Origin of the sequence: Nostoc sp. GT001 (assembly GCF_030382115.1) — a bacterium.
Taxonomy (GTDB): domain Bacteria; phylum Cyanobacteriota; class Cyanobacteriia; order Cyanobacteriales; family Nostocaceae; genus Nostoc.
Genome location: NZ_JAUDRJ010000003.1, coordinates 1415586 through 1530928, shown reverse-complemented (window position 1 = coordinate 1530928; position 115343 = coordinate 1415586). Strand labels below are relative to the sequence as shown.

At 42.0% G+C, this 115343-nt stretch carries 85 protein-coding genes, 2 tRNA genes, 3 rRNA genes and 7 pseudogenes (2 of these 97 cut by a window edge); 47 read left to right on the top strand and 50 right to left on the bottom strand.

Annotated features, from left to right (window positions below; translation table 11 throughout):
- Nucleotides 1-2347, top strand: partial view of a non-ribosomal peptide synthetase gene (locus QUD05_RS09195; RefSeq protein WP_289795788.1) — the end only. It extends 3608 nt beyond the left edge of the window; the window shows 2347 of its 5955 coding nt (coding positions 3609-5955); its start codon lies off the left edge, out of view; its stop codon occupies nt 2345-2347.
- A 281-nt stretch (nt 2348-2628) separates the two neighbouring features.
- A complete protein-coding gene (locus QUD05_RS09190) occupies nt 2629-3810 on the top strand; it encodes an aldo/keto reductase (protein ID WP_289795787.1) in 1182 nt (393 codons plus the stop codon).
- Nucleotides 3811-3870: 60 nt separating this feature from the next.
- Here QUD05_RS09190 and QUD05_RS09185 read toward each other — a convergent pair whose 3' ends face one another.
- Nucleotides 3871-5199 carry a hemolysin family protein gene (locus QUD05_RS09185; RefSeq protein ID WP_289795786.1) on the bottom strand — a complete coding sequence of 443 codons (1329 nt, stop codon included), beginning with the start codon at nt 5197-5199 and terminating at the stop codon, nt 3871-3873.
- A 240-nt stretch (nt 5200-5439) separates the two neighbouring features.
- On the opposite strand from QUD05_RS09185, the gene mfd reads away from it, so the two are divergent.
- Nucleotides 5440-9093, top strand: a complete 3654-nt coding sequence (mfd, locus tag QUD05_RS09180; protein WP_289795785.1) for a transcription-repair coupling factor — start codon at nt 5440-5442, stop codon at nt 9091-9093.
- A gap of 77 nt (nt 9094-9170) precedes the next feature.
- Here the strand turns inward: mfd and QUD05_RS09175 are convergent, their stop codons facing one another.
- Nucleotides 9171-9695, bottom strand: a complete 525-nt coding sequence (locus QUD05_RS09175; protein ID WP_289795784.1) for a hypothetical protein — start codon at nt 9693-9695, stop codon at nt 9171-9173.
- Between the two features lie 275 nt (nt 9696-9970).
- The gene (gene ggt, locus QUD05_RS09170) at nt 9971-11734 is read right to left on the bottom strand and encodes a gamma-glutamyltransferase (protein ID WP_289795783.1); all 1764 of its coding nucleotides are present in this window, start codon (nt 11732-11734) and stop codon (nt 9971-9973) included.
- A 791-nt stretch (nt 11735-12525) separates the two neighbouring features.
- On the opposite strand from ggt, the gene QUD05_RS09165 reads away from it, so the two are divergent.
- The gene (locus QUD05_RS09165) at nt 12526-12726 is read left to right on the top strand and encodes a hypothetical protein (RefSeq protein WP_289795782.1); all 201 of its coding nucleotides are present in this window, start codon (nt 12526-12528) and stop codon (nt 12724-12726) included.
- Between the two features lie 187 nt (nt 12727-12913).
- Here the strand turns inward: QUD05_RS09165 and QUD05_RS09160 are convergent, their stop codons facing one another.
- The 3 genes from QUD05_RS09160 to QUD05_RS09150 form a co-directional block, all read right to left on the bottom strand.
- Nucleotides 12914-13345, bottom strand: coding sequence for an NUDIX hydrolase (locus QUD05_RS09160; protein WP_289795781.1), 432 nt, complete (start codon nt 13343-13345; stop codon nt 12914-12916).
- A gap of 8 nt (nt 13346-13353) precedes the next feature.
- Nucleotides 13354-13806, bottom strand: a complete 453-nt coding sequence (locus QUD05_RS09155; protein ID WP_289795780.1) for a DUF3531 family protein — start codon at nt 13804-13806, stop codon at nt 13354-13356.
- A gap of 98 nt (nt 13807-13904) precedes the next feature.
- Nucleotides 13905-14861: a Sll0314/Alr1548 family TPR repeat-containing protein gene (locus QUD05_RS09150; protein WP_289795779.1), complete on the bottom strand. Its 957-nt coding sequence runs from the start codon at nt 14859-14861 to the stop codon at nt 13905-13907.
- Nucleotides 14862-15193: 332 nt separating this feature from the next.
- On the opposite strand from QUD05_RS09150, the gene QUD05_RS09145 reads away from it, so the two are divergent.
- Nucleotides 15194-15868, top strand: a complete 675-nt coding sequence (locus QUD05_RS09145) for an ABC transporter ATP-binding protein (protein ID WP_094353410.1) — start codon at nt 15194-15196, stop codon at nt 15866-15868.
- A gap of 72 nt (nt 15869-15940) precedes the next feature.
- Nucleotides 15941-16678 (top strand): 16S rRNA (guanine(527)-N(7))-methyltransferase RsmG, encoded by a 738-nt coding sequence (gene rsmG / locus QUD05_RS09140; RefSeq protein WP_289795778.1) that lies wholly within the window; start codon nt 15941-15943, stop codon nt 16676-16678.
- 35 nt (nt 16679-16713) lie between these two features.
- On the opposite strand, the gene QUD05_RS09135 is transcribed toward rsmG, so the two are convergent.
- The 5 genes and pseudogenes from QUD05_RS09135 to QUD05_RS09115 form a co-directional block, all read right to left on the bottom strand.
- The gene (locus QUD05_RS09135) at nt 16714-17595 is read right to left on the bottom strand and encodes an FG-GAP-like repeat-containing protein (protein ID WP_289795777.1); all 882 of its coding nucleotides are present in this window, start codon (nt 17593-17595) and stop codon (nt 16714-16716) included.
- A gap of 812 nt (nt 17596-18407) precedes the next feature.
- Nucleotides 18408-19175 (bottom strand): superoxide dismutase, encoded by a 768-nt coding sequence (locus QUD05_RS09130; RefSeq protein WP_289795776.1) that lies wholly within the window; start codon nt 19173-19175, stop codon nt 18408-18410.
- A gap of 242 nt (nt 19176-19417) precedes the next feature.
- On the bottom strand, nt 19418-20041 hold the full coding sequence (locus QUD05_RS09125) for a Uma2 family endonuclease (RefSeq protein WP_289795775.1): 624 nt from the start codon (nt 20039-20041) through the stop codon (nt 19418-19420).
- Nucleotides 20042-20559: 518 nt separating this feature from the next.
- Nucleotides 20560-21682, bottom strand: a pseudogene (locus QUD05_RS09120) (ABC transporter ATP-binding protein).
- Nucleotides 21683-21789: 107 nt separating this feature from the next.
- On the bottom strand, nt 21790-22509 hold the full coding sequence (locus QUD05_RS09115) for a GUN4 domain-containing protein (protein ID WP_289795774.1): 720 nt from the start codon (nt 22507-22509) through the stop codon (nt 21790-21792).
- Nucleotides 22510-22784: 275 nt separating this feature from the next.
- On the opposite strand from QUD05_RS09115, the pseudogene QUD05_RS09110 reads away from it, so the two are divergent.
- Nucleotides 22785-24206: pseudogene (locus QUD05_RS09110) on the top strand (NADP-dependent isocitrate dehydrogenase).
- Between the two features lie 688 nt (nt 24207-24894).
- Here QUD05_RS09110 and mtnA read toward each other — a convergent pair.
- A complete protein-coding gene (gene mtnA, locus QUD05_RS09105) occupies nt 24895-25962 on the bottom strand; it encodes an S-methyl-5-thioribose-1-phosphate isomerase (protein ID WP_289795773.1) in 1068 nt (355 codons plus the stop codon).
- A gap of 364 nt (nt 25963-26326) precedes the next feature.
- Between mtnA and QUD05_RS09100 the strand changes: the two genes are divergently transcribed.
- The 3 genes from QUD05_RS09100 to QUD05_RS09090 all read left to right on the top strand — a co-directional run bounded on the left by QUD05_RS09100 (nt 26327) and on the right by QUD05_RS09090 (nt 30353).
- Nucleotides 26327-27334 carry a T6SS phospholipase effector Tle1-like catalytic domain-containing protein gene (locus QUD05_RS09100; RefSeq protein ID WP_289795772.1) on the top strand — a complete coding sequence of 336 codons (1008 nt, stop codon included), beginning with the start codon at nt 26327-26329 and terminating at the stop codon, nt 27332-27334.
- An 80-nt stretch (nt 27335-27414) separates the two neighbouring features.
- Nucleotides 27415-29046 carry a peroxidase family protein gene (locus QUD05_RS09095; RefSeq protein WP_289795771.1) on the top strand — a complete coding sequence of 544 codons (1632 nt, stop codon included), beginning with the start codon at nt 27415-27417 and terminating at the stop codon, nt 29044-29046.
- Nucleotides 29047-29171: 125 nt separating this feature from the next.
- Nucleotides 29172-30353 carry a catalase family protein gene (locus tag QUD05_RS09090; protein WP_289795770.1) on the top strand — a complete coding sequence of 394 codons (1182 nt, stop codon included), beginning with the start codon at nt 29172-29174 and terminating at the stop codon, nt 30351-30353.
- A 374-nt stretch (nt 30354-30727) separates the two neighbouring features.
- Here the strand turns inward: QUD05_RS09090 and QUD05_RS09085 are convergent, their stop codons facing one another.
- A complete protein-coding gene (locus QUD05_RS09085) occupies nt 30728-31912 on the bottom strand; it encodes an NAD(P)H-quinone oxidoreductase subunit H (protein WP_179072694.1) in 1185 nt (394 codons plus the stop codon).
- A 330-nt stretch (nt 31913-32242) separates the two neighbouring features.
- Between QUD05_RS09085 and QUD05_RS09080 the strand changes: the two genes are divergently transcribed.
- The 5 genes from QUD05_RS09080 (at nt 32243) to QUD05_RS09060 (ending at nt 37232) form a co-directional block, all read left to right on the top strand.
- A complete protein-coding gene (locus tag QUD05_RS09080; protein WP_289795769.1) occupies nt 32243-34153 on the top strand; it encodes a M48 family metalloprotease in 1911 nt (636 codons plus the stop codon).
- Between the two features lie 170 nt (nt 34154-34323).
- Nucleotides 34324-35208 (top strand): 16S rRNA (cytosine(1402)-N(4))-methyltransferase RsmH, encoded by an 885-nt coding sequence (gene rsmH / locus QUD05_RS09075; RefSeq protein ID WP_289795768.1) that lies wholly within the window; start codon nt 34324-34326, stop codon nt 35206-35208.
- 75 nt (nt 35209-35283) lie between these two features.
- Nucleotides 35284-35937, top strand: a complete 654-nt coding sequence (locus QUD05_RS09070; protein ID WP_289795767.1) for a MotA/TolQ/ExbB proton channel family protein — start codon at nt 35284-35286, stop codon at nt 35935-35937.
- 145 nt (nt 35938-36082) lie between these two features.
- Nucleotides 36083-36292 (top strand): glycogen debranching protein, encoded by a 210-nt coding sequence (locus tag QUD05_RS09065; protein ID WP_289795766.1) that lies wholly within the window; start codon nt 36083-36085, stop codon nt 36290-36292.
- 382 nt (nt 36293-36674) lie between these two features.
- Nucleotides 36675-37232 (top strand): methylmalonic aciduria and homocystinuria type D protein, encoded by a 558-nt coding sequence (locus QUD05_RS09060; RefSeq protein WP_289795765.1) that lies wholly within the window; start codon nt 36675-36677, stop codon nt 37230-37232.
- 238 nt (nt 37233-37470) lie between these two features.
- Here the strand turns inward: QUD05_RS09060 and QUD05_RS09055 are convergent, their stop codons facing one another.
- Nucleotides 37471-37677 carry a hypothetical protein gene (locus QUD05_RS09055; protein WP_289795764.1) on the bottom strand — a complete coding sequence of 69 codons (207 nt, stop codon included), beginning with the start codon at nt 37675-37677 and terminating at the stop codon, nt 37471-37473.
- Between the two features lie 145 nt (nt 37678-37822).
- Between QUD05_RS09055 and QUD05_RS09050 the strand changes: the two genes are divergently transcribed.
- Nucleotides 37823-38941: a glycosyltransferase family 4 protein gene (locus QUD05_RS09050; RefSeq protein ID WP_289795763.1), complete on the top strand. Its 1119-nt coding sequence runs from the start codon at nt 37823-37825 to the stop codon at nt 38939-38941.
- Between the two features lie 70 nt (nt 38942-39011).
- Here QUD05_RS09050 and QUD05_RS09045 read toward each other — a convergent pair whose 3' ends face one another.
- The 3 genes from QUD05_RS09045 to QUD05_RS09035 all read right to left on the bottom strand — a co-directional run bounded on the left by QUD05_RS09045 (nt 39012) and on the right by QUD05_RS09035 (nt 42393).
- Nucleotides 39012-39284 (bottom strand): DUF3143 domain-containing protein, encoded by a 273-nt coding sequence (locus QUD05_RS09045; protein ID WP_094351119.1) that lies wholly within the window; start codon nt 39282-39284, stop codon nt 39012-39014.
- Between the two features lie 31 nt (nt 39285-39315).
- The gene (locus QUD05_RS09040) at nt 39316-39840 is read right to left on the bottom strand and encodes a J domain-containing protein (RefSeq protein WP_289799929.1); all 525 of its coding nucleotides are present in this window, start codon (nt 39838-39840) and stop codon (nt 39316-39318) included.
- 282 nt (nt 39841-40122) lie between these two features.
- A complete protein-coding gene (locus QUD05_RS09035; RefSeq protein WP_289795762.1) occupies nt 40123-42393 on the bottom strand; it encodes a transglycosylase domain-containing protein in 2271 nt (756 codons plus the stop codon).
- A gap of 601 nt (nt 42394-42994) precedes the next feature.
- Between QUD05_RS09035 and QUD05_RS09030 the strand changes: the two genes are divergently transcribed.
- The gene (locus tag QUD05_RS09030; RefSeq protein WP_289795761.1) at nt 42995-43459 is read left to right on the top strand and encodes a hypothetical protein; all 465 of its coding nucleotides are present in this window, start codon (nt 42995-42997) and stop codon (nt 43457-43459) included.
- A gap of 223 nt (nt 43460-43682) precedes the next feature.
- Here QUD05_RS09030 and lspA read toward each other — a convergent pair whose 3' ends face one another.
- On the bottom strand, nt 43683-44159 hold the full coding sequence (gene lspA / locus QUD05_RS09025; protein WP_289795760.1) for a signal peptidase II: 477 nt from the start codon (nt 44157-44159) through the stop codon (nt 43683-43685).
- A 125-nt stretch (nt 44160-44284) separates the two neighbouring features.
- The gene (locus tag QUD05_RS09020) at nt 44285-44872 is read right to left on the bottom strand and encodes a biotin transporter BioY (RefSeq protein WP_289795759.1); all 588 of its coding nucleotides are present in this window, start codon (nt 44870-44872) and stop codon (nt 44285-44287) included.
- Between the two features lie 594 nt (nt 44873-45466).
- On the opposite strand from QUD05_RS09020, the gene pstS reads away from it, so the two are divergent.
- From pstS to QUD05_RS08995, 5 genes are all read left to right on the top strand, one after another.
- A complete protein-coding gene (pstS, locus tag QUD05_RS09015) occupies nt 45467-46648 on the top strand; it encodes a phosphate ABC transporter substrate-binding protein PstS (RefSeq protein WP_289795758.1) in 1182 nt (393 codons plus the stop codon).
- Between the two features lie 145 nt (nt 46649-46793).
- On the top strand, nt 46794-47744 hold the full coding sequence (gene pstC / locus QUD05_RS09010; RefSeq protein WP_289795757.1) for a phosphate ABC transporter permease subunit PstC: 951 nt from the start codon (nt 46794-46796) through the stop codon (nt 47742-47744).
- A 19-nt stretch (nt 47745-47763) separates the two neighbouring features.
- The gene (gene pstA, locus QUD05_RS09005) at nt 47764-48645 is read left to right on the top strand and encodes a phosphate ABC transporter permease PstA (protein ID WP_289795756.1); all 882 of its coding nucleotides are present in this window, start codon (nt 47764-47766) and stop codon (nt 48643-48645) included.
- A 57-nt stretch (nt 48646-48702) separates the two neighbouring features.
- Nucleotides 48703-49509, top strand: a complete 807-nt coding sequence (pstB, locus tag QUD05_RS09000; protein ID WP_289795755.1) for a phosphate ABC transporter ATP-binding protein PstB — start codon at nt 48703-48705, stop codon at nt 49507-49509.
- 119 nt (nt 49510-49628) lie between these two features.
- On the top strand, nt 49629-49910 hold the full coding sequence (locus QUD05_RS08995; protein WP_289795754.1) for a hypothetical protein: 282 nt from the start codon (nt 49629-49631) through the stop codon (nt 49908-49910).
- 25 nt (nt 49911-49935) lie between these two features.
- Here QUD05_RS08995 and QUD05_RS08990 read toward each other — a convergent pair.
- A pseudogene (locus tag QUD05_RS08990) lies at nt 49936-50220 on the bottom strand (Uma2 family endonuclease); the annotation flags it as partial.
- 155 nt (nt 50221-50375) lie between these two features.
- The gene (locus tag QUD05_RS08985) at nt 50376-50972 is read right to left on the bottom strand and encodes a glyoxalase-like domain protein (RefSeq protein WP_289795753.1); all 597 of its coding nucleotides are present in this window, start codon (nt 50970-50972) and stop codon (nt 50376-50378) included.
- Nucleotides 50973-51168: 196 nt separating this feature from the next.
- Between QUD05_RS08985 and QUD05_RS08980 the strand changes: the two genes are divergently transcribed.
- Together QUD05_RS08980 and QUD05_RS08975 are read left to right on the top strand one after the other, a co-directional pair.
- Complete coding sequence (locus QUD05_RS08980; RefSeq protein WP_289795752.1) at nt 51169-51807, top strand: RNA polymerase sigma factor sigma-70 region 4 domain-containing protein; 639 nt, start codon at nt 51169-51171, stop codon at nt 51805-51807.
- Between the two features lie 89 nt (nt 51808-51896).
- Complete coding sequence (locus QUD05_RS08975; RefSeq protein WP_289795751.1) at nt 51897-52976, top strand: tetratricopeptide repeat protein; 1080 nt, start codon at nt 51897-51899, stop codon at nt 52974-52976.
- A gap of 97 nt (nt 52977-53073) precedes the next feature.
- Here QUD05_RS08975 and QUD05_RS33960 read toward each other — a convergent pair whose 3' ends face one another.
- From QUD05_RS33960 to hisG, 4 genes and pseudogenes are all read right to left on the bottom strand, one after another.
- The gene (locus tag QUD05_RS33960; RefSeq protein ID WP_354666118.1) at nt 53074-53514 is read right to left on the bottom strand and encodes a hypothetical protein; all 441 of its coding nucleotides are present in this window, start codon (nt 53512-53514) and stop codon (nt 53074-53076) included.
- A 73-nt stretch (nt 53515-53587) separates the two neighbouring features.
- Nucleotides 53588-53788, bottom strand: coding sequence for a hypothetical protein (locus QUD05_RS33955; protein WP_354666117.1), 201 nt, complete (start codon nt 53786-53788; stop codon nt 53588-53590).
- A gap of 336 nt (nt 53789-54124) precedes the next feature.
- A pseudogene (locus QUD05_RS08965) lies at nt 54125-55580 on the bottom strand (sensor histidine kinase).
- A 482-nt stretch (nt 55581-56062) separates the two neighbouring features.
- The gene (gene hisG, locus QUD05_RS08960; RefSeq protein ID WP_289795750.1) at nt 56063-56707 is read right to left on the bottom strand and encodes an ATP phosphoribosyltransferase; all 645 of its coding nucleotides are present in this window, start codon (nt 56705-56707) and stop codon (nt 56063-56065) included.
- A gap of 76 nt (nt 56708-56783) precedes the next feature.
- On the opposite strand from hisG, the gene rppA reads away from it, so the two are divergent.
- Complete coding sequence (gene rppA / locus QUD05_RS08955; protein WP_289799928.1) at nt 56784-57482, top strand: two-component system response regulator RppA; 699 nt, start codon at nt 56784-56786, stop codon at nt 57480-57482.
- Between the two features lie 740 nt (nt 57483-58222).
- On the opposite strand, the gene QUD05_RS08950 is transcribed toward rppA, so the two are convergent.
- On the bottom strand, nt 58223-59254 hold the full coding sequence (locus tag QUD05_RS08950; RefSeq protein WP_289795749.1) for a 1-acyl-sn-glycerol-3-phosphate acyltransferase: 1032 nt from the start codon (nt 59252-59254) through the stop codon (nt 58223-58225).
- Nucleotides 59255-59726: 472 nt separating this feature from the next.
- Between QUD05_RS08950 and QUD05_RS08945 the strand changes: the two genes are divergently transcribed.
- Complete coding sequence (locus QUD05_RS08945; RefSeq protein WP_289795748.1) at nt 59727-60047, top strand: helix-turn-helix domain-containing protein; 321 nt, start codon at nt 59727-59729, stop codon at nt 60045-60047.
- 1 nt (nt 60048) lies between these two features.
- Nucleotides 60049-64188, top strand: a complete 4140-nt coding sequence (locus QUD05_RS08940) for a PAS domain S-box protein (RefSeq protein WP_289795747.1) — start codon at nt 60049-60051, stop codon at nt 64186-64188.
- A gap of 414 nt (nt 64189-64602) precedes the next feature.
- On the opposite strand, the gene rrf is transcribed toward QUD05_RS08940, so the two are convergent.
- The 5 genes from rrf to QUD05_RS08915 all read right to left on the bottom strand — a co-directional run bounded on the left by rrf (nt 64603) and on the right by QUD05_RS08915 (nt 69910).
- Nucleotides 64603-64720 (bottom strand): 5S ribosomal RNA (gene rrf, locus QUD05_RS08935).
- Between the two features lie 147 nt (nt 64721-64867).
- Nucleotides 64868-67796: ribosomal RNA gene (locus QUD05_RS08930) — 23S ribosomal RNA — on the bottom strand.
- Between the two features lie 264 nt (nt 67797-68060).
- Nucleotides 68061-68133 (bottom strand) — tRNA-Ala (locus QUD05_RS08925).
- A gap of 80 nt (nt 68134-68213) precedes the next feature.
- Nucleotides 68214-68287, bottom strand: a tRNA-Ile gene (locus tag QUD05_RS08920).
- Nucleotides 68288-68417: 130 nt separating this feature from the next.
- Nucleotides 68418-69910, bottom strand: a 16S ribosomal RNA gene (locus tag QUD05_RS08915).
- The 16S, 23S and 5S rRNA genes sit together here with 2 tRNA genes alongside, the layout of an rRNA operon.
- Nucleotides 69911-70225: 315 nt before the next feature.
- On the opposite strand from QUD05_RS08915, the gene nadC reads away from it, so the two are divergent.
- Nucleotides 70226-71092, top strand: a complete 867-nt coding sequence (nadC, locus tag QUD05_RS08910) for a carboxylating nicotinate-nucleotide diphosphorylase (RefSeq protein ID WP_289795746.1) — start codon at nt 70226-70228, stop codon at nt 71090-71092.
- A 15-nt stretch (nt 71093-71107) separates the two neighbouring features.
- On the opposite strand, the pseudogene QUD05_RS08905 reads toward nadC, so the two are convergent.
- Nucleotides 71108-71284: pseudogene (locus tag QUD05_RS08905) on the bottom strand (element excision factor XisI family protein); the annotation flags it as partial.
- 23 nt (nt 71285-71307) lie between these two features.
- Nucleotides 71308-71673: pseudogene (locus QUD05_RS34340) on the bottom strand (IS4 family transposase); the annotation flags it as partial.
- Nucleotides 71674-72050: 377 nt separating this feature from the next.
- On the opposite strand from QUD05_RS34340, the gene QUD05_RS08895 reads away from it, so the two are divergent.
- The 3 genes from QUD05_RS08895 to QUD05_RS08885 all read left to right on the top strand — a co-directional run bounded on the left by QUD05_RS08895 (nt 72051) and on the right by QUD05_RS08885 (nt 74789).
- On the top strand, nt 72051-72935 hold the full coding sequence (locus tag QUD05_RS08895) for an SMP-30/gluconolactonase/LRE family protein (RefSeq protein ID WP_289795745.1): 885 nt from the start codon (nt 72051-72053) through the stop codon (nt 72933-72935).
- Between the two features lie 103 nt (nt 72936-73038).
- A complete protein-coding gene (locus tag QUD05_RS08890; RefSeq protein ID WP_289799927.1) occupies nt 73039-73875 on the top strand; it encodes an IS5 family transposase in 837 nt (278 codons plus the stop codon).
- 222 nt (nt 73876-74097) lie between these two features.
- A protein-coding gene (locus QUD05_RS08885; protein ID WP_289794349.1) for an IS1 family transposase occupies nt 74098-74789 on the top strand; the annotation gives its coding sequence in 2 pieces (ribosomal slippage) (nt 74098-74422 and nt 74422-74789; 693 coding nt in all).
- Between the two features lie 96 nt (nt 74790-74885).
- Here the strand turns inward: QUD05_RS08885 and pgsA are convergent.
- Entirely contained in the window at nt 74886-75413 is a 528-nt protein-coding gene (gene pgsA / locus QUD05_RS08880; protein WP_289795744.1) for a CDP-diacylglycerol--glycerol-3-phosphate 3-phosphatidyltransferase, read from the bottom strand.
- Nucleotides 75414-75544: 131 nt separating this feature from the next.
- Here pgsA and QUD05_RS08875 point away from each other — a divergent pair, with 131 nt between their 5' ends.
- From QUD05_RS08875 to QUD05_RS08835, 9 genes and pseudogenes are all read left to right on the top strand, one after another.
- On the top strand, nt 75545-76966 hold the full coding sequence (locus tag QUD05_RS08875) for an aspartate ammonia-lyase (protein ID WP_289795743.1): 1422 nt from the start codon (nt 75545-75547) through the stop codon (nt 76964-76966).
- A gap of 86 nt (nt 76967-77052) precedes the next feature.
- Nucleotides 77053-77595, top strand: a pseudogene (locus QUD05_RS08870) (DUF362 domain-containing protein); the annotation flags it as partial.
- 248 nt (nt 77596-77843) lie between these two features.
- Complete coding sequence (locus QUD05_RS08865; protein ID WP_289795742.1) at nt 77844-77993, top strand: hypothetical protein; 150 nt, start codon at nt 77844-77846, stop codon at nt 77991-77993.
- A 164-nt stretch (nt 77994-78157) separates the two neighbouring features.
- Nucleotides 78158-79738, top strand: coding sequence for a group II intron reverse transcriptase/maturase (locus tag QUD05_RS08860; protein ID WP_289795741.1), 1581 nt, complete (start codon nt 78158-78160; stop codon nt 79736-79738).
- Between the two features lie 46 nt (nt 79739-79784).
- On the top strand, nt 79785-80252 hold the full coding sequence (locus tag QUD05_RS08855; RefSeq protein WP_289799926.1) for a DUF362 domain-containing protein: 468 nt from the start codon (nt 79785-79787) through the stop codon (nt 80250-80252).
- A gap of 1024 nt (nt 80253-81276) precedes the next feature.
- Nucleotides 81277-81462, top strand: a complete 186-nt coding sequence (locus tag QUD05_RS08850; RefSeq protein WP_289795740.1) for a TLTLP motif-containing protein — start codon at nt 81277-81279, stop codon at nt 81460-81462.
- A gap of 415 nt (nt 81463-81877) precedes the next feature.
- On the top strand, nt 81878-82390 hold the full coding sequence (locus tag QUD05_RS08845) for an inorganic diphosphatase (RefSeq protein ID WP_094349222.1): 513 nt from the start codon (nt 81878-81880) through the stop codon (nt 82388-82390).
- Nucleotides 82391-82529: 139 nt separating this feature from the next.
- The gene (gene panD / locus QUD05_RS08840) at nt 82530-82913 is read left to right on the top strand and encodes an aspartate 1-decarboxylase (RefSeq protein ID WP_289795739.1); all 384 of its coding nucleotides are present in this window, start codon (nt 82530-82532) and stop codon (nt 82911-82913) included.
- An 11-nt stretch (nt 82914-82924) separates the two neighbouring features.
- A complete protein-coding gene (locus QUD05_RS08835) occupies nt 82925-83827 on the top strand; it encodes an MBL fold metallo-hydrolase (protein ID WP_289795738.1) in 903 nt (300 codons plus the stop codon).
- A 4-nt stretch (nt 83828-83831) separates the two neighbouring features.
- Here the strand turns inward: QUD05_RS08835 and QUD05_RS08830 are convergent, their stop codons facing one another.
- The 4 genes from QUD05_RS08830 to QUD05_RS08815 form a co-directional block, all read right to left on the bottom strand.
- Nucleotides 83832-87269, bottom strand: coding sequence for a two-partner secretion domain-containing protein (locus QUD05_RS08830; RefSeq protein ID WP_289795737.1), 3438 nt, complete (start codon nt 87267-87269; stop codon nt 83832-83834).
- 373 nt (nt 87270-87642) lie between these two features.
- A complete protein-coding gene (locus QUD05_RS08825) occupies nt 87643-88857 on the bottom strand; it encodes an HhoA/HhoB/HtrA family serine endopeptidase (protein WP_289795736.1) in 1215 nt (404 codons plus the stop codon).
- Nucleotides 88858-89124: 267 nt separating this feature from the next.
- Nucleotides 89125-90447: a D-alanyl-D-alanine carboxypeptidase gene (locus QUD05_RS08820; protein ID WP_289795735.1), complete on the bottom strand. Its 1323-nt coding sequence runs from the start codon at nt 90445-90447 to the stop codon at nt 89125-89127.
- 560 nt (nt 90448-91007) lie between these two features.
- Nucleotides 91008-92078, bottom strand: a complete 1071-nt coding sequence (locus QUD05_RS08815) for an LOG family protein (RefSeq protein WP_289795734.1) — start codon at nt 92076-92078, stop codon at nt 91008-91010.
- 746 nt (nt 92079-92824) lie between these two features.
- Between QUD05_RS08815 and QUD05_RS08810 the strand changes: the two genes are divergently transcribed.
- A complete protein-coding gene (locus tag QUD05_RS08810; RefSeq protein ID WP_289795733.1) occupies nt 92825-93652 on the top strand; it encodes a GNAT family N-acetyltransferase in 828 nt (275 codons plus the stop codon).
- Here QUD05_RS08810 and QUD05_RS08805 read toward each other — a convergent pair.
- Nucleotides 93626-96292, bottom strand: coding sequence for a bifunctional diguanylate cyclase/phosphodiesterase (locus QUD05_RS08805; RefSeq protein ID WP_289795732.1), 2667 nt, complete (start codon nt 96290-96292; stop codon nt 93626-93628). The genes QUD05_RS08810 and QUD05_RS08805 overlap by 27 nt on opposite strands.
- A 270-nt stretch (nt 96293-96562) precedes the next feature.
- On the opposite strand from QUD05_RS08805, the gene QUD05_RS08800 reads away from it, so the two are divergent.
- The 4 genes from QUD05_RS08800 to QUD05_RS08785 all read left to right on the top strand — a co-directional run bounded on the left by QUD05_RS08800 (nt 96563) and on the right by QUD05_RS08785 (nt 101551).
- Nucleotides 96563-96805 (top strand): hypothetical protein, encoded by a 243-nt coding sequence (locus QUD05_RS08800; RefSeq protein WP_289795731.1) that lies wholly within the window; start codon nt 96563-96565, stop codon nt 96803-96805.
- 99 nt (nt 96806-96904) lie between these two features.
- Complete coding sequence (locus tag QUD05_RS08795; protein ID WP_289795730.1) at nt 96905-98605, top strand: glycosyltransferase family 39 protein; 1701 nt, start codon at nt 96905-96907, stop codon at nt 98603-98605.
- 288 nt (nt 98606-98893) lie between these two features.
- On the top strand, nt 98894-100513 hold the full coding sequence (locus QUD05_RS08790; RefSeq protein ID WP_289795729.1) for a glycosyltransferase family 39 protein: 1620 nt from the start codon (nt 98894-98896) through the stop codon (nt 100511-100513).
- Between the two features lie 318 nt (nt 100514-100831).
- Nucleotides 100832-101551 carry a DUF4079 domain-containing protein gene (locus tag QUD05_RS08785; RefSeq protein WP_289795728.1) on the top strand — a complete coding sequence of 240 codons (720 nt, stop codon included), beginning with the start codon at nt 100832-100834 and terminating at the stop codon, nt 101549-101551.
- Between the two features lie 207 nt (nt 101552-101758).
- On the opposite strand, the gene QUD05_RS08780 is transcribed toward QUD05_RS08785, so the two are convergent.
- Nucleotides 101759-102937 carry a hybrid sensor histidine kinase/response regulator gene (locus QUD05_RS08780; protein ID WP_289795727.1) on the bottom strand — a complete coding sequence of 393 codons (1179 nt, stop codon included), beginning with the start codon at nt 102935-102937 and terminating at the stop codon, nt 101759-101761.
- A gap of 500 nt (nt 102938-103437) precedes the next feature.
- Nucleotides 103438-103638 carry a hypothetical protein gene (locus QUD05_RS08775; protein WP_289795726.1) on the bottom strand — a complete coding sequence of 67 codons (201 nt, stop codon included), beginning with the start codon at nt 103636-103638 and terminating at the stop codon, nt 103438-103440.
- A gap of 332 nt (nt 103639-103970) precedes the next feature.
- On the opposite strand from QUD05_RS08775, the gene QUD05_RS08770 reads away from it, so the two are divergent.
- A complete protein-coding gene (locus QUD05_RS08770; RefSeq protein ID WP_289795725.1) occupies nt 103971-104462 on the top strand; it encodes a GNAT family N-acetyltransferase in 492 nt (163 codons plus the stop codon).
- A 305-nt stretch (nt 104463-104767) separates the two neighbouring features.
- Here the strand turns inward: QUD05_RS08770 and QUD05_RS08765 are convergent, their stop codons facing one another.
- The 9 genes from QUD05_RS08765 to QUD05_RS08725 form a co-directional block, all read right to left on the bottom strand.
- Entirely contained in the window at nt 104768-105385 is a 618-nt protein-coding gene (locus tag QUD05_RS08765; RefSeq protein ID WP_289795724.1) for a class I SAM-dependent methyltransferase, read from the bottom strand.
- Between the two features lie 145 nt (nt 105386-105530).
- Nucleotides 105531-107297 (bottom strand): putative bifunctional diguanylate cyclase/phosphodiesterase, encoded by a 1767-nt coding sequence (locus tag QUD05_RS08760; RefSeq protein WP_289795723.1) that lies wholly within the window; start codon nt 107295-107297, stop codon nt 105531-105533.
- Nucleotides 107185-108000, bottom strand: a complete 816-nt coding sequence (locus QUD05_RS08755) for a response regulator (RefSeq protein ID WP_289795722.1) — start codon at nt 107998-108000, stop codon at nt 107185-107187. The genes QUD05_RS08760 and QUD05_RS08755 overlap by 113 nt, the downstream gene beginning before the upstream one ends.
- A 21-nt stretch (nt 108001-108021) precedes the next feature.
- Nucleotides 108022-109059 carry a sensor histidine kinase gene (locus QUD05_RS08750; RefSeq protein ID WP_289795721.1) on the bottom strand — a complete coding sequence of 346 codons (1038 nt, stop codon included), beginning with the start codon at nt 109057-109059 and terminating at the stop codon, nt 108022-108024.
- 57 nt (nt 109060-109116) lie between these two features.
- Nucleotides 109117-110457, bottom strand: coding sequence for a transposase (locus QUD05_RS08745; protein WP_289794346.1), 1341 nt, complete (start codon nt 110455-110457; stop codon nt 109117-109119).
- A 130-nt stretch (nt 110458-110587) separates the two neighbouring features.
- Nucleotides 110588-111016 (bottom strand): response regulator, encoded by a 429-nt coding sequence (locus QUD05_RS08740; RefSeq protein WP_289795720.1) that lies wholly within the window; start codon nt 111014-111016, stop codon nt 110588-110590.
- 15 nt (nt 111017-111031) lie between these two features.
- Nucleotides 111032-112468, bottom strand: coding sequence for a sensor histidine kinase (locus QUD05_RS08735; protein ID WP_289799925.1), 1437 nt, complete (start codon nt 112466-112468; stop codon nt 111032-111034).
- Between the two features lie 60 nt (nt 112469-112528).
- Nucleotides 112529-112657: a hypothetical protein gene (locus QUD05_RS08730; RefSeq protein ID WP_289795719.1), complete on the bottom strand. Its 129-nt coding sequence runs from the start codon at nt 112655-112657 to the stop codon at nt 112529-112531.
- Nucleotides 112658-113637: 980 nt separating this feature from the next.
- Nucleotides 113638-114576 carry an NAD-dependent epimerase/dehydratase family protein gene (locus QUD05_RS08725; RefSeq protein WP_289795718.1) on the bottom strand — a complete coding sequence of 313 codons (939 nt, stop codon included), beginning with the start codon at nt 114574-114576 and terminating at the stop codon, nt 113638-113640.
- A 289-nt stretch (nt 114577-114865) separates the two neighbouring features.
- Here QUD05_RS08725 and QUD05_RS08720 point away from each other — a divergent pair, with 289 nt between their 5' ends.
- Nucleotides 114866-115343: the beginning of a glycosyltransferase gene (locus tag QUD05_RS08720; RefSeq protein WP_289795717.1), read on the top strand. Its footprint extends 677 nt past the window's final position; the window shows 478 of its 1155 coding nt (coding positions 1-478); the start codon lies at nt 114866-114868; its stop codon lies off the right edge, out of view.

The following is a 115343-nucleotide window of genomic DNA, read 5'->3' as shown; positions in this document are numbered from 1 at the left end:
TATTGATAGTCAACATCCAAAAGACGGAAAAATATGGGATTCTTTAACTAGCATCTGTGTCAACCCAGACACAGGAGAAGCTATAAATTCTCAAAAGAGCGTTGAAACAGTAAATCTACCTGAAATCGCTGCTGATGATGCAGCTTATATTTTCTTTACTTCCGGCACTACTGGTGTACCGAAAGGGGTGCTGGGGTGTCATAAAGGGTTGGCGCATTTTCTGAACTGGCAGCGACAGACTTTTGAAATTAATCAGCAAGACCGCGTTGCCCAATTAACTGGTCTTTCTTTTGATGTCGTTCTTAGAGATATCTTTTTACCTTTAACTAGTGGTGCAACCCTATGCTTGCCAGAAGAAGAGGATAACTTAGAACCGACTAGAATTCTGCGTTATTTGGAAAATGAGCAAATTTCTGTACTGCATACAGTTCCTTCGCTGGCGCAATTATGGTTAGCGAATGTGCCGTCAGGAGTATCTTTACGTAACTTACGCTGGTTATTCTTGGCTGGAGAACCTTTGAAAGAAACCCTTGTAGTTCGCTGGCGGGATGCTTTTCCAGAATCAGGGGAAATTATTAATCTCTACGGCCCGACAGAGACAACTTTGGCGAAATGTTATTACCGAGTACCTCTTGAGTGTAGCCCTGGTGTACAGCCAGTAGGATTGCCGCTGCCGCAAACTCAAGCACTGGTTTTCACATCAAGTCAACAACCATGCGGTATCGGTGAACCAGGCGAGATTGTAATCCGAACTCCATTCCGCAGTTTGGGCTATATCAATACCCAGCAAGAAAACCATTCTCGGTTTGTTAAGAACCCTTTTGGGAACGATCGCCACGATTGGCTTTATTATACAGGCGATCGCGGATGCTATCGTCCAGATGGCTCTCTAGAAATTCTCGGTCGCCGAGATCATCAAGTCAAGATCCGGGGGATACGCATTGAACCAGGGGAAATTGAAACGGTGTTAGCCCAACATCCAGATGTACTCCAAACTGTAGTCATTGCCCGTGAAGACGTTCCTGGCGATCAACGTTTGGTGGCTTACATTATACCAAATCAAGACTCAGTAATTACAATTGCTGGTATCCGAAGCTTCCTGTCGACAAAATTGCCACAGTACATGCTACCTTCGACTTTTGTCTTGCTGGACACCATGCCCTTAACCCCCAACGGCAAGGTAGACCGTCGCGCTCTACCAATACCAGACTTATCGAGGCAAGAGCCAGAAGCCAGCTTTGTTGCTCCCCGCAATGAAGTGGAACGCCAGTTGACACAGATTTGGGAACAAATTTTGGGTGTGCAGCCCATTGGTGTTAGGGATAACTTCTTCGAGCTAGGAGGACATTCTATCCTAGCAGTAAAACTGTTTTGGCAAATTGAAAAGACATTTAGTAAAAACCTTCCGCTTGCCATTCTTTTCCAGTCAGGTAACGTAGAGGCTCTAGCCAAAATAATCTGCCAAGAAGAAGATTTAACAACAAACTCGGCTTTAGTAAATACCTTAGACCAGTCAAAATCTAGCTGGTCATCCTTGGTAGAAATTCAACCCAACGGTTCCAAGCCACCTTTTTTCTGTATTCACGGGCTGGGTGGAGAAGTCTTATGTTTTCGTGAATTGGCATTGCATCTGGGGACAGAACAACCATTTTACGGATTACAACCACGAGGGCTAGATGAAAAATACCCTCTCCATACCCGTATTGAAGATATGGCAGCGTACTACATTCAAGAAATTCAGGCCATTCAACCTCATGGCCCTTATTTTCTCGGAGGTTATTCTTTTGGGGGTACAGTTGCCTTCGAGATGGCTAAACAACTCCATGAGCAAGGCGAACAAGTCGGCATTTTAATTATGCTTGATAGTTGTCGTATAGGTTATAGCTGGCAGGCGCCATTTCTAAAACGAGTTTTTTTGCATTTAAATAATATTGTTCAACAAGGGCCTAACTACGTTTGGCAAAAGATTGTGAGATGGAGTTATTGGCGTAAGCAACAACTGCAAAATACATATAACCGTTACTTGGAAGACGTACTTCATGTACCTGAAACTGATAAGCATTTAAAGGTTATAGATACTAACACTCAAGCCCTCAGTGACTATATTTTTTCACCTTACCTTGGTCGAGCTATTCTTTTACGAACAGAGGATAAAAATCGGGACGAAGCTATAGGCACAGAATACGATCCTCAATTTGGCTGGGGCGACCTAGTAGTTGGAGGATTAGATATTCATTACCTTCCCGGATCTCACCTTGACATACTTAAAGAACCCCATGTACAAGTGTTAGCTGAAAAATTGAGAAATTGCTTAACTCACGCGCAGTCTCAGATTGCAAAAAATTAATTTGAACTTTTTTGTTAGTTCACCTTCGCACAACTCAGCACTGCTGGGTTGTTTTGCCATTTCTTGGTCTAAACTTGAGAAAGTGGTAACTACGATGAGATAATTAGTCTGTGGAACTGGAATATTGGTAAAAATCCAATAACCAAAAGACCTGACCGATTTAAGAATGCGATGAATATTGCTAGTGTCACAGATTGAACAGAGGGAATTATTGTGGCACTACAAGCTGGAATGACTATCGTTGTTAGATTTTAAGTTGGTAAGCAATCCACAATCCACTGATGCTATATAGAAGATTTGGACGCACAGAATTACAGATGCCAGTGTTTTCCTGCGGTGGCATGAGATATCAGTTCAAATGGGAAGATGTTCCCAATCATGAAATTCCTGCTGATAACCAGGCAAATCTGGAAGCGACTATTAGAAGGGCAGTCGAGGTTGGGATTAATCATATTGAAACTGCCCGTGGTTATGGCACTTCTGAAATGCAATTGGGGAGAATATTGCCCAAGTTTCCCCGCGAAAAGTTGATTGTTCAGACCAAAATCAGCCCAAAGGCAGATGCGAAAGAATTCCGAGAGACATTTGAAAAATCCTTGAAAAATCTTCAGCTAGATTATGTTGACCTTTTAGGGTTGCATGGCATTAATCATCCTGAGTCGTTAGATGAAAGCATCCGTGCTGGCGGCTGTTTGGAAGTAGCGCAGCAGTTGCGGGCAGAGGGAAAAGTTAGATTTATTGGCTTTTCCACACACGGCTCGACAGATATAATTGTGCAGACAATTAATACCAATCAATTTGATTACGTGAACCTGCACTGGTACTACATTAATCAATGGAATTGGGCGGCAATCGAAGCAGCTAAACACCACGATATGGGGGTGTTTATTATTAGCCCATCTAATAAAGGAGGTTTGTTGTATGAGCCTCCCCAAAAATTAGTAAATCTTTGCGCCCCGTTGAGTCCAATGGTGTTTAATGATTTGTTTTGTTTGAGTCATCAGGAGGTACATACCCTGAGTTTGGGAGCAGCAAAACCACAAGATTTTGATGAACACTTGAAGACTTTAGAATTAATAGACCGGGCATCAGAAATTTTGCCGCCAATTTTAGCAAGATTGGAAGAAGAAGCGATCGCTACTTTGGGAGAAGATTGGGTAAAATCCTGGGAAACAAATCTACCAACCTTTGACGAAACTCCTGGTGAGGTAAATATTCGGGTGATTTTGTGGCTACGGAATCTAGCGATCGCCTACGATTTAGTAGACTACGCTAAGATGCGCTACAACCTGCTTGGCAATGGCGGCCACTGGTTCCCCGGCAACAAAGCCGACCAGCTAGATGAATTAGACTTAGGAAAATCTCTTACCCGTAATCCTCACGCCGATAAAATCCCCCAACTCCTGAAACAAGCTCATCAGATGTTGGCGGGTGAAGAGGTCAAACGTCTATCTCGCACTTAAAGGGATTGGGAAGAGACAAGGGAGTGACTTTTTGAATAATTCCTCCTTTGCCTCCTTTTGCTACTCAGATTTTTTCGTATCTGCTGATTTAACTGCCTTTGGTACGACTAGCACCTTATCAACGCGATTACCATCCATATCCATCACTTCAATTCGCATACTTTGCCATTCAAAATGATCTGCTGCGGCAGGAATACGACCTAGATGGGTAATCACAAAACCGCCTAATGTTTGATAACTACCGCGTTCCTCAGATTCCCACTCTTCCATCCCAAAAAGTTCCAAAAACTCCTCTACAGGCAACATCCCATCCAAAAGCCAGGAACCATCTTCGCGTTGTACAGCTTGTGGTTGATCCTGTCCATCTGTTGAAGGAACATCACCCACGATTTCACTCATGATGTCGTTGAGAGTAACTAATCCTTGAATTACGCCGTATTCATCAACTACCAGCGCCATGTGAGTGATAGTTTGCTTGAACAATTCCAAAACTTTCAAGCCACGGGTGCTTTCTGGCACAAATACGGGCTGTCGCAATCCGATAGTCAAGTCTAGTGGTTCCCCTCGGAAACTCCTGGCTAATAAGTCCGTGACAGGGATAACACCCAACACATTGTCAAGTCCCCCCTGACAAACTGGATACCGAGAATAAGCACTATCAACCATTTTTTGGCGATTTTCTTCGGCAGAGTCGTCTAAGTCTAGCCAAACAATATCAGGACGGGGTGTCATTAAGTAGCTTACAGGGCGATCGCCTAAACGAAAGACTCGCTCCACCATATCCTGTTCAGCTTCCTCAAAGGTTCCCGCCTCAGTGCCTTGCTCAATTAAGATTTTAATTTCTTCTTCGGTGACTTGCGGCTCGGTAGAAGCTGTAATTCCCAACACTCGCAGGATCAAATCTGTAGAAGCACTTAAAAGATATACCATTGGCGAAGCGATCGCCGATAAGGCACGCATTGGAATAGCTACATTCGATGCAATTCTTTCTGGGTTGTTTAATGCCAGACGCTTTGGTACTAATTCGCCAACAATGAGTGACAAATAGGTAATGATCAAAACCACTACTCCAAAAGATATCGGTTCACTATAAGGTGCTAAAAAGGGTACAAGTCGCACATAGACTGCCAGTCGGTTGGCAATGGTTGCTCCTCCAAAAGCACCAGTTAGGATACCGATTAGGGAAATACCCACTTGAACGGTTGACAGGAAATGATTTGGAGACTCCGCTAATTTCAATGCTGCCATTGCCTTGGCATCTCCTTGATTGGCAAGCTGTTGTAACCTTACTTTCCGTGCCGAGACAATCGCCATCTCAGACATAGAAAACACGCCATTGGCAATAATTAGCACCAAAATGATTAAAATTTCAAAAGTGATGGAGGACATGTTTAAAATTGCCGCTTATCAGAGCAAACGTAGCTCAATCCCTAGTATCTAGTATTAAAGGTGCTTCGATAAATACTTTGACTATATACAAAGTAGTAGTTATAGTTCTTAAGTTTATTAGNTCCTGTGCATTATTCTTCCACCGAAAGAATAAGAAAGCTGTTAACACTTTTAAAATAGTTGACATAAACTGCCTCAAGATTTGCTGACCCACAAAGACTCCCATCGCTAGTAGTACTTATGTCATTTTCTTCTATTGTGCGTGCCTTAGGCCGATCGCCGCTCACCACTGAATTTATTTCTAAGCTGAATCGACAACAAGAATTGCGGTTAAATGGCATTCCCAGGCTGCCCAAGACTCTAGTGGCTTCGGCATTAGCGCAGTCTCAGGGCAAGGATTTGTTCGTGGTTTGCGCCACTCTGGAAGAAGCTGGACGCGTTTACGCACAACTGGAGGCAATGGGATGGCAAACAGTACATTTTTACCCTACCTCCGAGGCTTCTCCCTACGAACCTTTTGACCCGGAAACTGAAATGAGTTGGGGGCAAATGCAGGTATTGGCAGATTTACTCAAAAATCAAGAGTCATTAGTCACTTATACTGAGCGACTTGTGCCGAGCGAAGCCGAGGTAAGCCGAAGTATTAGTCAGTTGTCATTAGAAACAAACCAAGAACAAAGGACAAGTGACATAAACGCTTCTGCGGCTTCCCGCAGGGTAGGACAAAGAACAAATTTAGCAATTGTGGCTACTCAAGGGGCGTTGCAACCTCATTTACCACCACCAGAAGCTTTTGGGCAATTCTGTCTTACCCTGAAAAAAGGGATGGAATTAGACCTGAATAGCTTCAGTGAGAAAATAACTATTTTGGGGTACGAAAGAGTTCCTTTGGTGGAAATGGAAGGGCAATGGAGTCGGCGGGGCGATATTGTTGATGTGTTCCCGGTTTCCTCGGAATTTCCAGTCAGGTTGGAATGGTTTGGTGATGAAATTGAGCAAATGCGAGAATTTGACCCAGCAACCCAACGTTCCGCCCTCGACAAAGTTGATCAGTTAATTCTTACCCCCACTAGTTTCACTCCTGTGGTGATGGCTGCACTGAAAAAGAGTTCTGAGTTAGGAGTTATGAGCGATGCCCTGAGCCTGTCGAAGGGTTATGAGTTAAATTCTGACTCAGAACTTAGCACTGCGAACTCATCAATGTTGGAGGGTAGCCGTCGCTTTTTGGGGTTAGCATTCGAGCAACCAGCATCTCTGCTAAACTACTTAGCAGAAAATACCTTGATTGCCATTGATGAGCCAGAACAGTGTCATGCTCATAGCGATCGCTGGGTAGAAAATGCCCAAGAACAATGGGTAATGGCGCATGAAGAAGGATCAACTCCCCTAACATTGCCAAAAATTCACCGTTCGTTTGATGAGTGTTTGGCTGATGTTGCCAGATTTAAAACATTATATTTATCGGAACTCTCAGAGGAAAATGATGGGATCAATCTTGCCAGCCGTCCGGTTCCAGTCACGCCACACCAGTTTGCTAAACTAGCTGAAACCATCCGCCAAGAACGCGATCGCAATTTCTCGATCTGGCTGCTTTCTGCTCAACCTTCACGTTCTGTCTCACTGTTGCAAGAACATGATTGTCCAGCTCAGTTTATCCCCAATCCCCGCGACTACCAAGCAATAGATAAGCTGCAAATCAACCATATTCCTATAGCTCTAAAATATTCTGGGCTTGCGGAACTAGAAGGTTTTATCCTGCCTACGTACCGAATAGTAATCGTTACAGATCGGGAATTTTTTGGGCAGCATTCCTTGGCGACTCCCGGCTATATCCGCAAGCGCCACAAAGCTACTTCTAAACAAGTCGATCCCAATAAGCTGCGTCCAGGCGATTATGTGGTTCACAGAAATCATGGTGTTGGTAAATTTGTCAAGCTGGAAAGTTTGACAATTAATAACGAAACCCGTGACTATTTGGTGGTGCAGTATGCTGATGGGTTACTCAGAGTCGCAGCCGATCAAGTAGGTGCTTTATCCCGGTTCCGCGCCGGAGGTGATAAAGCACCAGAACTCAACAGGATGACCGGTAAAGCTTGGGAAAATACCAAGAATAAAGTCCGCAAAGCGATTAAAAAATTGGCGGTGGACTTGTTGAAACTGTATGCAGCGCGATCAAAACAACAAGGTTTTAGTTTTCCAAGCGATATGCCTTGGCAAGAGGAATTAGAAGATTCTTTCCCCTACCAACCCACAACGGATCAACTCAAAGCTGTTCAAGATGTAAAACGCGACATGGAAAGCGATCGCCCAATGGATCGCTTAGTTTGTGGCGATGTCGGTTTCGGGAAGACGGAAGTGGCGATTCGTGCTGTTTTTAAAGCAGTCACCGCCGGTAAACAAGTGGCACTCCTTGCGCCAACGACTATTTTAACACAGCAGCATTACCATACACTCAAAGAACGTTTTGCACCTTATCCCGTAAATGTTGGTTTGCTCAACCGTTTTCGTTCCGCTGAAGAACGCCGCGATATTCAAAAGCGATTGGCAACGGGTGAATTAGATGTAGTAGTTGGTACACATCAAATTTTAGGTAAAGGTGTGGCATTCAAAGATTTAGGACTATTAGTAGTGGATGAAGAACAGCGCTTTGGGGTAAATCAGAAAGAAAAAATTAAAAGCCTGAAAACTCAAGTGGACGTGCTTACCCTCTCCGCCACACCTATTCCCCGGACTTTGTACATGTCCTTGTCGGGAATTCGGGAAATGAGTTTGATTACCACACCACCCCCAACCAGACGACCGATTAAAACCCATCTATCACCAATAAATTCCGAAAGTATCCGCACTGCAATTCGTCAAGAATTAGACAGAGGTGGACAAGTATTTTATGTAGTTCCACGAGTAGATGGAATTGAAGAGACAACAGCCAATTTACGAGAAGTAATACCGGGAGCTAGGTTTGCGATCGCTCACGGTCAAATGGATGAAAGCGAGTTAGAATCAACTATGCTCACTTTCAGCAATGGCGATGCAGACATCCTAGTTTGTACGACAATTATTGAATCTGGCTTAGATATTCCACGAGTCAACACGATTTTAATTGAAGATGCTCACCGTTTTGGATTGGCACAGTTGTATCAATTACGCGGTCGTGTAGGACGTGCAGGTATCCAAGCTCATGCTTGGTTATTTTATCCGAAGCAACGGGCATTATCTGATGCAGCCCGGCAACGTTTACGAGCGATTCAGGAATTTACTCAGTTAGGTTCTGGATATCAGCTAGCAATGCGCGACATGGAAATCAGAGGCGTGGGTAACTTACTAGGTGCAGAACAATCCGGTCAAATGGATGCCATCGGTTTTGATTTATACATGGAAATGCTAGAAGAAGCAATTCGAGAAATCCGCGGACAAGAAATTCCGAAAGTGGAAGATACGCAGATTGATCTTAATCTCACAGCATTTATCCCAGCTGATTACATTACCGATTTGGATCAAAAGATGAGTGCATACCGAGCGGTAGCCACAGCGAAATCTAAATCAGAATTAAAACAAATTGCAGCCGAGTGGAGCGATCGCTATGGTACTTTACCAGTCTCTGCAAATCAACTTTTGCGAGTCATGGAACTCAAACAGCTAGCGAAAAAACTCGGATTTAGCCGCATTAAGCCAGAACAAAAACAGCATGTCGTTTTAGAAACACCAATGGAGGAACCCGCTTGGAATTTATTAGCGGCGAATTTACCAGATAATCTCAAGACGCGCTTTGTATATTCTCCAGGTAAAGTGACAGTGCGCGGATTAGGAGTTTTTAAAGCAGATCAACAATTGCAAAATTTGATTGATGCTTTTGGGAGAATGCAGGGTGCGATTCCAGAGGCAGCCGTTGTTTGATAAATTGGATTGCCCTGTCGCCTTGTGGATAGGGTCAATCCAAAATTGCAAATCTAAAATCCAAAATCAATTGACCATCATCGGGAGTTTTTCAATTTAAGTAATAGTCCAACACTCAATACAGCTAAACTAGCAAATCCAAATGTAGGTTCGGGAATCGATTTTGCAATTACAAGCGGTTGAATTTCAGAAGAGGTAATATAGTTGGAGAGAAAAGGCTTGCCAATATAATTAAGATAAGGTAAGCCAACAATATTAGCAGTATACTTATCTAAATTTTCATAAGTTGAGAAAGCTAATCTAGAATTACTAGAGTTAAATCCAAACGAACTTAAAGTAGATACACCCAACCATTTCTGTTGCGGAACTTTGGAGTTCCCAGAAAATATTAAATCAAAGGTATTTAACTCAGTTGTGTAAATTAACCCATCATTATTTTTATCCACACTAGAAAATGAACCAGACAAGATACCTCCACCTTCCCAACCTGATTGTGTAAAGGCATAGTCCAGAGATACAGCTTGTACTTTGTTAACTGAGCTTCCTATCAAGCTGAAAATACTGATAGTAGTTGCAAATACTATTTTTGGAAACCATCTCATAGTTTTATCCCAGAGAAATGTTGAGTAATTTTTGATATTGACAGGACTTACGCACAGGTCACGGAAAATCAAACCACAGAGAACGCAGAGAACACAGAGGAATAAGAGTTAGAGAGGTTTTTTGCGTAAGTCCTAATTGAATAAAGAGAAGTTCCTTGCTCAAAACTAGCTATGCTACTTTTTCTAATCTAGGTAGCTAATTATTTCATGCCATCAACCTAAGTGTCCAAAAATTAATGCCAATTTTGAGCTAAGAACATCATTAAAACTAGCTGTTATTCACCCAAAGGCGCTCCTTCACGACGTGGGTCTGCACCACTAACTAGCCCCTGATTAGTCAGCACAATTCCGGTGGAACCACTAGTTAATTGGATAACGCTAACTGTATGACCCTTGGCTTCTAAAGCAGGTTTCAGGTTGGCAACATCTGTATCTGCTTCTAGTTCAGTTGGCCCATTACGACTACCAAAATTTGGCAAAGCTAGTGCTTGCTGAATGTCCAATCCCCAGTCCAGATGGCCTACTATTGCCTTAGCGACATAATTAATAATTTGCGGCCCACCAGCCGAACCAATTACCATTACTAGCTTGCCATTGCGATCAAAGACCATCATGGGAGCCATTGAGCTTCTAGGGCGTTTCTTGGCTTCTATACGATTAGCAACGGGCTTTCCTTCTGATATAGGTGAAAAAGAGAAATCTGTCAGTTGGTTGTTAAGTAAGAAGCCTCGTACCATCAATCTTGAGCCAAAGGCATCTTCAATGCTAGTAGTCATTGAAATAGCGTTACCTGCCGCATCGACAATTGAAACATGACTAGTAGATGGCAAATCCTTAGATTGATCTTTACCCCAGCTACGTGCTTGCTGTAACAATGGATTGCCTGCTTGGGCTTGACCGATTGAACGTTCAGGATCGATTATTGCTGCCCTTAACTTTAGGTAGTTAGGGTTAATTAATTCTTTGACTGGTACTGGGACAAAATCTGTGTCAGCTATATATAAATTTCTGTCAGCATAGGCTAAACGCCCAGCTTCCGAAAATAAATGGACTGCTTCTAAAGAAGCTGGCTTTAAAGCCGCCAGATTAAATTGTTGAAGAATACCTAGAATTTGCAGTACGGTTAAACCACCAGAACTTGGAGGCCCCATGCCGCAAACTTTGTAAATTCGATAAGCGCCACAAACTGGCTCTCGCAGTTTAGCTTGATATTGCACTAGATCAGTGGTGGTTAAGTCACCTGGTACAGCAGCTTGCCTCACCTTAGCTACTATGTCTTTAGCAATATTTCCTTGATAAAAAGCATTAGCACCTCCTTTAGCAATCTGACGCAATACCTCTGCCAAAGGCTGATTGACTAATCTTGTACCAATTGGCTTGGGTGTACCATCGGGTTGATAGAAATAGCTCTTAGCTGGCTCGTTGCGAGATAGATATTGATCCTTACTTAGCAGCGTGTACAAACGTGGTGAAAGTGGAAAACCTTGTTCAGAAAGTTGGATAGCTCCTTGAAACAGTTGAGACCAAGGTAACTTGCCATATTTTTTGTGTGCCAACTCTAGCATTCGTACCACCCCAGGCACACCTACAGATTTACCTCCGACAACAGCCTCATAAAACTGTAAGGGTTTGCCATTGGCATCAAGAAAGCGATCTGGTTTAGCCGCAGCTGATGCAGTTTCTCGACCATCATAAGTGAGTAACTTCTTCGTTTTGGCATCGTAGTAAACAAGGAAAGCACCACCACCAATACCTGAAGATTGTGGCTCTACCAACGTCAATACCATTTGGACTGCAATAGCAGCATCTATAGCACTACCTCCGCGACGTAGAACATCGCGTCCGGCTGCTGATGCTAGTGGATTTGCAGCTACTACCACATACTTATTTGTGCGAACAGCTTCACGCTCAACTCGACCACTCCCAGCCTCCGGTGGAGGAGGGTTTTGGGCTTTGCCTATGATAGCTGGCAAGAGGGTAGCACTGAGTGTGAGGGGGAGCAAACAAGTACCTAACGCAAACTTAGATGCTGTAGTCAACGCAACTCTCCAAATTTAAATATTTTATTTATCGTCAATGCTGGAATTACAAGAAAACCTCATCAAAACTCTAGCAATATCGAGAGTCTTGCTTGTTGATTTCTTGCTTTACTTCACGAATTAGCTTACAAGACATCAACTTACAGCATATTAAGATGCGAGTCAACTATTTATCACTTTTCAAAATTTTGATTGTGTATGTATTGAAAACAAAGCGATACTTTCTCTGCGTTCGCGTAGCGTGTCGTAAACAAGACGCTACGCGTAGCTTGCTTCCCCAAAGGATTACAGTGGGCTACGCCAACGCCACATAGTACTCACCTGTAAAGATATCTTTGCCACTAAGCTGTTCCACATCTAATTTGCAAATTTAAATTAGATAAACTCGTCTATCTACTGCTAAGAAAGTCAGTTTTAAAAAATAAACCTATTTAACGAAATATAAAATCAGGAAACAGCATAGAATTTCGTCATTACAGAGTTTTTATAAAACTAAACATACATGAGTTTTATTGTACTGACTTACTTATGCTAGCCATTAGATACCTAACTCAATCGCAGAAATGAAAGTTTACAAAAAGCTATTTCAGAGAGTAGGTAAGGACGATACAGGTTATCTGTCAGTGTTCAGCATCAATTTCCTGCTCTGATTCATCTACCAACTTGCTTGGTTCACCACGGTAGAAGTCATTGTCTCAAACTCTACTAGTTGTACTATTGAGAGCGATCGCACCCTAACAACACCAATAGAGTGCAAGCAGAGATAATTTATAGTATGATTTTCGTAACAATTGACACCTATAATAGAGCTATTTGAACAAGCGATCGCCAAACTTGCAACCGAGGCAATGGCTCAATACCGTGCAGGTAAAACCCAAGAGTTATATCATGTCCGTCAAATTACCCATAATAAAATAACCCCACCCCCCTCCCCGCCTGCGGGGAGGGGAGACAAAGCACAGCTTTGGCGGGGTGGGGTTCTTCGGGTTTAATAAGCAATCAAGCGGACATGATATTAGATCCAGATACATTGTGAAGTCACGTATCACCGCTCAGTTTCGTCAAGGGTTTGCCGATTTACCTGAGCAAGTTCAAGAGCAAACCTGTGAGGCATACCGCGTCTTCAAATAAGATCCAAATAATTAACAGCAAAGCAATCTTAGTCAATTTCCAGATGTTTTATAAATATTCAAAAAATACTTCAGGTACTAATCGAAATTCTCCAGATTTCAAGCGAGAGATATCTATCCAGAATGCTCTATGTTTATGATGTGGTGATTCGGAAAAAATTAAACTTTCCAGTTGATAAAATTTGGAATCAGCAAAGTCACATTGATAAAGCTGAATAATTTCATGACCTTGCCTGCCATTAAATATAAACAGGTTCTCTATACAACCGAGATATTTAATATTCGTTAAGTCTGCTTGAATTTCCTCTTGAAACTCCCGTTCTAAGGCGGCGCGGCTGGTTTCGCCAAATTCAACACCACCGCCTAAAGCACGATAAAATGTTTCTTGTTTTACGGGATCGTAGCCTTCAGAAAGAAATATGCGATCGCCATTCCGAATTAGCCCCAAGGCTATTACCCGAATTTCACCTGCTTTACTCATTTTTATAACTAATTATCATAGATAGACTGAGGACGACTTTCACTATCCTCAATAGGCCAATCTGGATTTTCACCACCGATGTACAATTCCTCAATGCTGACATATTCCTGACTTAGCTGGGTGAGAGCGTTGATTAAAATATCCAATGCGATCGCATCACTGGTTCCTAAGTCAAACCAACAACGCGCCCACTGTCCCTCATATTCAAACTCACCAATGTTGTGCATCAGTGCTAATAGGCTTTTGTCATAGCCTTGTTCATCATAATTCATGTAGCTGATATCGAGTCCAGTATCCTGCACCTGGAGATTTTCTGCATTAAATGCACCCAATTTACCTAAATAAAACCAGGAATTGAAAACTTCTTCTACATACTGCTTTTCACGCGCAGAAGGATTTGTGCTGAATTTAAGCCAAATCCACATATCAAAAGGATTAATTTCGCGGAACTGAATCTCCATTTTGGTCTAATATCTCAAGTACTCTTCTGCAAATAAGCATATCAAAGTAGGGAGTGGGCTTGTCGTGAGCGTAGCCGAACGGGAGTGGGGAATGGGGGTTAAGGATTCTTCAAGCTAACAGCACTTCTGCGTTCACGCTCAATTTGTTTGACTAAATCGCCTGGGAGTTGGGATTTTTTAGTCAATGCTTTATCAAAATTAGCGATCGCTTCCTGGATTATCTGCTGGCTTTTTTCTCTTTGCCCCAGTCGCTTCAGTATTTGGGCTTTAAGATAATAAATTTCTGGATTATCAGATGTCGTTTTGATCGCTCGGTTGACATACTCTAGCGCCTGTGGATACCGTTTTAAATCCCGGTAAGCAAGAGCAATACCCCGATCCACTAGATACTGAGGAGCAGCATTTTGCTCTAAGCGTCCAATTGCCTGATCTGGGCTAGCAAAAGGCAAATTAACCGCCAATAATAAATCCATATAACCCTTGATTAAATTCAGTTCTGGATCGTTGGCAGAAATTGCTTCGGCTTTGTCTAAATATTCATAAACTTGTCGCAGCCTACCCAAGGCTTGGGCTACACCGTTGACAGTACCCTCACGCGTAATAACTACTGCACCTTCTAAAAAATGACCAACAGCAGTGTATAAATTTCCACGCAATGGATCGCTAGGAATCAGTTTTTGTCCTGTTTCTAGAGTTTTCTGACTGTATGTGTCGAGTTTAGCCCAATCCTTATTTCCGTATGCCAAAGATGCCTTCATCGCATAAGCTAGAGGTTCATTTGGCTCTTTGGATATTGCTTGTTCCAAATAACGATCTGCTGCTGGATAGTTGCCCTGTTGGAAAATCGCTTTAAAAGCTGCTTCTGTTTGGTCGCCAATTTGATGAGGTTCGCTATTGCGAAACGGATCGCCACCCAAGGAGGGATTTACCGACAGATTAAGTGCGATTGCCCAAGGGGCAACGCCAAAGGCGATCGCAGTTGCAAAAGCAGTCTGAGCAAAGGTAGTGAATTTAGCAGACGCTACTAATCGAGGCAAAGAAAACCTTTTAGTCATTTTAACCCTCAGAATAATTGCGGTTGAAATAGTTATATGTGTTACTTAGAATGCAAAGATGGTTAATTTTTACACTGAGCGAAGTCGAAGTGTTAACTTGCCTTTGCTTCAACCAAAATTTTCTTATATATTGGTAATCTTTCATGTTTCCAGGCTTGCTCTAGCCATTATTTCAGGCTTAGTCTGCCACAATGGAGAAAAAGTGGATAATTCTTGCTGCTAAATTAAGGTGTTAATCCAGGTAAGGCGCTATAAATTGTTTTTCCAGAATTTTCCAGACATTCTCAGTGTAACTAATCAGTAATTTGCTGACTTTTTGGTAATCTTAACAAATGCTTTATCTCCGAAATGTAAATTATCATCCTACAGCGTGCCCAACAGCGATTCTCAAATCGATCAATTTAGAATTAGCACCCCAGCAGCTAGGTCTAATTATTGGCCCAAGTGGTTCCGGTAAAAGTACCTTACTAGAAATTTTGTCGGGACTAGCCGAACCCACTACTGGCGCTCTCTTCTGGCGGGAACAAGAACTTATAGCCGAACAGCTACAACAATTAGCCGGGTTGGTATTTCAGTTTCCAGAGCGGCACTTTTGCGGTGGTTCAATTTTAGAAGAATTACGTTTAGGACATCCTGAGTTAGGGTCAGAACGAGTCAGACAGGCCCTAAGTGAGGTGGGATTAGAGCATTTATCGCTTTCCGCTGCCCCTCATGCTTTGAGTGGTGGTCAGCAACGACGTTTAGCTTTGGCAGTGCAATTAATTCGCCAGCCAAATTTGCTGTTATTGGATGAACCCACAGCTGGTTTAGATTGGTCAATGCGTCGGCAACTGGTAAATTTATTAGCGAAACTGAAACAAGATTGGACATTGTTAATAGTGACACACGACGCTGGGGATCTGTTAGCGATCGCAGACCGTTGCTGGACACTCAACCACGGCGAACTAGAATCAGTAGACCCAAAGTCACTAGAATCTAAAGTTAAAGAACCTCTACCAACGGTGTGAGAAAGAGCAGGGGGACAAGGGGACACAGAGAAAAACTATGCCCCATGTCTCATACCAAATGACAAATGACAAATGACAAATGAAAAATTGCCTGAAATGGCAGAAATCTGGCAGCAAACTCTCAATTGGCAACCAACTCTTCAACAACAAGCGCAATTCCAAAAGCTTTATGAGTTAATCCTAGAAGGTAATCGCCAACTCAATTTAACTCGGATCGTTGATCCCCAAGAGTTTTGGGAAAAACATCTTTGGGATTCTTTGCGAGGAATTGTACCCCTGTTATCAGGAAATTTCTCCCCTGCTTCCCCTACTATCATCGATATTGGTACAGGTGCAGGTTTTCCAGGTATTCCCGTAGCAATTACTGTAACTAATTGCCCAATTACTCTTCTCGATTCCACTCGGAAAAAAATTACTTTTATCGACAATATATTAAGTGAAATTGCCCTTACCAATGCCAAAACTCTTGTTGGTAGAGCGGAAGAAATCGGTCAGCACCCCCAACATCGACTAGGTTATGATATTGCATTGATCCGTGCTGTAGGAGCAGCCTCTGTCTGTGCAGAATATACCCTACCACTGCTCAAACAGGGAGGTTTAGCTATAATTTATCGCGGTAATTGGACAAAGGATGAAACAGCTGCTTTAAAGAATGCTGTGAACCAGTTGGGTGGCGTTATTGAATCAATCAAACAATTTACGACACCCCTGAGTCACAGCATCCGCCACTGTGTGTATTTGCGTAAGGTAGCTACCACTCCAGCTAATTTTCCTCGTGCTGTAGGTGTACCGACTCAAAAGCCTCTTTGAGGGGTAAGTGCGAGAAAAAAGACTAAGTATTAGCCCTAATTCCCAAAAATATACCAAGTGCCATTACTCGGTCGCCAAACTGCGAAGTCATTCCTAATAGAGAAATCATAATTGCCAGGGGCAGGAATATCACCACCAACGCCCCATTGTCTAGTAACTGCTACACCTGTAGAACTGTTAATTACATACCAAGTCCCATCACTTGGTCGCCAGACTGCATAATCAGTTCTACCATCATTATCGTATTTGCCAGGGGCGGGAACATCACCACCGACGCCCCATTGTCTGGTAACTGCTACACCTGTAGAACTGTTAATTACATACCAAGTCCCATTACTCGGTCGCCAGACTGCATAATCAGTTCTACCATCATTATCATAATCGCCGAGAACAGGAATATCGCCACCGACGCCCCATTGCCTAGTAACTGCTACACCTGTAGAACTGTTAATTACATACCAAGTCCCATTACTCGGTCGCCAAACTGCATAATCAGTTCTACCGTCATTATCGTATCTGCCAGGTGCAGGAACATCACCACCAACGCCCCATTGTCTAGTAACTGCTACACCTGTAGAACTGTTAATTACATACCAAGTCCCATTACTCGGTCGCCAGACTGCATAATCAGTTTTGCGATCGCTATCATAATCGCCGGGAACAGGAATATCGCCACCAACGCCCCATTGTCTAGTAACTGCTACACCTGTAGAACTGTTAATTACATACCAAATACCATCACTTGGTCGCCAGACTGCATAATCAGTTCTACCATCATTATCATAATCGCCAGGAACGGGAATATCGCCACCTACACCCCATTGTCTAGTAACTTGAGCTTGTGCTTTAAAATTTACAATTCCAAGAAGCAATGGAACAGTTAAAGCAACCGTTAATAATTTGCAACTAATCTTCATGAGAACATCCTCCTTATAATCAAATTTAAATTCGACATTTAAAGAAAGATTTTAAATTTCATGTATTGTGATGATTAAATCCGAAATTGCAATTTTATATAAATTTTGTCAATATAAATAATTTAGCACTATACAGGTAAGATTAATTACAAGATTTATTGAGATATATTCTTATTTTTAACGTAAAATCAAGCTATATTAAATCTCAAAAAATAAAAAAAATACCTGCAATAATTGAAGAAAACTAATTATTAAAAGCAATAATTTTAAAAAGATGAATAAGCTGATGCGCGTCTAAAGTATATAAACACTCTTGATGGTCGTTCACTGAAGTCATCAGGTAAATGTACAAATTAAATGCGTAATACCAATTTAATGTGAAGTTGCACATATCTTGATCCTCCTTAATCCCCCCAATATATTGGCTACGGTGTACACACAAGTCTTGCCGCAACCAATGAATCTCGCTGTGTGTTCTATCCCGCCTCGGAATCAATTCCGAGTCTCATAGCCCAAGTCCGCTGAAAGTGGACTTTCGCTATCAGCCCTGAACTTCAGTTCTGGGCGGGATGTCAGTGAGTGTAACAGTTTCACTCTCACAAAAACGTGGGTAGAGGCTGTTGGATTATCAAAATCAAAAAACTGGCAACAGAAACAATATTCTGTCGCCAATTTTTAAGCGCCTATAGCAATCCTATCTGATTTGTGAAAATTCTCAGTATCCAGATCCCCGACTTCTTTAAGAAGTCGGGGATCTAACTTTTCACGAATGATTTAGGATTGCTATATAATCCTAAATTGTTGTCTGGTGTTCAGGCAAATTTACTTGCTGCTGCAAACCGCTTGTTAATCTCATCCCAATTAACCACGTTCCACCAAGCATCTAAATAATCAGCACGCCGATTCTGGTAATTGAGATAATATGCATGTTCCCATACATCATTACCCAGGATGGGATATTTACCTGCACTTAGGGGAGTATCTTGATTAGCTGTAGTTGTCACTTCTAACTTACCATCTTTGTTACGTACTAGCCAAACCCAACCACTACCGAAACGACCAGCACCAGCTTCGTTAAACTGTTTTTTGAAAGCTGCAAAAGAGCCAAAACTTTGATTAATTGCAGAGGCTATATTTCCTGTGGGTTCTCCCCCGCCTTTTGGCTTCATAATTTGCCAGAACATTGAGTGGTTGACATGACCACCGCCATTATTGCGTACTGTTCGACGGATATCTTGTGGTACTTTGTCAAGTTTCTGCAATAGTTCTTCAACAGTTTTACCTTTGAGTTCTGGATGTTTTTCTAAGGCTGCATTCAGGTTTTTTACATAAGTTGCGTGGTGTTTGTCGTGGTGAAATTGCATCGTTTTGGCATCGATGTGTGGTTCTAGGGCTTCGTAGGCATAAGGTAAAGGCGGTAGTTGGATAGCCCCTGTTGTATTTGCTGTTATATTTGGTGTTGTATTTGGTGTTGCAGTATTTTCATTAGGAGATTTCTCTGCCAATGCACAAGCATCTAATGCAAAAGCACCCGCACCTGCTGTGAGTAAAAACAAGAAATGGCGTCGATTAATAGTCATATAAGTTTTTGCAGCTAATCCATTAAATCTCTATTGCAGTTTTTATTTTCTTAGATTTTGGCTAAGAAAAATTGTTAATTGTGATTATTTCTGGCAGTTTAAGAAACTATTTACAATACTTATAATATTAAGTACTAACATTCAAAACGTTATGTATTTTTATTTAAACTATCTTTTTACAACTAATCATAGGTTCGCACCCAACCACCAAAAAATAAACTCCGTCGCCACATAGATTTTTATCAATAACGCACTGAAAAAATTTGTTCAACAGTTAGATTTAAATCTGGAAATGTTGGGGACTCTATACGGTCGTCTCTTCTAAACTGTTTACCACGATATTCACCCTCATCACTTAAAGAGTAAATTGTGATTGTTGGCTGTTTGGGGTCGCCTATCAATTCCTTGCTACCCAAAGCAGCATAATCCACAATCCAATATTCTTGAATACCCATTTCTTCATAATCGGCAAACTTTTTATGATAATCATCTCTCCAGTTAGTACTGACAACTTCAATCACTAATGGAATTGAAGCTGGTTTACTAAGGATAGATTGTTTCTCCCATAATGGTTCATTACCCAAGTTAGAAAAATTAATTAATAAAACATCAGGATAGTATCCTGACATTTTCTTTTCTGGCTTCACTGTAACGGTTTTAGGTATACCGTAATTAAGTTTAAGACGAAGACACTCATACCCTAATATCATTGTTAAAAATGCTACTATTTGCTCGTGTTTCCCTGATGGTGGCGGCATTTGAATAATATCTCCATCGTGTAATTCATAACGAATGTTTTCCGGTTGTGTTTCTAAAAACTCTAAATATTCATCAAAGGTAAATAGTTTTTGTAGTGATTGAATCATTATTTCATCCTGATTATGGATATAAACTACTTCTCACTGCTGTAACCTGAAAATTAAGAGTTAACGGGGTGTAGCGGCCAAAGGTGAAAATAAATCGGCATGGACGCGCCAAGGTTCTTACTCAGCAATAGATACAGCAAATTTTCGCTATTTAATTAACAAATGACCGCGATCGCAAACGCAAGGTCAGAGTTACAGTCAAACATTGGATTAACGGCGGTGTGTTGACATCTTCACCGAACTAAAGGCGCGGTGATTCTGGAGTAATGAGTAATAAGTAATGAGTAAATACCCATTTTTCATCCACTCATTACTCATTACTCCTTACTCATTACTTTAAAGCATTGCGTGAAGCACGGGGCTTCTCTACGAGACGCTTCGCGAACAGACCCAAATATGTGATGATTCATTCTGGATGCGATCGCTAACCTATCCCTCGCCACCAATTACAGCGATTGACCCTACACCCCGTTACAGCGATCGCACACAAAACAATTATATTTTACACTCCGAAGCGCTTATAATATTCTGTCCCCAGTTTTGGGATCGAATACAAACAAGTAATCTAAATCGATCTGTAGAGAAAGGCGATCGCCTGGACGAAGACGCACATCACCGCCTACCTGAATATTCAACATCACCGCCGAACCAGGTAAACCAGCACGAATCAAAGTTTCTCTACCCAAAGGTTCTACAACTTTCACTTCAACTAATAATAATTCTGAATTTTGAGTGCTGTTATCGGTAGCGGGGCCTTCAACCTGTTCTGAGCCAGTGTTTATTTTTATATGTTCTGGACGAATCCCTAAATCATAACTGTGTCCTTGACGCAACTGTAATTTTTCATTTACAACTGCTGGAATTGCTAATAACTGTCCACTCACATCAAAACTATTATTTTGATAAATTGCAGGCAAAATATTCATTGGCGGACTGCCTAAAAAACTTGCCACCATCTGATTAGCAGGACTTGCATAAATACTTTGGGGATCGCCGATTTGTTGAATTCGTCCGCGATTGAGTACGACAATTTTATCAGCCAAAGTCATCGCTTCAACTTGGTCGTGGGTAACGTAAATAGTTGTAATTCCTAATTCTTGATGTAACTGTTTCAATTCTGCCCTGGTATCATCGCGCAATTGGGCATCTAAATTAGATAAAGGTTCATCAAGTAAAAATACTTGGGGTTCACGAGCGATCGCTCTCCCTAATGCTACTCTTTGTTGCTGTCCCCCGGAAAGTTGTTTCGGTTTACGATCTAGCAAGTGATCCAGAGAAAGCGATCGCGCCACATTCATCACTCGTTCTTGAATGATTTTTCGGTCAACCTTACGCATTTGCAAGCCAAAGCCGATGTTTTCCGCCACACTCATGTGAGGATAGAGAGCATAGTTTTGGAACACCATCGCCACATCTCGTTGTCTGGCTGGGATATTATTTACCAAGCGATCGCCAATAAAGAGTTTGCCAGATGTAGCGGTTTCTAAACCTAGCGATCGTTCGCAAAATTGTAGATTTACCACAACCCGATGGCCCAACTAAAACCCAAAACTCGCCATCAGGGATTTCAAAGGTAATATCCTCAATAGCAGTGACATTATTGAATCTACGTTTAATATCTTCTAGACGAACGTTTGCCATTATCTGATGAAAGTTAATAGTTAGGAGTTAGGAGTTAGGAATTTTAAGTTTTGAGTTTTGAGTTTTAAATTAAAAACCTCTTTAACTCATAACTAATAATTTTTAACTCATAACTGCGTCCAAGCTGGGTGAGAAAGTAAAGAAGCAAAAACTCGTACTCCCCGAAGTTGATTAGAAAGGGGTAAGTGACCTTTAGGCGCACTCAAATCCCAGGTAAACTCGTTAGGGTATCGCGTCCAGTTATTACCTGCTTTCCAGCCAATTTTCGGCCAGAAATTCTCCCAATTTTTACCCAAACTTAACCAGATTTCTCGCTGCACTGAAAAACCAAATTTACCTTCGGAGTGAACTAACCAGAGATTGTTAATGGTTTGCAAGTCAACAGCCGAGGTATTTTCTACCTCAGTAAAGTACAACCATTTTCGTTGTACAGCCGTTGGCCCTGATAATTCGCACATTTTTTCGATGGTGACGCGATCGGCTGCTTGGAAGTCTTGAGCAGCCAATAGCTGTTGCAAAGAATTGTAGTTAATCCCGCACTCTGATTTTAGAGGTACAATTCCTTCAGGAAAACAGGAGCGCAAAAATTCTTTGACTTGAGGTGCATCAGAACTGTAAAGGACTTGGTAAGCTTTGCCATCAATCCAAGTCGCTGGGTTCTCACGTCGTTCCAGTAAAAATTCCATCAACACGTCTAATCCCTCATTACCCAACTCAGCTAACTGTGGGATTATCTGCTGTTGGACTTTTTCAGACCCAGCGATTAACGGTTGTCGGAGGGAGTCGATGTCATTTGCAGGGCCTGATAAAATCATTGGGTCTGTCATGCCATTCTTGTGTTAACGGTCAGTGAAAGAGCGGTAAGCTATCGGGCATTCTCTAAAGTGAAGCACTGATAGCGAAAAGTAGTTTACTATTTTTGATCGTACAAAATTGCGATCGCTTCACTGAAATCTCACACTTAATCCCCAAATAATGTACAAGGGGAATAGGGGGAAAATCTGTGCCTTCTGGCTTGGTGAACAAAAGACATAGCAAAATATACAAGCCTGCCACATAAGATTTTTTGAATAGCAGCGTATCGATTAGGAGTGTGTGAACGATGTACGAAAAGATTACCCCCCCGCAGCCGGAGCAAAAATCACCTTCAAAAATGGTGAACCAATCGTACCGGACAATCCAATTATCCCCTTTATTCGCGGCGACGGCACAGGTATAGACATCTGGCCTGCTACCCAAAAAGTTCTCGATGCTGCGGTAGCTAAAGCATATAAGGGTCAGCGTCAAATTAGCTGGTTTAAGGTTTACGCTGGAGACGAAGCTTGTGATTTATACGGTACTTATCAGTATTTACCTCAAGACACTCTCACAGCAATTGAAGAATATGGTGTAGCTATTAAAGGGCCTTTGACTACTCCCATTGGCGGGGGAATTCGTTCTTTAAATGTGGCGCTGCGACAAATTTTTGACTTGTATGCTTGCGTGCGTCCTTGCCGTTACTATGCAGGTACGCCCTCACCCCACAAAAATCCCGAAAAGCTGGATGTAATTGTTTATCGGGAAAATACGGAAGATATTTATTTAGGCATTGAGTGGCGACAAGGTAGCGAAATCGGCGATCGCTTAATTAAAATTCTCAATGAAGAATTAATCCCCGCCACCCCAGAACATGGGAAAAAACGCATCCCTCTTGATTCTGGTATTGGCATCAAACCCATCAGCAAAACTGGTTCTCAGCGCCTAGTCAGACGTGCCATCAAACACGCCTTGCTATTGCCCAAAAACAAACAACAAGTGACTTTGGTGCATAAGGGCAACATCATGAAGTACACCGAAGGCGCTTTCCGCGACTGGGGTTATGAATTAGCAACCAGCGAATTTCGCCAAGAAACTGTCACTGAACAAGAATCTTGGATTTTGAGTAACAAGGAAAAAAATCCCAATATTTCCTTGGAAGAAAACGCCCGCCAGATTGAGCCTGGATTTGATAATCTTACCCCAGATAAGAAAGCGCAAGTTGTCAAGGAAGTCGAAACTGTTCTTAACACAATTTGGGCAACCCACGGCGATGGCAAATGGAAAGAGAAAGTTTTGGTGAATGACCGAATTGCTGACAGTATTTTTCAACAAATCCAAACCAGACCGGATGAGTATTCGATTTTGGCGACGATGAACTTGAACGGCGATTATTTGTCTGATGCTGCTGCTGCCATTGTTGGGGGATTGGGAATGGGGCCAGGAGCAAATATTGGTGATTCTAGTGCCATATTTGAAGCTACCCACGGCACTGCACCCAAACACGCTGAGCTTAGATCGGATTAATCCTGGTTCAGTGATTTTGTCTGGTGTGATGATGCTGGAATTTTTGGGTTGGCAAGAAGCCGCAGACCTAATTAAGAAAGGTTTAAGCGATGCGATCGCAAATAGTCAAGTCACCTACGATTTAGCCCGGTTGCTAGAACCGCCAGTTGAACCCTTAAAATGTTCTGAATTTGCCGACGCAATTATTCAGCATTTTGGTTAAGTCTATAGCAATCCTATCTGAGTTGTAAAAATCCGCGATGTCCAGATCCCCGATTTCTCAAAGAAATCGGGGATCTAACTTTTCACGAAATATGTGTATTGATCCCCCTAAATCCCCCTTAAAAAGGGGGACTTTGAGAAAGCTTTAACAATTTCTATTTGCTAGGTCAGTATTTTTACTAAATCAACCATTTTAAAAAAGCAAAAGCTTCTTTTATTTGCAAAAAACACCAAAATGAGAAAGCAAACTGGGGTTTGAGTAAGTCAAATGGCATTTTGAGAAAGCAAAAGCTTCTTTTACTTACAGAAAACATCAAAATGAGAAAGCAAACTGGGGTTTGAGAAAGTCAAAGCTTCTTTTACTTGCGGAAAACACCAAAATGAGAAAGCAAACTGGGGTTTGAGAAAGTCAAAGCTTCTTTTACTTACGGAAAACACCAAAATGAGAAAGTAAACTGGGGTTTGAGAAAGTCAAAGCTTCTTTTGAGAAAGTAATTGCGGATTTTGCTTATTGAATTTAGTCCGAATATGAAGTTTAGATAAAATTATTGAAAAAATTAGTCAAAAAACAAAGTCTCCGGCTTTTCTAAAAAGTCGGAGATTTTTTTGGGGCATTGCCCTATAAAGTTTCCGTTATTCGGATTTAGAGTTATCGAGAACTCGGCGCAAGTTCTCGATTAATTCGGATTTCACCCAATCGGTAATTTCTTTAACTGTGATTTTGCTAATTTATCAGGTGCGATCGCTCCATTTTCTGTAATGATGGCTGTAATCAACTCAGCTGGGGTGACATCAAAAGCTGGGTTGTAAAAATCTACACCAGCAGGTGTGAGAATAGTATCGCCAACTTGATAGATTTCTGTTGGTTCGCGTTCTTCAATGGGAATTTGGCTACCATCAGCTAATTCAAAATCAACGGTGGAAAGAGGTGCAGCGACAAAGAAAGGGATATTATGTGCTTTAGCTGCGATCGCAACACTATATGTACCAATTTTATTAGCAGTGTCGCCATTAGCAGCAATGCGATCGGCACCCACAACTACAGCATGAATCAAACCCTGTTTCATGCAATGGGCTGCCATATTATCAGTAATTAATGTAACTGGAATACCTTCTTGCACACATTCCCAAGTGGTGAGTTTTGCACCTTGCAAGCGGGGACGGGTTTCGTCGGCAAATAAACGTTCTAAACGTCCTTCTCTCCAAGCGGAACGCACAACACCCAAAGCAGTGCCATAACCAGCAGTAGCTAATGCCCCAGCGTTGCAGTGAGTAAGCAAAGTCAGCTTTTCTGGAGTATTGGGTAAGACTGCCAAACCATTGTCACCAATCGCCTGACAGGTTTGCAAATCTTCACTATTGATTGCTTGGGCTGTTTGGAAAAGGGTTTGCTTGATGTCTTCTACTGTTCCCAGCGTTTCGTAGGCGGCTTTCAGCATCCGGCTAATTGCCCAAAATAAATTTACCGCCGTGGGACGAGTAGAACGCAACAACTGGGCTACTTTATCTAAGTTTTGCAGAAATTCGTGGCGATCGCTAGTCTCAATTTCTCTAGCACCAAGATACATTCCATAAGCCGCAGCCACTCCAATTGCTGGCGCACCTCGCACAATCATAGTTTTAATCGCCCGTGCCATATCTTCACTGCGGTGAATTTCCACAAATGTATATTCGTTTGGTAAGCGGGTTTGATCAATTAGTGACACTGAGTCATTGTGCCAAATAACGGGATAAACCTGGTTTGTGGAAGGTGTCATAGAAAAAGGTCGTTAGTAAAGGATCAGTATAAGTAATAAGTAATAAGTAATGAGTAAATACCCATTTTTCATCCACTCATTACTCATTACTCATTACTTTAAAGCATTGCGTGAAGCACGGGGCTTCTCTACGAGACGCTTCGCGAACAGACCCAAATATGTGGTGAATGATTACTTAATATTTATTTATTTAATTTCCTGCTTAACTGTCTTAACTGTCCTTGCATTCTTATTAAAAAAGTGGGAGGATATTTCGCTAAAGGATTTATATATAAATGCTTTTGTCCTATTTGCCCTAACTCCATGCCGAATCTACATTGGATAAAAAGTTGATTTAATTACTCAAATACTTTGAAAAAAAACTATGAAACGTCTTGTCATTTGCTGTGATGGAACTTGGCAACAATTAACAAGTCTTTACCCAAGTAATGTTGTTAAGTTAGCTCAATCCGTGAAATCGATTGCTAGTGACGGCGTTACACAAATCGTCTTTTATGATGAGGGCATTGGAACCGAGGGTCAAAAGGTTTTAGGCGGAGCTACCGGACTAGGAATCGATAGAAATATAGAAGATTGCTACCGATTTCTTAGTCTCAATTATGTTTCTGGTGACGAAATCTATTTATTCGGCTTCAGTCGTGGTGCTTACACAGTTAGAAGTTTAGCTAGCATGATCTATTGCTCTGGTCTTCTAGATCGCCCCCATGTTACTAAAGCACATGAAGCCTACGAGCTTTACCGTAACCGAAATATTAAACCCAAAGATAATGTAGCAGTAGAATACCGTCAAGCTTATGGCGATCGCGTCCCTATCACCTTACTCGGTTGTTTTGACACCGTTGGTGCCCTTGGTATTCCTGGGATACCAGCCTTTAGTAGGTTAAGTAAACAGCTTAATATGCGCTACAGATTCCATGACACTACTTTAAACAAATGTGTTCAGAATGCATTGCACGCGATGGCGATTGACGAAATCCGTGAAATCTTTGATGTCACTCCCATGAAAAAGCATCCTGATGCTGAAAAACAGCGGGTGATTCAAAAGTGGTTTCCAGGCGTACACGGTTGCGTTGGCGGTGGAACCGAAGAAAATAGTGGGTTATCAGATGCTGCCTTACAGTGGATGATTGATTCCATCGGTGAACTAGGATTAGGGCTTGACTTAGATCCAAATGTGATTCCGACAGGCATCAACCCTAATTATGAATGTGATTTTAAGAACGATGCTGGATTCTTTAAATTAGCAGGAATTAAGTTTCGTGAGGTCAGCGATGTCATTGAAGACCTTCATGAAAGTGCGATCTACCGTTTGAAAAGCCGCAAGGACTATCGACCAAAAAATCTACAAAAGATTATTTCCAAACTGAAATAACTTGAATTAATTTGGGTAATTGCAGCAGATAAATTTAGGATGCGTTGAATACATAATTGCAAAAAATAAGGTAAAAAATTATGAGTGGAAAAAGAGATACATCTAAAGATGGCTTAGGTAACAAAATTCAAACATTAGTTTTAACAAACTTTAAACCGATTTGGAAACTTCTACAAAGTAACGAATCTATAAAGCGTAAAGTTAACAAAACTCTACTCAATAGTCTCATCTACAAAATTCCGACTCGTCCTAATGCCTACAGTATGATGACTCTAGATGAGTATATTCCTGATACTAAAATTCCTAAGAAAACTGATGCTTATACTTCCTGGGAATCACTCAACGATCGCACTTATACCGGACGACATCTACCACCCGATCCCAAGTTAAACGCTGAGGGCAACTTACCCAAAGTTGAAGACTTAGCTATCTTATTCCGTAAAAGAGATGGTAAAACCATTTATTCTACCAAATCAACTATGCTGTTTCCCTATTGGGTGCAGTGGTTTACTGATAGTTTTCTCCGCCTCGATCACTACAATAAATTCAAAAATACTTCCAACCATGAAATTGATTTGTGTAATGTTTATGGTTTAACCAGAAAACAAACACACCTTTTAAGAAGCTTTAAAGGAGGTAAACTCAAATCTCAAAAGCTTCAGCGCCAAGATGGTGTAGAAGAAGAATATCCCTTATTTTATTATGCCGATCCAGCGCAGGGTAAAGTTGACGCTCAATTTGAGGGTCTTTATGAACCTGTCAATGATGAAAAAAGACAGCCCGTAGAAAAAAAACAATATCTGTTTGCGATGGGAGTAGAACGAGCAAATGTGCAAATCGGCTATGTCATGCTCAATACTCTATGTTTTCGGGAGCATAATCGTCTTTGCGATGAATTAGCAAACAATTATCCAGATTGGGATGATGAACGCCTCTTTCAAACCGCGAGAAATATTCTCATGGCGATTATTCTCAAAATCATTATGGAGGAGTACATTAACCACATAACTCCTTATCACTTTAAGTTGTTTGCCGATCCTGAAGCTTTCACTAAGGAAAGTTGGCATCGTCCTAATTACATGGCAATTGAGTTTGACTTTGTTTATCGCTGGCATAGTGCGATTCCAGAAACTTTTAAATATAACGGGAAACCAACCCATATTGCTGCATCTCTGTGGAACAACAAGATGTTCATCGATCAAGGTTTGGGAGCATTAATGGAGGAAACTTGTTCCCAAGCAGGTACAAAAATTGGTTTATTCAACACGCCTGATATATTGGTTGAATTAACCGAGTTACCCGCGATTAAATTAGGACGGCAACTGCAATTAGCAAGCTACAACGATTATCGCCAATTGTGTGGTTTCCCCAGAGTGACGAGATTTGAGCAAATTAGCGGCGATAAATTTGTTCAAGAGAAACTCAAAGAATTATATGGTCATGTTGATAATATTGAGTTCTTTGTGGGACTTTACGCCGAGGATGGGCGGAAAAATTCAACTATTCCTTCCCTAGTAGCACGCTTAATAGGGATTGATGCCTTTTCTCAAGCGCTAACTAATCCTTTACTATCACCCAATATCTTCAATGAAAAGACTTTTTCTCCTGTGGGTTGGAAAATAATTCAAAATACCAACACAGTCTCAGATTTAGTTAATCGCAACGTTCCGCCATCAGGTAAAAAGTACAAAGTTACTTTTGACCTTCAATAAACATTGGTTTTTAGTGCGATCGCTCATTGGTGTCACTCGAAGCTGACTGGACAATACTGCAAACAAGCTAGCGATCGCAGCTTGGAACAAACTCAATTTATTAATTAATCTTGCTTTCAAAAGAAATGAAACTATTTACCGAATACCCAGAAAAAGACGAAGCCAAATATTGTGCTCTCATGAGTGAGCTAGTCAAAAAGAACATGGAAAATCTTTACGGAGGTGAGAAGAAAAAAACTGCAAAGAGAGATACCCACTCTAAAACTAACGCTGCTGTACAAGGAACTCTAGAAATCTTTGACTTTGATGAAGCCACAATTAAGCAGGAATTAAGCAAACGCACCTCATTAACTGAAGCTCAACTTCAAGCCATTTCTCTAAAACAAGGTTTATTTGCCCAACCCAAGCAATATCCGGTTTGGCTACGATTTGCAAATGGTGCGTTTTCAGTCAAGAATGATTATGAAGGGGATACGCGCTCCATGTCCGTAAAAGTGATAGGGGTAGAAGGAGAAAGACTACCGCAAAGTCACGAGTTAAAAACCCAAGATATTATTGTCCACAATACTGAATTCTTTTTTGTTAGAACCATTAAAGACTTCCACAGCTTTTTTATGGCGGTTTATCGAGCAGGGCTGTTTCCGCTTTTTAAGCTGTTGGTGCTTTTTTGGCTAAAGTTGCATCCCTACGAATCCACTCTTTTGCAAACTAGTTTCAAACGTTTTCCCAAGAGTTTGCTCACAGAACGCTATTGGAGTGCTTCAGCGTATTCTTTAGGACTCAAATCTGATTTTGCTCCATCCCAACCAGGTCGAGTTCCTGTAGAATATCCGGTTGTGATTAAATATGCATTTACTCCAGTTTCCAGTCAACTACCTCATCAACAACTTCCTCTCGAATCTAGACCAGAAAGTGAGCTTCAGCGTGCCAAAGCTTCAGATTCAGAGGACAACTATTACCGAGATGATATCATTCAAGCTTTAGCAAAGCCTGATGCTGAATATTGTTGGGACTTTCAAATTCAATTTCAAACTAGCCCAGAAATGTCTATTGATGATACCACCATTGTTTGGAGTGAAAAGGAATCACCCTTCATTACAGTTGGTCGCCTAACAGTTAAGCATCAGAAAGTTAATTCTGCTAAAGATAATGACTTTGGAGAAAATCTCAGTTTTTCGCCTGGAAATGGTCTAGCAGTGCATCGTCCAGTCGGTGCAATCAATCGGTTACGCAGCATTGTTTATCCTATCGTTGCTAATGACCGTCATCAAAAACGAGGAGTCAAATACCAGGAACCAACTGTCTGACTTTCAATAGACTAAAACGACAGGTTTGCAAATCTTCAGCAATGTATATTCGTTTGTTAAGCGCGTTTGATCGATTAGTGACACAGTTAATACCATTTTGGATTTTAGATTTTATACCAGTTTAAAAAAAGAATGCGACAAATAGACCATTTGTAGAGACGCGATTCATCGCGTCTTCACCCAAGGATGTGTTGCAATCATTAATTGAATTGGTATTAGATTTTAGATTTTGAAACATCCATTGGATAAGTGTTTCAGTTTTCCATCTGTCGCAATCATTTTTCAAATTGGTATAACTACTAAAAAATCAAAAAAAATAGAGCAGTTGCATTGTAATACAACTGCTCTAAAAATTACTGAGATAGATATTTACTCTACCTATCCACAGACCCCATAATTACGTCAACACTGCCGAGAATCACCACAATATCTGCAACCTTCATCCCGCGCAGTAAATGTGGAACAATTTGGAGATTGTTGAAATCTGCGGCGCGAATCTTCCAACGTGCAGGGAAGACGTTATCATCGCCAACCAAATAAATTCCCAATTCACCTTTGCCACTTTCTACACGGGCGTAGATTTCACCCTTGGGAATCTTAAAAGTGGGGGAAACTTTTTTACCGATGAATTGGTAATCAAATGCGTCCCACTCAGATTTTTTACCTGCGGCTAAACGCTTCGCTTCCAGATTTTCGTAAGGGCCGCCAGGAAGTCCTTTAATTGCTTGGCGAATAATCTTCACAGATTCGCGCATTTCCCGCATCCGCACTACGTAACGGGCAAAGCAATCACCAGCAGTTTCCCACTGCACATCCCAGTCGAAATCGTCGTAACATTCGTAATGGTCAACTTTCCGCAAATCCCATTGCACGCCAGATGCGCGTAACATTGGGCCAGAAAGTCCCCAGTTAATTGCTTCTTCTCGCGTGATAGTACCAATACCCTCAACACGCCGCCGGAAGATGGGGTTATCTGTTACCAAGCGTTCGTACTCATCAACTTTTGGCAATAAATAGTCGCAGAATTCCAGACACTTATCTACCCAACCGTAAGGTAAATCGGCTGCTACTCCACCAACACGGAAGTAGTTATTATTCACCATCCGATAACCTGTGGCAGCTTCCCACAAATCATAAATCATCTCCCGTTCCCGGAACTGGTAGAAGAAGGGAGTTTGTGCGCCTACGTCAGCGAGGAAGGGGCCAAACCATAGCAAGTGGTTAGCAATGCGGTTCAACTCCAGCATGATGACGCGGATGTAGCTAGCGCGTTTGGGGACAGCGATACCTGCAAGCTTTTCTGGGGCGTTAACAGTGACAGCTTCGTTGAACATTCCCGCCGCGTAGTCCCAGCGACTAACGTAAGGGACGTACATTACATTAGTGCGGTTCTCAGCAATTTTTTCCATTCCTCGGTGCAAATAGCCGATGACCGGTTCACAGTCAACAACATCCTCGCCATCCAGAGTCATGATTAGCCGCAGAACCCCGTGCATCGAGGGGTGGTGTGGCCCCATGTTTAGCACCATTGGTTCAGTGCGGGTTTCTAGTCTGGTCATAGATTTCGTGTTCTCCGTTCGTGAAAATATTGAATTCAACCGCGCAGATGCCAACTAGACCCAATTTATCTTGTTTGTCAAGCCAAAGTAAGGGTTGTGGGAAGAGAGATTTGATTTGATGTTTAATTTTGTTGCACTTCTTCAACTATTATATGGAAGCTCGATATCCACTTAATTAAGGCATCGAATTTTTTTATCTCATGGTGCTGGGAGAACGGGGTAAAAGAAGATGCGTTTTCTCAATGATAACTATTGACTTCTGAGTTTCTACGTAAGCTATAGAGATATTGTGTCAGCTATATTACAGTTTTATAAGGCTGACACATATTTATGGCTTTCAATCAAGAGCGTTTTGATCGGCTAATTCAGAAGTTAGAAGTTTTTGCTAACAAACAACCGCATCTTTATAAATTGCACGTTGCTTTTTTGGCTACCTTGGGCTACGCATATATATTTTTGGTTCTAGCTGTAACCTTGACTCTGCTGGTAAGTATTATCTTTTTGATGCTGAACGCTCAGTCAGTTAATGCGTCATCTTTGAAAGGTGTTATATTTTTGCTGGTGTTTGCATTAGTGTTAGTGCGATCGCTTTGGGTTTCTTTTCCCCCGCCTACAGGTTTACCACTGCAACCCAAAGATGTACCCAATCTCTATTCTTTAACCAACGAAATCTCATCAAAACTGAAAGCTCCACGGTTTCATCACATTCTGCTGACCAACGATTTTAATGCAGCAGTTGTCCAAAGACCACGCTTAGGTTTGCTGGGATGGCAGCAAAATTACTTAATTGTGGGTCTACCGCTCATGCTAGCACTACCACCCGAACAATTTCGTGCCGTATTAGCTCATGAACTAGGACATTTATCAGGAAATCACAGCCGTTTTAGTGGTTGGATTTATCGCCAACGCGAAACATGGTATCGCATTATTAAAGGGCTAGGACAAGGTGGAAATGAAGTATCGTCGTTAATCTTTGAACGATTTTTGACATGGTACAGCCCCTTTTTTAATGCCTATTCTTTTGTGTTGGCACGGATGGATGAATATGAAGCAGATAGATGTGCCCTTGAGCTAACGGGAGAACAAAATGCTGCTGAAGCTTTGATAAATGTGGAGGTCAAAGCTAGATTTCTAGAAAGATATTTTTGGTCTAGCATCTATAAACAAGTTGAAACAGAAATCGAACCACCAAAAATGACTTATATGGCTATGCAACAGGCTTTAAGTCAGAGACTTCATCAGGAAATAACAAGTAGTTATTTAATGGAAGCTTTAACAAAAGAAACTAATAATGCTGATACTCATCCTTGCCTAACAGATAGACTAAAAGCCTTGGGATACATCTTCAATCCTCAGCAGGAATTAGCTATATTTGCACCAATTGAAATCAGTGCTGCTCAGAAACTATTGGGAAATAGGTTAGAAAAATTTATCGCACATTTTAGTCAAACTTGGCGAGAAGAAATAGCAACACCTTGGCGACAAAAATATGCTGATCTTCAACAATCAATAGCTACTTTAAAAGATTTAAATCAAAAAGCAAAAACACAACAGCTAACTTTAGATGAAGCTACTCAACGGGCATTTTTGACATTTGAGTTTGAGGGTGAAGAAGCGGTTATACCACTATTACAAGAAATTATTCATCGTGATGCTCACCACGCCTCAGCTAATTATTTACTAGGTCAAATATTACTAAATAAACAGGATAAAACCGGAATAGAATACATTGAGAGAGCAATAGAACAAGACTCAAGTATAGTTATAGAAGGTTGTCAGACAATTTGCTATTTTCTTCAACAACAAGGAAAAATTAAGGAAGCAAAATCTTATCAAGAACGTGCCGTAAATTATCATGAATTAATTTTAAAAGCACAGGAAGAACGTTCCAGTGTCAGAGAAAAGGATAAACTTGAATCTCATACTGTTTCAGATATAGAGGTAAATAAGCTTCGTCAGCAGTTTTCTCATCATCCTGATATAAAAACTGCTTACTTGGTGCAAAAAAATATGCAATTTTTTCCTGAAAAACCATTTTACGTTCTAGCTTTGAAGCGAGAAGTGAGCTTTTTAGAAGGTATTCATGAAACAGATCACTCTAAACTTGTGAACAGCTTGTTACAGGAAAACGAATTTCTCGGTAATGTATTCATTTTTATTTTAAATGACTATTTAAATATGGAGAAAAAACTAAAACGGATACCAAATTCCATGATTTACCAAAAAAAAGGTAAAAAATAGCACTACAGATGCTTAAAGCTCAACAATTAAAGCTGACGCTGAGTGTTGATCTGATGATATTTTCTTTTGTATCTTAGTGGTTTAAAACTATTTTTTAGCTAGGAACCACAAAGACACAAACAAAAGAATACATAATTAAAGTTCATCTGTGGTTTTTTGCCCTAAGTCTCATGAATCGTCAGCTAGCTCTTGAAGAACCGATATTTTCTCATCTACCAGTATTACCGCAAGAAGTGATTGCAGGTCTAGCGGTATCTCCAGGAGGTCATTATCTTGATACGACTGTAGGCGGTGGTGGTCATAGTCGCCTAATCTTAGAAGCGGCGGCGGATGTGCGGGTAACGGCAATTGACCAAGATGAGGATGCTTTAGCAGCAGCGAGGAAAGAATTAGCAGAGTTTGGCGATCGCGTACAATTTATTCATCGCAATTTTGCTGACTACGAATTTCCCCCCAACACTTTCGATGGTATCTTAGCCGATTTGGGGGTAAGTTCTTACCATTTAGATCAAGCAGAAAGGGGTTTCAGCTTTCGCCAAGCTGCAAATTTGGATATGCGAATGGATCGGGGGCGATCGCTAACTGCTGCCGATGTAATTAATAATTGGGATGAAGCAGAATTAGCAGATATTTTCTTTAAGTACGGTGAAGAGAGATTATCGCGGCGCATTGCCAGACGTATTATAGAACGGCGACCATTGCACACGACTACAGAATTGGCTGAAGCGATCGCTTCTTCTGTTCCTCCCAAATACCGTTATGGAAGAATTCACCCCGCTACCCGTGTTTTTCAAGCTCTGCGAATTGTCGTCAACGATGAGTTAAAATCCTTAGAAACCTTTTTGGATAAAGCCCCAAATGCCCTTGTCCCTGGCGGCAGAATTGCAATTATCAGTTTCCACAGTTTGGAAGACCGTCCGGTGAAGCATGGTTTAAGAAATTCACCTTTATTAAAAGTATTGACAAAAAAGCCGATTATTGCCCAAGAAGAGGAAATTAGTCAGAATCCGCGATCGCGATCGGCCAAACTGAGAATAGCCCAAAAGCTGCTGTAACTACAACGCAGCGTTAAACACCTCCATCTCAACGATCTGCTAATCTAGCGTTGTTGAAGAGTGAAAAAATAATAGATGGACATTAGTAATCTGTTTACAGCAGGTGGCGTGGTCATGTGGCCTCTGCTGGCATTTTCTTTGTTAGGGGTAGCGCTAATTATCGAACGCATCATCTTTTGGGTAAAGATAAATAATCGGCAAAACAAGGTGGTGCGAGAAGTGCTACACCTTTATCGTCTTGATAATGTGGTTGGTGCTTTAGATAAATTGCAGAAAAATACTGATTTACCCCTGGCTCGAATTTTTTTAGCAGCTTTAGAATTGGAGGAGCCGACACCAGAGGAATTTCGTTTGGCATTAGAAAGTGAAGCACAAGCCGAAATCCCCTTACTCAAGCGCTCCCAAAATATTTTTGAGACAATTATTGGTCTTGCGCCCCTATTAGGACTTTTAGGAACTGTATTAGGATTAATTAACTCCTTTGCCTCTCTGAATATCGGAGATGTGGGAGGTAGTAAAACAACAGGTGTGACAGCTGGAATTAGTGAAGCTTTAGTATCTACAGCATCAGGGTTGGTAGTGGCAATCTTTACACTATTATTTGCCAATACCTTCCGAGGACTCTACCAGCGGCAGATCGCCTGGATTCAAGAATATGGTGGACAGTTAGAATTACTCTACCGCCGTCGCTACGAAAGAGGAGATAAATCATATCTGCCGAATAAATGAAGCGGAACTGGTAATTGTAAATTAGTAATCGGTAATTGCGATTAGTTCATTATTTGTTACCGATTTTGCTCTAAAACTTTTGACTCTAATAGTATTCTAAAATAACGAACAGCTTTGTTCGCTACAGTTATTGAGGAAATATTCCATGACTATTTGGGTAAATGAGCAAATCGATCCGTCTGGGATGATTCATGCCTGTATTGCCACTTGTAATGAATCTCAAGCCAAAGATTGTCATGATTCATTTCAGAATAATTTGACCGAGAGGCAAAAGGCCTCAGGTTGGATGGCGCGATTGCGGACAGTCGATTCTTGGGATGANAGTGCTNNNGTGAATTCTTTAAAACTCAATTAATTGGGTGCTATAGAAATTAGACTCCATAGCTGAAATATCTTCTGGCAGACATAATCACTTTTGTTATTTTCTGCTTACTCCAACCTGCGTTGCTTTTTTGGGATTTTGATCGAATATATTTCATCTGCGTAGGCGTAGCTAGGCATTGGCATCGCTTGTCTACTACACGCTGTATCTATGCCAATACCCAGAGCGATCGCAACAAATTCCATGAGAACAGGTTAATAAAGGATAAAATTCGGATTAAATTTCTCAAATTATTATTAACTGCTTCCCAAAAAAGTAACATATTATAGAAAAATGATGATTTTTCTTAACTTTTAAGAGGTATCATCTATACCGTAGATTAAATTAAAAAATTTGTATAAGCCGAATCAATTTAGTGAACTATCCCAAAGTTTACACTTCGGAGCAAGCCTGTCCCATTAATTTAGTTGGCGAAACAGGACAAGCGGTTCAAATTTCAATTCATGCTCCCAGTCAATATATCTGTGCCAACTGCGAACGGATATTACCAGATTGGAAACGGCAGCCATTTTTACGAGTAGTGATTGTATTACAACAATCGCGTTATCAATTAGTCGAAAAGACAGCACAAGTAGAGTCAGAGAAAGAACGCTTACGAGAAAAGTTTATGAGATTTGGCTGTGATTTAGCATTTAATCTGCGCGATCGCGGCTATTTAACTGACCTGATTGACCCTCGTACAGGCTATCCTTTACTCTCCCATCCCGGAGCAATTCCCCACGACGATACAGCAGTTGTCAAAGCTTTGCTCAACTATCCAGTAATTAAAAATCAATGCCGTGTGTTAGTTCATCCCGATTGGGGTGCAGCAGTTTATCCTAGTATTTTGATATCAGAAGCTCCCCCAATTGTGATCGAATGGGTTACAAAAGGCATAGCATCCATGCATGGGTGGAAAGAAATTAATTATTAGTCATTAGTCATTGGTCATTGGTCATTGGGTATGTAAAGGCGTATATCAGCACTTGTTTCTCCAAACAAATTCTTCCAAGAAGCTATGACAGTCGAAGCGATAGTGCGGCTTGTTACTTCTCTCTCATAAGTAGACGCTACGAAGTCAAGTTGGAGATAATGGTTTTTGGTTCCTATTTGGGTACATCTCAGGCTGATCGGCAGGTATTTCAAATTGATGATAATCTTACCCACTACTGTCAGACTAAACTTTTAGCCAGTAGCAAAGGGAATGGTAATTTAGCCGCATCTGCGGGAATTATATAACTATCACTATCGGCAAAAATCCTGTTCCCAACTTTCTGCATATAAGTAGATGGGTGAGGAAATTTATAACTATGTCCGTAGCGATCGCAAAGCGTGTCTCGTTGGGAATCAGCGAAGTGCAGCAATCGCAAGGGTTTCAAGCTTTTTATATCTCGTTAGATAGTTAGATTTATTTGTACTTACTTACCTTAGAAACCAAGTTGATTCTGAGCAAAGTGAAATACTTGTTTCATAGTTATGCTCAATCCCAATTCCCATAAATACAAAATTTGACATACCTGATGTATGAAAATATTAATTCAACACCGTCATTATGACAATGAAATTAGTGGAGTTTTAACTTATATTTATTCTATTATTCCTGAGTTGGAAGCTAGATTAATTGAAGTTAAAACTATTTCGACCAGACAAGATAATATCGCTAAATGGTTTAGTTATATTGTTTGGGCAGATATAGTACACATGAATTCAAATGATTTATTGTTTACTTTGTTATGTAAAATCTTGCGAAAAAAGATAATTATTAAATATCATTATTCTCTTTATCAATCTACTCATACGAGTTATGAGCAGATGAAGTTGACGCAACGTTTAAAAGCTGAATTTAAACATACATTGCCCAAAGCTAATTATCCATTAAAGTGGAAATTACACACTTTTATCAAATGGGCACGCCTAAGCACCCGCCTTTCTACTGCCTTCTTAGCCGATTATCATACGGCTTGTAGTAACTTTTTAGGAGAATCTTCTGCTTTTCCTTGGTCAGTTGATACTTTATATAATCCGATTGAAATCAAGTCGGAAAACCATCTGAAAACTTTAGAAAATTTATCTCAGCCATTTAATTTTATTTTTGTCGGGAGATTAGCTACAGACAAAGGTGTAGATATTTTATTAAAAGCAGCGCGAATTTTACAAGATGAAAATAAAGAATTTAAAATTACTATTATTGGCGATGGCGAACAATCTCAGGAATTAAAACAACTAACGTCTGATTTAGAAATTGCCAACAAAGTTAATTTTTTAGGTAAAGTTCCTCAAAAAGAAGTACTTCTAAAAGTTCAAGATGCTTTGGCTTTAATTGCTCCATCTCGTTGGCAAGATCCAGCACCTTACGTAGTGCAAGAAGCCTCTAGCGTTCAAACCTGCTCGATTGTCTCAAAAATGGGAGGATTGTCAGAAGTAGGAGGGCCGCACAGCCTATTTTTTGAAAATGAAGATGCAGAAGAATTAGCTAAATGTATGCGATATTGCTTAGATAATCCAGATGAAGCAATTAACCGAGGTTTTCAGTCCAGCCAATATGTTGCGGAAAAGTTTTCGGCTGCGCGTGCTGTTAATAGACTACTGGAAATTTGTAGCCAACTTACTCCTAAAGCATTGGTAACAAAATCTGATACATAATTCCCGTTACAAGGTTGCTGCCCTGTAACAGGCTCATTGGAAGCTCTACCATAGTACAATAAGCACTTCCTTATGGCCCAGAAAAGACAGCTTGTTCTACATCATCCCGACTAAGAGAATACTTAAATGAGCGTTGGATATCTTGTCCATTTTCTCCAGATTGAACATATCGCACTACAATTTGCTCAACATCGAGCCATAATTCAGCTTGCCAATTAGGTCGCTGTACACGCCAGCAATGCCTTTGTGTTTCGTCTTGTTGACAGCCTTGGTCTTTTAGCCACTGCTCAATTTGTGGCAGGGGATGATTATATAGAGGAGTATCAGAGGGAAGAAGAGCCATAGGAATTTTAGGTTTTGGATTAGGGAATTGTTTAATTTTTAATTATCAGATGGGTAATTAGTTGCGACATATAGGTAATCTGCTGTTGTACAGATGTAGTTGATTGCAACAAATGGGAATGGAGCGCAGCCTCGCCACGAGTTAAGCCAATGGCAACTGCTAATAACAGACAACCTACAAATGTTAACACCAGCATAAATAAAGCAAAGATTTCGCCAGATGATAAGGGGCGATCGCTCGCATCGAGGTAAGCTGATTTTGACCAGTCATGAGAACGCGAGACGGGATGATTCAAATCAGGGGGTGGTTGAATCACTCCAAAGCGGGAATAGCCAATTTTGAAATCGTAGCTTAATCGGCGTTCTGGATGGCTAAGGGTGGCGTAAGCTTCGTTGATTTGCTGAAATTTGGGAGTGGCGATCGCAGTCGGCAAGTCTGTAGTATCAGGATGATAAAGCTTGCTCAGTTGCCGATAAGCGCGACGAATGTCAATTACCGATGCCCAGGGATGCAGTCCTAGCAGAGAATAATAAGTTGGTTCGCTGCTTTGTGGCATTGCCCCGTTTTGATTCACATCTGTTTGAGTCACTTTGCTCAAAGATATTTTTTATATTTTAAATCCTTTGTGAATTTGAGAAGACACAGCAGGTCTCAATACGTTCGGATAAGTATTTTTCACTTTCTTTGTGGTCTGGGGAATGGGTTTGCGGGTAAAGGGGAAAGGATGTATTCAAAACCTTTCACCTTTACCCCTTACCCTTTAACCGAACCGTCTATTCTAAGTCCTCAAAATCAGGTCTTCTCACAAGATCAATAGTTCCCAATGCTCAATCCCCGTTTACCTTGTAATTCTCCGCATATAATTTCCCCACAACTGAGCCGCTTGAGCACTGCTGCCAGATGTCGGGGAATTATTGTCGTTTCCCAGCCAAACGCCAGTTACAAGTCGCTGACTGGGGATAAAACCAATAAACCACAAGTCAACGTTTTTATCAGTTGTGCCAGTTTTACCAGCTTCCCCTAGTCCAATGGCAGCACTACGACCAGTGCCTCTTGCGATTACACCGCGCATCAAACTAGTCATTTCATCGGCGACATTAGTTGTCAACACTCGTTTGTTAGCACCTGGATCTTGGTCGAAAGAGTAGATTACACGACAGGTTTTGATATCATTGCGATCGCTGCAATCACCACTGTCTAAAATTCGGCTAATGGCATGGGGAGGATTCAACACACCGCGATTGCCAATCGCGCCAAAAGCACCAGTCATTTCCAAAACATTAACTACACTTTGACCCAGTACCAAGCCGGGAACTGGATCGAGGTTTGATTTTATCCCCAAACGCTGCGCCATGGCCACAACTTTATCCAGCCCGACTTGTCTGGCAACTCGCAAGGCGATGGGATTTTCTGAAAGTGCCAGCCCGGTGGCAATATCTAAACTTGCGTCAGCACCAGCACGACAAGGTTTATAAGTAAACCCTTGCCAAGTTAAAGGGGCACAAGAATAACTTTTTGATTCTGGAATTCCCTGTTGAATAGCAGCAGTGTAAGCAAAGATTTTGAAAGTGGAACCTGGTTGTCTTTTGGCTTGAACAGCACGATTGAACTGACTTTTTTTGTAATCAGTCCCGCCTACCATTGCGAGGATACTGCCTGTACTAGAGTCAAGAGTGACTACTGCTCCTTGAGAAAAATTAAAATTTCTACCAGAGTTGTTGACCGAATTACTTAATGCTGCTTCTGCTTGTCTCTGTATGGCTGGATCGAGCTTGGTTTCAATGATATAGTTTCCCTCTCTTGCAGCTCCCTCCCCTAAAATTGATTCGAGTTCAGAGAAGACATAACTGTAAAAATAAGGTGCGATCGTTTTAGCTTGCTGTTCGCAGACTTTAGGACTAATTTGGACAGTGGAGCGTCTAGCGCGGTTCGCATCCTCTGCTTTAATTTTGCCCATCTCCAGCAACCGCTTAATCACACGATTTCGGTATTCAGCCGCTTCTAGTTTATTTGGCCCATCCCCACAAAAATCGAAGGCGTTGGGAGCAGGTAAAATTCCTACCAATGTTGCTGCTTCTGCCAAAGTTAATTCTTTAGCCGACTTCTCAAAGTAATATCGGGCTGCATCCTCAAAGCCAGAGGTATCCCCTCCCAAAAAAACCCGATTTAAGTACATCAGCAAAATATCATCTTTGCTGTAAAAGGTTTCGAGCTTGAGGGCGACAACTGCCTCCCGCAATTTGCGGCCAAGGGTATCCTGTCTACCTACATACTCGCGGAACAAACTGCGGGCAACTTGCTGGGTAACAGTGCTGGCTCCTTGTTGCACATCTCCGCTACGGCTATTAATCAACACGGCTCGTAAAATCCCTAAAGGATCAACCCCAAAGTGCCAGTAATAACGACTATCCTCTGAAGCCACTACCGCAGCAGGCAAATAAGGGCCAAATTCCTCTAATCGCTTCATGTCTACATGAGAGATTGTCCGAGGCTCTCTCAGGGGAGTGGCTCCATCACGGGCGTAAACAACTACTGGGGCGCGTGTCGCTGTTGGTAGAGGTTTGACTGAAAATTTCAGCCATTCGACGCCAATTACTAACGTTAATAGGGCACTGATACCACCAACTCCATAAGCTGTCCAACTTGCAGCTTTGACATACCATGCTGGTGGATCGACATATTGCAACCGCACAGAAGCGGCGAGTTCTGGGGGTCCCAGAGTCAGAATATCGCCGTGACGCAGTTCTAGAGAACTAACACGACGCTTGCCACGATAAATACCATTGGTGGAGTTTTCGTCTTTGATCGTGAAAACTGGTGTGCGTTGAGTAGAATTCCGCGATAGTGACAGGTGAATTTGGCTGACAACCGGGTTACGGATAACGATATCGCTGGATTTGGAACTACGACCGAGAATATAGCGATCGCCCAACAGTGGATATACTTCTGCTTTATCCGCCCCCGCATCCTGCACCCAAAGTTCTGGTACTTTGGCATTAGGCTTGAGCGCCAATTTTGAAAAATCGACCCTAGCTTGAATCGTATGTACTGCTTGAGTCAGTTGACCTAGTAACGTTTGTGGCTTGTGAGGGGGTTGGGGAGAACTCATCGGCTATTCACATCACAGTTTTTAATGAAGAATCGGGCGAATTACAATCAATTTTAGATGTTAGTCTTTCATCATTTTACTCATAAGCCAAAGCATAAATTAGCTCTACGGAGCTTTTTGATTTAATTTATACTTAAAATTATATTATAACTATAATATATTTGTAATTTTCATCACTTCTCTACATAAGGAAATATTGTTTATGTATTCTCAGAAGCTTATCTAAGCTAGTATTAATCCTTCAATAGCTACAAGTACAATTTTTATTGTTGTATTTTTAAACACCAGTTATTAATAAAGAACTGATTTAAATTTTACCAATTTTACATATCCACATATTCTGAAACAAACCTAAATATCTTCATTTAGGAGGATTTTCTAAATCTTAATTATCTGCTTTAATAGGGCGAGTGTTCCGTTGAGGTTAATTTCAGAATGATGGGAAAATCTCTGACCCTGATTGGTACAGCTTTATCTTTGGCACTTACCACTAATATTGCTGTAGCCGAATCCAGTAAATCCCCCATAGCCCAATCTAGTAGCGACTCCACTAGTGCACCAGCGGAAATTAAGATATCACCAGAAGGGATGAAAATTCTGTGTGAAAAATCTCCGCTTAATTCACGTTGTCCCGGCGGCACAGCACTCACCCCTAGCGCTCCTGGTAGCACTACAACACCAGCAGAAACAACACCAGCAGAAACAACAACGCCTGATAGCACTACCACTCCTGATAGCACAACTGCACCAGGAACCGCTCCTTCTGAATCTGGCACTCCCGAAAGCACTCCAGCACCAAGCACCTGAAGGCGCACCTAGTAACTTAACTCCAACACCAGGAAGCGTTACTCCAACCCTACCTGAAGGCGCACCTAGCAACTTAGCTCCAACGCCAGGAAGCCCAACCACTCCTGAAAGCGCACCTACTACTCCTGGCAGCACTACCGAACCAGGTAGCTCAACTACACCAGAACAACCTGGCACTCCTGGCAGCACTACTGAACCAGGTAGCTCTCCTAGTACTCCAGGCTCTAGTTTGCCAAAAGCTCCTACCACAGGTAACTAAATTTAAAGCTGGGGCATAATCTAAATACTAGTGTGCCATCAGCGATCGTCGGTGCATCTTTCTTGAACTCTTGTTTCTTCAACTCTTGCACCAGTTATGTAAACTGGTGTCAGGTGACAAATAAAAATTGATAAAACCTTATACGTAAAGTCTTCGCATATAAGACTAAGCAAGGGTTTCACTAAGTCAATAGCCTGGGATTAATCATCCCAGGCTTAATAGTTTAATGGGATCTGCCAGTTGAAGTGGGTGTTTTTTGCAAGGAAGCGATTAACAGGCAAACAATACCGATACTAATAAATGAATCTGCCACATTAAATACAGCAAAGTTAATCAGGCGAAAATCAAGAAAATCAACGACGTAGCCTAAAACGAAACGATCGATACCGTTGCCCATAGCTCCACCTAAAATCAAGCCATAGCCTAACTGATCCCACAAATTTAATGTTGGGCCAATTAACGCCAATGCTATCAATACTAAACTCACCCCTAAAGATAGCCAGCGCAACCACTCTACTTTCCCGCTCAACAGACTAAAAGCCGCACCAGTGTTAGTAACATACGTGAAGTGAAATATCCCAGGCAAGAGTGGTAGTGTCTGCCCCAGGCTAAAGCTTTGTACTACCCAGTACTTTGTTATTTGGTCTAAGAAAAAAGCAATGAAGGCAGCGATCCAGAAAAGACGATTTTTTAAATGCATGGCGAATTAGTCATTGGTCACTTGTACTGAGCGTTCGCGCAGCGTCTCGTAGAGAAGTGCAGCCTCTCCAAGAGTTTTATTAGTCATGAGCTTTTGACAAATGACAAAGGACGAAAGGCAATAAACTAATAAAACATTAAGTGACGCAATATATATGCTATTACAGTAACTGCACAAACCACGGTTAGTTGACCTGGTAGTGCAAACCAGGAATATCTAAGGATTGCTTGCATCAAGGGTAGATTTTCTGTGCCTTTCCACTGAAAAAAATAGCTAATAATCAAATAAGTAATACCGCATAGGTGGAGAGTTAACAAGCCACAGACACAACTAAAGGCAAGAGTTTCTAGTCGAGGTCTTGCTTTAAAGGCAACTAAGCCACAAATCCAAGCTCCAGGAATAAAGCCTAGTAGATAGCCAAACTGAGACAGCTTGACATAACCAATACCGCCGCCATCGGCAAATACTGGTAATAAGGTTAACCCTATGACTAAATAGGCAATTTGCGAGAGCGCACCCGCATTTTTGCCTCCTAAACAACCCACTAACAATACTGCGCCAATTTGAAAAGTGACACCTAAAGAAAAAGTCTGAATTCCGTGCTGACTCCAAGTCCAAGGAAAGGTGATGCCATAAACTTCTAAGAAGGTACCACCCATTGTCAGGAGTAAGCCAATCATAGACCATAGTAATTGATTGGAAGCAGCAAACATTTATCAGGCAACCAAGGAAAAGCAAAAGGGAAAACCAACAGCAACTAGCATATTCATTAATATTGAAATGAAATTTGTGCTTACATCTTAAGAACTAGCATATTTTCTTTTGCTTTTTTGGTATTGTAATTTTTCAGTTCTAAGAATTGTAGCTGAGGTGTCTATTATCTGATTTTCTTGGCTGAGACGTGCTGTTAATTCTGGTATTAAACCTAAAATATGGTAAATTAACATTATGGATATAAGTATTTATACTAATTTTGCAGAGCAGTGCCTAAATTTGGCTACAAAGTATTTAATGCTTTATCTTAATTCTTAATTAATATTTATATACTTTTTTATGACTTGACCAACAGAGATACACTAACAATAAATTTTTGTAAACAGGTATAACAAACTTCCTTTAGTAATATTTCTATCTTAAACTTAAAGTAAGGTATAAAATTTATCAATAAAAACTAGAAACAAGGGTTTGCTCTTCATCAAAAAAACAAGTATCTTTTTGCTTTGTTAACCTTTCGTTAATCTCTATTGTTGCTCTTTGGGAGTATCTTAGAAACGCTCACCTGAAAAGTTACTAAAAAATTGATAGCGATGCTCTCACGTCTTAGTGCAATAAAAACTCATCGCCTCACAGGTTCAATTTCAGTGTTAGCACTGACAATCAGCCTAGCAGCTTGTGGCGGACAACAAACACCAGATGGTACAGCCACCAAGGATACGCCTTCTGGTACAGCTACCGATACTACTGCCTCTAGCCCAGCTAAATTAGACCTTGGCGGAACCGTAAAGTTAAGCGGAGCTGGTGCGACTTTTCCGGCACCACTATACGATACCTGGTTCACTGATTTAAACAAAAAATATCCAAATCTGCAAGTTGACTACGCATCAGTTGGTAGCGGTTCTGGAGTTGAGCAATTTATCAAAGGCACTGTAGACTTTGGGGCCAGTGATGTTGCGATGAAGGATGAAGAAATTCAGAAAGTACCAGCAGATAGGGGTGTTATTTTACTGCCTGTGACTGCTGGTAGCATCGTACTGGCCTACAACTTGCCTGATGTTCCAGAACTTAAGCTGCCAAGAGCCGTTTATGCTGATATCCTACTAGGTAAAATTAAATCTTGGGACGATGCTCAAATTGCCAAAGCTAACCCAGGTGCAAAACTTCCTAAAGAGGCAATAACGGTCGTTTATCGTTCTGATGGTAGCGGAACCACTGGTGTGTTTACAAAACACGTCAGTGCTATCAGCCCGGAGTGGAAAAGCAAGATTGGCGAAGGAAAAAGTGTCAATTGGCCTGTAGGAGTTGGTGCAAAGGGTAATGAGGGTGTTACAGCCCAAATCCAACAAACTCAAGGTTCTATTGGTTACATTGAATATGGCTACGCCAAACAAAACAATCTCAAGTTTGCTGCTTTGGAAAATAAAGCAGGAAACTTTATTGTTGATACTGAACAGTCAGCCGCTAAAACTTTAGAAGCAGTAACCTTGCCAGAAAATCTTCGGGCCTTTATTGCAGATCCCGAAGGGGCTGATTCATATCCTATCGTGAGCTATACCTGGCTTTTAGTTTACAAAAAATATCCTAATGCAGCAAAAGCTAAGGCCATAGAAGCCGCTATCGAATACGCTTTAACTGAAGGTCAGAAGCAGGCTATTCCACTAGGGTATGTTCCTCTACCCTCAAATGTCATCACAAAGGTAGCTGCTGCTGCTGACCAAATCAGTCCAGAGTACAAAATTTCTGTTGCCAGTGGTAGTAGTGCTAGCAAGTAAGCAATAAAACATGCCTATCCAGTAGTAACTTTGCACACGGAGTTACTATTGTATAAGTCAGTTTAAATAGATGATGAGGCGACAATTTTACTAATCTGGTTGCCTCCCATATTTTTCTCTGATTTAATTCTGAAAGTCGGTATTCATGACTACAAATTCTCAAAATCTGTCATCAGCGATGAAAAATCGCTCTGACGCCGAAAAATCCCTAGATTTGGGTTTTATCTGGCTGACTAAAATTTTCGCTTTTGGGGTTGCTGGTACTTTATTATGGATTGGGTCGCAGGTTGCAATTGGTGCTTGGCCTGCCATTCAACAGTTTGGTGTCAGCTTTTTGGCCAATACCACTTGGAATCCGGTTAATGATACCTATGGGGTGCTACCTCAAATTTATGGAACTCTCGTGAGTTCTTTTATTGGGCTGCTGATAGCAGTCCCAATTGGTGTTGGTACTGCTATTGTACTGAGCGAGGATTTTTTACCTGCAAAAGTGAGACTGGTACTGGTTTTTGCGGTAGAACTACTCGCAGCTATTCCCAGCGTTGTCTATGGCGTTTGGGGTATTTTCGTTTTAGTGCCAATACTAACCAGCTTGGGAAAATGGCTTAATGCTTACTTTAGCTGGCTGCCATTTTTTGGCACTTCTCCTACAGGGCCAGGAATGTTGCCAGCGGGAGTCATATTAGCGATTATGACTTTGCCCATCATCACAGCTTTATCCCGTGATGCCTTGATTTCTGTACCCCCCAGCTTGCGCCAAGCCTCTATAGGATTAGGAGCAACCCGTTGGGAAACGATTTTGCAAGTTCTTATCCCAGCAGCCTTTTCGGGCATAGTTAGTGCTGTGATGTTGGGACTTGGCCGCGCAATGGGAGAAACAATGGCTGTAACGATGTTAATTGGCAACTCCAACAACATCAGTCTCTCTCTTTTTGCACCAGCCAATACGATTTCTTCTCTATTGGCAAATCAATTCTCAGAAGCTAGTGGTTTGCAAGTTTCGGCTTTAATGTATGCGGCTTTAATTCTATTTTTCTTGACACTAGTAGTCAATATTCTGGCAGAGTTGATCGTTCTGAGAGTCAAGCGAATATAGCTTAGTTTTGGGTTAAATTATGACTTCTAATTTTCCAGAGCGCAGTTTAACTCGCTCCGCCATGTCTCAAAGAACACTGTTTAATACAGTGATGACCGTAATCGCTTTTACTTGCGGAGTATTGGCACTTATTCCTTTGCTAGCAGTGCTTTCTTACGTTATTATTAAAGGCTTTAGCAGTCTGAATCTGGCCGTGTTTGTTGAATTGCCACCCAAAGCTCTCCAAAAAGGAGGAGGCTTTGGTAATGCAATTTTAGGCACGCTACTGATGGTAGGAATTGCTGCCTTGATTAGTATCCCCTTTGGAGTTTTAGGGGCGATTTACATCACAGAATTTAGTTCGGCGAGAGTAGCTAGATGGGTGCGTTTTTCGGCTAACGTCCTTAGCGGAGTCCCCTCCATTATTGCTGGGGTATTTGCCTATGGGATTGTAGTTTTGACAATGGTAAAGTTGAACTTAGGATCGTATTCAGCTCTAGCTGGAGGGTTTGCACTGGCAATTTTGATGTTGCCAATTATTCTGCGAACTACTGATGAAGCGTTGCAGTTAGTATCGCAAGATTTGCGACAAGCATCTGTAGGGTTGGGAGCGACTAACTTTCAAACTGTAAGTCAAGTAGTCTTACCAGCAGCTTTACCAGCTATTGTAACTGGGGCAACGCTATCGATCGCCAGAGCTTCTGGAGAAACCGCACCTTTGTTATTTACTGCTCTATTTTCTAACTTTTGGCCAGATGGTTTATTCCAACCAACAGCTTCACTGGCTGTTTTAGTTTACAAATACGCCATTTCTCCGTTTAAAAATTGGCAATCTCTAGCTTGGGCAGCATCTTTAATTTTGGTATTGATGGTTCTAATCACAAGTATCATCGCTCGCTGGGCAACTCGTCAAAAAGCTTAGTAAACAACCATATACATTGCAGATCCCCATCGCTTAAAGTAACACTAGATTTAATTTATGGCTACCAACACTAAGACAGTGAATGACACTGAAACCGTTTTACGGGCTGAAAATCTCAACATTTACTACGGCAAGTTTTTAGCCTTACAGAATATTTGGCTAGATATACCGAAAAATCAGGTGACTGCTTTTATCGGCCCTTCCGGTTGTGGTAAAAGTACGTTGTTGCGATGCTATAACCGCCTCAATGATCTGATTGAGTCATTTCGGGCAGAAGGTAAGATACTTTTTTACGATAAAAACCTGTATGCACCCGATATTGACCCTGTAGAAGTGCGTCGGAGAATTGGGATGGTATTTCAAAGACCAAACCCATTTCCCAAGTCAATTCATGACAATATTACTTTTGGAGCTAAAATCAACGGCTACAAAGGTGATTTAGATGAATTAGTAGAAACCAGTCTCAAAAAAGCAGCTTTGTGGGATGAAGTCAAGGATAAACTAAAGCAAAGTGGCTCGTCTTTATCTGGTGGACAACAACAGCGATTATGTATTGCTCGCGCGATCGCAGTCCAACCTGAAATTATACTGATGGATGAACCTTGCTCCGCTCTTGACCCCATTTCCACCTTGCGTGTTGAAGAACTGATTCACGAACTTAAAGAGCAATATACTATTGTCATTGTCACCCATAACATGCAGCAAGCAGCGCGTGTTTCTGATAAGACAGCCTTTTTTAATGTTCGGACTTCAGAGAAAGGAACCCGTAGCGGCTACATGGTTGAGTACGACGCAACAGAATTAATTTTCAACAATCCTCAACAGGAAGAAACCAGAGATTACGTCAGCGGCAAATTTGGATAAATATTTATTTCACATTGTTGATATTAAAGCAATGAGGGATACTCGGAAATTAAAGCTGTGCGATATTCCTCTATGTTTTTTATTTGAAGTACTTTTTTTCCCTAACAAACTTCATATTCATGTTGTCCGATGTCTATTACTTAGTGCGCTCAAAAACTGACGGGAATTATCTGATAGCTCGTCCTGATGCTGAAACATCGGGTTATTTATTGCTGTTTCAAGAAAACTTTGACGCCCTTAGCTATCTCAACACCCACGCAGCAGAAGTGGCAAATCGCTTTGCGGTGGAATCTATTGCGCGTACACAGCTGGGAAACTTGCTTAAACGCTGGGGTTTTAGCGGTGTGGGTATTGTGACTGACCCATTATTGCCCAAAATTGAGTTTTTACAACACAATTAACTAATTCGTAATTCGTAATTTTATATTAATTAAATAGTTGTGCGTAGGCGTAGCCCGTCGTAGACATCGCACAAGTAAAATCAGGCAATATGGGTGAACTCAATTCGTCACCATTGAATAACGTAGCAGCTAACTTTAAACTTGCTTGTTCGCGTCGATATACTTCCACTTGTTGCTTACGCCAATCTACAATCCAATATTCTCTGACTCCTCGTGATGAGTAGAGCTTAAGTTTTAGTTCTTTGTCCCGTTTTTCGTTTTCACTACCAGCAGATAATACCTCTACAACCAATTCTGGCGCACCAGTCAGTTCATAAATCATCTCGGTTAGGGGATTTACCTATTTTAGCCTGGGTGAAAATGGGACATTAGTTAGGAGTAAAGCTAAAATCCAAAATCTAAATTCCAAAAATATTGGGTGGAGCGCTCGCCCCACCCAACCTAAAATAATCTAATCATTAACTACTAATTCGCTACCTCAGCCACCTCAATAACTCGCCCTTCATAGTCCTTGACTAAAAAATTCAGGGGTTTGTGGTTACGAATCTTCAATTTCAAACCGCGCATTTCGATTCGCATTAAAATCATTTCCAGGCAGTCATGGTCAAAACAAACGTGGCGTTGTTGATTTTTGCTACCTAAACTCGCACCAGTAATGACGTGTAGCTGGGTGTTTTTCTTCAATTGATACCACAGCCCATCGTTAGCATTATTCATCATTTTGCTAGACAAGCTGGGTCCAGTAGACATATATAACGGATCGATGCCAGTTGCGCCTATAGTTTGTTCGTAGTTGTAGTAATAGTGCAATGGCACCTCAGCTGCTGGCAAATCTAGCAGTCCTTCATACAACTGTCGGGCAATCTCCAAATCTGACACCATTACAGTGTGTACTTTTGGGGCACTGGTGAGAAACATCCACATGGCACCAGCGTAAGCTGCTAGCAGCATTACCATAATGCCTTGGGTGGAGAACAGGCTATCTAAAGGCAGGGAAGGCAGAAAGGAGCCTAAAGTAAGGGGACTGAGCAGGAACGAGATCACACTAACTGCTATAACCATGAACAAATAAGGATTCTTTAAGAGAGTTGATTTTATGATTGTCGATTAAGACTAAAATTAAGTCCTTGTTTTTAGTTTATCAATACTCAACTAGTCTGAGTCTTATCTACAAACTGAGCAACACCAAGATATTATGCGATTAACTAGGGGAGTGCAATTCCCAAAACTATTTTAACAACTATCAACTCCAAGACTTGTGCAAATTCCTCATTTTCCCGAAGCTAATCACCCACTGGTGAAGTCGCTATTCCATCACAGTGACCATGAACTACTGACTCTGTTTCAGCGCTATCCAGATGCCGGAAAGTACTTTACGGTGATTTTTTGCCGCTATAGCCCCATAGTCTACACCTTAATTCGGCATTCGGCGCGATCGCCTGTGCAGGCAGATTATCTGTTTGCCCTCACCTGGCGACATATTTATTACGAACTCGGTGGACTAAAGTTAACTGATTCAGAATCAGGTGAGGAAGCTTTAACCATGCAGAATTGGTTAATTAATATGACAGCTTTCTGTATAAATGAGATTAAACTACCACCCACAGAAGCAATTCATTATTCTCTGCAAGCGACTTCACCGCCGCTATGGTGCTATGTACAACAGGCATTAGACCAACTACCACCAATTTTAAGATTAATCGTGTTAATGGCTCAAACCTTCCACTGGAGTGAAACTAGAATCGCTGCTTATCTACAAGCTGAAGGAGAAGCGATCGCTCCTAACGAAGTAGCCAATTTTCTCCAGGAAGGCTATCGTATGCTAGAGGACAAATTGCCCACAGATATCCGCGCTATATACTTTGGGGAAGATTTAGCTCAATCACAACTTAAGTAGAAATGCGTATATTAGTTGTCTTCAATTTTAAAACTTAAAACTTTTTCTTAGACCTTCTACTTAAACCCGCAACTTTACGGGTAATTTTTATGAAACAACGGCTTGTATTTCCCTGCCCAAAGGTAGGCTTAATTTGTGTAGGTGCGATTTCTTCTCCCCAGGTACTTTTACACAGCTTTTTACTGTTTGCTTTTTTGCTGAGTCCTGTAGCGGGTGCGGTTGATATTTCCGAACAACTCCATCGCCCTTTAAATAATTCCGTTGGACGACAATCAAGAAATGAAGCAGACAGCTTGCTGCGTATTGGTCAACAAGAATACACTTCAGGACATGCCGACAAAACAATTGCGTCTTGCTTGCGAGCATTAGAACTATATCATTCTATTGGCGACCTGAAAGCACAAGGTCTAACGTATAATTTGCTTGCGAAGGCTTATGTGCAGCTTGGTAGTTCAAAAGAGGCAGAAGATGCTTTCAGAAGAGGATTAGCGATCGCTCGTGATACTAAAGACTTTCAATCTCAGATTTTTGTGCTGAATAATATCGGTACATTTCTGCTGCAAAAAGGCGAATTTGCTGCTGCTGGTAAAACAGTTGAAGATGCACTCACAATTGCTCACGGGGTGAAAAATATTGAAGGTGAAGGACTGTCTTTGAGTAATTTGGGCTTGGTAAGTGCCAGGTTGGGAGATTATAACAAGGCGATTAAACTGTACGAAAATGCTTTAACTTTCCGCCGTCAGACTGGCGATGCCATCGGTGAAGCAAATACCTTGAATAACTTAGGAGATGCTTATTTAGCATCTGGAAATTATCAAGATACCATTGCTACTTATGGTGAAGCAATGCGCACAGCTAAAACCAACCGCGATCGCACTAATCAATTACGGGCAATTGACGGTTTAGTTACGGCTCATACTGCTGTAGGACGTTACGAACGCGCCTTTGACTTACTAGAGCAGCGTTTAGCACTCGCTAAAGAATTGCAAAATTTACGCGAAGAATTAAAATCTTTTGAATCTTATGCCCAGTTATATAAGCAACAAGGTAACTACCTAACTGCCCGCAATTTTTACGAAAGGGCAATTATACTGGCGCAGACATTGCAAGATAGCAGGCAAGAAGTGCAATTGCGGGATCAATTAACCAAAATGCTTCAGCGAAAGTAGCAATAAGACACCGAAAATCTTTTGCATTATTCAAAGTAGGGGCAATTCATGAATTGCCCCTACAGTTTTGTATAAGTTAATCCACGCCTTAGTTCTACTAATTCAAGAACACTGAACCGTTTCGTTCAATTCTCATCGCACTTCTGCCCTGTGTTGCATTGGTGGCTTCCTTAAATGTGACTTCCAAGCTTCCTGGTTCTGAAGAACCTTGTGGAGTCACTATTAATTGTCCGCCATCTTGTCGTTCAAATGTTACTGTTACTGGTGCTTTTAAAGCTTGTAGCGTTACATCTGACTTACCTTCTAGCGATCGCGGTGCTGTATCGCCAATCACTTGGAAAGTTATCTTAGCCGCAGTATCATTCACCAACCTGATATTAACCATACCATTAGTGAGTGCGATCGTCGCACTGGGGGTTTGCCGTGGTTCTAACAGTGGTTGTTGGTCATTGGAAACTGTAGGTGGTGAAGGTTCTTGATTTTGATCGCCAATTGGGCGTGGTGGTCTAGCACCTGGTTGTGGTGGTATGGGAGACACTTGTCCCTCAGCCGGCGGAACTGGGCGTGGTGTTCTAGCACCTGGTTGTGGTGGTACGGGAGACAGTTGCCCTTCAGCTAGGCGGAACTGGGCGAGGTGATACGGGAGCCTGAGAGCGGTTGTAGGGTGGTTCGCTAAAAATACTGGGACTTGGGTTAACCTTGACAGTAGATTCTTGTGCTAATGCTTGAGGAATTGCTGGCAGACTAATTAGCAATCCCCCACAAATAGCGCCAAATAACTTGCTAGACTTGCGAAAATTTGGAGACTTCATATTTGTTCTTGACTCCTAAAAAAACTTCAATTTTTTTCTTACTAAAAATTTCTCCAGCCGGAAATTAAATTAGGTTTTATCAGTCGTTAACTACATCTAAACATTTAACAAACTACTCGATTTATCGCATCTAGCTAAGGATAAAGAAATAATCTAAAAAACTTGAAATATTTCATTCTCAAGATTTACAATCTTAACCATTGTCATGAAGCACGTTTTTGTAACAGTCAAATTCAATATACTGCTAGAAAATAAATTTCTTCGCTAAAAATTAAAGTCCAGTTGAATAGACTAAAATCTTACATCTATCACAGGAAATAAAAATTTATTAGCAAATTAAGACTCAAGAGTTATTGGTAAAGTGATAGTAAAGGTAGTGCCAATGCCTTGGGTACTTTCAACTTGAATATGACCGTGATGATGTTCGACAATAGCTTGAGCGATCGCTAATCCCAATCCTGAACCTGTAGCGCTGGCTGTCGCTGTATTCCCCGTCCTATGAGTACGTGCCGGATCTACTCGATAAAAGCGATCGAACAAGCGTGGTAGTGCTTCCGCTGGAATTCCAACTCCGGTGTCACTCACCTTAACTTGCAACTGGGCACTGGTGTTACGTAATCCAGAAACACGATTTATTCCTTCTATCCGCGCCAATTCCACTTTCACCCGTCCACCTGCTGGAGTGTAATGCAAAGCGTTAGCAATTAAATTTGTGAACAGCCGCACCAATTGATCCCAATTACCTACAAGAGTAAACCAATTTTCCAGTAATTCGGGGCTAGTTTCAGAGATAGGAGGGTCAACTAAGTCTAGAGAAAGGGCGATTTTTTTCTCAGGGACTAACAATTGTTGTTCTTCAACCACTTCTATTAGCAAAGCGTCCAACGGACAAGGTGAAAAAGTATCTTTGCTAATACCACTATCCTGCCTTGCTAGGAAGAGTAAGTCATTGACTAACTTACCCAAACGCTGCGTTAACCGTTCTACCACCTTTAACTGTTGTCGATATTGCAAAGAACTAGTCGTTTCTGTCTCTGCTAAATCCAAGTCAGCAAGGGCAACTTGCACATTAGTTTGAATCAAAGTGATCGGACTTCTAAGTTCGTGGGAAGCATCAGCAGTGAATTGTTTAAGACGTTGATAAGATTCACCCATCAGGTTCCATCGCTTTACCCGAAAGAAACCAACCACTTGCGCCTACAGAAAGCACCATTAACCCAATACCTAAAGCCAAATCAAAAATTAACTGGCGACTAGGTTTAGTAACTTCAAACCAGGGATGACTAACGCGCAGATATCCTAATACTTGTCGTCTCACTTCTACTCGTTCGGTAACTTGTCGCAATAAGAGTGGAGAGTTAGGAATTTTAAATTTTGAATTTTCACTTTCTCTCTTGACTACGCGCACAGTTTCACCAGTGCGATTGGCACGTATGGGAATATTTAGGGGTTCAGATAGCGTTGACCAAAGTAATTTACCAGTTGGACTAAACCATTCTAGGTCAATGTGATCATCTTCTACAGTATCGGTATTATCGCCAAAACTGGCTTCTACATTAATGCGAAATTTATCTGTATCAGCATTAATTGGCTCAAATATTAGTGTAGATGCACAACCACTGGTTGTCAGGCAACGCTCCACTATTTCTACTACATGGTTAAGGGTGTCATCAATCCGCTCAATCAGTGTACTGCGGACGTATAAATAAACGCCACTGGCAAACAGTAGTAGTAATACAGCAGTGACGGCAGTGTACCAGATTGCAAGACGGCGGCGAGTAGCTTGAAACATATTTCCACCTACTTCGTGTTAAGAATAATTGTAAAGTGCTTTTTATGATTAACAATTTTGCTCAAAACAATACTAGTTTGATTTTTTGCGATCGCATCAAATTTTGACGTTCAAAAAAATATTACTTTGTCTGCAAAAATAATATAAATATAACTTTGATTCAATTTGCTGAGGGGTTAAATAAAAAATTTAATCTTTGTATGCGGTGAGTTTCTACAAGTCTTATGCAACAAAGGGTAAGGGCTTTTAAAACCTAGTTTTTAGCTAAAAGTTATACCAATTTGAAAAAAGAATACAACAAATAGACCATTTGTAGAGACGCGAGGAATCGCGTCTTTACCCAAGAATGTGTTGCAATCATTAATTGAATTGGTATAACAATTGAGTATTTTTTATTTGCAAGTCACTTGAATACGAGACGCTGTACGAACGAGTAGTGCAGCGTTAGTTAGGAACGAGCATCTGGAGAAGCGTACATGATATTAAACCTCTACCAAAACGGCCTCGCGCAGCTTGCTAATCACATCACTCAGATTACCTGTATTCAGGCGGTAACTCAGAGGATGGGCAATCAACCGCGCCGTGCTTTGATACAGACTAGCAATTTCAATCAAACCATTTTCGCGTAAAGTCCGCCCTGTAGAAACCAAGTCTACGATCGCTTCTGACATTCCAGTAATTGGGCCTAGCTCTACTGAACCATACAATGGCACTATTTCCACAGGTAAATCTAGGCTATGGAAATATTCACGAGCGCAATTCACATATTTTGAAGCAACTCTACCATGCGGTGGTAAATCTAAAGGCGATCGGTAAGAACTTGATTCTTTTACCGCCACTGACATCCGACAATGACCAAACTGCAAATCTACCAAGTGAGCAACTTGCGGCTGCTTCTCCCGCAGTACATCGTAACCAACCACCCCTAGTTGTGCCTGACCATATTCCACATAAACAGGTACATCTTGTGCCCGCACCAGTAAAGCTTTTGCAACTCCCTTAGTGTCAGGAATTTGAAGTTGGCGAGTTCCTGAATCTAAAAAAGCACTAAAATCTAATCCGACAGCTTGTAGCAAGCGGATGCTATTTTTAAGTAGTTCCCCTTTTGGCAATGCAACAGTCAGCATTTTTTTTATTGGTATCCTTAGCGTCTTGGCAGTTGAATAATATTGAGAATATCTCTATATGCTTACCACAAGCAGCATGAGAATTTTATTAGTTGATGATGAAGTTGAACTAACTCAACCCTTGAGCCGCTTGTTAACTCGTGAGGGTTATGCCGTAGATGCCGTTTATGATGGGACATCTGGCAGCGAACTTGCACAGACAGGTAGTTATGACCTACTTATTTTAGATTGGATGCTACCAGGAAAAACGGGGTTAGAGATTTGTCAGGAATTGCGCCGCCAAAGCAAAACCACTCCCGTTCTGTTTCTCACAGCTAAAGATACTCTTGATGACCGCGTACAAGGTTTAGATGCTGGTGCTGATGACTATTTGGTGAAACCTTTTGAATTGCGGGAGTTATTAGCAAGAGTCCGTGCTTTATTGCGTCGTTCCGGTTCTCAAATTTATGAAGCCACCAGCGGACGTTTAACTGTCGCTGATTTAGAACTAGATTGTGAAAATCAAGTAGCCTATCGCCAAGGACGAATAATTGAGCTATCGCAAAAAGAAAGCCAGTTGTTGCAATATTTTATGGAACACACTGGACAACTTTTGACTCATGCCCAGATTATGCAAAATTTGTGGCAAGAGTCAGAACAACCCAGTAGTAATGTAATTGCGGCATTAATTCGTTTGCTGCGCCGTAAGATTGAGGTAGGTAAAGAAACTACGCTAATTCATACCGTTTACGGTAAAGGCTATCGTTTTGGTGCTTCTTTATTAGAATCAGTTTAGCCGCCTGCTTCGACTCACAAAGATTTGGTTAATTGTTTAGGAGAATCATTAGACTTCTTGCAGAAATGGGGAAAAGGTTAAGGGGCAAAGGGTAAAGGTATGAAATTTTCCCAAACCCAGTAACCTTTAACATACACTTCAACATCTTGGCATTTGTTACTTTTGCAAGATGTCTATTGATATTTTTCAGTCTTTGCGACTTTAATTGCTGTCGAAGTTTGTTGTAGAGGGATAAATTTACAGGCATCATAATTTGTGAAAGCCTCTTTCAGACACGAAGCTGATTATCCGCATCCATATCTTCTTTACTAAACCCAAGAAAAATCTCGGAATCTTCCATAAGGTTTGACGGAAAACAAAGACATTAGCTTTTTCCACAAATAGATAAGCATTGGTAACGAACGCATCAGTGTCGTTACTAACGAATAAGCATTAGTAACAAAACAGGTTGCGTTGGTAACAAACGCATCAGTGTCGTTACTAACGGATAAGTATTGGTAACAAAACAAGTTGTGTTGCTAACAAACGGACAAGCTGTGGTAAGAACAATAACTTCATTTCTAACTACACCTCCATACAGCATTACCAATGTTTGCAACGATTTTCTCTATTTGGCTTAGTCAACAGTATAGTGGCGATCGCACTCCCAATATTCGTCATCACTACAAACTTACAGCAGTTTTCATTTAATTGAACCACAGCGTAAACCTGTTAAAATCACAAAAATTCAGCTTGTACTATTAAAATTTACCCAAAAGTTGATTAATTTGAAGTTGCAGTTTTTCTCTTAATTGTTGTGCCTGTTGATAGGCTACTGCACGCTCTTTCTTTGAGTGGTTATCTAATCCTGCTGGTTGCAAAGGTTGAATAAAGTAACGCAAACGAGTTTTCATTGCCCAAACTCCCATTGAGGGAAACAGAACTAAGGCAAACATCAAAGGCGACAAAGGTAAAAATGGTAGTTTGACTAATCGTTGTAACTTAGCGAAATTAACAGCCCAAGGATGCAGAGATTCACTGCCGATGCAAACTACTGGCAGAATCGGAATATGATAGCGATCGCTCAACTGAATAAAGCTCACATTAAACTTTTCTAGTTGATAGCGTTTTCTCCAACCTTTCAAAGGCCCGCGAATACCTTCGGGTGCATATAAAAGAATTTTACCTTGGGCAATAGCTGATTCAAAATCATCTAATTCGGCTCGCACACCACCTAAAACCTGCGACCATTGAGATGGTAGCCACCAAATCACCCAAGGATGCTCAAATAACGCTGTATTTGCGATGGGTTGTACTACCCATCCTTTGGCTTCACTTAATAAATAAGCCAAGGTTAAAAAGTCCCAAGGAAAACACATTCCGGCATGATTCATTGCCAGAATCAATGGCCCTGTTGGCGGCAAGTTTTCTACTTGTTGTAACTCTCCCCGAAAATAGTATTTAACGATAGGGGCTAGAATTTCTTTGCCAAAAGCTTGTTGATATTTAGGATCGAATTCACCAACTTCTTTTCGAGGTGAACGAAAACCCAGACGTAACCAACGACTCAGCAACGCTAGATAAAATCCGCCAGGAATTAAGAATAATCCATATTCTAGCCAATTCCAACCATCTGGATCTGGGTGATAGTGCTGCCAATGGCGATTGAATAAAATTAACCACCCTGGAGGATACCAAAGACAAAACCAATCAAACCAGTTAAATATATAGCCTTCACCTGGTGCATTTTCTATTTGACTGTTTACTAACTTTTCGGAGCGTTGATTAATCAAAACAGTTAAAGATTAGGATTAGGCAAAAGAACTTTATTAAAAGTGCATTATAGCTTCTTAGTTTTGTAACTGCCATCATACCATAGAAGTACACGGTTAGGGGCACAGCATATTCTGCCCTTACGATTATCTGTAACTTACCATTTTGCAATCTGTTGTAGTTGCTAAACTAGCGATATAAAAGCTTTCATCCAATACAAAATGAACTTGTATATAAATACTTTATATATAAAAAATATGAAAAATTAATCTCAATACAATTCATAAAAATATGACGCATCACCAAATTTTTAGCTGTGTGCGATGGCTGGTAATTATTTAGTTAAATCGCCTTAAATAATACTATTGGGAATCTTATACTAGGCAAAATTTAATGTTTATTTTAGATATACCTTCTACAGGCAACAGTAAGCCGTAAACACTGATAACTGAATATTGATGTTCCGCCAAAAGATGAAATTGATAACGACTGATGATTATTAAAATTCATCCTCAAGCTGGAGACGAATGGCGAGACATCTGTCCTACTCTTCCTACTATGGAACTAAGAAAACCACTCAAAATTCCAGATTTGATCCGTGAACTTCGGCAGCAACTCCATCTTTCTCAAGAAAAGTTTGCAGCCAAGTTAGGAGTTTCCCAACGAACAATCAATCGTTGGGAGAACGGATCTACAGTGCCTTCACAGATGGCACTAAAGCTGATTGAAGAAATGTTAGAGAGGATGGGCAAAGCAGATAAAAGATTAGCGAACGAGTATCTCCCAAAATCGGAGCAACGGGAGGACTCTTAAGATGATGGTGAAAGTACCTGAAAAATTTTTGATAATGCGTTATCGGTTCATAGCTTTTAGTGTGATGATTTTGGCAGTGATAACGGCGCTGCTGTTGACAAAAGTCTTACTGCCAGTTTTTGATCCGAGCGTATTTACATTATTTTATGCTGCTGTGGCAGTCAGCGCTTGGTATGGCGGTATGAAACTGGGAGTGCTAGCGATCGCTTTATCTGTTACAACTACACTCTATTTCTCGATCGATCCAGTCTACTCCTTCGATTTACTCAGCCTGAAAGTCCTGGTACGATTAACCACATTCTCACTAGTATCCTTCTTAATTACTGCGCTTTCTTCAGAGTTGCGAACTGCTAGACGCAAAGCAGAGACAAGCCTCAAGTTGTTGCAAAATAGCGAAATGCGGTTTAGCCGACTGGCAAAATCCAACATCATTGGGGTAATCGTAACTGATATGAACAACGGCTTTATTATCGAAGCCAATGATGCTTTTCTGAAAATGCTCGGCTATACGCGAGAAGATTTCTCGGCTAACCAAATAAACTGGCACGAAATTACCCCACCTGAGTATCTTCTTTTGAGCGAACGTTCTGTGCAAGAAGTAAAAACTACTGGAGTATGTAAGCCTTTTGAAAAAGAATACATTTGTAAAAATGGCGATCGCATTTCCGTTCTGCTCGGTTCTGTGATGCTGGGAGACACTCAAGAAACGGTCATTGCCTTTGTTGTTGATTTGAGCCAACAGCAAGCTGCGCTACGCGAACGCAAACAAGCAGAAGCGGCATTACAGCAAGCTAATCAGCGGAATACACGCACTCTAGAAAACATGAGTGATGCATTTATTACTCTAGACCGAGACTGGCGAATCATCTACCAAAATGCCGAAGCAGAGCGAATTAACGGTAAACCCCGGACAGAGGTCATTGGTAAGTCACACTGGGAGGAGTGGCCTATATCATTAGGTACGAATGTAGAGCATCAGTACCGACGGGCGATGGCAGAGCAAATTCCCGTCCATTTCGAGCATCACTACTACTTACCACCCAAATATGACTTGTGGCTGGAGATTCACGCCTACCCTAGTGAAGATGGTCTTGACATTTTCTATCGCGACATCAGCAATCGCAAACAAATAGAACGAGCTTTGCGACAGAAAGAGGAACGTCTGAAGTTAGCAAACGAGCGGTTTGAGTTAGCAGCATCTGCGGTAAACTGTCTGATTTATGACTGGAATATCCAACAGGATAGCGTTGAAAGAACTGATGGGTTAACCCGAATTTTGGGCTATTCCCTCCTAGAAGCTGAAGCAACTGGTAATTGGTGGTCTGAGCTTATCCATCCAGAGGATTTGCCAAGCGTACAAGAGGCGATACTTGCATTGGTAAATAGCGATCGCTATGCTGCCGAATACCGAATTCGCAACAAAAACAATCAGTATATCTATGTATTAGATCAAGGGATAGTGGTACAACGGGATGCAGATGGAAACCCGTTACGTTTAGTTGGCAGCACTACAGATATTAGCAAACGCAAACATGCAGAGAAGGCAGTCCAAGCAAGTGAGGAACGGCTCAGGAGTTTTGTGAAAGCGAATATAGTTGGCATTCTCTTTGGTGATGTGAATGGTAGCATCACTGAAGCCAACGACGAGTTTTTGCGAATTGTCGGCTATACCCAAGAGGATATCCAAGCAGGTAGATTAAGCTGGGCTGATATCACGCCATTTGAGTATCAATATTTAGATGAGCTGGCCATTGCCGAAGCAATAGCGAAGGGAACCTGTACTCCTTATGAGAAGGAATTTATTCGCAAAGATGGTTCCAGCGTCCCAGTTATAATTGGCTACTCCCTTTTAGGAGAATCTCGGCATAAATCAGTCGCATTCATTCTGGATATTAGCGATCTCAAACAAGTTAAAAAAGCGCTGAGTCAGAGTCAAGAGCAATTTCAAGCTTTTATGGACAATATTCCCGCCGCCGCATGGATTACAAATGCAGACGGACGTGTACTTTACCTAAGTCCAACTTATTTCAGCACATTCAATGTGCCAATAAATAAGGCGATCAATAAAAACATTTTTGACCTATACCCAGTCCAAATCGCTCAACCCCTCCTCGATAACATTAGAATAGTTGCCGAAACTAATCAGGTGATTCAAACGATTGAGTCTGTCCCACGCACAGATGGCACCCTTGGCGAATTTTTGGTCTATAAGTTTCCCATTGCCAATGCGTCTGGTCAATGCCTGGTAGGAGGGGTTGCAATTGACATTACCGAACGCGAACGTGCCCTTCGCGAACGACAGCTTGCAGAACAAGCCTTACAAGAACGCAGTGAAAGACTTAAACTGCTTTCGGAAACAACCAGCGATTTGCTTTCAACCGAGCGCCCCTTGGATCTAATGAACAGCTTGTTTAGCAAACTCTCGGCGCAAATGGATTTGCATTGTTACTTTCACTATTTAATCGAGACACGCGAAAATAAGCAGAAACTCCGGTTAGTAGCTTGGAACGGTATTAGTGATGAAGTATTTAAAGCAATTGAATACCTAGAATTTGATGAAGGGATATGCGGACTAGTGGTGCAAGAACGCCGTCAAATCGTCGTCAATAATGTGCCGCACTCTACCCATCCCCATGCCAACATCCTCCATGCTTTAGGAATTACAGCCTATGCAGGTCAACCGTTAATTGCTCAGGGAAAGCTGCTTGGTGTCCTCTCTTTTGCCAGTCGCACCCGTACCAATTTCACTTCTGGGGAAATAGCTCTATTACAAGCAACTTCCGATCAGGTGGCGGTTGCTCTGGAACGCGCTCAGTTAATGGCTTCGTTACAGCGCCGGAAAGAAGAATTAATCCAAGCTAATCGAATCAAAGATGAGTTTTTGGCGGTGCTTTCCCACGAACTTCGCACGCCACTAAACCCGATTTTGGGATGGTCGAAATTACTACAAACGAAAAAGTATGATGAAGCAACCACTACTCGCGCTCTCGAAACCATTGAGCGCAATGCCAAGCTACAAACCCAATTAATCGAAGATTTACTGGATGTCTCTCGCATTCTTCAAGGTAAGCTGAGTCTGAATATTGCTCCTGTAAATCTAGAAACTGCGATCGCCGCAGCAATAGAAACTGTACGTCTAGCCGCTGAAGCCAAATCGATCGATTTGCGATTTACGATTTCAGACTTCGACGCGGGTACTCAGTCTTTCTCTGTGGGACACTACGCGAACGACAAGGCTCAGGAACCATCGAACGATTTGGGATTAGACAATTCTCAAATAAATTTAGACTCAATCGATTTTAATAAGCAACTTAACAATTTAAAATACCAAACTTCAAATTCTAAATTTTTAGTCAGAGGTGATTCCAGTCGCTTGCAGCAAGTCATCTGGAATCTAGTTTCCAATGCTATTAAGTTTACACCCCAGGGTGGAAAGATAGAAATCAGTTTAGAGTCTGTTGGTTCTCAAGTTCAATTGCGAGTCAGTGATACAGGTAAGGGAATTAGCCCTGACTTTTTACCATTCGTCTTTGACTACTTTCGACAAGCTGATGGCGCAACCACTAGAAAATTCGGCGGACTGGGCTTAGGATTAGCTATTGTTCGTCACATTGTCGAGCTACATGGCGGCACAGTTCAAGCAGAAAGTTTGGGTGAAGAACAGGGAGCAACCTTTACAGTCATGCTACCGTTAATCGAGGTCGATCTAAATAGCCATCAGATTGCCTCTCAAACCGATGATTTGCCCAATTTCAAAGGGTTGAAAGTTCTGCTTGTGGATGATGAGCGAGATACACGAGAGTTAATTGCCTTCATTTTGGAGCAGTCTGGCGCGGTAGTAATCCAGGCTGCATCTGCAATGGAAGCACTACGAATTATGCCTCAGTTCCAGCCAAATCTGCTGTTGAGCGACATTGGAATGCCAGAAATAGACGGCTATATGCTGATTCGTAAAATTAGAGCTATGTCATCAGAACAAGGAGGGGAAATTCCCGCGATCGCCCTTACAGCTTATGCTGGTGAGGTTGATTATCAACAGGCAATTGCCGCTGGATTTGGGCAGCATATCACCAAACCAGTGGAGCCAGCTAAATTACTTCGTGCGATCGCTAACCTAATTTATAGTTGTAGCAATTGTTGATTGGTAGAAAAACCGTGCAATCTTATGAGCGGTAGCAGTAATAGCTTTGGGAGCGCCAAAGCGAGAACGTAAATGACGATAAAACGTGCCCAAAGCAATCATGTTGACGGATATAGCTACATAAAACGATGTTGGGAAGCAATATCAATACCAGCAGCATTAGGATGAATTGGATTAAGCTTCAATGTACTGGTTACAGATTGGCGATTCGGAACTGAAGATTTCTGTTTTTTCTTTTCTTCATTTTAGTTCCCCTTGTCTCAAGCAGTATCAAAGTTGAGAGTATGCCTTGACCAAGGTTGACGGAATTATACAGTCTTCTAAACGGGATGAAGAGGGATACATTACCCAACAAGTTTAATAAACAAAAAGCCCCAAGCTGTGGAGCATGGGGCTTTTAGTATGAATTATGAGACCTGGCATCGAGCTATTTTTGCGTAGGGCGACCCCTAAACTATCGTTGCCGCAGCAGCGTTTCACCTCTGAGTTCGGGAAGGGTTCAGTGTGGTTCCACCGCGCAATAGACACCAGGAAAACTTTTAGGGCAAGGGGGAAAGGGAAAGGGGAAAAGGGAAAAAACACTTACCTTTACCCTTTACCCTTTAACCTTTTCCCTTGTTCAGAAACCCTGAAGACTGCAAGCAACGCGAATCAGCAATTAATTGAGCAAAAGATTTGTGAGGTCAAGCCCTCGGTCTGTTAGCACGGCTCGGCTACATACATTACTGCACTTCCACCTACCGCCTATTAACCTGTGTTCTTCAGGTGACCTTACCCACTTAAAGTGGTGAGAGCACTCATCTTGAGGTGGGCTTCCCACTTAGATGCTTTCAGCGGTTATCCGCTCCGCACTTGGCTACCCAGCGTTTACCGTTGGCACGATAACTGGTACACCAGCGGTGCGTTCCTCCCGGTCCTCTCGTACTAAGGAAGGACTCCTCTCAATGCTCTTACGCCTGCACCGGATATGGACCGAACTGTCTCACGACGTTCTGAACCCAGCTCACGTACCGCTTTAATGGGCGAACAGCCCAACCCTTGGGACGTACTTCAGCCCCAGGTTGCGATGAGCCGACATCGAGGTGCCAAACCTCCCCGTCGATGTGGACTCTTGGGGGAGATCAGCCTGTTATCCCTAGAGTAACTTTTATCCGTTGAGCGACGGCCCTTCCACTCGGCACCGTCGGATCACTAAGGCCGACTTTCGTCCCTGCTCGACGGGTCGGTCTTGCAGTCAAGCTCCCTTTATGCCTTTACACTCGCCGCACGGTTTCCAAGCGTGCTGAGGGAACCTTTGCACGCCTCCGTTACCTTTTAGGAGGCCTACGCCCCAGTGAAACTGCCCACCTGAGACTGTCCCCTGGCCGGATAACGGTCCTGACACAAGGTTAGAATTCTAGCTTCTCCAGAGTGGTATCTCACTGTTGGCTCGGGACTCCCCGCAAGGAGGACTTCTTCGCCTCCCACCTAACCTGCGCAGGCAAAGCCCAAAGCCAATCCCAGGGAACAGTAAAGCTTCATAGGGTCTTTCTGTCCAGGTGCAGGTAGTCCGCATCTTCACAGACATTTCTATTTCACCGAGTCTCTCTCCGAGACAGTGTCCAGATCGTTACGCCTTTCGTGCGGGTCGGAACTTACCCGACAAGGAATTTCGCTACCTTAGGACCGTTATAGTTACGGCCGCCGTTCACCGGGGCTTCGGTCGCCAGCTCCGTCATAGGTTGCCCCCTGACCAACTTCCTTAACCTTCCGGCACTGGGCAGGCGTCAGCCCCCATACGTGCGTCGTTTCGACTTTGCGGAGACCTGTGTTTTTGGTAAACAGTCGCCTGGGTCTCGTCACTGCGACCCCCTTCTTACGGTGGGCACCCCTTCTCCCGAAGTTACGGGGCTATTTTGCCGAGTTCCTTAGAGAGAGTTGTCTCGCGCCCCTTGGTATTCTCTACCTACCTACCTGTGTCGGTTTCGGGTACAGGTACCTGTAAGTTGAACGTGTTTCGAGCTTTTCTTGGAAGCTATGACTATGCCACTTCCCCACCGTAGTGGGTCGTACTCACGCCTCAACTCAAAACGTTTTCGCCGTTTCTTACCCTAAAAGAGGGTCATCTCGACGTCCTTGAACCGATAGACCAACATCCGGCTGACACTTATCTTCTCCGTCCCTCTGCACAACCTACAAGGGGTCAGTACGGGAATTTTAACCCGTTGTCCATCGACTACGCCTTTCGGCCTCGCCTTAGGTCCTGACTAACCCTCCGGGGACGAACCTGGCGGAGGAACCCTTAGGGTTTCGGGGTATTGGATTCTCACCAATATTTGCGCTACTCAAGCCGACATTCTCACTTCCGTTTCGTCCACTGCTGCTTGCCGCTACTGCTTCTACCTACGACGGAACGCTCCCCTACCGATTAACGTTAGTTAATCCCACAGCTTCGGTACATCGCTTAGCCCCGTTCATTTTCGGCGCGAGAGCGCTTGACTAGTGAGCTATTACGCACTCTTTCAAGGGTGGCTGCTTCTAGGCAAACCTCCTAGTTGTCTGTGCACTCTCACCTCCTTTATCACTTAGCGATGATTTGGGGACCTTAGCTGGTGGTCTGGGCTGTTTCCCTCTTGACAATGAAGCTTATCCCCCACTGTCTCACTGGCAATGTGTACTCTGGGTATTCAGAGTTTGTCTCGATTTGGTACCGGTTCTCCCAGCCCGCACCGAAACAGTGCTTTACCCCCCAGATATAATCATTACCGCTGCGCCTAAACACATTTCGGGGAGAACCAGCTAGCTCCTGGTTCGATTGGCATTTCACCCCTAACCACAACTCATCCGCTGATTTTTCAACATCAGTCGGTGCGGACCTCCACTTGGTGTTACCCAAGCTTCATCCTGGCCATGGCTAGATCACCAGGGTTCGGGTCTATAAACACTGATAATATTCGCCCTTTTCAGACTCGGTTTCCCTTTGGCTCCAGCATTCTCGCTTTAACCTACCAGTGCCTATAAGTCGCTTACTCATTCTTCAACAGGCACGCGGTCAGACTTTGAATAGTCCTCCCACTGCTTGTAAGCTAACGGTTTCATGTTCTATTTCACTCCCCTTCCGGGGTTCTTTTCACCTTTCCCTCGCGGTACTGGTTCACTATCGGTCACACAGTAGTATTTAGCCTTACGAGGTGGTCCTCGCTGATTCACATGGGATTCCTCGTGCCCCATGCTACTCGGGATTCAGCTACTATCCTTGAGTTTTCAACTACAGGACTTTCACCTTCTTTGGTGCAGTATTTAGCTGCTTCGTTTAACCGCTAGATTCGATATCGCTGTCCCACTACCCCAAAAGGTAAACCCTTTGGTTTAGGCTCTTCCCCTTTCGCTCACCACTACTTAGGGAATCTCTGTTTTGATTTCTCTTCCTCCAGCTACTAAGATGTTTCAATTCGCTGGGTTGGCTCTCTCCTGCCTATATATTCAGCAGGTAGTATATAGGGTTGCCCCATTCGGAAATCTCCGGCTCAATGTTTGCTTCCAACTCCCCGGAGCATATCGTCGGTAACCACGTCCTTCGTCGCCTCTGTGTGCCTAGGTATCCACCGTTAGCCCTTATTCGCTTGACCACTCAAATTTTTGGTCTTTTAACTTTTGCATTCACAATTACAAATAGTTAGTTCTGATTACCTCGCCACTTCGCACTGATTTGACTCAGTACTCAGCACTGGGCACTCATCACTAAGAATGTCTGTGTCTGCCTGCTAATTTCGCGTTACTATGCAGTTTTCAAGGTTCTGGCTGAGACTAACTCAGCAGTCTGACTCCAAAGTCATGTTGCTGAACTCTCAATATATATCAATATTATTTTTCAATGGCACTCTTGCCACAGGTGGAGGTTAGCGGACTCGAACCGCTGACATCCTGCTTGCAAAGCAGGCGCTCTACCAACTGAGCTAAACCCCCAGATTATAATTTCTAACTCATAACTTTTAACTCGTCTTTAGTTACGAATTACAAATTACGAATTAGCAATTACTTTCAGGTGGGCCATCCTGGACTCGAACCAGGGACCTCACCCTTATCAGGGGTGCGCTCTAACCACCTGAGCTAATAGCCCATTTCGAACCAAATCATAGTTTGAAAGCTTTCAACAATATGCAAATGTCTGCGACCGACCTAGGAATGACCAACTTACTATCTATATAGCTGTTTGCTTTTCGATATCTAAGGGGTGTAGGTCTCCCTCAAAAGGAGGTGATCCAGCCACACCTTCCGGTACGGCTACCTTGTTACGACTTCACCCCAGTCACCAGTCCTGCCTTAGGCATCCTCCTCCACGAATGGTTGGAGTAATGACTTCGGGCACTACCAGCTTCCATGGTGTGACGGGCGGTGTGTACAAGGCCCGGGAACGAATTCACTGCAGTATGCTGACCTGCAATTACTAGCGATTCCTCCTTCACGCAGGCGAGTTGCAGCCTGCGATCTGAACTGAGCTCCGGTTTACGGGATTTGCTTGCATTCGCATGCTTGCTGCCCTCTGTCCGGAGCATTGTAGTACGTGTGTAGCCCAAGGCGTAAGGGGCATGCTGACTTGACGTCATCCCCACCTTCCTCCGGTTTGTCACCTAGCAGTCTCTCTAGAGTGCCCAACTTAATGCTGGCAACTAAAAACGAGGGTTGCGCTCGTTGCGGGACTTAACCCAACATCTCACGACACGAGCCTGACGACAGCCATGCACCACCTGTGTTCGCGCTCCCGAAGGCACTCTTCTCTTTCAAGAAGATTCGCGACATGTCAAGCCTTGGTAAGGTTCTTCGCGTTGCATCGAATTAAACCACATACTCCACCGCTTGTGCGGGCCCCCGTCAATTCCTTTGAGTTTCACCGTTGCTTAAGCGTACTCCCCAGGCGGGATACTTAACGCGTTAGCTACGGCACGGCTCGGGTCGATACAAGCCACGCCTAGTATCCATCGTTTACGGCTAGGACTACTGGGGTATCTAATCCCATTCGCTCCCCTAGCTTTCGTCCCTCAGTGTCAGTTACGGCCTAGCAGAGCGCCTTCGCCACTGGTGTTCTTCCTGATCTCTACGCATTTCACCGCTACACCAGGAATTCCCTCTGCCCCGAACGTACTCTAGCTATGTAGTTTCCACTGCTCTTATCTAGTTGAGCTAGACTCTTTAACAGCAGACTTACATTGCCACCTGCGGACGCTTTACGCCCAATCATTCCGGATAACGCTTGCATCCTCCGTATTACCGCGGCTGCTGGCACGGAGTTAGCCGATGCTTATTCCTCAGGTACCGTCATTGTGTTCTTCCCTGAGAAAAGAGGTTTACGACCCAAGAGCCTTCCTCCCTCACGCGGTATTGCTCCGTCAGGCTTTCGCCCATTGCGGAAAATTCCCCACTGCTGCCTCCCGTAGGAGTCTGGGCCGTGTCTCAGTCCCAGTGTGGCTGATCGTCCTCTCAGACCAGCTACTGATCGTCGCCTTGGGAGTCCATTACACTTCCAACTAGCTAATCAGACGCGAGCTCATCTTCAGGCAGCAAGCCTTTCACCTTTCGGCACATCCGGTATTAGCCACCGTTTCCAGTGGTTGTCCCAGACCTGAAGCCAGATTCTCACGCGTTACTCACCCGTCCGCCACTATGTCCGAAGACACCGTTCGACTTGCATGTGTTAAGCATACCGCCAGCGTTCATCCTGAGCCAGGATCAAACTCTCCGTTTTGTGGAAAGCTCTATAGCTCATTTAGCTGCTCTTTTTTAACTTCAGCTTAGTTATTTTTATTTGATTTGCTTGACGCAATACACTTGCTGTATAATCGCTTTCAAACTATAATATTTTCAAGGTTCGGTGTCCCTGTAAGCGTCGCTCTTTCGCGCTCCGCTTCAAGCACTTATTCAATATAGCGAACCTATCTCCTTGTGTCAACTATTTTTCCCAAAATAACTTTGGACGGCTTCTGCATCACTATCAAATCCTTGAAGAATAAGGGTTTTGGGCTATAGTATTCCTGGAAGTCTCTTTGGAAACAATAAATTTGTGAGCTATTCTGCTGTTTTGCCGCCAAGGCTAGTTTTAGATCCACTCTTGCGTACCTGGTTGCTGGAGGATATTGGCCGCGGCGATCGCACTACAAGTACTCTTCTAGTAGAAGATGTGACACTAGGCTCTGCTAAATGGATCGCTAAAGCTTCAGGGATAATTACTGGCTTACCAGTTGCAGCTAGAGTGTTTCAGATTTTGAATGAAAAAGTCAGCTTTGTGGCGGTTGCTGGTGAAGGTGCATGGTGTGAGCCAGGACAGGTAGTAGCTGAAATTCATGGTTCGCTGGATGCGCTACTGATAGGGGAACGAGTCGCGCTCAACTTAGCTATGCGGTTGAGTGGGATTGCTACGCTGACTAATATATATGTAAAGAAAATTGCTGATTCACCTGCTCAGCTTGTGGATACGCGTAAAACGACACCAGGGCTGAGACTATTGGAAAAGTACGCGACTGCTTTGGGTGGAGCGATTAATCACCGCATGGGGTTGGATGATGCGGTAATGATTAAGGATAATCATATTGCGGCCGCTGGGGGAATTGGAGAAGCTATTACCCTTATTCGTTCTCAGATTCCTTATCCTTTGACTATAGAGGTTGAAACGGAAAGTTTAGAGCAGGTGAAAGAAGCTTTGCAGCATAAGGCTGACATTATTATGTTGGACAATATGCCTTTGGATATGATGCGTCAGGCGGTGCTGTTGATTCGCCAGCAGGATAACCGAGTGAAAATTGAAGCTTCGGGGAATGTGACTTTGGAAACGATTCGCAGTGTGGCAGAGACGGGTGTTGACTATATTTCTAGCAGTGCGCCGATTACTCAGTCGAAGTGGCTGGATTTGAGTATGAGGATTGTACTTTAAATATAGTGGGGCTAATCATCCCACTGCAAAGTCGGTGTAATGTCGCATTTTTGGAGGATTAATGCCTAAAACAATGTCTTCCTTGGGGACACCGAGTTCAACCAACTGGTTTGCAATTCCAACTTCGGTGCCATCTTGTTGAATCCAAATTTTACCATCAATGATGTCGAGGTGAAGGACTGTGCCATACCATCAGTGAGAGGTTAAGATAACTGTTCCAGGCTTTTTAGCTTCCGAAATAAAGCTTCTAATCTTGACCCATCCGCTATCCAAATTCGGTCAAAATTATGCAATGCAAACTTAACACTATCTGGTAATGTCCGCCTTAGTTGTTGCTGCCAATTGAGTTGTAACTAAGGTAGTAAATCTTTAAATACACGCTTAAATAATTCAACAGGGAAAACTAAAAATCTTTTTGATAGTGATTGTTGAGCCACTTTGGTGGGATGACACCATAATAAACCTTCTCTTGCCAGCAGACGATTTAACTCTTGAACACCAGGAGCTTGCCGCCATAACAGTGTTATACCTGCTGCTACCATTAATGATAAATTCAGAATTGTATCTCGTAATCCTAACCTCTCACGCATGGGTGGACAGAAGGTTTCGCGCAGAAGTTGGGACTGAAAAAGGTGAAATTCGTCAGGCAAACTAGAGTCCTCTGGGTATTCACTGGGAATATCGTACATGGTTGGTAAGACTTCTTTGTGAGAGAGGCGGGTCTATTTGGTACATAACGGGAATCCTGTCCGACTAATTTTAAGTTAATTGATCGCAGTAAAGTTTGAGTTAAAATCAAAAATATTTTCTTCTACCTGGGGAAGACGCAATTTCTCGCGTCTTTAGTATTTACTGAAACAGGAATGAAAATTTTCTTTATTAGTCAGGCAAACGTTTTTTAGAATTGCCTGAAGGCTACTGAAACTAGTTTCTGTAAATAGTGTTGTTGGTTGATAAAATGAGCCAGGTTTTACAATATCCACTCCAGAATGTATTAGAAGCCCGTGCCCGCTTGGGTGAAGGCCCCGTCTGGGATTCTACCCAAAACCTGCTGTACTGGATCGATATTTACAACCATCGGGTACATCAGTTCAATCCTGCTACGGGGAAAGACTTGTTTTTTAATGTGGGAGATGTGGTAGGTGCGATCGCAACAGCAGGTAAAAATAGATTAATTATGGCACTGCGTCATCACTTGGCATTCCTCAACACCCAGACAGGTGAAGTTACTCCTATTTTGGAAATTGAAGTAAATCTGTCAGATAACCGTCTGAATGATGGCAAATGTGACTCTCAAGGACGTTTTTGGATCGGCTCAATGTGTTCTTTAGAAAAACCCCAGGCTAGCCTCTATCGCTACGATCGTGACGGTTCATTGCATGTGATTGAAACGGGTTTGACTATCTCTAATGGTTTGGGGTGGAGTCCCGATGAAAAAACGTTTTACTTGAGTGATTCTCCTCAACAAAAAATATATGCTTACGACTTTGATTCAGTCACAGGTAACATTACTAATCGCCGGATTTTTGTTGATTTAACTCATGAATCTTTTTATCCAGATGGGTTGACGATAGATAGTCAAGGAAATATTTGGTCAGCTATGTGGGATGGGTGGTGTGTGATTCGTTTCAACCCCAAAGGTGAAGAGATATTGCGGATCAATTTACCTGTGCAATTGCCAACCAGTTGCACTTTTGGTGGCGAAGATTTGCAAACACTTTATATCACTACAGCTTCAGTTGGACTAAGCCAAGGGGAGATAGAAAAAAGTTTCTACTCAGGCGATTTATTTGCTCTCCAAACTGATGTTATTGGCTTACCTAGCTATGATTTTGAGAAATAAAGTAGTCGCTGTGTCAGAGCTGATTCGTAAAGAAAATCTAAAGGGACTGTGGATGAGTAAGAGTGGATTTTAAACTAGATCGAGTTGCATGGTTGTACTAAAAATGACTCGTCTGCCGGAGATAGCCAATCCTCAAAGAAAACCTTATCCTAGCGACCTCAGTGATGGTGAGTGGGAAGTATTGAGACCGCTTATACCAGCACCGAAAGGATTTGGGCATCCAGTGGAAGTCGATTTTCGGGAGATTCTCAATGCCATATTTTATGTGCAAAGAACCGGATGCCAATGGGAAATGCTACCCCATGATCTTCCACCCTACACCACTGTGTATGGCTATTTTCAGAAATGGCATCGCATTGGTATCTGGCAACAAATGCACGACCAAGTTCGCCAACAACTACGAACAGAATTAGGCAAAGATCAGCAGTCCACCGTTGCGNNNGCGNNNCCCGTCGAAGACATCGCAGATTCTCAATCCGTCAAGACNAACGGAAAAAAAGGGGAGGTCTACGGTTTCGATGGTGGCAAGAAGGTTAAAGGACGTAAACGCCATATCGTAGTGGACTCTCAAGGATTGTTAGTTGGGGTGTTCGTCACCGAAGCCAATGCCTCAGAACGATTAGGAGCAGTGGTTGTACTAGATGAAGCAAAGGAAAAATTATCCCAATTAGAAGTGATCTGGGTAGATCAAGGCTATTCTGGTAAGAATTTTGCCAATGCTGTCAAGCAAGTTTGTGGTGAGCAGGTGCGAGTGGAAGTGATTGCACGAACCACCAACACTTTTGAGCAATTGCCTAAGCGATGGATTGTAGAGCGCACTTTTGGATGGTTGAATCGATTTCGGCGGTTGAGTAAAGATTATGAGGTCTATTCCGAAGTCAGTGAAGCCATGATTTATGGTTCTTTGCTTCGTCTCATGGTTAGGCGATTAGCTGCTTAATATTTACTTTACGAATCAGCTCTCAAGGTGAGGCGCTAAATTGCCTCCCATATTTGTTGTTCAACTCGACTTTTTATTTGTTTGCGAATTCTAAAAATTCCGAGTTTTAAACTTTTGATCTTAAACTTCCGAGTTCAAAGGCTCAACTTTCGAGTTCTAAAGGATTTCCAAATAAAAAAATATGGCGTTGCATAATGGCGGTATGAATTGAGGTAAAACTGGATGGAATGTCCGCGTTGTGGGTCGTCTCATATCCGTAAGAACGGAAATAAAAGAGGTAAACAGAATCACATTTGCTGTAATTGCGATCGCCAATTTATTGATCGGTACGAACCACCTCAAGGATACAGTGATGAAGTGAAACGGGAATGCCTGAAAATGTACGTTAATGGTATGGGATTTCGTGGCATTGAACGGGTCAAAGGTGTGCATCACACGACATTGATTACTTGGGTAAAACTTGTAGGAGAACTGCTACCTGATGTTTATGATCCAGAGACAATTCCAGAAGTTGGCGAACTCGATGAACTAGAAACGTTCGTCGGCTCAAAAAAAACAAAGTTTGGCTTTGGACAGCAGTGAACCACTTCACACAAGGTATTTTAGCGTGGGTTTTGGGCGACCATAGCGCCGAAACTTTTCGACCGTTATGGGATATTGTAGGTACTTGGCAGTGCTATTTCTATGTCACGGATGGATGGTTGGTCTATCCAGGCTTTATTCCAGAGGGCGACCAGATTGTGAGCAAGACTTACATGACACGAGTTGAGGGGGAAAACACCCGGTTGCGCCACTATCTCGCTCGATTGCATCGAAAAACGCTATGTTATTCCAAATCAGCACAAATGCTGAAATACTCGATTCGATTGCTACTTCACTATCTCAAGTTTTGGGATGTTCCAGTTTCAGTATGATTCATACCGCCATTATGCAACGCCAAAAATATTAGTACCATGCAGCTCATTTGATTTGATTTTGAACTTAAAGGTGTATTTTTCGTAGTTACAATACTATCTTGCCGTTTCATTAGTGGTAGCTTTTTGCGGCAAAATATAAATACCCCCAGAAATTAAAGTTAGAGCAACAGAAATCCAAAAGGCAATTAGAGAGGGAGTTTGCCAGACTTCAGGTAGGGGTGCAATCAGAAGTGCGATCGCCACTATTTGACTAACTGTTTTTAGTTTACCCCAAATATTCGCCCCGGTAATTGTCGTTTGATTCACCCGCCAACCAGCGATCGCTAATTCCCGCGCTAAAATTAAAAACACTCCCCAAGCAGGTACTTTTCCTAGTTCAATCAAAACCATCAATGGCGCAAGTACTAGAAATTTATCCACTAAGGGGTCAAGAAATTTACCCAATTCACTAACTTGGTTGAGTTTCCGTGCCAAATAGCCATCTAACCAATCAGTTAACGCCGCAACGATAAAAATCGCCAAACATATCCATCTAGCTTGTGCTGTGGGGTTGTACAAGCCATAAAGCAGAAAGGGTACACCCAGAAGGCGAGAGAAAGTAATCCAGTTGGGTAGAGTCATGGAAAATTCAAAATTAATTAGTGTAAAAGCAACAAACAGCCAAGCAAATATGCAAAATATATGCAGATTAGTGTATCTGAGTGTGCCTGCGTGGGAAAATCTGTTTTCTGTAGCTCCCTTAAAACAATACTATGACTGAACACACAGACTCTCAATTCCGCATCGAACGCGATTCGATGGGCGATCGCCAAATTGCTAGTAGCGTTTATTATGGTATTCAAACACTGCGGGCAATCGAAAATTTCCCTATTAGTGGGATAAAGCCTCTAGCTACTTACGTAGATGCTGGATTGATAATAAAAAAAGCTACAGCAATTGTGAATGGAGAACTAAATTGCATTCCCCAAGATATTAGTCAGGCAATTGTGCAAGCAACTGATGAAATCTTAGCTGGGAAGTTCCGCGATCAATTTGTTGTGGATGTTTATCAGGCGGGTGCTGGAACGTCCCACCACATGAATCTCAACGAAGTTTTAGCAAATCGCGCTTTAGAAATACTCGGTGAAGAAAAGGGAAATTATAAACGTGTTAGTCCCAATGACCACGTTAATTATGGACAGTCTACCAATGATGTGATTCCTACCGCAATTCGCATTGGTGGATTATTGGCATTATCTAAGACACTACACCCAGCAATAGATGGTGCGATCGCTGCCTTAGAAAACAAAGCTGTAGAATTTCAAGATATCGTCAAATCTGGCAGAACCCACTTACAAGATGCTGTACCCGTGCGTTTAGGTGAGAATTTTCGGGCTTGGGCGCACATCCTTACAGAACATCAAAACCGGATTTACACCGCCTCTGGAGATTTGATGGTGCTGGGTTTAGGAGGTAGTGCAGCCGGAACGGGGTTAAATACTCATCCTCTGTATCGCGCCCGTGTGGTAGAAGTTCTTTCAGAATTGATTGAAACTCCTCTAGAACCTACATCCCATCTCATGGCAGCTATGCAGAGTATGGCGCCATTTGTGAATGTTTCTGGTGCTTTACGCAACTTAGCCCAGGATTTAGTCAAAATATCTCATGATTTGCGGCTGATGGATTCGGGGCCAAAAACAGGCTTGAAAGAAATTCAACTGCCCCCAGTGCAACCCGGTTCCTCGATTATGCCAGGGAAATATAACCCAGTCATGGCAGAGATGACATCAATGGTGTGTTTTCAGGTGATGGGTTACGACAGTGCGATCGCATTAGCCGCACAAGCCGGACAATTAGAACTAAATGTGATGATGCCGCTGATTGCCTATAACCTAATTCACAGTATCGAAATTCTCGGTAATACCATCGCCGCACTCACCGAACGCTGCATTGAGGGAATTACTGCCAATCGCGAACGTTGTTTAGCTTATGCCGAAGGCAGTTTAGCTTTAGTAACGGCACTAAATACCCACATCGGTTACTTAAATGCCGCAGCGATCGCTAACGAATCCTTAGAAACTGGTAAATCTCTGCGGCAAATTGTTTTAGAACGAGGATTAATGAGTGAAACAGATTTAGCCACAGTGTTAAATCTAGAACAAATGAGTGGTATCTTACCACTCAAAACAGAATAATAGGTTATGGGTTATGGGTTACAGGTTATAGGTTACTATCCTCTATTGCCTGTTCCCTCCCCCCTATTCCCTATCCCCTACCTACCATGCAGACTCAAAAACCAGCTGTTAGTCTCATTCGGGCTACATCTTACAAACGAGAGGCTTTACGAGAATCCTTAGTCACGCTGCTGGAACCTTTCGGAGGAATAGCAGCGTTTGTAAAAAAAGGCGATCGCGTTTTACTCAAACCAAATCTACTTACAGGATCGCGTCCTGGTAAAGAGTGTATCACCCGTGCCGAACTAGTTTATGAAGTTGCCCAAATGGTAATTGAGGTTGGCGGTAAACCATTTTTGGGCGATAGTCCTGCTTTTGGAAGTGCCAAGGGCGTAGCAATAGCAAATGGCTATCTGCCAATTCTAGAAGAACTCAATCTTCCCATCATCGATTTTCACGGTCAGCGTTACCAAACCGTCAGTGAAAATTTTAACCATCTGCGACTGTCTAAAGAAGCAATGGAAGCAGACGTAGTGATTAACCTACCGAAAATTAAATCACATGCCCAGTTGACATTAACACTGGGCGTAAAAAACCTATTTGGTTGCGTCCCCGGCAAAATGAAAGCTTGGTGGCACATGGAAGCGGGAAGTGCGATTCGTTGATTAGTGAATCACGGTATCCAGTCCGTACATAACTAATCCAGTCCGTCAGCAGATTACTGACACTAAAGGCTGAACTCTCGGATTGATGCAGGTGCAAGTCCTGTCATTCAGACTCAGAATTGACTCCTTATCTGCCCACACCGACCAGACTCGGTTTCTGGAGGGTGAAGCTGGGAACAGGGCGCAATCAGACAGCCGTTGCGGGTTGACACTGGCGCTAATAGGGAGTTCCTATGATGAAACAGAGCCTAGAAAAGCGATTTAGTCCAGGGCAGGGCGCAACGCAAAAACCCCTGACCCCACTAGAGTTCATTCCCGCCGAACATTTTCCGGGAAATCGGCAAGAGTCAAGGGAATCTAGGAATCGAATTGGCTACATCTAACGGAACAATCAATCTCTCCGAGGGAACGAATAAAAACGAGTTGTGGGTCTAGGGGCTTTTCGTTCCCCAAGTAGCCCAGACGAGCGGAGGAATCCCCACAATTCGGGTAGGACAGACCGTAATTGGTCTGAGGTGTTCAGAATACACAAACTCTAGAAGAGAAAATGATTAGACACAGTTACAAAACTAGTGAATCTTGGGTAGCCCTACCGTGGAAGAAATTCCGCCGAAATCTATTCCGCCTTCAAAAGCGCGTGTATAAAGCGGTTCTTGTTGGAGACAAGCGGAAAGCTCGGTTACTCCAAAAGCTTATTATGAAATCCACCTCGGCTCGATTTCTTGCAATTAGACTTGTATCTCAGCTAAATGCTGGCAAAAAGACGGCGGGTATTGATGGTAAGAAATCCCTCTCATTTGAAGACCGCTTCAACCTTGAAGGACTACTGAAAATGAACAGTGGAAATTGGAAGCATCAAGGACTAAGGGAAATTCCTATCCCAAAAAAGGACGGAACTACCAGAATGCTTAAAATACCAACCATTGCGGATAGAGCCTGGCAATGCTTAGCAAAATATGCACTTGAACCAGCACACGAAGCAACCTTCCATGCGAGGAGTTATGGGTTCAGAACAGGGCGCTCTGCCCACGATGCACAAAAGTACATCTTTGATAACCTCAAATCTCACTGCAACGGAACAGAAAAACGAGTAATCGAACTCGACATCGAAAAATGCTTCGACAGGATTAACCACTCAGCAATAATGGACGAACTCATCGCCCCCAAAGGCTTGAAACTCGGAATTTTCCGATGCCTCAAGGCGGGAGTTAACCTAGAGTTCCCCGAACAGGGAACCCCTCAAGGGGAAGTGGTCAGCCCTTTACTAGCTAACATCGCGCTCAACGGGATTGAGAGTATCCATCGATACCACAACTGTTACAAGCAAGGTAGGAAAATCAAAGACAATACCCCAAAAGGGAGCATTGTCGAACCATCAATCCGATACGCGGATGACATGGTTATTATACTCCGACCCGAAGACGATGCAACAGAAATACTTGAAAGAATCAGCGAGTTCCTCCGCAAACGCGGAATGAATGTAAGCCAAAAGAAAACCAAAGTTACCGCCGCGACAGATGGGTTTGACTTCCTCGGCTGGCACTTCAAAGTCCAGAAAAATGGAAAGTTCAGATGTAGTCCTTCAACGGACAACTTCAAAGCATTTCGTAAGAAAGTAAAACACATCGTCAACAACTCGAATTATGGTGCTACCACAAAGGCGGAGAAGTTAGCCCCGGTAGTTAGAGGTTGGAGAAATTACCATAAGTTCTGCAAGATGGACGGGTCAAGAAACTCGTTATACCACATCGAAACAAGAACGTTTAAGGTATTCAACAAGGAAACCAAGCAAAACCGCCACTCTAGCAAGAAATTACTAGATAAAGCATTCCCAAAGGTTCCTTACTCCGAAAACAAACACATTTCCGTCAAGGGAACTAAATCACCCTACGACGGAGATACAGCCTATTGGAGCGAACGTAATAGTAGACTCTACGACAGCGAAACCTCTGTTGCTCTCAAAAAGCAAAACCATAGATGTGCATCCTGCGGCTTAAAGTTCATCGATGAAGAACGGGTTCACCTGCATCACATCGACGGAAATCACGCCAACTGGAAAAACAATAATCTTGAAGCAATTCATGAGAGTTGCCACGATTACAAGCACATGAGCAAAGGCGCAAGCTAAGAACATCGGAAGCTGGGTGCGGTGAAAGTCGCACGCCCAGATTTAACTGAGAGGTGCGGGGAATAATATCCCCCATCGACTCAACCAAGACGCAAATAGATTTGGTGAAATGTTAGTAGAAACTGCCAGAGCGATTAACCCTGACTTAACCATATTAGATGGCATCATCGGTCATGAAGGTAATGGCCCCAGTAACGGGGAACCTCGCCAACTGGGCATTTTAGCAGCCGCATCAGATATATTTGCCTTAGATCGGGCAATGGTGGAAATCCTCAATGTTTCTCCTGAACAAGTGCCCACAGTTGCAGCTTCTCAAAGGCTAGGAGTTTGTCCAGAACTTGCTGCCATTGAGTTTCCGCATTTAAATCCTGACTTATTAAAAATAGAAGATTGGCGGCTACCAGACAAGTTAATGCCCATTGATTTTGGTATGCCCCGCGTCATTAAGTCTACGTTTAAGCATCTTTACACCCGATTTATCAAGGAACCAATCAGTGTTTATGGAAGGGAGTGAGGAAGAAGCAGGGGAGCAGCACTTCGGCTACGCTCAGTGACCGAGGAGAGGTAGCAGTAAGTCTTTCCCCTCTGCCTCTTGTGGCCAATCCTCAATTTAGTGCAAACGTCGTTACAGCAATTTCATTTATTAGCAGAGTAATCTGTAATTACCCTCCGATTGCTTAACCATACCGCCCTATTATATTTAGGGGCGGTTTTTTTAGCTGATTAATTTGTTATACAATTTTTCGTCTTAGATTTTGATTTATTCAAAAAGTTATACGGATTTAGGATCTGGAAATTGGGATTGGGTATTTTGTTCAGATATGGGGAAAGTTTGGTAATAACTTAACTACACCTCTAGTCCATCTTCTCAAACTTGTTTACTCTACCTTTATGTAGATTGACAAAATGGTTGTGATATTACACAGATTTTAAAATTTAAATTATTAAATATTTATTTAGTGATACCACTGAATCCATTCTGCCTCATACAGTTGATGTATCTGTATTTATTCGATAGTTATCATTGGTTACAAAAATCATTCCTACCTATTTCTTCTCTGGCGTCAAATATTTTTGAGTATAACTACTACATAACAACCAAAAGCACGGAGAGATATTCAGTGCAATTGCGGTTTTGTGTCCTGTATCACAAATTAGCAATTCCAGTAAAATGACCTTATCAAAGGCTTTATAGGATGTTATAATCATGAAGTATCGGATAAATATGTTTTGCTAATTAATCTTTAATCAGCGAAAAAATGTAACTTATGATGCTGTCAAAGTTGGCTTTGCGTATGCAACCCGTTACACCATACAGGGAAACATCTGAAAATATTAATTACAAAATAAAACATGATTTGTTTAGTTGTAACTTTGTATTAAGAAGTCCATGTATAAAAAGGCTACTATGACAGTTGTATAACTGGTTTAAATTGTAGAATGCTACACATTTTACAGTTTAAAAATAGCTAAAATAGCATTAATACTCTCACTCAGAGAGTCAACCTACACAGTGTTACGAAGAACTTCAATTTTGTATGAATTCAAATAGCCAGTCTGCCAATGCCGATACATATTCCCAACGTTTGGCAGACATTGTGGGAACTGCGATCGCTCTGTTGACTCTTACCCTACCCGTATTTGTCATCGCCCACTATTCTTCAACTAATGTTCAAAATAACCAGCAACCTCTGATCCAAAACATACAAGGAAATCAAAATTGATCGAGCTTCCCAGTCGCATTTCCTCATAAGGAGACCTACAAAAAGCAGAACACTGATTTTGTAGCAATCTCTGTAGATGTGGGTGTAGTTCGTCAAGAATAAGNNNAATCTGGATTGTGTGACTCCAGATTTGAGTTGTCTTAACAAAGTTACGACAGAAATCCCTNNNATAGCAATTAAGGGCGGAGTATATCCATAATACCCTCTTGGAAAAAGCGTTGCGAAGTTTGCTCGTAACGCTTTTTCTATTTTTTGGTAATTCAAGGGAATAGGTTACATCTGAAAGTTTCTTCCCCAGTGCGCTATGCCATAGAACAAATACCTTGGGAAGAGATCCATATTGCCCTAAAATTCTACACGGGGAGCGAAGCTGACTGAGTGCCCCCATGATTCACCGTTATCAGAGGAGTTTTTTGTGGACTTATCTCGTATTCCTGCCCAACCGAAACCGGGTCTAATCAACGTTCTCATTGAAATTACTGGCGGAAGTAAAAATAAATACGAATACGACAAGGAACTAGAAGCTTTTGCTCTAGACCGAGTACTTTATTCCTCGGTACAATATCCTTATGACTACGGCTTTGTACCCAATACTTTGGCTGATGATGGCGATCCCCTAGATGGTATGGTCATAATTGATGAGCCGACCTTTCCCGGCTGTATTATTGCTGCGCGACCAATTGGCTTTTTGGAGATGATTGACGGTGGCGATCGCGATGAAAAAATCCTTTGTGTTCCTGACAAAGATCCGCGCTACACTCAAGTAAAATCTCTGAAAGACGTAGCACCACACCGTTTAGATGAAATTGCCGAATTTTTCCGTAGTTATAAAAATTTGGAAAAAAAGGTGACTGAAATTCTCGGTTGGCAAGATGTGGACAAGGTTGCAGCTTTAGTAGAAAAATCCGTCAAAGCTTATAGAGGATAATAGAGGAGTTAAGAGTTAGGAGTTAAGAGTTAAGAGTTATGAATTTTTATTCCTAACTCCTCACTCCTAACTCCTGACTTCACTTTGCTAACTTTCCCTTGTTACGGATTTTAAAATCTGCCACCAACCCCAAACCAGAATGCAGCGTACTCTCCTTTTGGCAAAAATTCATAACTGCACCCTTACGGGGGCGAATATCAACTACGTAGGTAGTATCAGCATTGATGAAATCCTTTTGGAAAAAGCTGGTATCTTACCTTATGAGCAGGTGCAAGTAGTTAATAGTGCCAACGGTCAGCGCTTTATTACCTATGCGATCGCCGCTCCAGCCCATTCAGGAGTAATTGAGCTAAATGGAGGTGCGGCACGTCTAGGCATTATTGGCGATCGCTTGATTATAATGACTTACGGGCAGTTCACTCCAGAAGAGTTAAAAAGTTACTCTCCTACGGTAGTCATTGTGGACGAAAAAAACAGGCTGTTGGAAGTGCGGCGCTACGATGACCTGCTCACTAAGGTCTAATTTCAAGGAAAATGTCAAATTTTGAGTTGTCGGATTCCCAGAGCTACATAAGAGAAAAGTCATCTACCCTGCCCAGTAGCCCAGCAGGTGAATTTATCGTGCAATTCTGGGGTGTCAGAGGTTTGATACCCACTCCTAGTAGCAATACCAGTCGTTATGGTGGTAATACCGCTTGTGTAGAACTACATGTAGCTGGGAAACGCTTGATTTTTGATGGTGGTACTGGCTTACGCATATTGGGTAAAACTTGGCAAGAACTGCAACAGCCACTAGAAGCCCATTTATTTTTTACCAACTGCCAATCAAACCGAATTCAAGGATTTCCCTTTTTTGCTCCTGCATTTATTGGGGAAAATTGCTTCCATATTTACGGCACAGCTGCCTCAAATGGAGCCTCAATCAAACAATGTCTGTACGATCAGATGCTCCAGCCGCACTTTCCTTACCCTTTACAGGTAATGCAGTCTGAATTGCAGTTTTACAATCTGACTCCAGAAAGTGATGTGAAGTTAGATGATGTCACCATTACAACTGCATTAATTAATCAAACTCAGCGGTCAGTTGGCTACCGAGTTACTTGGCAAGAGTATAGTGTTGCCTACATCACAGATTTGCACCAAAATGCCGATCAAGTGGAGCGAGAGCGAATTTTAGAGTTTATTCAAGGCGTTGACTTGCTGATTGCCAATGCCACTTACACTCCCCCGACATCTCACAACCATGATTCTGCTGATTTACTTTGGCAAGCTGCGGTGAATGCAGCTTTAAATGCTGGTATCAAACGGCTAGCCATTTCCCATCATCACCCAGATGACCATGATGATTTTCTCGATCGGGTGCAAGTCGATATTAAATCTGCTTTTTCTCAAGCCATACTAGCCTATGAAGGTCTAGTATTATCTGTTGGTAAGTGATTTTTTAATACTTAGATGTAGTGCAGGAGATATTTGTTTGCCAAGGGCTATATAGGCTGACGTTAGGTGCTTGAGCCACTAGCTGGATGTCTCCATTAGGATCAACTACCCAGCTTTGGGCTTCCACAATCTGATTAGTAGATTTGGTAACAAATGTAGTAGATTTTTTATCTGTAATTTCCACAGATAATTTATCCGTTACTCTCTCTGTTGCTTGTGGGGGCAAATCTACCCAATTTGTAATCACTGCTCGTCCCCGCAGAGGCTCGTTAGGACTAAGGGGTAATCCACCGCGTCCTGTGGCGATAAAGCGACTAACGGTTTGTCCTCTTCTGGGAGTGCAACCTTGAGCCATCTGTTGGGATGCATCGACAAGGTTAGAGGGTAGTTGAATTAAACCACGACTAGGGTCTACATCGGGTGTGTTTAGTTCTACAGTCCCAGCCACCCCACGTTCAGAACTAGCAGTGATATCACTCAGGGAAGTTGGACGTGAGCGAGATTCAATGCCAAAGAGACTTTTGACTGTAATGTCAACATTACCACCCTTACCAGTGAAAGCATTGGCGCTGATGTTGCTATCTTCGCTTGGAACAGCAATAATGAAGGGGGTCTTGATAGTTACGTTACCACCATCCCCTCCTGCTTGAGCAGTGCCAGCAGTGCTAGATATTTGACTATTACGGCGGAGTAAAAGCAAGTCTTGCAGGCTGAGGTTAATATTGCCACCTTTATTGCTAGCTGTTTGTGCCGATATTAGCCCTTGGTTATCTAAAGTCAAACTTTCTGCTTGAATTTGAATATTGCCACCTTTTCCGCTACCTTGGCTATTTACAGCGATTCTTGCATCGTCTTGAATAGTGACAGTTTTGGAGGCAGTGATATTTCTGGGTTGAATGAAAATATTTCCGCCATTACCTGTAGAGCTAGGTTCAGTGTTAGCAAACAACCCACTGTCCTTTCCTATTAAAATCAGATGATCTTGTACCCTTAAAGAAATGTCCCCGGCTTGGCTGTCACTGGAAGTAGATGTACGTAATTGACCGCTATTTACTACTTCAAGTTTGTCTGCTGTCACCGTGAGACTACCTGCGTCTCCGTTTCCTTCAGTTTCCGCGGTTATTACAGCACCATTTGTTACAGACAGTCTAGCAGTAGTAATGTCGAGCTTACCCCCTTTACCTATACCTGTTGCATCTACTGAGCTAGCAATGAAGCTGGCAGAGTTATTAATACTATCTACTCCATCTAAGAAGATTGCTTTACTGGCTTGAATTGTTAAGTTGCCAGCATTTCCACGTCCAGAAGTAGAAGTGTTTATTTGAGCGCCACGAGTCAGCGAAAGCAATCCTGTGCTGATGTTTATATTACCTCCATCACCGACTGCACTTGGTCCCACTCCATTAGTTATTGCACTACCAAACCTATCGAATGAGATTAGCCCCGAAACCTGAATTGTCACGTTTCCTGCATTTCCCTGCCCCTGAGTGTTAGCTGAGACTCCACCACCATTTGTAAGGAAAAGTGACTCAGCGATGACCGTGACGTTTCCTCCTTGTCCTGAGCCTTGTACTAAGGTGCTGAAGGCACCACTGGGTAATTCATTACTACCTACCCCCTTTATAAACACAGAACCACGGGTTTGAATCGTAACGTTGCCTCCTCTCCCTTGTCCAAAGATACTAGTTGCCAGTTCACCACCATTTGTAAGGGAAAGTGACTCAGCGATGACCGTGACGTTTCCGCCCTGACCTACTCCTCCAGGATTGACTGTACTGAAGACACCACTGGAAAAGTTATTGCTACCTACCCCCTCTATCAACACAGGATCACGGGTTTGAATCATAACGTTGCCTGCTCTCCCCTGACCGGAAATGCTAGCGGCTAATTCGGCACCATTTGTAAGGGAAAGTGACTCAGCTACAATAGTAATATCTCCTCCCTGTCCAATAACTCCAGGTCCTATCAAGCTGCCCACCCCACTGGGAGAACCACTAAGCAAAGAACCGCTTCTGCCCACTCCATCCGCAAAGACAGAACCGCGAGCTTGAATCGATACACTGCCTGCATCTCCCTGTCCATAGTTACTCACATTTAGAACACCGCCGTTGGTCAAGGAAAGCAAGCCAGTAGTAACTGTGATATTTCCAGCTTTACCTACACCTCCTTTACTTACAGAACTGAATACAGCACCTCCATTGAGGGAAACTTGATCGCGCACATTAATTACGACGTTACCCAGATTTCCACGCCCACGATTGTTTAATGCAACAATCAAGGCAGCCTCATCAGCGATCGCAAGTGACTCAGCAGTAATACGAATGTTGCCACTGTTGCCAGTGGCTCCAGTCTGGACTAAATTCTGAATTAGACTGCCACCAGCAACAGTTACTGTTCCTGTAGCATTGAGGGTTATATCTCCTGCTTTATTATCAACTTCTCCCAGTCCTGCGTTTATTCCAGATATGAGAGCACTTCCCTCTAAAATTTCTATATTCCGCGCATTAACTATAATGCTGCCCTCTTTGTCAGCAGGAACAGCAACTCCACCACCAGTCAGTGAGACATCTGCCCGTGTTGCTTGCTCTGGAAAGCTTAGACTCAGATTATTGCCATCTACCTGAAGCCCAATTGTTCCTGCTCCTGCTAATCCTCCTAACTCTACTCGCCCACCGAAGGTATACAAACCTGCACCATTGATTTGAATGTTGCCACCGACGAGTAATAAACTTCGACCATTGGGAACACTCAGGCCAAAAACTGATGGGTTTGCTGCTGGTGCGATTGAATTGTTTTGAATCGGCGCAGCAACAATTTGATTAAATAGCAAAGCTGAAGGCTTGACCGTCAACAATGAAGGAATATTCGGATTTGAAGCGCTAAAAAAACCTTGATTACCAAACCCAATAGCATTTGCAGTAGTTGCTACAAATGAACCTCCGATATTTAGGCTGGCATTTGGCCCAAAAATTATCCCATTGGGGTTCATCAGAAACAAGTTGGCTGTACCATTGGCGCTGATTAATCCATCAATATTCGATACTGATTTACCTGTTACTCGACTAATAATATTCTGAATATTTGAAGCGTTATTGAAGTAAGCCACACTCTTGGTGGGCACAGAAAACTCTTCAAAACTATGGAATAAGTTACTTCCTGCTTGGGTGCCACCTTGAATGATTCTAATGTTGTCCTGCAATGTGACACGAGAATTATTAAGTAGAGTGCTATTAGGGGTAATTTGGGCAGAACTACAATTTGCCCAAAAAGCGATCGCAATACCCATCCCCACACAAACAGCAGTTGTTGAATCAAGGTTGGTTTGCATAGTGATTGTAGTGATGGGTATTTTAAGCTGTGTCATCGCTTTGGCATAAGCGTTGCTCGCTGTTGGCGTTCGCGTTAGCCTCTCTGAAAGAGAAGCCTCTCGTAGAGAAGGCATCGCTTCAATCTTTTTGCCTGATTTTATTCTGTTAAGAGTAGTGAAAAGAAATAACTTTTCTTAAGAAATACTAGATCAAGTCGATATCCAACTATTTCTTGTGGGATGGGCGTCTCGCCACTGGTGTCAACTTCACGTGAAAGTTACTAAGCGAGAATGCTTTGAGATCATTACCTCGAAAAAAAGTCTCTGACTCTTCATGCCCCTCATTGAGGCTCTACCTCCCTTACTCGAAAAAGAGCCACAATGATAAGCATTTCCAGCCAGAGTCTCTTGCTCTCAACAAGGTTTTAAAAGGGTTTTGGCTTAAGTTGACACCCAGCTTTTTCTGTGCGCCTACTATTCCACACAATTAAAATCGCCTATATTGCCCCTACGACGCATTTTGCAACTCAGCTGTGCGTACTGAAAGCTGCTCTGTCTTATTACCTCGTTGCACTTTTACCTGTAATACTTGACCAAGACGACTATCTTCCACAACATTCTGCAATTGTTCAGCACTGGTAATTGCTTTACCATCAATTTGCAGAATTACATCCCCGCGCCGGATACCCGCAGATGCAGCTGGAGAATTGGGGACAACTCGCATGACAAAAACCCCATTGATTTCTGGTATCTGAATCGGAGAGTTGGGATCGGTGTTATTTTGCTTGGCGAGATCGGGTGTCAAAGTTAGCATTTGCACACCTAGATAAGGGTGAGCAACTTTGCCATCGCGTTGTAGTTGCGCAGCGATCGCTTTAGCTTTATCAATAGGAATGGCAAATCCAATACCCATCGCATCAGGGCGAATGGCTGTGTTAATACCAATTACTTCACCTTGACCATTTAATAGTGGCCCGCCAGAGTTACCAGGGTTAATGGCAGCGTCTGTCTGAATGAAGTCCAAACGTTTGTCACTAATGCCAACTTGAGCGCTGGAACGTTTGAGGGTACTGACAATTCCCAAAGTAACGGTGTTATCGAATCCCAAAGGATTACCAACTGCGATCGCCCAGTCTCCTACTTGGACATTGGTGGAAGAACCCAAGGGCGCAACTGGTAAATCATTACCAGCGTTAATCTTGACTACTGCCAAATCTGTGACTTCATCAATACCCTGAACTTTCCCTTCAAAGGTGCGGCCATCTTTGAGTCGGACTGTTACTTTATCAGCCTTATCGACCACATGAGCATTAGTCAAAACTAAGCCGCTCTTGTCAATAATAAAACCTGAGCCTAAACCACGTAACTGCTCAGAAGGAATCTGTTGGGAGAAACCTTCACCAAAAAACCGACGGAAAAAGGGGTCTTCCATAAATGGATCGACGCGGCGAGTAATTGTTCGCTCAGTATCAATGCGCACAACTGCTGAACCAACACGATTAACTGCTGCTGTGACAAAGCTGGTGCTACCGATCGCAGCACTAGCTGGTGATTGCCGTTGAGCAATTAGATTTGAAGTATCAAGAGCAGCTATTGTGGGTGCTGGTTCGGCTTGGGAGGGTAACACTTGCAATGTACTAACCGCTAGCACAACTCCTAGCGCGATCGCTAAGACATGAGTACTTAGTTGCCGTAAAGACCGAGATAATTTGGGAAATCGCATAATCACAACCTAATTTATAAGCCTAATTGTTGCTTAGTCGTGACAAATCTATTTACAGTTATTTTTACTTCAGGTTTNCGCCTGCTCTTTCCAGTACTGGCGTTAGGGCATTTTGCGAAATCCTATAATCAACTTAATAGAAAATTTAACCCAAAAGCTATTATGGACATTTACCCTTTACAAGTTCGGTTTTTACCCATCAATAAAACTTTTGGATTGCGAATGAGACAAGCCCGCTCTCTGTTCTAACTCTAAACGATGGATGAACTAACTTTTGTATAAAATTTCATTCCGATTAGCTGCACCTAGCTGGGGTAAAGAGTTGATGGCTGAATGAGGAGTGAGGTTAACAGGAACGGTTGGAGGTAGTTGTAATTGTTTAACAACACTTTGCAAGAGTTGGTCTTGTCCAGTCCGCAAACCCCAGACATTTGTCCCACGGTTGATAATAGCAAACCAAACCAAACCGCGATCGCGTGTCGGCATCACTCCCGCTAAAGCGCTCACATCTCGGAGAGTACCAGTTTTGATCACAGTCGCCAGGGGAATGTGTCTGGCGTGCAGTGTCCCCCGGTGATCGAATCCAGACATGGGGAACAAGTCAGCTAGATTCAGTTGATGGGCAGATGCCTCAGCTTGAATAGCCATCAACATGGCACAAGCTGCTCTAGGGGAAATGCGATTTTCAGGGCCCAGTCCAGAACCATTGATTAACTGAATTTCTACTTGTGGCACCCTCGCCAGGTTAGCAGCAGTTGATTGGACTACAGTTGCTCCCCCTACTGAATCTGCCAGCATCTCTGCCATATCATTGTTACTGTAAACGTTCATCTCCTTGATTAGTTGCTTCAAGGGCAATGAGCGATGACGCACTAACAAAGTTTGTTGAGGGTTTGGTTGTGCCTCAACTTTCACCCCACCCGCAATGACAACTTGAGGCTTGGGTGTTCCCTTGGGCATAATTGAGTGTGTATAAATCGCAGGGCGTCCCCAAGTTGCACGATTTAGCGTTTGCTTCAGCATCAGACCAGCTAGCATTGGCTGACGTTGAAAATTCATGGCAAAACTGCCAGTAATAATCAAATTCCCCTTTACTTGCTTGATGCCCATTTTATTGAGAGTATTACCAAGAGCGATCGCTTCTTCCCAAACAAACAAAGGATCACCACGGCCTGTAACCACCAAATCGCCCTGAACAACTCCATTTACCACTGAGCCAGTGACACTCACCAAAGTATCAAATTGGTAATCTGGTCCCCAAGTTTTCAAAGCAACTAGTGAAGTGGCAATTTTGGTTAAAGAAGCAGCTAGTAGAGGTGTCGTACCTTGATGATTAGCCATCAGCATTGGCCCCGACTGCATCCAAATCCCCTGATTCTCAGCCAGATTTTGCGCCACTACTTTTGATGTTATGAGCTTTTTCAGATATTCCTGCACCGTAGTCGCCCCAGCTGGATTTGGATCGGGGGCAAGAACTAAGCCAGGACTACTTTGCCAAGTCAAAGCATCTAAGGCATCTAGAGGCTTGATTTGTACCCCAGCCATTTCCAGCCAAAGCGACACCAAACCTGAACCCAATAATTCCAGCATTTTTTATTCCTCTGTTAGGATCTCAAGCGTTGTTTACTGTGCTAATATACAAGCTTTTTTACAATAATCAGTATTGAGTCATAATAACTAGTGTTTTTCTCATCTGTAAGTAGTAGTCTGTCAATAAATAATTGATGGATAGATCCCTGTAGAGGCGGCGATTTATCGCTTCTCTCTAACCGTCAAAATGAATTTGACAGACCAGCAGTGGCGTGTGCAGCCTTAAATAGTGCATTAGAAAAACTCTTGTGGGATGGGTGTCTCACCCGTCCGGGGCGGACAAGATGTCATTGGTGTCAAGTTAAGCTAGAAATAGCTTCGCTGCGGGCTTCATAACCCGCCAGAGAATAAATTCTCTGGCTCATAGTTAAAGTCTACTGAAGTAGACTGAATATTTTTGGGGATATCTAGTCATCTTCAGATGACTTTCGCCATGATCTTGGAACTGAAGTTCCTTGCGGGACATAGTTTTTGCGTTAAGTTGACACCAATGACAAGATGTCCACCCCACAAGATATTGAGAAAATTGTAATATGCAAATTAGATGTGTTTTAGCTTACCTACTTTCTTTCTGGATGCGCTACATCCTCTGGTGAAGGAGTACCCATCCGGTTAATTGTGGCAATCATCTGATACAAGCGTCCCAAGTCGCGTTGATTGAAGTACAAAATGAGGCGAGGTAGTCCAACAGTTTCATCTTGTGCTTCTTGAGGTAATGCCTGACTTTTTTCAATTCTTCCTTGAATAATAATGTCGCTAAAATCAGCATTGAGTTTTTCTAACAGAGCGTCTGATATATCTGTCTTCAGGCGGATGACTAACTTCTCACTTACATAGCGGCTGGAATGATAAACCTGGTAAAAACGGGTGATTGCATCACAAGCCACATCAAGGTTATCTGTCACCGTATAAAGGCTGGGGTCTTCAGGATTGACAAGACCATTTTGCACTAATTGCTTATCAATATATTCGCTCCAAGAGCGCCAGTAATCACCACCAGGGCGATCGATTAAAACTAAAGGTACTGGCCCAAATTTACCAGTTTGGCTTAATGTCATACATTCAAAAGCTTCATCTTGAGTACCAAAGCCTCCCGGAAACAAGGCTACAGCATCACTTTCTTTGAGGAGAAACAGCTTGCGGGTGAAGAAATATTTGAAGTTAATTAGCTTGGGATCGCCCTCGATAAAAGGGTTTGCTTGCTGTTCAAAGGGTAACTGAATGTTTAATCCAAAGGAATTTTCTCGCCCAGCACCTTCATGACCCGCCTGCATAATTCCACCACCACCACCAGTCATCACCATGAATCCTAATTGAGAAACAGCGCGAGCAAACTCAAGGGCCATTTGATATTCTGGTCTATCTGGCGCTAGACGAGCAGAACCAAAGATGGTGACTTTGCGAACGTGTCGGTAATCATAAAAAAGCTGGAAACCGCGCTCCATATCTGCTAATGCAGCGGATAATATTTTCCAATCGAGACGCTCGATTTCGGTATCAGCTAGACGAACAATAGTAGTAAGTGCTTGCTGAATAAATTGCCGATTTTTTAATGTCGGTAAACTAACGATCAATTCAGCGATATCCGCCTGTAAAGACTCTAATGTGTCAAACGACGCAGATGAGGTCATGAGAACTGCTGCAACAATGGCATTATATTTTACGTGAACTACTCACACTCTAGCAAGCGGGAATAGCCCTTTGATGTGCAGTTAGCAAATTCAGAACTGCTTTTGAAGCCGGAAATTCTAAAAATCTTTTTGATCAGGCTTGTTGCGAGACTTCAACTTTTGAATACCATAGCAAGTTATCTCGGTTGATAAATTGACATAACTCTCTCACTTAGGTTATCCGTCGTCACAATATACAGCAGATTTCAAGTTGGTGAGGTACACAAGCTAAGTCTGTTGCCCAAATATAAAGCGTCTTTTACTCCTGAATTCTGAATTCTGTATTCTGTATTCTGGTGTATATCAGGGTTTGTGTAAAATGCTATAACTTACATCTATAGCGTATATCAAAAGAAAATTTTGTATCTTATTGCCAGATTTTTTGGGAATTAATGCCCATAATAAAAGCACTCTAACCCTAATCTAAGAAAGTAAAAAAGCTCTCTAGACCACAATACCGTTCAGTTCAACCTAAAATCCTTGGTAGAGACGCGATCGCCCCGCCATGCTAACATCCTGCTGCGCTCACGCGTCTTTACAAGTCAAAAATCAGTACCAAAAATCCTTAACCAAAACATATTGCTCTAAAGGATTGTTGATCGAAACCTGTCTCAATTACACTTCGACACATTAATGCATAATGTGAGCTATTTGTATAGTGCCTAAATCCTAGTAGAATATTTTCGCAAATCTAAGTAGGAAGATAGATGGAAGTTTCTGGACGCATCAATTACCCACTAAATCCTCCTCCCCTTCTTGAAGATTTTCCCGTCCTTCAAACTGAAAAATATACCCTACGGCTGGCTTCAACTGAAGAAGAATTAGAATCAATTTTTCGGTTGCGCTTTGAAGTTTTTAATCTTGAATTAGGCTTGGGATTTTCTACTTCTAACTTTACCCAGATGGATATAGATAAGTTTGATGCGGTTTGCCATCATTTAATCCTAATCTCCAAACATACGGGTAAAACGATTGGAACTTATCGGATGCAGACCTATATAATGGCTTCTCAAAGACTAGGCTTTGATGCTACCGATATATTTAATCTTAATGGAATTCCCAATTCTGTGCTTCAGGTATCAGTGGAAGTTGGGCGTGCATGTATAGCTAAAGAATATCGCAATAGTCAGACACTTTTACTACTCTGGGAAGGGCTGGCAAATTATCTCATCTGGAGTAAAAATCAATATTTCTTTGGTTGTGCATCATTACTAACACAATGTCCTAGGCAAGCTACTTGGGCTTATGATTATTTTCGGCAGAATAACTTGATGCATCCAAGTATTTTGGTTTATCCAAATTCACAATTTTGTCTAGAACTGACTCAAGATTGTCCAGATTCATCTAATGTTGAAATTCCGAAAATTTTGCAGGCATACTTGAATATTGGAGCTAAAATATGCAGCCTTCCTGCTATTGATCGGCAGTTTAAAACTATTGATTTTTTAACTATATCTAATATTGCAGACTTTGCCAGATGGCGTTATCCAAATTATCTCAAAAAACCCTTACCACTGAAGATTTTTCACGATTAATGCTAATGCTGCCGTCTTATCTAAGGGACGCGAGAAAAAATATCCTTGTCCATATTCACAGTTCAACTTCTTCAGAAATGCTAGCTGCTCTTTTGTCTCTACTCCTTCGGCGGTAACATCCATACCTAATTTGTGTGCCAGTGTGATAATTATCTCAATAATTTCTAAATTCTTGCCATTACCATCTATCGGGCTGACAAAGGAGCGGTCAATTTTCAACAAACTAATCGGAAAGCTATGGAGACGGCTTAATGAAGAGTAGCCTGTCCCGAAATCATCAATTGATAACTTAATGCCCATCTTCCGAAATTCTGAGAGTGCGGCATTTGCCTCATCGCCATTTTCCATAATTGCACTTTCAGTAATTTCTAACATCAAACTGCTAGCATCAAGACCAGTCGAGTGCAAAATTTCTCCAATTTGTTCAATTAAATCCCGTTGAGAAAATTGCTTGACTGAGAGATTGACGCTGATTTTCTCTAACGAGTTTGTTGGATGGCTCACCTGCCAGCTTTGCATCTGGCGGCACGCCTCATATAGTGTCCAGTAACCAAGCTCGACAATCATTCCGGTTTCTTCTACTAGGGGGATAAAATCTGTTGGAGAAACAAAACCACGCTCTGGATGCTGCCAGCGGATCAGAGCCTCAAAGCCTATAAGTCTGCCATTAGTGAGGGAAACAATCGGTTGGTAATAAAGTTGAAACTCTTGGCGTTCGATCGCTCGGCGTAGATCGTTCTCTAACTGCAATCTGACCAGAGCATTAGTATACATCTCTTGGTTGAATAGTTCATAGCGAGCTTTGCCCAGCGCCTTGGCTCGGTACATAGCTGTATCAGCGTCTCTTAGCAAGTTTTCTGGTTGGTCATAGTCTACTGTCGAACTCAGGGCAATGCCAATACTTGCCGTTGTAAATACTTCTTGCCCGTCAAGCTCAAGGGGTAATGTCAGTTCTTGTTGAATTCGTTCAGCTACTTTGATGGCTTCTGACACATTCTGGATTTCGTCAAGCAGGATTGTAAATTCGTCTCCCCCAAGTCGTGCGGCTATATCCGTAGAGCGTATGCATACTTCTAATCTATTTGCAATAGCAATGAGAAATTGGTCTCCTTTTAAGTGTCCGAGACTGTCATTGATCACCTTAAACCGATCCAGGTCGAGAAATAGTACAGCAAATAAATAACTCTTTTGTCGCTTGGCTCGCTGGAGTGTGTGTTTTAAGCTCTCCATAAAGAAAGCTCGGTTTGGTAAACCTGTCAGTGCATCGTGAAACGCATTATGTCGTAACTGTTCTTCTACCTGCTTACGCTCGTTAATTTCAGCTTCTAATTGCCTGTTAGCCTCTAAGAGTCCAGCAAATGAATCTTGTAATTGAGCAGCCATTTGATTATGAGCTTGAGCAAGAACTCTTATTTCATTGATGCCCTCTACTGTAACGGTTTGGTCTAACTTCCCATTAGCGATTTCCTGAGAGGCAATGCTCAAAAAGAGAATTGGTTGAGTAATCCAATGAGAAGTAATCACTCCTATGGCTGTAGCCAATATCAACGCTCCTAAACACAGCAACATAGTGGTTCGGGTGTTAGCTTCGATATGCTCCATAAAGTCGGCTTCTGGAACCACTACGATAATCAGCCAATTTAGCCCACAGTCGGCTGTAAGGGGCATTAACTGTACAAATTGCCGCTTCTGATCAATTTCAAATTCTAGCTGTCGGCGAGAAGAAATGTTTCTAAAATTACCAAATTTTGAATGCAAATACTGTGTTGTCAGATGAGTGATCCGATCGCTGCTGGCGATCGCTCTGAGCCGTTTGGATTTCTTTTTTCCTCCCTCATGACTCAGGATAAAAGGTTGCTCCGCGGTTGAAGTTGCTACCAACTCTCCAGAATGCTCGACAATAAATGTCTTTCCTGAGCGACCAATCTTTAAACTGTGCAAGAACTCACTCAGCTGTGAAAGAGATAACGTTGCATTGGTCACTCCAAGCAAAGTACCCGTCTGGTTATAAAGAGGTTGGGTTGCACTGAACGCTAGCCCTGATGAAGAGAAATATGAATAAATTTCTGTGCAAGTAGTTTTACCTGCTTTCACAGCATTTGTATACCAGGGGCGAGTGCGAGGATCAAAAGTTGGGTTAACTTGAAGTAACCTGACAATGTTGCCTTGATTATCAGTGGTGTAAGTATAGTAATTGTAACCAGTCGATTGGTCTCTTTTTCGGATGACTAGTGAACCATCGTTAAGGCGATCAACCGAATGAATTTCTCCTTGTGTACTTGCAAAAGCGATCGGCTTTAAGGGCTTGAATAACTGCATTTGATTCCATAAATGGCGTTCTAAACTTTTTGCATCTTTTAAACTTAACTGACCAATATGGACAGCATTGGCGTTAATCTGAGTGACAAGTTGGGGAATCTCTATGTAATTGGTAACATGTTGATGAATCCGAGTTGTAACCTCATTCCGCAGCTGAGTAGCAACGTCATTAACAGCTTTCTGACCATTTTTTAAAGATAAGAATGCTGTTAAGCCTACAGCAACAGAAATTTGCACAACGAAAGGTACTACAAGAGCTACACGGAGTGGCACTCTCAAGAACCCTTTGGGAATCGAACGCAAGAAATTCTGCTGTCGCATCTGTGCGATCTTAGCCTCCGAGAGCTTAAAAGCAAGAGTTTATCTTCTTGCCAAGGGAGTATTATCAATCTGCTCTACAGCTACTTTAAACTGCTACCTCGAATTCTGATCGGTTAACAATACCAAGTGGCGTGGCGTAGGCGTAGCCCGCACTTCTCTACGAGACGCTCCGCGAGCGACTTGGCTCAGTGATCACCGTAGGCATCGCTCGTTCTATACCCTGTCCTGTGCTGGAGGCAAAAAACAATCCTTTATTCGCCGTTAGGAGAATTGAGAACTATAACCCGCAAAGCGATCGCTCAATGCACGGTAGCTATGGAGTTGCCTGACCACAGATGCGGCTACACTTGGTGTATTTTACACTCCATTTATATCTCGGTTTCACAACCAAATCCAGTTTTGCGGGATTTGATACAACCTTGCCCATGTTTTTTTGTAGTTAATAAAGGAGAGGTGTTGATTGCCAATCTTCCCAATCAAATTAAAGTCCGGTTGGCGATGTTTAACAAATAGGCTCCGCTTGAAGTCTTGGCGATGTCGCCGACGGGCGTAGCTGCGGCACCTCATCCAGCCCACGAGATGATTTGAGAAAACTTTTTAGGAAACCCACTTATGCACCATCTCAAATTTGCTCCGAGTTGGTTGCGGTTTTTAACTATCTTCTTATTGACGATGGGTATATTGTTTCGTTTTTCTAATCTTGATGGTAAAGTTTTCTGGCAAAATGAAGTTTATGCCTCATTGCGAATTTCTGGTTACACGATTAATGAAGCGAAACAGCAACTTTTTAATAATCGTGTGATTGGCAAAGAAAGTTTTGCTCAGTTTCAAGGTGCAAATCCAGAAAAAAGCTTAAATGACACAATTATGTCTTTGGCAAAACAAGATTCTCAGCATCCACCGTTGTATTACATCATAGCCAGATTGTGGATGGAAATCTTTGGTAATTCGGTGACAGCGATTAGAAGTTTATCAGCCTGTATTAGTTTGCTGGTTTTCCCTTGTGTTTATTGGCTATGCCGAGAATTATTTAATGTGCCATTATCGGTTTCTGGTGTTGCGATGCCTGCGGCGGGCGTAGCCATCGCACTCATGGCTATCTCTCCAACTCACCTAGTATACGCCCAAGAAGCACAAGAATATATTCTTTGGTTAGTCACCATTTTACTATCCAGTGCGTCTCTGCTGCGAGCCATACGGCTAGAAGATGAGCTAGCAAAAGAACGACAAAAACCCGACTTGTTCGCTATTTGGAGTATTTATGCAGTCACCTTAGCCATTAGTCTTTATACATTTCTTTGGAGTGCATTTGTAGCATTTGCTCACGGAATTTATGTGATGATAACTGCCAAATTTCAGTTTACTGAAACTGTGAGAAGTTATCTGCTAGCATCACTAGTAGGTTTTTTAGCTTTCATGCCTTGGATAACAGTTGTAATTGGTGATTTTTTTCAATTTTTGATTTCAGCAGATAAAACAACAGCACAGTCAGATTTAATACCTATTCTCCCATTTTTATTGATGCAGTTAAGCCGGATTTTTTTTGATATAGACCTTAGCTCAGAAAATTCTCTAGGCTATTTAATTGGACTAGCTTTTTTAAGCTTAGTAGGATATTCAATTTATTTTCTTTGTCAATCAACTAACTATAAAATTTGGTCTTTTATCATCACGTTAATTGTAGTACCAGCATTACCATTAATACTGCCAGATTTAATTATTGGGAGTATACGATCGTCTACCGAAGCATATTTAATCCCATCTTATTTAGGAATCCAATTAGCTGTTGCCTATCTACTAACTACGCAATTATATAATGGGAGGGGATCGCGTCGGAGCTTTTGGCACATAATCATGGCATTAGTGATTATTTGTGGTTTGATTTCTTCTAAGGTGAGTTCACAGGCAGAAACTTGGTGGAATAAGGGTATGAATTATGGCAATCCCCAAGTTGCCCAAATCATTAATCAGAGTAATCGTCCACTTTTGATTAGTGATGCTTTGAGTAATAATTATGGTCATGTCTTTTCTTTAAGCTATCTTTTGGAACCAAAAGTGCGATTTCTGTTGGTGAACAATCAAAAAATTCCTAAAATTCCTGATGGGTTTAGTGATGTGTTTTTACTTAATCCTTCAGAGGCTTGGGGTAAAAGCATAGAAAAAAAGTATAAATTCAAGACAGATATTGTTTATAGTGATAACTATTATTCAATCTGGAAATTGGCTAAAACTCGTAATTTGCGGCGACGTAATATCTCACCTAATAATCAATTATCTGCCGAGCTATCAACTAGGCAAATAATTCTTCAATAGCTGACAATTCTTGAAAAGTTCATGGTTGCACAGATCAGTCTGCTTTAAGTACATAAATCCACTTTTCTCACTTCACTAAACAAGTAATTTTGTAGCTAAATATACAATTTTTATCTTGCACAAAAAACTACTGAGTCTAATTATTACCTCCGCTACTTAACTAATTTACTCTCTACAATTACAACCCACCACTGTTTGGTTAGACATTTTTAATAACTAGTTTTGAGAGTCATAAAGTTGTTTCGTTAAAGTAGATAATTGTTGTACAAGTTATTGTGAAATTTAGTTATGCGGCATCTCCAACTTGCTCCAAATAGGTTGCGGTTTCTCATTGTAGTTTTGTTAATGGTGGGTATATTTTTTCGTTTTTTTAACCTCGATCGCAAAGTTTACTGGCACGATGAGACTTTCACTTCATTACGGATTTCTGGTTATACGGCAAATGAAGTCAAGCAGCAAATATTTAATGGTCGCATAATTAATAAGGAAAGTTTTGCCAAATTCCAAAGTCCCAATATGGAGAAAGGCTTACGTGACACCATTATATCTTTAGAAGTAGACGACCCACAGCATCCACCACTGTATTATATACTCGCTCGGTTTTGGGTGGGAATCTTTGGCAATTCGGTGACAGTAATTAGAAGTTTATCTGCCTTTATCAGCTTGTTGATTTTTCCGAGTATTTATTGGCTGTGTCGAGAATTATTTAAAGCATCGGTATGGGTATCGGAGGTTGCGATCGCACTCATGGCAATCTCCCCTATTCACTTAGTATACGCCCAAGAAGCACGAGAATACATTCTCTGGATAGTGACTGTATTACTATGCAGCGCTTCATTGCTACGAGCATTACGTTTGGAATCAAAAGATCGAGTACTACGCATATTAAATTGGGGAATGTATGCAGTCACTTTGGCGCTTAGTCTATATACATTTTTGTTCAGTGGATTTGTTGTAGTCGCTCATGTGATTTATGTAATTGCCACTGCGAAATTTAGGTTTACGAGAACAGTAAAAGCTTATATATTAGCATCTTTAGCAGGTTTGTTAGCCTTTACACCTTGGATACTGGTTGTGATAGTTAACTTGTTGCAATTAAAAAGTTCAACAGCTTGGACAAAAAGACATGTACCCTTAGATGCTTTAATTAAATCTTGGCTTTTACAGTTAAATCGGATTTTTCTTGATTTAGACTTAGGCTTTGAAAATCCGTTGAATTATCTAATTACACCATTTTTTTTAGTTCTTTTTGGATATTCTATTTATTTTATTTGTCGAAAAACGAACTATAAAATCTGGTTGTTTATCGTCACGCTGATTATGATTCCTGCATTACCTTTAATGCTACCAGACTTACTTTTTGGGGGTATACGCTCACTTGCCGAACGTTATTTATTGATTTCTTATTTAGGAATTCAAATAGCTGTTACTTACTTATTAGCTACGCAGCTAAACAATAAGAGTTTTGCACGCCGGAAAATCTGGCAAATAATCATGGGACTAGTGATTATTTGTGGACTAGTTTCTTATGGAGTGAGTTCTCAGGCTGAAACTTGGTGGAGTAAGGTTATTAGCTCTGGTAATCCACAAGTTGCAAGAATTATTAATCAGGCTAATCATCCACTTTTGATTAGTAATGATTCTGGTATTAATTATGGTAATGTCTTTTCTCTGAGCTATCTTTTACAGCCAAAAGTGCAGTTCCAATTAGTAAAAGACCGTTCTATTCCCAATATTCCTGATGAGTTCACTGATATTTTTTTACTAAATCCTTCAGATACCTGGCGTAAGCAAATAGAAACAAATTATAATTATAAAACGTTTGTTGTATATGGTGACAAGAATTACTTGCTCTGGAAAATAGAAAATCCACGTAGCGACGTATTTTTTGAAAAAATTAGGACTTAACCCAAACTAGACGCTGTAGTTATGGGCAATTCATATAATAAATGAATTCGCGCCAAGTAGAGAAGAAACCTAATTTTTTCAACTATTATTTGCATAAGTTTATATTAAAAAATATTTCCATATATTTTTTGATATATGGAAATATTTGCTAAATTCATCATCTTTTATAAGATATTTAAATAGTTTCTTAATTAAAATTAGCTAAAAACAACAAAAACAAATATTAAACAAATTCTCATCTGAAATTAATTTAAGTAATGGTACGATACTTTAAATTATCCTTTGTGATGAATTCAATGATTCATTGAAAGGTGTTCTATGCAAATAACAGATTTTCTTGGTCTTTTACATCCAGCGATCGCAATTATATTCGTGTTTCCACTCATCGGTACAGTAGTTAATTTTGCTTGGCAAACACGCCAACGTAGATTGCAAAGTTTAGCGGGGAGTAAGAGTAAAATTCCTCCAGTGGTGGGCGCAGAACATAAGCAGTTAGGTGAAAGACTCACAAGTGCAGTTGTGGGATTAACTTTAATCGGATTAAGCTACCCTATTGGCAAAAATATTATCAAAAATCAATTATGGAATCAAACACCTTTTCAAGTTATTTTTATCCTGCTAATATTTGCTGCCACCATCGCCTCATTAGTATTTCTTTATCGGGCAAAACAGCGGGTGTGGCGGGCAGTTTTTGCAACTTTAACTGGTGCAGGTTTAGTAATTCTAGGCTGTCAAGATGGAGTCTATCGCCGCACCAATGAGTGGTATTGGTCACATTATTATATAGGCATTACCGCAGCACTGCTAATGATTTTTTCACTAGCAATTGTTCAAGATATTTATCAAGATAAGTCCAATCGCTGGCGTCTCGTCCATACGATTTTAAATTGCATTGCTTTGTTGCTATTTATTGGACAAGGTATGACAGGAACGCGAGACTTGTTAGAAATCCCCCTGAGTTGGCAAGAACCCTATATTTATCAGTGTGATTTTGCTAATAAAACTTGCCCAACACCAAATTCCCAAGCACCAAAATAAGCAAGGGAGAATAACCCATATCAATGCCCAATCCCTAACTATTATAATTTACTTGCCTACTCATTAGACTTCTTGCATGAATCAAAAGCCCTCACCCTAAATCTCTCTCCCAAGCTTGGGAGAGGGACTTTAAATTGGCTCCCCTTCTCCCATTCTTGGGAGAAGGGGTTGGGGGTTGAGGGCAAATTTTGTATTTGTGTAAGAGGTCTATTGTAGTGGCAGAGTAACAATTACTGTTGTGCCAACACCCTGCTCACTTTCTAATTGAATGTGACCACCATGTAACTCCACACATTTTTTAACTATAGTGAGTCCTAGTCCTGTTCCTTGAATTACACCCACATTGCTGGCGCGATAGAAGGTTTGAAATAGATGAGTTTGATCTTTGAGAGGAATCCCCATTCCCCGATCTTTGATTTGGAAAATGGCAAGACGATCTTTGCAAATCAAATCAAACCAAATAGTGTCATTTTCAGGGGAATATTTGATGGCATTGGAAATCAAATTGGTTAAGATACAATTTAGTAAGTCTTCATCTATTTGGGCTTGGGTCGATTCACCTTGACAAGTAAAGATAATCTTGTGCTTACTACCTGCGTTTAGTTGAAGAATATCTGTGAGTTCGCTACAGAAATTTTCTAAATTTAAAAGTGTAGGTCTGTATTCGAGTTTAGCTGCTTCCGTTTTACTCAAGAATAATATCTCATCTAAGAGATTAAGCATCTGGTTGATAGCATTTTGTATTCGATCGAAATATTTAGTTCTCCGGGCATCAGTTAGTTTATTGCTGTTGTATTCAAGGATATCTACAGCCGTCCGAATCGTAGTCATAGGGGTGCGGAACTCGTGAGAAACCATTGCTACAAAGTTTGACTTTAACTCGTTGAGTTCCTGTTCTTTTGCCAGCGCTTGACGGGTGCGTTCTTCACTCTCGCGTAGTTGGTTGAGAATTTCGCTTCTTTCAATGGCATAGCGAATGGCACGCACTAACCGTTGTATATTTATTTTATCTTTAACTAAATAGTCTTGCGCTCCTTCTGCTAATGCTTGCAGTGCTAAATCTTCATCATCAATACCTGTTAATACCACAACTGGGATATCAGGTACTGCTGCCCTAAATTCTTTTAATGTGTCCAGCCCAATAGAGTCTGGAAGGCTGAGGTCTAACAAAACTAGGTCGAATCTCCGTTGCTTTCTATTCCCTATCTGAGAATTATCAAGGGTGGACGCAGAGTTTTCCCTGCTAGCCTCTATTGCCTCAGATAACCGTTCAACATGTAACATCTGCCATTGTTCTTGATCTGCATTTCTAAATATCCGGTGTAGCAAATGAGCATCACTTGCACTATCTTCTACTAATAGAATGTGAATTGTGAGCTTTTCCATAGTACAGGGCTACATCAATTTGTTAGATAATCACCTGATTTCCTATTTTTGGATAGGGATAGAAATCATGCGTTTATTAGAGGGTTACTAGGCAGTTATTAGATATATATTTAAAGATACCTTAATTTGCGTTGAGAGTAAAATAAAATACTGTTCCTACGCCTGGCCCAGTTCTGACTCAGCCTAGATGCGACCACCATACTATTCTCGACGAGTATGAAGACGGCGGAAAACCTCAAAAATTCGCTCAAGATATTGAGACCATTATCCTGAGCGATCGCTATATGTAAATTACCTAGAGCTAGACTCAGTGTTATATTACAGTCAACTAGCACAAATTCCTGTCTAACGCACGCACGTAGAGACAATGTAGCTCATGACACAAAAAAATAAGTGAATAATTGTAGCTGTTACACTACATATCCACTCAATACTTACTTTATTAGGGTGATTACAAAAGACCTGACAAGATGATTAAAACTTGGGAAGGTTCAAATCAATTAACGTGACTCAGTTCCTTGATTGGGGCTACCAGCTACAGAATCTTCTCCTGGTGCTTCTGGAGTAGCAGTTGTTTTAGCATCACTCTTTTCGGCATCGCCAGTTTTGCGGATACCTTCTTCAATAGGGGTTTGGTAGCCACCAGAAGCGTTAGGTGTAGCTTCTTGATTATTAGATTTTTCTTTTTGTTGTTCAGCCATGACTGCATTCCTAATCATTTATTCTTGGGATTATCTTAAAAAAATTAGGGGTGTGAGTGTATCTATCCAGAATATAGTTATGGGTGATTCGTCCCTCTATCGTAAGTATTGTTTAGTACTATTCATGTATGCTGATGAAAATCCACAAATATAGAATTTGTTAACTTTAGAACGGTTGCTGTCATTAAGAGAGAACTTGGAATGGGTTTTATATCCAAGATGCTTTTAAAATTGCTTTATTGATAGTTGACAAAAAATACAAAATCATCTAAACGTATCTGAATGAATAGCATGGTGTGATGATTGTGATATAAACTATCAAAATTTAATTAATGAACCAGAGCAATCTATCGTTACCATCTGGATGTGTCCTTCGCGAAGCAACCTCTGCGGATCAGTGGTCGATTCGATTGCTGGTATTTTCAGCGAAACTCGACCCAACCCAATTAAATTGGCAGCAATTTTGGGTAATTGAATACAATGAGAATCTTATAGCTTGTGGACAGCTGCGTAATTTCTCAGGGGCACAAGAACTTGGTAGCTTGGTCGTTGCATCAGCTTGGAGAGGTCGCGGTTTGGGTAGTTTGCTAACGCAACATTTGATTAATACAGCAACGCAACCACTTTATCTGGAATGCTTAGGTCAACGACTGGTGCAGTTTTACAGTCGCTTTGACTTTGTACCAATATCTTTTGAAGACTTGCCACAATTTCCCAAGACCATAGGCTTATCTACACTCAAGGAGAAATTTAGATTCTCGCAGTTAGCTAAAAAGCTGGTCAAAGTTCCTGTGGTGTTTATGGAATATCGAAATAATTCGTAATACTTCGGCTACGCTCAGTACAAGTTTGTAATACTTCTCTACGAGAGGCTGCACTTCTCTACGAGACGCTCCGCGAACGACTACGCTCTGTTACCACGCCAACGGCTACGCGGTAGTTGAGCGCAGTCGAAACTCAGTACAAGTTCGTAATTCGTAATGACGCTCTCTACGAGACGCTAAAAGCGTAGCTTGCTTCTCTGTAAGAGTACGAATACTTGCTACCGCTATGCTAACGTAATTCGTAATTAAGATATGCTGAACAGGGGTGGATACAAACTGTTTCCAATCTTTTACTCTTCCCTATTTCAACTTGGAGGTTTAGCAAAAATCGTTAGTAAGACAGGCCCTAGTAAATAATGATGATTTAAACACAATAGCCCAGCAGAGGAGCCAAGAAGTTGACGTTGATTAGGGCTGTAGAGTCTAATTCCACGGGGAGAGATAGGCAATAATTGAGGTTCTGTCTCTTTTTTGGAACTAATGTCAACCAAATAAAAGCGTCCACCAGGAGAAAGTACGCGTGCTATCTCACTAACCACCTGTTTAGGTTCCAAATAGTGCAAGAAGCTGATAGTACTGAAAACGGCATCAAATTGACCATCAGCAAAGGGAAGAGATTCAGCTTTGCCCTCAATATAAATTAAGCGTGGACGGTGGTGGTTGCTCTGTCTTGCTACCCGCAACATATTAGCAGATAAATCCAATCCGGTAGCTCGCAAATCGGGAAACTGAGTAGCAAGGCGCTCAAGTAAGCGTCCAGTACCACAGCCTATATCAAGTACATTTGCTGGCTCTGGTAAATCGACGTACTCCAGCAACCGTTGGTGAACGGCTCGATAAAACACTGAAGGAAAGAACCAATCGTAACTTGATGCCCATAGATCAAAAAGTAGCTTTTTGTTATTGAAAAAGTTATCAGTCATTAGTTTTCGCAGCTTTCTTAAAGCTTGATACTTTTTGAGGGTAAGTTTAGCTGCGCCTCCAAGAATTTGCTTAACAACACAAATTAACTATAGCGGTTCTGAATTGGTTGTAATATCTGGCTCTTGTTGGGTTAGTTACACTAAGCTAACTAGGTTCAATGCCAGATAAAATTAATGTTTCTACAGACTTGCGATCGAGGGGTTTGGAGAAAAAATACCCCTGTGCATATTTGCATTTCATAACTCTAAGTTGCGCCAGTTGCTTTAGTGTTTCTACGCCCTCTGCTATTACATCTATATTTAGACTCTGTGCTAGAGCCACGATCGCTTGAACAATCTCTAAGTTTTCTCCATTAGCACCAATCTTAGCAATAAAGGAACGATCGATCTTCAAGGCATTACTGGAAAAGCGGTGCAGGTAACTCAAGGATGAATAGCCGATGCCAAAATCATCTAAGTGTACTTGCATATTCATCTGTCGCAGTTGCAAAAGCATAAAAGTTGCTAATTGAATATTTTCCATAAGTACACTTTCGGTAATCTCCAGCTTTAAACTGCCACTTTCCAAACCAGTCTCTTGCATAATTTGGTTAATTTGCTCAATCAGTCCAGGTTGTGAAAACTGCTTAGTGGAAAGATTTACACTAATTGTCAAGGGTGGGTCAGTAGAAAATTGTAGTTGCCAAGCACGCATTTGCCGACAAGCCTCGCCTAGTACCCAATAACCAATAGGGATAATCAGCCCAGTTTCTTCTGCCAGGGGAATAAAGCTGTCTGGAGATATTAATCCGTGTTGCGGGTGCTGCCAGCGAACCAGAGCCTCGAAGCCAATAATTTGGTACGTTTCTAATAAAACAATTGGCTGGTAGTAAACTTGAAACTCCTGGCGTTCAACTGCCCGTCGTAGATCCATCTCTAACTCTAATAGCTGCGTTACTTGGGTGTACATGGTTGAGTCAAATATCTCATGGCGTGCCTTACCCAATGCTTTAGCGCGATACATTGCAATGTCAGCATCGCGCAAAAGTTCTTCTGGATGGTTATAACTACTTTGACTCAGGGCGATGCCAATGCTGACAGTGGTAAATACCTCGTACCCGCTGAGTTGGAACGCAGATGTCAGAGCTGCATGAATTCCTTCCACTATGTTTGTTACTTCATTAGCATTTTGGAGATCGTCAAGCAGAATTGTAAACTCATCCCCCCCTAAACGCGCAACTGTGTCTCCAGAACGCAGGCAATTCTCCAATCTGCGAGCAAGGGCAGTTAGTAGTTGGTCGCCAATCATGTGGCCGAGACTGTCGTTGATAACTTTGAAGCGATCTAGGTCTAGAAAGAGAACAGCGAATCTATAATCTGCACGTCGCTTTGTCAGCATGAGCGCCCGTTCTAGGCGTTCCATAAATAAGGCGCGGTTTGGCAGACCGGTTAGTATGTCGTGAAAGGCATCATGAATTAATTGCGCCTCCGCAAGTTTGAGAGCAGTAATGTCATGAGAAATACTTAAAACAAAATATACTGAACCATCGCTAGCCAATTCAGGGACAAGGCGGGTATGGTAATGTCTTGTTTGCTGGGCGATCGCTAAATTGCATTCAAACTCCGTTTCTTCCTTTGTTTGGAAAACTTGCTGGAGCTGGCGATCGCATATACAACAAAATTCTTCTGGCAGATTTAATTCTGCGTTTGTTTTGCCGATAAATGTTTCGGCTGATATTCCTGTAACTTTTTCAATAGCTGGATTAACGTAAACATAGCGCAATTGAGTGTTAAATCTAGAAATAATATCAGGTGCATTTTCAACTAGTGCTTTGAATTCTTGCTGGCGACGCGCTAGTGCCTCCAGAATTTGGTTGCGTTCGGTGATATCCTGAAAGACCAAAACTGCACCTAGTGATGTTACCGTTGTCATCTTTAATCGGTGCAGTACTATCATCAATTGGTATTTCTGTACCGTTTTTAGTAATAAGTATCGTCTGTTCTGGTAGACCGACATTAACGCCCGACTGAAGGACTTGCTCTACAGGATTTTCAATTATTATACGAGTTGCTTTCTGAGTAATATTAAATACTTCTGTTGCTTTTTTACCAAATGCATCTGCATAATTCCAACCCGTCAGTACCTCCGCAATTGGATTCATGAAATTCACAGTTCCAGCTTCGTCGCTAGTAATCACAGCATCTCCAATACTTTTAAGTACAGTAGTTAGCCATTGTTCATTCTGTTTGATTTTTTTTTCAGTTTGATGTTTAGAAAGGGTAATTTCAATTGTGAACTTTAATTCTTTTTCTTTGAAAGGCTTGAGAATGTAGCCAAACGGTTCTGTCGCCTTGGCCTGATTTAACGTTGATTCATCTGCATTAGCAGTCAGATATATAACTGGAATATCAAAAAGATTATGAATTATCTGAGCAGCCTCCACACCGTCCATGTTTCCTTTAAGGTGAATATCCATTAGAACTAAATCAAGAGAATCATCTGCTGCTTTCTTAATTGCTTCTTCTCCCGAATCGGCAAGCGCCATAACACTGTATCCAAATTTTCTGAGCCGATTTTGTATATCCATTGCCACGATAATTTCATCTTCAACAATTAATATATTTACTGGGTTCATAATTTTATTTAACTTCTAAAATTAGAAAATTTTATTCGGAAATATAATTTTATACTCTACTCCCTTGTCGCTGATAAAATCGATATTGCCTTGTAGCTGATGTATTAGACCTTTGACTAATCGTAAACCTAATGATTCTGTAGCTTCAAAGTCAAAATCTTGGGCAAAACCGACACCATTATCACTGATAGTAAGTGTAAATAAATTTCCTTCTGTAGAGCAAAATTCAATACCAATTTCTCCTGGTTCTCTTTGGGGAAAGGCATATTTTAGGGAATTTGAAATCAGTTCATTGATAATCAAACCACAAGGAATAGCTGCATTAATGGCTAAAAAAACCTCCTCAACGTTCATTTTCAAGGTAATATTGCTGGAATTAACGTTGTATGAATAAAATAAATTAGTTACTAAATCTTGAATATAGTCGGCAAAATTAATCCTTGCCAAATCTTGAGATTGATATAGTTTCTCGTGGATCAGAGCCATTGATTCAATCCGGTTCTGGCTATCTTTGAATACCTCAAGGGCTTGATTGTCCTTGAGATACTCTGCTTGCAGGTTAAGCAGACTAGAAATAATCTGCAAATTATTTTTTACCCGGTGATGAATTTCTTTCAATAGCACCTCTTTTTCTTGAAGCGATGCTTTAATCTGCTCTTCTGCTTGTTTACGTTCTCGCCTCACTAGTGCCTCACGCAACTCGCGGGCAACAGCAGGGGTAAGTCGTGCTAGATTGCCTTTGATAATGTAGTCATGGGCACCAGCTTTCATGGCGGCGACTGCGGTATCTTCGCCAATAGTTCCTGAGACGATAATGAATGGTAAGTCAAGTCCACTTTCCTTAACCTGCTTCAATGCATCTGGGGCGCTAAAGGTGGGCATAGAATAATCACAGATCACGATATCCCATGTTTGCCCTGCGATCGCAGCTTTCATGGCTGTGGGTGTATCAATCCGTTCAAAGGTTACTTCGTAGCCACCACGTTGCAGTTCACGCAGCAGCAACAAAGCGTCGTCTTCTGAATCTTCAACAATTAATACGCGCAGTGGTATACCCATGTAATTCGTAATTCGTAATTAAGAAAGTCAGCCTTGCATCTCAATACCTCTGCCAATTTACGAGGGTTCAACGCCAGTGGAAACGGGATGAATACGTCCTAAAGAAGTAAGCTTGGCAAAAATCTGGGTTAATAAAATAGGCTCAGGGATTTCGGGAAGCATTTTTAACATTTCACGAACATATCGAAAACCACGATGGTAAGCCTTAAGGTCAATAATGCCAGAACCGGGATTGAGTTGCTGGAAATCAGCGAGAAGATGGTGGGATAAATTGACCATAAAAAATGCTAAATTAGAAGCATTAGTCACGGCAGTTTGGCTCAGGTTCATAAAATCTTCCAATCCCCAAAACTGCTTGGCATCCCTAAAATTAAACTCGATTTGGAAACGGAGTTTGTAATAGTCGATAATTTTTTCAAATGACAGAGTTAGGTCGCTAGAAAAAATAATTACATGGCTGCAAGCATTAGTTTTAAGATTGGTTTTGACCAAAATCACTACATTGAGAGCTTGGGCAAATTCTTTGTGAATAAGAGTGGCTTGATAAATATCAGTTTGAATATCATCCTCAATAGCACTTTTACATAAGTATTTGTCAGGTATATTACGATAGTCTAGCTTATCACCGTATTTACGACGAGAGCGCTTACTGGAGTCAGGATTTTCATAAGGGAAGTATAATGCTGAATCATGGCGCAATTTGGAAATTATCTGCAAGTTGACAAGACGTGCCATCTGCAAAGCATTGTTGTTACCAAAATGACCATCTACTACCAAGTAGGTGAGGGAAATAGAGTTAGCTAATAACTTGAATAGTGAACCAATCATTTTCTGAATTAGTATTAATTCAGATGTTAATATCACTTCCTTTTTATTTTTGTTTTTACTTCCTTTTGGTCGTCCACGCCCACGCTTTTCTTTTTTGTTTGGTTTTTCGATTGTCGAGGTACTTTTTGTTTGAGTATCTTTCTTTATTACCTGTTCTATCTGAATCGGAAACGAGTGCCTCTGTTCAACACTCACTAATGATAATACAAAGAAAGATAATCCTGATATCGGTTTATTGGCTAGGCTAGAAAAGAATCTATCTAATCCATAAGTCTTTTTACCCGATTTACTGACTACAACTTCATCTCCTGCAAGCAAATATACCTCATTCGCACGGAACAAATGCTTGCGGAAAAATAGCCAAAACAATGTAGCCCAAGGTATTACTGTATGAAAAAACCGCAACATCGTCCGATAACTACCACCAATGCCTGCCCAACGGGAAATTCCCAACATCGTGACTCGTCCGCTCATCGCTAACATAGCCAGGATTATCTGGTTCAATTGCCGCATCGTCGTAGCGTTTATCTGCGGTAGCAAGCATTGTAGCAGTGATAAGATATCGGACATGGGCTGATTGTAGTTTTTGAGTTGTCGTTGTGAGAGACAATAACTCTACTACATCGGCCCTCTCTCCTCATCCTCTTATTTTGGCTAAGGTATTGGCATCTATAACCTGATTTTGGAGGATTGCTAGAAGCTATATCCTTGGTGGTGATTCGTTTAAGACAAACCAGTACAATCCTAGTTGTCGCACTGCTTCACTGAATTGGGAAAAGTCTACTGGTTTCCGAACATAGCTGTTGGCTCCCAAGCTGTAACCATTGATTAAGTCTTGCTCCTCTTTGGAGGAGGTGAGAATGACGACGGGAAGGATTTTTGTCCTGTCATCGGCCCGCAGCTGTCGCAAAACTTCCAGACCATCCATTTTAGGCAACTTCAAATCTAGAAGGATGAGATTTGGCATAATGTTCATGTCGCGATCGGCGTAGACACCTTTACCAAAGAGATAATCTAGGGCTTCTACCCCATCGCGTGCCACCACCACCTCGTTCAAAATATTGTTTTTCTTAAGTGCGCGTAGGGTTAGCGCTTCATCATCAGGATTGTCTTCTACAAGTAAAATCATGTTTTATTCCTCTAGTTAAAGGGTGAAGTAAAATGTTGCGCCTTGCTCCACTGCGCTTTCAGCCCAGACACGGCCGCCATGACGGTGAATAATGCGCTGCACAGTAGCTAGTCCGATACCAGTACCTTCAAACTCAGTCATGGCGTGTAGGCGCTGAAAAGCACCGAAGAGTTTCTCGACATAGGCCATATCGAAGCCTGTGCCATCATCACGGACAAAATATACATCGGTGTTATCTTGCAGCAAAAGCCCAAATTCTATCCGTGCTTTTTGATGTTTTCCTGTAAACTTCCAGGCATTACCTAGCAGGTTTTCTAGCACGATCCGCAACAGATGAGCATCACCATTAGCAACCAATCCCGGCGCAATGACAAACTCTACTTGGCGTTCTGGTTGGGTTTTGTGCAACTCTGTAGCGATCGCCTCCACCAGTGCGCTGAGATCGACCTTTTCGTAACGCATCTCACTACGCGTCAATCGTGACAGATTTAGTAAATCATCAATGAGTTGTGCCATTCTCTGGGTGGCTGCACGCACTCGCTGGAGGTAGTTTTGACCTAATGCGTCCAGCTTGTCAGCATAATCTTCTAGAAGTGCTTGGCTAAAGCCGTCGATGCTCCGCAAGGGGGCGCGCAGGTCGTGAGACACAGAATAACTAAATGCTTCCATCTCTTTGTTAGTGGCTTCGAGTTGTGCTGTGCGTTCTGCAACTCGCTGCTCAAGCTGGACGTTCAGACGCAGAATCTCTGACTCCGCCTTTTTGCGCTCATTAATTTCAGTTTGTAATTCTTCGTTAGTGTTTCTTAGTTCAGCAGTCCGTTTGCTAATCTCTATTTCTAATTCATCACGAGCATTTTGCAAATAATTTTCCATCAGTTTGCGTTTGACGAGTTCCTGATTGGTAATCGTGGCTGCTAAACCGATGATCGCAGAAGCGATAATGCTGCCAAAAATAGTTAGCAAAGTTGTTTGATGAGCGCTGGCGTTCGCCTCCATTGACCGCTGTTTCAACAACTCTTTCTCTTCATTTTCCATATCTCTGGTCAGCATTCGGATGTCTTCCATAATCTGCTGACCCCGATCTGTCTGAATTATTTGCAGCGCTGACTCTAAATTTTTGCTCCTAGCGTTAATCGTCTGTTCAATCAAAACCAGTTTTTTGCTTATCAGGGGTTCAAGGCGATCGAGCTGCCGCTGTTGATTCGGATTATCCGCAGTCAATTGGCGCAGAGCCTGAAGTTTCTGAGCAATCTGTCCAGTTGCAGTGCGATACGGTTCCAGATACCGTTCTTTGCCCGTGAGAAGATAGCCTCGTTGTCCAGTCTCTGCATCTTTGATCTGTGACATTACTTCTTTTGTTTTTTCAAGCACTTCGCGTGTATGTGTTACCCTTTGAGCGTTTTCTCTATACTGAAGCAAACTAAGATATGAGATTATACCAACACTAGTCATAATTGCGACTGCTATTACAAAACTGCCTGTATTCTTTTTGTAAATAGCCCATTCCATTTTTTACCTTCCTAGTTGAAAAAGTAGCTGCTGACTAAAGTGGTAAAAACGGTGAGCCAGCTTTTTACGAGAGGCTGCGCTCATGAGACGCTCCACCCGCGATCGCTGCGTTAGTGCCGTTAGGATTGTCACGCGTTCCCATCTCTGAAAAATAAGGGTGACTGGCAGTCTCACTACTCGTCATAGTTTTAGTAACTGATACCAAGTTTCTTAACTTTGAGAGGCAATTAGCTCTAATAAAGGATATCTATAATAAGTTAATGATTGTGACCGTATATTTTCTGAGACATGACAAGGCAAATAAGAAATTTTGTTAAATAATTCAGTATATTTCCGCAGCTATTTTCACTTGCATAAATTACGTTAACATGCTATATCACATCAGTAATTGCACTTACAAACCTTTGCTTGTATTAGCTTGACATTAACCTGATCAATTAATACGTAGACTAGATAGAAACATCAAGTACTGCCAGTAACCTGAAAAATTTTGCATCGTTAAGGGATTGAGCCGAATGGCACTAAGAAAAGCCCAAAGACTTATTGTATCCTCGTTCCCAGCCTGGAGGCTGGGAACGAGTTTCGAGAGGATCTGCTTGATTATCATTATCTTTAAGGTTTTTCACAAATTAAAATAGGATATGAAACAGTATTGTAACGAGAGAATAACTTTGTCAAAAGTGGACTGAATTCTTAGGTAAATTCAATTATTAAACGAGGTAATGAAAAGTTTGGTTTACCGCCATGCCCAAGCGACCAAAACAAAACTCTGATCATGCACAACTGCGAGAGTTAGGTGTTAACCCTGATGAGTTATGAAAATGCGATCGCATCAGTCAACTGAAGCGAAACGAGCGGTTAGAAACCTCGTCTACATGAGCTTGTGTTGAGCATCTCGACTTCGCTCGATGGAGCCGAAGTCGAAATACAAAACCCACACTTCTCTACGAGACGCTGCGCGTAGCTTGCTTCCCCGGAGGGGTACGACATGGTTCGACTGCGCTCACCAGCCGCTCAGTGACCGCCTCCGTGGGTTTCAAACCCTTAATTTGACCTTAGTCCGCGGAGGCGGACTTTGCCTGTGTAGCCGCGAATTCTATTCCCTTGGCTACTCACAACGCTTGTAAAATCTCCTCATCTACAGAAAAATCAACATCAGCTTTGTCTTTTGCATTAGCCAAATAGTCATTTTCCAGAGAGTCTTGTAAACCAGAAATTAAATCATATTCAGGATGCCAGTTTAATTCTGTCTGCGCTTTATTCACCGAAGCAAAGAAATGCTGCACCCGCATAGGAAAAGCTTTGCGTTTGCCGAAATCAAACTTTTTCGGGTCGTAGTGGACGATTTTGACAGCATCGGGTGATTTGCCAGCCGCGACAGCACTAGCACGGGCTAAACCATCAAAAGTGACAAAGCGATCGCCAGAGATATTATAAATCTGCCCTACGGCTTGTTTATTGCCCAAAACCTTAGTCATTGCTTGTGCCAAGTCTTTTACATGACCTAGCTGCGTGATATGCAAGCCATTTCCAGGGATAGGAATGGGGCGATCGCGTACAATTCTGTCAAAAAACCAGCCTTCCAACTCATTATAATTACGAGGCCCGTAAATATAAGTAGGACGAATAGAAGTAAAGGGCAATCCCAATTGAGTCAAATAAGCTTCAGTTTCATGTTTACCCTTATGGCGACTTTTTGGATCTACAGCATCACCTTCTATGTGGGGCAGTTGGTCAGATTTGAGATAAACCCCCGCAGAACTCATATACACAAAATGTTGCACTCGGTCTTGAAAAATTTCTGCTAGTGGTTGAGTATCAGTAAGTTCGCGTCCGTTATTGTCAAAAATGACATCAAAGTTTTCTTGTGATAACTTTGCTTTTAATTGAGTAGCATCTGTGCGATCGCCTATAATTTGTCCTACTCCCTCTAAAGAAGGTGCTGGCCGATTCCCACGATTGAACAGCACTACCTCGTGTCCTTTTTCCACTAGTAGTTGAGTCAAATAGACACCAATGAATCGAGTACCACCCATAATCAGAATTCGCATAAATTCACCCTTTCTATATCAGTTTTCATCAAGGAATTGGGGACTAGGGACTAGGGAGACAAGGAGAATAACCCATACCCAATGCCTCATACATACCTCATGCCCAATCCCCANATCCCTAATCCCAATCTGAGATTATCAGGTTGCTGCATCCATCTGGAACCTCTGAGGGAAAGATTCCGTCTTATGTGNNNATCTGGGGCGCTTCCCATTAATTAATCACAAGGGGAAACTTTTCAGTTAACGTCATCAAGTTAGCCTTTGTATTTTCCACTTATTCAAGTTAGCTGTGCCCTTGAAATATGCTCTGGTTCATGAGTGGCTAACCCCCAAAGCCATAGGTGGTTCAGAACTCGTTGTACGAGAAATTTTGAATCACATTGATGCTGATTTGTATGCCCTCATAGATTTTGAATCCAGCAATAGAGAAAGTTATTTATACAAGCGTCAAATTGGCAAGACGTTTCTTCAGAACTTTCCCTATGCCCGCAACGGTATACAAAAATACTTGCCCTTGNNNCCCTTGGCAATTGAACAACTTGATTTGCGGCATTATGATGTAATTCTGTCTTCATCCCATGCTGTTGCCAAAGGAATCCTTACCACTCCCGAACAGACGCATATTTGCTACTGTCACAGCCCTATGCGCTATGCCTGGGACTTGACTTTTGATTATCTGCGCCACAGCAAACTGGGTAATGGTTTACCTGGATGGGTGACGCGATATTTATTACATCGCTTGCGCGAGTGGGATGTATTGAGTGCCA

What these genes read in the sequence shown, in the direction of transcription:
- panD (WP_289795739.1), top strand. Translation starts at nt 82,530, where the DNA reads ATGCAGCGTACTCTCCTTTTGGCAAAAATTCATAACTGCACCCTTACG.
- pstB (WP_289795755.1), top strand. Translation starts at nt 48,703, where the DNA reads ATGGCTACCAACACTAAGACAGTGAATGACACTGAAACCGTTTTACGG.
- QUD05_RS09135 (WP_289795777.1), bottom strand. Translation starts at nt 17,595, where the DNA reads ATGAAGATTAGTTGCAAATTATTAACGGTTGCTTTAACTGTTCCATTG.
- QUD05_RS08795 (WP_289795730.1), top strand. Translation starts at nt 96,905, where the DNA reads ATGCACCATCTCAAATTTGCTCCGAGTTGGTTGCGGTTTTTAACTATC.
- QUD05_RS09175 (WP_289795784.1), bottom strand. Translation starts at nt 9,695, where the DNA reads ATGAGATGGTTTCCAAAAATAGTATTTGCAACTACTATCAGTATTTTC.
- QUD05_RS08825 (WP_289795736.1), bottom strand. Translation starts at nt 88,857, where the DNA reads ATGCGATTTCCCAAATTATCTCGGTCTTTACGGCAACTAAGTACTCAT.
- rppA (WP_289799928.1), top strand. Translation starts at nt 56,784, where the DNA reads ATGAGAATTTTATTAGTTGATGATGAAGTTGAACTAACTCAACCCTTG.
- QUD05_RS08975 (WP_289795751.1), top strand. Translation starts at nt 51,897, where the DNA reads ATGAAACAACGGCTTGTATTTCCCTGCCCAAAGGTAGGCTTAATTTGT.
- QUD05_RS09020 (WP_289795759.1), bottom strand. Translation starts at nt 44,872, where the DNA reads ATGTTTGCTGCTTCCAATCAATTACTATGGTCTATGATTGGCTTACTC.
- QUD05_RS09130 (WP_289795776.1), bottom strand. Translation starts at nt 19,175, where the DNA reads ATGACTATTAATCGACGCCATTTCTTGTTTTTACTCACAGCAGGTGCG.
- pstA (WP_289795756.1), top strand. Translation starts at nt 47,764, where the DNA reads ATGACTTCTAATTTTCCAGAGCGCAGTTTAACTCGCTCCGCCATGTCT.
- QUD05_RS08780 (WP_289795727.1), bottom strand. Translation starts at nt 102,937, where the DNA reads ATGGAAAAGCTCACAATTCACATTCTATTAGTAGAAGATAGTGCAAGT.
- QUD05_RS09045 (WP_094351119.1), bottom strand. Translation starts at nt 39,284, where the DNA reads ATGGCTCTTCTTCCCTCTGATACTCCTCTATATAATCATCCCCTGCCA.
- mtnA (WP_289795773.1), bottom strand. Translation starts at nt 25,962, where the DNA reads ATGACACCTTCCACAAACCAGGTTTATCCCGTTATTTGGCACAATGAC.
- QUD05_RS08940 (WP_289795747.1), top strand. Translation starts at nt 60,049, where the DNA reads ATGATGGTGAAAGTACCTGAAAAATTTTTGATAATGCGTTATCGGTTC.
- QUD05_RS08745 (WP_289794346.1), bottom strand. Translation starts at nt 110,457, where the DNA reads ATGTCCGATATCTTATCACTGCTACAATGCTTGCTACCGCAGATAAAC.
- QUD05_RS09035 (WP_289795762.1), bottom strand. Translation starts at nt 42,393, where the DNA reads ATGAGTTCTCCCCAACCCCCTCACAAGCCACAAACGTTACTAGGTCAA.
- QUD05_RS08860 (WP_289795741.1), top strand. Translation starts at nt 78,158, where the DNA reads ATGATTAGACACAGTTACAAAACTAGTGAATCTTGGGTAGCCCTACCG.
- QUD05_RS08805 (WP_289795732.1), bottom strand. Translation starts at nt 96,292, where the DNA reads ATGCGACAGCAGAATTTCTTGCGTTCGATTCCCAAAGGGTTCTTGAGA.
- QUD05_RS09040 (WP_289799929.1), bottom strand. Translation starts at nt 39,840, where the DNA reads ATGCCACAAAGCAGCGAACCAACTTATTATTCTCTGCTAGGACTGCAT.
- lspA (WP_289795760.1), bottom strand. Translation starts at nt 44,159, where the DNA reads ATGCATTTAAAAAATCGTCTTTTCTGGATCGCTGCCTTCATTGCTTTT.
- QUD05_RS08830 (WP_289795737.1), bottom strand. Translation starts at nt 87,269, where the DNA reads ATGCCTTCTCTACGAGAGGCTTCTCTTTCAGAGAGGCTAACGCGAACG.
- QUD05_RS09070 (WP_289795767.1), top strand. Translation starts at nt 35,284, where the DNA reads ATGGACATTAGTAATCTGTTTACAGCAGGTGGCGTGGTCATGTGGCCT.
- QUD05_RS08770 (WP_289795725.1), top strand. Translation starts at nt 103,971, where the DNA reads ATGAACCAGAGCAATCTATCGTTACCATCTGGATGTGTCCTTCGCGAA.
- QUD05_RS09095 (WP_289795771.1), top strand. Translation starts at nt 27,415, where the DNA reads ATGAGTGGAAAAAGAGATACATCTAAAGATGGCTTAGGTAACAAAATT.
- rsmH (WP_289795768.1), top strand. Translation starts at nt 34,324, where the DNA reads ATGAATCGTCAGCTAGCTCTTGAAGAACCGATATTTTCTCATCTACCA.
- QUD05_RS09155 (WP_289795780.1), bottom strand. Translation starts at nt 13,806, where the DNA reads ATGGAGATTCAGTTCCGCGAAATTAATCCTTTTGATATGTGGATTTGG.
- QUD05_RS09085 (WP_179072694.1), bottom strand. Translation starts at nt 31,912, where the DNA reads ATGACCAGACTAGAAACCCGCACTGAACCAATGGTGCTAAACATGGGG.
- QUD05_RS09050 (WP_289795763.1), top strand. Translation starts at nt 37,823, where the DNA reads ATGAAAATATTAATTCAACACCGTCATTATGACAATGAAATTAGTGGA.
- QUD05_RS08945 (WP_289795748.1), top strand. Translation starts at nt 59,727, where the DNA reads ATGATTATTAAAATTCATCCTCAAGCTGGAGACGAATGGCGAGACATC.
- QUD05_RS33955 (WP_354666117.1), bottom strand. Translation starts at nt 53,788, where the DNA reads ATGAAGTCTCCAAATTTTCGCAAGTCTAGCAAGTTATTTGGCGCTATT.
- QUD05_RS09185 (WP_289795786.1), bottom strand. Translation starts at nt 5,199, where the DNA reads ATGTCCTCCATCACTTTTGAAATTTTAATCATTTTGGTGCTAATTATT.
- QUD05_RS09125 (WP_289795775.1), bottom strand. Translation starts at nt 20,041, where the DNA reads ATGATTCAATCACTACAAAAACTATTTACCTTTGATGAATATTTAGAG.
- pstS (WP_289795758.1), top strand. Translation starts at nt 45,467, where the DNA reads ATGCTCTCACGTCTTAGTGCAATAAAAACTCATCGCCTCACAGGTTCA.
- QUD05_RS08790 (WP_289795729.1), top strand. Translation starts at nt 98,894, where the DNA reads ATGCGGCATCTCCAACTTGCTCCAAATAGGTTGCGGTTTCTCATTGTA.
- QUD05_RS08775 (WP_289795726.1), bottom strand. Translation starts at nt 103,638, where the DNA reads ATGGCTGAACAACAAAAAGAAAAATCTAATAATCAAGAAGCTACACCT.
- pstC (WP_289795757.1), top strand. Translation starts at nt 46,794, where the DNA reads ATGACTACAAATTCTCAAAATCTGTCATCAGCGATGAAAAATCGCTCT.
- QUD05_RS09150 (WP_289795779.1), bottom strand. Translation starts at nt 14,861, where the DNA reads ATGACTAAAAGGTTTTCTTTGCCTCGATTAGTAGCGTCTGCTAAATTC.
- mfd (WP_289795785.1), top strand. Translation starts at nt 5,440, where the DNA reads ATGTCATTTTCTTCTATTGTGCGTGCCTTAGGCCGATCGCCGCTCACC.
- QUD05_RS09080 (WP_289795769.1), top strand. Translation starts at nt 32,243, where the DNA reads ATGGCTTTCAATCAAGAGCGTTTTGATCGGCTAATTCAGAAGTTAGAA.
- QUD05_RS09190 (WP_289795787.1), top strand. Translation starts at nt 2,629, where the DNA reads ATGCTATATAGAAGATTTGGACGCACAGAATTACAGATGCCAGTGTTT.
- QUD05_RS08820 (WP_289795735.1), bottom strand. Translation starts at nt 90,447, where the DNA reads ATGCTGGAATTATTGGGTTCAGGTTTGGTGTCGCTTTGGCTGGAAATG.
- QUD05_RS08765 (WP_289795724.1), bottom strand. Translation starts at nt 105,385, where the DNA reads ATGACTGATAACTTTTTCAATAACAAAAAGCTACTTTTTGATCTATGG.
- QUD05_RS08865 (WP_289795742.1), top strand. Translation starts at nt 77,844, where the DNA reads ATGATGAAACAGAGCCTAGAAAAGCGATTTAGTCCAGGGCAGGGCGCA.
- QUD05_RS08895 (WP_289795745.1), top strand. Translation starts at nt 72,051, where the DNA reads ATGAGCCAGGTTTTACAATATCCACTCCAGAATGTATTAGAAGCCCGT.
- QUD05_RS08850 (WP_289795740.1), top strand. Translation starts at nt 81,277, where the DNA reads ATGAATTCAAATAGCCAGTCTGCCAATGCCGATACATATTCCCAACGT.
- QUD05_RS08875 (WP_289795743.1), top strand. Translation starts at nt 75,545, where the DNA reads ATGACTGAACACACAGACTCTCAATTCCGCATCGAACGCGATTCGATG.
- QUD05_RS08785 (WP_289795728.1), top strand. Translation starts at nt 100,832, where the DNA reads ATGCAAATAACAGATTTTCTTGGTCTTTTACATCCAGCGATCGCAATT.
- QUD05_RS08810 (WP_289795733.1), top strand. Translation starts at nt 92,825, where the DNA reads ATGGAAGTTTCTGGACGCATCAATTACCCACTAAATCCTCCTCCCCTT.
- rsmG (WP_289795778.1), top strand. Translation starts at nt 15,941, where the DNA reads ATGACAAATGAAAAATTGCCTGAAATGGCAGAAATCTGGCAGCAAACT.
- QUD05_RS09090 (WP_289795770.1), top strand. Translation starts at nt 29,172, where the DNA reads ATGAAACTATTTACCGAATACCCAGAAAAAGACGAAGCCAAATATTGT.
- QUD05_RS09100 (WP_289795772.1), top strand. Translation starts at nt 26,327, where the DNA reads ATGAAACGTCTTGTCATTTGCTGTGATGGAACTTGGCAACAATTAACA.
- QUD05_RS08735 (WP_289799925.1), bottom strand. Translation starts at nt 112,468, where the DNA reads ATGACTAGTGTTGGTATAATCTCATATCTTAGTTTGCTTCAGTATAGA.
- QUD05_RS09160 (WP_289795781.1), bottom strand. Translation starts at nt 13,345, where the DNA reads ATGAGTAAAGCAGGTGAAATTCGGGTAATAGCCTTGGGGCTAATTCGG.
- hisG (WP_289795750.1), bottom strand. Translation starts at nt 56,707, where the DNA reads ATGCTGACTGTTGCATTGCCAAAAGGGGAACTACTTAAAAATAGCATC.
- QUD05_RS08725 (WP_289795718.1), bottom strand. Translation starts at nt 114,576, where the DNA reads ATGCGAATTCTGATTATGGGTGGTACTCGATTCATTGGTGTCTATTTG.
- QUD05_RS08740 (WP_289795720.1), bottom strand. Translation starts at nt 111,016, where the DNA reads ATGATTTTACTTGTAGAAGACAATCCTGATGATGAAGCGCTAACCCTA.
- QUD05_RS08995 (WP_289795754.1), top strand. Translation starts at nt 49,629, where the DNA reads ATGTTGTCCGATGTCTATTACTTAGTGCGCTCAAAAACTGACGGGAAT.
- QUD05_RS08985 (WP_289795753.1), bottom strand. Translation starts at nt 50,972, where the DNA reads ATGGTTATAGCAGTTAGTGTGATCTCGTTCCTGCTCAGTCCCCTTACT.
- QUD05_RS08755 (WP_289795722.1), bottom strand. Translation starts at nt 108,000, where the DNA reads ATGAACCCAGTAAATATATTAATTGTTGAAGATGAAATTATCGTGGCA.
- QUD05_RS09145 (WP_094353410.1), top strand. Translation starts at nt 15,194, where the DNA reads ATGCTTTATCTCCGAAATGTAAATTATCATCCTACAGCGTGCCCAACA.
- QUD05_RS08815 (WP_289795734.1), bottom strand. Translation starts at nt 92,078, where the DNA reads ATGACCTCATCTGCGTCGTTTGACACATTAGAGTCTTTACAGGCGGAT.
- QUD05_RS09115 (WP_289795774.1), bottom strand. Translation starts at nt 22,509, where the DNA reads ATGACAGACCCAATGATTTTATCAGGCCCTGCAAATGACATCGACTCC.
- QUD05_RS08750 (WP_289795721.1), bottom strand. Translation starts at nt 109,059, where the DNA reads ATGGGTATACCACTGCGCGTATTAATTGTTGAAGATTCAGAAGACGAC.
- pgsA (WP_289795744.1), bottom strand. Translation starts at nt 75,413, where the DNA reads ATGACTCTACCCAACTGGATTACTTTCTCTCGCCTTCTGGGTGTACCC.
- QUD05_RS08760 (WP_289795723.1), bottom strand. Translation starts at nt 107,297, where the DNA reads ATGACAACGGTAACATCACTAGGTGCAGTTTTGGTCTTTCAGGATATC.
- QUD05_RS08835 (WP_289795738.1), top strand. Translation starts at nt 82,925, where the DNA reads ATGTCAAATTTTGAGTTGTCGGATTCCCAGAGCTACATAAGAGAAAAG.